The sequence below is a fragment of the Runella defluvii genome (assembly GCF_014195535.1).
GTDB classification, from domain to species: Bacteria; Bacteroidota; Bacteroidia; order Cytophagales; family Spirosomataceae; genus Runella; species Runella defluvii.
The window spans coordinates 173014-253850 of the sequence record NZ_JACIBY010000011.1 but is presented as its reverse complement, the minus strand read 5'-3'; the positions used below and the strand labels follow the sequence as shown (position 1 = coordinate 253850).

Sequence of the window (80837 nt, the reverse complement as noted above, 5' to 3'; positions counted from 1 at the left end):
ATTTAAGAGATGTCAACGCGGCTAAAAACATACTACAATTCTCCGTTAGGGGCATCTAACGCTAATTAAAGGAATCCCCCAGCCTTTAGGCGGGGAAGGATGTCAAAGAACGTTTACAAGAGATTATTGGGGGAAAGTAGAAAAAACAGCAGAAATCGCTAATTATTTGCGAGAGATAAACTTTTTCTCGTAGATACTGGTTAGATTTACGAAATATTCATCCACTTCATGCTGTTTCATCAACGCATACGACAAACCATTGCTCAGGGCTTCTTGGTGTTATTCACCTTGATGCTTCTCAACGGCATTGTGTTTCGCCATGCGCACAAGCTCTCAAGTGGAAAGGTTATTACCCACGCCCACCCTTACAAAGCCTCTAATTCTAATACGCCTTTTCAACCCAACGACCACACTAAAAACGAACTGTTTTTGCTGGATTCGTTGACCAACGCAACCTACGCCGCACTTACGCTATCGGTGGCATTGGCAGTTTTGAAGCGGTTGGTTACCAATTATTCTCCACGTACCTCATTTTACTTATTAGCAGCCTATCGAACTCCTTTTTTCGGAGATTTCTCCCTTCGAGGGCCACCTACTACTACCCATTCATAGTCTTCGATTTGATGGGAAATAAATCACACACGTAACTAGGTAAAATCGGTTTTATCAAACGGATAAAAGCGCGTGCGTACGTTTATTTCTTTCCTTCAAAATGAAGGCGGTCTCCCTTTTTAAACTCGTTGTCAGTCATCCACGCCTAGCGCTGTGGTTGTCATCGACTCATTCTCGTATCATTTTACGTCGGTATTTCGGAGCGTAGTCATTCTGTGAAAACAGAAAACGGCACCGAATGCCTACTCATATCATTCCTAACGGCATTCTCACAATGAAGCATTTTTTCTTATTACTAGCGTCGTTGCTAGTCACAACCATTATTTTCGCACAAACTGGAAGTATTCGAGGAACGGTAACTGTCAAAGGCAAGCCCTTGGAATTTGGAACGGCGGCCTTGAAAAATACCCAATTCGGTACCACGACCGATGAAAAAGGGGTATTTGAAATCAAAAACGTGAAGTACGGTTCGTATCAGTTGGTGATTTCAGCCATCGGATACCGTACCATTACCAAGGCCGTAACCATTTCGGAGGCTAAATTTTTCCAAGAATTGACCCTTCAAACGGATGAGTTAGAAAATTCGTTGGCCGAAGTCGTAGTTACAGGAACGATGAAAGAAGTCTCGAAATTGGATAGCCCAGTTCCTGTCGAAATTTATACGCCCGTATTTTTCAAGCGAAATCCTGTTCCCAACTTATTTGAATCATTACAAAATATCAACGGGATTCGTCCGCAGTTGAACTGCAACGTTTGTAACACAGGCGATATTCACATCAATGGTTTGGAAGGCCCCTATACCATGATTATGATTGATGGAATGCCCATTGTATCAGGACTTTCGACGGTATATGGGTTGAGCGGGATTCCAAGTGCGTTAATCGAACGTGTGGAAGTAGTAAAAGGCCCTGCTTCTACCTTGTATGGTTCGGAAGCAGTGGGAGGTTTGATAAACGTTATTACCAAAAAGCCGTCGTCAGCACCCTTGGTTTCGGCAGATGTGATGGGAACTTCATGGGCGGAATTCAACGCAGACTTGGGGTTAAAGTACAAGTTGGGCGAAAAAATTCAATCGTTATTTGGGCTTAACTATTTCAATTTTCAACGCCCGACTGATAAAAATGGAGATGGTTTTACGGACATTACGCTTCAAAATAGAATCTCGCTTTTTAATAAATTTAGCATAGACCGTAAAGATAATCGGGTGTTCACGCTAGGTGGGCGCTACGTCTATGAAGACCGTTGGGGAGGGCAAACTCAGTGGACGCCTAAGTACCGTGGAAGCAATGAGATTTATGCCGAAAGTATCAATACCAAGCGCTGGGAGGTAATTGGGGCGTATCAATTGCCCATGAAAGAAAAAATAACCTTTCAGTTTTCGGCCAACGGGCACTTGCAGGATTCGTACTACGGCACAACCCCGTACCAAGCACAACAATACATCGGTTTTGGCCAATTTACGTGGGATAAAAAACTCAAAGAGCGCCACGATTTATTGGTAGGAACGGCTCTACGTTACACTTTTTACGATGATAATACCCCTGCAACGGACGCCGATGGAAAAAATGCGCCCTCAAAAGTGCTATTGCCAGGGTTGTTTGTCCAAGATGAAATCACGCTTACGACCAACCATAAGTTGTTGCTAGGAGCGCGCTATGATTATAACTCTATCCACGGGAGTATCTTCACGCCTCGTTTAAACTATAAATGGACATCTACCGATAAGAAAAACGTGCTTCGTGCAAGCGTTGGAAATGGGTATCGGGTGGCCAACGTATTCACCGAAGACCATGCGGCTTTGACAGGAGCGCGGAAAGTTGAATTTACGGAAGAGTTGAAGCCCGAACGCTCTTGGAACGGAAATTTAAACTACGTGCGGAAGTTTTTCTTGGGTAACGGCGGATACGTAGGACTGGATGCAACGGCTTTCTACACGTTTTTTAATAACCGTATTATTCCTGATTACCTCACTGACCCCAACAAAATCATTTACAGCAACTTGAGCGGAAACGCCGTTTCACGCGGATTATCGTTAAATATCGACGTATCGCTGGCCAACGGGCTCAAATTTATGACGGGCGCAACAGCCATGGATGTATTCCAGCGCGAAGACGACGGCAGCGGAACATTGGTAAAGCAAACCCAGCTCCTGACCGAAAAATTTACGGGCGTGTGGTCGGTGTCATATACCTTCCCACAGATTGGCCTGTCGGTCGATTATACGGGCAATTTGTACGGCCCCATGAAACTGCCAGTACTAGGGCCACTTGACCCTCGCCCTGAGTATTCGCCTTGGTGGAGCCTTCAAAATATCCAATTAGGGAAGAAATTTAACAATGGGTTGGAAATTTACGGGGGAGTAAAGAACCTACTGAATTTTACCCCGACTCCTGATGCCATTGCCCGCGCTTTTGACCCGTTTGACAAACAAGTAACGTTTGATGCGACGGGGCAAGTAGTGCCGACTCCGAATAACCCCTACGCGCTGACGTTCGACCCGTCGTACGTCTATGCGCCCAACCAAGGTATTCGCTTCTTTGCAGGTATTAGATACAATTTGTTCAAATGAAAAAGCACGTTTGGATAGCACTTTTTGGCTTGTTTGGGCTTCTGGCGGTTGAAAGCCAAGCCCAAACACTGCGTTGGACGTCGTTTGAACACCTCACCGACAGCCTCCGCAAAGAACGCCGACCTGTGCTGGTGTTTATTCATACCGATTGGTGTACGTATTGCAAAATGATGGAATTGCGTACGTTTTCGGATCAACAGGTTGTCACCAAACTTCAAGAAAAGTTTTATTGTGTTCGCCTCAACGCAGAAGATAACCAGCCCATTACGTTTTTGCAACGGGCGTATAAGTTTAAGCCAACGGGCGTGAAAACGGGAGTGCATGAGTTGGCACAAGTGCTAGGAACCGAAAACGGAAAATTGAGCTACCCAACCACCGTCTTTTTTGATCAATACCTGCAACTTCAAGGTAGAGTAGTGGGAGCACTTGACGCCAAGAGTTTGAAACAGGTGATAGAAAGCGGCATTGTGCTCAACCATTTAGCCCCAGAACGCTGAAAATAATGGGTAGGTATGCGGTGTCGATAGAATACCCAAATTAATTATCTTTGTTAAAAAAAGCCAACCATGGAAGCACTAGCCATCAATAATACCCCCGATAAACTTCAAATTACGTTTGATAAACGTTTTTTTGACGAAACATTTTTGCGCGAAACTATTGAGTTTTTACGCACAGAATACCTTGCCCAGCGAGTTGATTTCGACGAGAGTGTTGAGGATTTGGGTAAAGAAATAAAGCATAGCTGGTGGCAACGCAACAAAAACCAATACATTCAAGAGAAATGAAAGTGGTTGTTGATGCCAATATCCTATTTGCAGCTTTACGTTCTATCAACAGAAATTTTCGACAGCAGCTTTACTTTTCGGATTATACTTTTTACGCTCCTAAATTTTTGATTGTAGAAATATTTGAGCACAAAGAGCGGATAGTTGCAAAATCGAAAGCTTCTCCTCGTGAAGTATATGAATATTTAGATGATGTCTTACAGAAAATCACTTTTGTAAGCAACGACTATATATCCACCGAAAACTATCTTCGTGCTTACCAATTGTGTAAAGGGGTAGATGAAGACGATACCCCTTTTTTAGCCTTGACCCTTGAACTGCAAGCCAAACTATGGTCAAAAGACGAAACGCTGAAGACACATTTGAGAAAAAAAGGATTTGAACATTTCTTTGAAGTAAAGTGAGGCAATGCACCCGTTTATTCCAACAGGGATTTTTATCTTTGTCGCTTTCAAAACACGATTAATGTGAAAACCCTTGTTTTAAATGCCCCAGGCCATTTTCAGCAGTCTGAAACGGACTTGAACACGGAACTTCAAGACGGCGAAGTTCTTTTAAAAATCCATCGCATTGGTATTTGTGGAACCGACTACCATGCTTTCCGTGGGAAGCAGCCGTTTTTTTCGTACCCTCGTATTCTTGGTCATGAACTCGGAGCGGAGGTAGTGGCGATAAGTGCAGGTGTTGACAACGTAGTGGTAGGTGATAAAGTGTCGGTAGAGCCTTACATCAATTGCGGTAAATGCCAAGCGTGTCGCAATGGTAAAACCAACTGCTGTGAAAAACTTCAAGTACTCGGTGTACATTCCGACGGTGGAATGCGTGAGTTTCTGAAAGTTCCTGCCAATAAAGTGTATGCGTCAAAAACATTGAGTTATGAGCAGTTGGCCTTGGTCGAAACGTTGGGCATTGGCTCGCACGCGGTCAATCGGGCACAAGTGCAAGCCAACGATTTGGTGTTAGTCATTGGAGCGGGGCCGATTGGCCTTTCTGTAATTCAATTTGCCAAGCTCAAAGGGGCCAAAGTAGCCGTGATGGACATGAACGAGGGGCGGTTGGCGTTTTGCAAACAACAACTCAAGGTGGACGAAACCATTTTGTTGAAAGATAATGACCCCGTAGAGGCTATTCGGGGCGTGTTGAACGGTGATTTGCCAACGGCGGTGTTTGATGCCACAGGAAATCCAGCGTCGATGATGCAAGCCTTCAAATATGTAGCTCACGGTGGGCGATTGACCTTTGTTGGGTTGTTTCAGGGGGATGTGACTTTCAACGATCCTGAGTTCCACCGCCGTGAAGTAACGTTACTGGCCAGCCGCAACGCCTTACCAGAGGATTTTACGAGCATCATTGCGGCAATGGAAAATGGAACATTAGACACGCACCCGTGGGTTTCTCACCGCGTTCCGTTTGACTCCCTCATCGACTCATTTGAAACGCTTCTTCTTCCTGAAAGCCGAGTCATAAAAGCGGTAATAGAATTGTAAGTGCCTCTGGTTGCTCACAACCAGAGGCACGAGAGTGCGGTTACTCATAACCGCACTCTTTATCCAACCTTCACAGAAGTCATTGAAATAGAGCCCAAAACAGTTTTATCATTAAAGAAACTGACAGGCTCTTTTTCTTCTTTTAAGCCCAAAATATATAACAATGGTAAGTAGTGGTCGGGGGATGGAATCGACAACAACGTTGCTTGGCCCAATTTTTCGTAATTAATCAGCGGAGCGTGGTCATTCTCGACAATTAGTTTTTTGAATTTGGTATTCATTTCAATGGCCCAATCGTAACCTCGTTCGGTGTATTGCCAATTGAGGATACCAAGGTTATGAACCATGTTTCCGCTTCCAATAATTAGCACCCCTTTTTTGCGTAAAGCTGCTAATTCTTTCGCCAGCTCATAATGATAACGAGGTGGTTGGGTGTAATCAATGCTCAATTGTAATACTGGAATGTTGGCTTTAGGATACATGTGACGTACGACCGTCCACGTTCCGTGGTCTAAGCCCCATTCATGGTCAAGGCCGACTTGCGCTTTTTTAACGAGCGATGCTGTTTCGTTGGCCAACGCAGGGCTACCTGGCGCAGGGTACTGAACTTCAAACAAAGCCCTCGGAAACCCACCAAAATCGTGAATGGTACGCGGGGCATTCATGGCCGTTATTTTGGTGCCACGGGTGTACCAGTGCGCCGACACTACCAAGACGGCCGTTGGGACGGGTATGTCTTTGCCAAGCCGTTTCCAGCCGCCGCTAAACTCATTTTCTTCGATTCCATTCATGGGCGAGCCATGACCCACAAAAAGCAGGGGCATGAGCGAGTCTTTGGTTGCCAATTGTTCGTTCCATTTATAAAGGTCTTTTAATGAGTCCATTGCAATAGTTCCTCCCAGAACACTTTTTAGAAATTCATTTCTTTTCATATCACGCTATTTTACACCACCTTGAGCCTAGTAGCTTAGGATGTTATAAATATATGTAGATACATATAATTTTCCAAAATAGTTCTCCCTTCATTTTTGCTTGCTATTAAATCATTTTAATTGTCGTATAGACAGTTAAATACCTATCTTCGCAAACATATTTCACTATTCTAATATCTAATTAACCTATGCCAAGTTTTAATTTGAAAGTGAACAAAACCCATACCTACGATGCCATCGTGATTGGGTCAGGAATTAGTGGCGGATGGGCTGCTAAAGAGTTGTGTGAGAAAGGGTTGCAGACGCTTGTCTTGGAAAGAGGACGGATGGTACGTCACGTTGAAGACTACCCTACGATGAATAACGACCACTGGGATTTTGAACACCGTGGTAAGCTGACCGATGAAGACAAAAAGAAATACCATATTCAGGTTCGGAGTGGCTTTATTGATGAATCCAACAAACATTTTTATAACAACGACCTCGATAGCCCTTACACCGAAGTAAAGCGTTTTGACTGGATTCGGGGAAATCAGGTAGGAGGGCGTTCGTTGCTTTGGGGCAAACAATGCTACCGCTGGAGCGACCTTGATTTTGAAGCTAATGCAAAACAAAGCATCGGGGTAGATTGGCCGATTCGATACAAAGATCTTGAAAGCTGGTACACCTACGTGGAGAAATATGTCGGGATTAGTGGTGAAAAGCTAGGATTGTCGCACTTGCCCGACGGGCATTTTTTGCCTCCGATGGAGCTAAATTGCCTCGAAAAACACGTCAAAGGAAGCATTGAAAAAACGTACAAAGGTCGCCACCTGACCATTGGACGCGTAGCGCACTTGACCGAACCTATCAACGGTCGGGGGCAATGCCAAAATCGTAACCGTTGTTCGAGAGGCTGCCCTTTTGGGGCGTATTTTAGCAGCAATGCCGTAACGCTGCCTGCGGCCGATGCCACAGGTAAATTAACGCTTCGCCCAAATTCGCAAGTAGCGTCGATTATTTATGATGAGAAATTGGGCAAAGCAAAAGGTGTAAAAGTGATTGATTCAGAAACCAAAGAGGAAATTGAGTTTTACGCGCGAATCATCTTCTTGAACGCTTCGACGCTCGGAACCACCCAAATTTTGTTGAATTCTACGTCAAGTCGTTTCCCCAACGGCCTAGGAAATGATAGTGGCGAATTGGGACATAACTTGATGGATCACCACTATCGAGTAGGAGCAATGGGCAGTTACGATGGTTTTGAAGACCAATATTACAAAGGCCGTCGCCCCAACGGGATTTTTATTCCACGTTACCGCAATCTCGATGAAGCTTCCAAAATGAAAGATTTTATTCGGGGGTATGACTATCAAGGTGCTGGTGGACGAGGCAACTGGGGCGGAGGCATTAGTGGAGGTGGGGTAGGCGCTGAGTTTAAAGATAGCTTGTTTGCCCCAAGTAGCTGGGGGATGTCGTTGGTAGGTTTTGGAGAATGTTTACCTTACCACGAAAACAAAGTAACCCTCAACCAAGACGCAAAAGACAAATGGGGCTTGCCAACGTTGAGCATAGATGCCGAGTTTAAGACCAACGAAATGGCCATGCGTAAGCAAATGAAAGAAGATGCCGTAGAAATGCTCGAAAATGCGGGGTTGAAAAATGTGACGCCGTTTGATTATTCAGGGGGAATTGGCGTAGGCGTTCACGAAATGGGAACGGCGCGTATGGGCCGCGACCCGAAAACGTCGGTGGTCAATGCCAATAGCCAACTTCATGCTGTTCCAAATGTGTTTGTAACCGATGGAGCCTGCATGACTTCATCGAGTTGTGTCAATCCGTCCATCACCTACATGGCGCTCACGGCGCGTGCGGCCGATTTTGCCGTCAATGAACTCAATCGTAAAAATCTCTAATCCCCAATCAGATGAACCGCAGAGACATTATAAAATCGTCGGCCCTGTTTTTGGGCTATGCTGTTTCCACGGCTACGTTGAGCGAGGCGTTTATGGCCTGCTCGCAAGAAGCAAAATTAGACTGGAAACCTACTTTTTTGACCAATAACCAAGCGGCAAGCATTGCTGAAATTGCAGAAACAATTCTGCCCAAAACCAAAACTCCAGGAGCAAAAGAGCTAGGTGTGCCGCAGTTTATTGATAAAATGTTGAAAGATTTGCTTTCGGAAGAAGAACAAAAGGATTTTGTGGGTGGTTTAGAAAAATTGGAAGAAGATTGTGAAAAAGCCTACGGGAAGTCGTTTGTGGAATGTACGCCTGAACAACGAAAGGAGTTTTTGACCAAACTGGATGTGGAAGCGGAGAAGCTACCGCCATCAGTATGGGGCATTCGTTTGGCTCCCCCTTCGCCCACGCCGTTTTTTAGAAGAGTGAAAGAATTAACCCTTCTTGGGTATTTTACCTCTCAAAAAATCGGGAAAGAAGTGCTGGGCTATGACCCAATTCCAGGAAAATACATCGCATGTATGCCGCTAACTCCAGGCATGAATGCGTGGAATGAATAAGGTCAGACGGTAGTCAGACCGTAACCATTTGATAGTGCAGTCTGACTACCGTCTGACTGTCACCGCCGCCTGATTATCGCCTGACTGTGACCCAAAAACAAAAAGGTCAGACGACAGTCAGACCGTAGCTATTTGGTGGTGCAGTCTGACTATCGTCTGACTGCGTACTAGACCACCGTCTGACTGAGTACAACCGTCTGACTGTAACCCAAAAACAACATTGATAATGAATTACAGAAAATTAGGAAAAACTGGATTTGAGATTTCGGAAATCAGCCTAGGAACGTGGCAGGTAGGCGGAAAATGGGGGGACGATTTTAGCCACGAAAATGCGGAGAAAATTCTTCACGCGGCCGTTGATTCGGGCATCAATTTTATTGATACGGCCGATGTCTATGGTGCGGGCGAAAGTGAAAAAGCCGTGGGTAAATTTGTGAAAAGCCGCTCAGAACGTATTTATGTTGCCACCAAATGCGGACGTCAACTGAGCCCGCATGTTAGTGAAGCCTACCAGCCTGCGGTATTGCGTAAGTTTGTAGAAGATAGCCTCACAAATATGGGGTTAGAGACCCTGGATTTGATTCAACTCCATTGTCCACCCACGGAGGTGTATTATCGCCCCGAAATTTTTGAGTTGTTTGACCGCTTAAAACAAGAAGGTAAAATCTTGAATTTGGGTATTAGCGTTGAGAAAGTAGAAGAGGCATTGAAAGGCATTGAATACGAAAACGTTACCACGGTTCAAATCATCTTCAATATGTTCCGTCAGCGTCCGTCGGAATTGTTTTTTGAGCAAGCCCAAAAGAAAAACATCGGAGTCATTGTGCGTGTGCCGTTGGCCAGTGGGTTATTGACGGGTAAATTTTCGAAGTCGTCGAGTTTCACGGCAGGCGACCACCGCTTTTTTAATCGTAACGGAGAACACTTTGACAAAGGAGAAACGTTTTCGGGCATTGATTATGAAACAGGATTGGCCGCAGTAGAAGAACTTAAAGCGGTATTCCCTTCGTACGAAAACCTTGCTCCAGTGGCTTTACGCTGGATTTTGGGCTTTTCGGCAGTGAGCACCATTATCCCAGGAGCTTCTAATCCTACGCAAGCAACCGCCAATTTGGAAGCGCTCACGATTCCTGATTTGACCCAACAACAATTACAATCTGTGAATGAAATCTACGCTAAATACATAAAACCACAGGTGCATCATTTGTGGTAAAAGCCAAATTTCGTTTGATAACCTCCCCACTTACCAATTAAGTGGGGATTTTTTTGCCCAAAAATTCCCCAAATTCCCCATATCTCCCTACTGAAATCCTAAAACTACCGTGGCATAAGTATTTTACAACTAATGTCAGATTAACAGCAATGACAATAACACGGAGTTTATCAATAAGGCTCTTTTGAGCATTGAAAATTCAAAAGCTCCTTTTTTACTAACAAAGTTTTTTGTCAGCCATGAACACAATAAAAAAATCAGTTAAAAGTCTCTTGCTCGTATCGATGAGTTGTTCATTGATTCTAGGGCTTTCCGACTGCACATCCACATCCTTTCTATCAAGAACTAAGGGGAAAACGGTTTCACCTGCCAAACATGGGCAAAGTAAATCGAAAGATCCTGCCAATTACGCGATAAGCGCTTCAGTAGTGGGTGGTTTGCCGGGTACTCGTATTGAACAATACATGGAACAGCAAACCATCCAGCTACGCCAACAGCTAGGAGGCATCGCCCAAATTGAACGCTTGGGAGAAGGCATTAAAATGACGTTTCAATCCGCTATTTTATATCCTGAAGGCTCGTATGTGTTATCGAACGACCCACAACCGTTCGTAAAGAAACTTGCGCAGGTATTGCAAGATTTTAAAGACACTGAAATATTGGTAGCGGGACATACCGATTCTCAAGGAAGTTTGAAAGTAAACCAAGCGCTTTCTGAGAAACGCGCGGAAGCTTTGGCGGATTTTTTGCAAGCACATGGGGTTCCCCAATTGCGAATTGTAACCGAGGGCTTTGGCGAAACGACGCCTAAAGCCTCAAATAAAACGCTGGATGGCCGTCGTCAAAATCAGCGTGTTGAAGTCGTTGTTGTGGCTAACCAACGTTTGAAAGAGGAGGTTCGGAAAGCCGTAGAATCAGGTAGTGTAGTTCAGAACTAAGTAGCTGAAAGCGCTCAAAGTTTTTTTATGGCTATGGCCAAAAATCAGAAATTTCGTCAAGAATAAAGTAATAGTAATTGTTTTTTCATAAGGTAAAGGGTTTAGGAATAGACGGAGAGCCAGAGAAGATATCTTCTCTGGCTCTTTTGTGTGCCGTGCATACGAGTTTACGCAGCATTACTTATATTTAATAGTTGGATAGTCATGCCTGAATCTTTTAATAATTCTCGCAATTCTTCCAAATGGTCGTTTCTTAAACGTTGGTACTGCTCAACGATTAATGCAGGGCTATTACCTTCTTGGTGCATTTTTATGGCATCATTGTCCATAGCAATCAGCTCTAATAGGCGTGATACCCTTATTGCCCATTCTTCATAATTACCTATTGCAGTCATTGTCCTAATAGTTGTAAATGAATAATTCCTTTTGATTTCTTTTCACGGCTTCGACCAAATAAATGCAACCAGCGTAAATAATCAGACTCGTAAAATACGCGTTGCTTGTGTTCTTTGGGAAAGACCCGAACAAAGTAAGCATCTATCAAACTTTGTTTGTTCCAATCTCTTAACAACGGTTCGTTAGCATCAAATAAAGAAGCATCTATAAATGTCACTATGTCAATATCACGAGGGTTTAATTTTTGAGTGGTAAAACTCCCGTCAATCCATTGATAGAACTCGTTACCTATAATTTCTTGTAACCTATTGAGATAGGTTAAATATTCTGTAAAAATTACTGAGCGTGTAGAGGAAGTTGGAAAACTTTTTACAAATACATCCTCAAAAATTTCTAGAGTGGTCTCAATCACCTCGTAGGGGAATAGGTGTCCGTTTTGGTCAAATGTCATTGTACCTAACTTCAAATAGTATGTCACTATAACAAATATACAATTTGTACTTTGTTTACACCCAGCCTTTAAAAACTTTTTGAGCGTAAGCAAGGTCTTGTTGATGGGCTTGAATGGCGTTGAGCGTGTTGGGAGATTGTGGCTCTAAGCATTGTTCCAATACGAGTAAGGGTTTGACGTTCATGGTTTTCAATTCGCGGACAAGTCGTGGGTAATCGATATCGCCTTCGCTGAAGGTTTCTCCCCAAATTTGCCCCACCGACTGTCGTATGTGAAGTTCTACGACTCGTTTTCCGTACATTTTTACAATATCGAACAGTGCAACTTGGGAGTTGCCAGCTCCTCGGTAGATCCAATGTGCGTCCAAGCACAGGCTGACATTTTGCGGATGCGTATTTTGTAGCATGTGGTGAAACTCCCGCGCGCCTGCCTTAAACTCCGCGTCGTGGGTATGATAGGCGAGGGTAATGCCTTGCTTTTTTAACTCAGAACCTAGCAGGTCTAAATTTTTGGCTTGTTTGATTAGCTGTTCATCGCTTTTGATTTCGGCCCCTCCCCAACGAATGGGATTGGGACTCGTAACTAAAATCGATAAACCCAGCGGCTTGGCTTCTTTGGCAATGGCAATGGCCGTTTCGATGGTTTTTTGACTTTCGGCGTCTTCGTGCAAAATACTTCCGATGTAAGCCGAAGGAAGGGCCAATTGGTATTTTTTTAAGAGAGGTGCCAGCGTTTTGACGTCGTTGGTGGAATAAAAACTGGGTTCAAAGGCTTTCAATCCTGATTTTACGTATTCAGCAAGCGAGGCGTCGAGGTTTGCGCCCCAACTGCGTTTTTCGCGTTCATAAAAGGTAAACCACGAATATTGATTACACGAAATGAAGGGTGCAGCTGAAGTTGTGGCCCAAGAAGGTTTGGACGCTACAATAGCGCTGGTAGCAGCAAGCGTTTTGATGAATCGACGACGAGAGGTAGCCATAAGGGTTTCATTTTCAGTAAAAAGGCACAAACCTCCCTAAAAATACTTTTCAGCGTTTTAGGAATGAACGACACAAAAAAGCCCTTCTAGGTGAATTTCCTAAAAGGGCGAAAATAGGCGCTAATGGTTAGTTGCCTACACTCAATTTTTCCAAAACTCGTCTCCCGTTAAACGTTTTAATTCCAGTTGATTGATAAACCATTGAAACTGATAGGTGAGTTCCGCCAAACGAGCTTCCTCAATGGAAGTTTGAGCATTGTCTAACTCTACGGTCGTAATGGTTCCGTTTTGTAAACGGTTCTGGGCAAGTGCCAAGGCTCTTTCGGCTTGGGTTACCTGAATTCTCACGTTTTCGAGGCGCTGTTCGTTGCTTTTGAGGTCAGAAAGAACCATCTCAACGTCTTTCTGAAGCGATGCGTTCACCGATTCGAGGTTGTATTTTGTGGCTTCCAAATTCACCAGAGCTGCCTTACGCTGAATGTCGTACCGCTTGCCCGAATACAACGGAACGGTGACACTGAGCCCCGCCGCAACGTTGAAACGCAATTGATTGACGTTGGGCATGTACCCATTTTTTTCGCCAGCACTTCCTGTGAGCATCAACGTTGGTAAGTGGGCTTTGGCAGCAACCGCCACCTCGGTTTCCGCACTTTGAATGCGGTCTTTGGCCAATTGCACCTCTTTATTCTGGTTGTTGAAAAGCTGGGTCAACGCTTCTTTTGTTGGTAGATTGGCATTAAGCCCAAGTGCCAAATCTGCGACGCTAATTTCACTGCTCGGAGTTCCCGTAAGGTAGCTCAACGTGATTTTTTGTTTGTCGATTTGGTTCTCAAAATCCACTTTACGGTTTTGGGCGAGTTTCAATTTTACTTGCTGAGAAACAACGTCAAACTCCAACGCATCACCATTTTGAACCCGTTTACTGATTTGTTTTAATACATTTTCGCTGGTTTGAATGACGTCTTGCTGTACTTGCTTACTTTTCTCCAAAAACGCGATGGTGTAATACAACTGGGCAATTTGATAGGCTAAATTGTGTCGATTTAACTCTAAAGAATGGCGGGCGCTCAAGACATTTTCTTGGGCTTGACGAATACTTAGGTTTGTTTTTCCAAAATCATACAAACCATAGCCTGCGTTTATCCCTACGTTGACGTTGTGGTTGGGCATAAACTGAATCTCGCGTGAACCCTCAGGCAGAGGCAAAGTGGCCTTCATCGTAGGAGCCACGTAGCTGTAAGAAGCGTTGGCATTGACGTAAGGCAAAAGCGCTGTTTTGGCTACATCTACGCGTAGCTCACCTGCTTTGATGAGTTGTTCGGCTTCTTTGAGTTTGGGGAAATGTTCAAAAGATTGCTGGACCAACTTGGAAAGTGGGGTAGGAGTTTGGGCCACTGCGGCGTTTCTCAAAACGAGCATAAGCACGCCTACGACGGATATTTTTACAAAAGTTTTCATTTGATATATCGGCAATTAGTGAGAAGCATCGGCCGCCGCTTTGGCAGTTTGAGGCGTCATTTTTTTCTTTTCTAGGAGAAATAATAATGGAAATGTGACAATAAAGAACATCGTAGCCACCTGAAACACGTCCAAATAAGAGAGCATCAAGGCTTGTTTTTGGACGGCTAAGTTGAGGTTGCCGTACGAAAGTTGAAGGGCGTCGAGTGGATTGATGCCACGCGCTATGAGCCCTTGCGACATGGTCGTGAGGCGCTCTTGGGTAAGCATATCGCCAGGCTGTAGGTGCGCCGAAAGATTCATGGCATTGAGCGGGAGGCGTTGGGCAATGTACGTATTGACAAGTGCCACTCCAACGGCACCTCCAATCTGCCGAATCATGTTAGTGATGGCGATACCCATCGGCATTTCTTGGGGCGTCAAGGTCGAAATCGACTGATTGATGAGCGGGACGTTGGAAAGAGCAAGCCCTACACCACGAATCATCAAGGCGCCCATTAAAATGGCAGGAGACGCGTTGAGGTCGATGATAGACATTTGGTAACAAAAAAGGGCAAAGGCAAGGTAACCGACGGTGGCAATGGAACGCGGTGGAACGCCTTTTGAAATTAATCGTCCCACAATTGGGAAAATAAAAAGTGTAATTCCTGCGCCAGGGATAAGCAAAAGCCCCGTTTGGGTGGCAGTGTAGCCAATAATCCGTTGGACAAACAACGGGTACATAAATACCGACGTAAAAAGTCCAATACCAATCACAAAGACAAGAATAGAGCCTAGTAAAAGGTTGCGGTTTTTCAGCACCCGCAGGTTTACTACGGGATTGGGGATTTTTAATTCCCACCAAATGAACGAGGTCAGCGAAACAATCAGCGCAATGGTACAAATCACAATCGTTGGGTCTTCAAACCAGTCGTTGGCTTCGCCGCGTTCGAGCACGTACTGCAAGCACCCGATACCAATTGAAAGAAGCACAATTCCCAAATAATCAATCTTGATTTTACTGCGGTCGATGTGGTGCTCTTCGGGTTTTTTGTCGATGTAGATATAGCTTAACAAGAAGGCGACAATCCCAATCGGAACGTTGATAAAAAACATCCAACTCCAATGGTAATTGTCGATAATGTACCCGCCGAGGGTCGGCCCAAACGTCGGCCCAAGCACAATACCCATCCCAAATACCGCCGAAGCAATGGCGCGTTGATGAATTGGGAAAGAATCATACAACAACCCTTGGGAAACCGAAAGTAAAGCTCCACCACCTACACCTTGTAAAAAACGCGCCAAGACGAGCAGGGGCAGGGTATCGGCAATGCCGCACAAATAGGAGGCAAACGTAAAAAGGGCAATGGAGGCGACGAAGTAGTTTTTCCGCCCAAAGTAGTTCTGTAAAAATCCCGTTAGCGGAATAATAATCACGTTGGCGATGGCATACGACGTAATAACCCACGAAATATCTTCAATGGTCACGCCCAAGTTGCCCGCCATCTGATAAATACCTACGTTCACAATCGAGGTATCTATCAGTTCCATAACGGCCGCTGTGATGACCGTGATGACAACAATCCATCTTTTCATAGTGTGTGTGTTCTAACTCCGATGATTGAACCTCGTTTACTGTACTTTGACCGCTACTTCAACGCTCAAACCAGCGCGGAGTAGTTCTTTGTATTGTTCGGGGTGCTCAATCTCGATTTTAACGGGAACGCGCTGCGTAAGCTTTACGAAGTTACCCGAAGCGTTGTCGGGAGGAAGAAGCGAGAATTTTGCGCCTGTAGCGTCGGAAATAGTTTGGATTTTACCACTTATTTTTAACGTTGGGTACGCATCAATTTTGAGCTCAACGGGCTGTCCTACGCGCATTTTTTCGAGCTGGGTTTCTTTAAAATTGGCCGTTACCCAGTAAGCCGCTTCGTTGACAATCGTGAACAGGTTTTGCCCAGGTTGTACGTATTGACCTTTGGCAACGTTGATTTTGCCCGTTTTTCCCGATACAGGCGCGTCGATGTGGGTATATGACAAACGTAATTTGGCTTGGTCGAGCACGGTTTGCTTTACTTTTACCATGGCTTCCATTTTTTTGATGGTCGCTATCGCTGCCCCTTCGGCTACTTTCGCTTGGTTTACTTGGGCCAAAGCTGCGTCGTATTGGCGATTTTGCACTTCTACGTTGGCTTGGCTATCGTCTAGTACTTTTTTGGTCGTTGAGCCTCCTTCGTACAGGTTTTTGTCACGAGTCAGGTCGGCCGCGGCTTTGGTTTTGCGGCTGGCTTGTACGTCGGCGTTGGCCTTGGTTACTTTGTACGCTTCTTGAGCGTTGCGGAGCGCTGCTTTGGCGGTTTCGATGTCGGCTACGGCTTGTTGTAGGTCGGCATCGGCTTGGGCTACGGCAATTTGGTATTCTTGGGGATCAATCTCAATGAGACGGTCGTTGGCGCGTACACTTTTATAATCTTCTACGTTCGATTCGAGTACATACCCTGCTACGCGGGCAAGAACGGGCGAGTTCTTGGTTTCAATCTGGGCATTGTCGGTGGTTTCGTAGGTTTGATTGTAACGATACGATTGAAAACCGTAAAAACTACCTACGCCGAGTACGGCAAGAACAACGGCAAATGGTAGCAGTTTTTTGAAAGGACTTTTAGATGAAGTGGTATCCATGGCGTTTTGTTTTTTATGCGGAGGTGAGCAATAAGTTGTTTTACAAAAAAGTTATAAGTAAACTTGGTTGACTATATTTGCGGCAGCAAAGGTAAACTAAGTTGACCAAAAAAGTCAAATAAGTTGACTAAAAATTGGATTAAAATTTGAGTGCTATTTTTTAATAACCTGTATTCCAATAGATTTGTAACATGGAAAAAGTACTTGCATCAGGACGGATATATAGCTTTGAGAAGTTTGAATCAATGCGTCAGCGCTCCATTGGGCGGCTTTTGTGGCGGCTCAAGCGTCACGTTCATCTTCACATTGCCCCACTTTTAGAGAAACGTGGCTACACAGATATTAAGATGAGCTCGATTTCGTTGTTGGTCAACATTGAGGAGGAAGGGATTACGAGCAGTGAATTGGCCAAAAAGTTGGAAGTGACCAAGCAAGCCATGAGTAAAGCCGTCAAAGAGTTAGAAGAAACGGGGTACGTTTACAGCTGCCCAAGCGAAAAAGATGCCCGAGCGAGCATCATTTTTTTGGACGATCGTGGCAAAGAGTTTTTGCTAGACTTAAACGAAGAAATGCAAGGAATGCAGGCGCGTTTTGAAAAAGCAGTAAGTGCCAAAAAGTATAACCAAATGGTGGATACCATGTGCGATTTGCTGGCAGTGCTTGATGCCGAAGAATAACTACATCAAGCGCCGCACAATCAAACTTTGCACCAACTCAAAAAACGGTTGAGGCTGTAGCGTGCGCCAGTTTTCAAGGTGGAGAGTTCCCCCAAAATTGAGGTAATAGTCGAGTCGGTAGCGTTTCCATTCGCGTTCGGTATGGTCGCGAGAACCCACAACGGCAATCCAGCCATCTTCGATTTCGTCAAACCATTCGGCATAATATTCATCGTCGGAGCCGTGAAAATTAAGAATATTTTCGGCAATAAGAATGTATTTATTGATGCCTTGGGCCAGCAAATGGTCGATGACATTGCGTTTGAAGTGCATGATGTCGTTGTGAAGCGTGTCGTTCCATTCCCCAAAAAGCTCAATGACGGCAAACTTCTTCTTGTAGTCAGCAAATAAAATCTTGACATAGAGCGTCTCGGAGTCTATTTCGTCCCACAAAGGGTGAATATAATACCCGTAAATGTCGTGCTCGTACTGGTTTAAATTATAGTCTCGACCGTAAAAAGGGGATTTGCGGTCGTTGGCAGCGACATAATGTTTTTCCCAATTATAAAAAGGTTCTATCTCGTGCATAGCGCTTTCTTCTCTTCGTCCGTGACAAATATACAAACGCCAAAGGTTAGTAAGGGCGAGGTGGAAGGATTTTCTTACTAACTTGCATCCTCAATTTGACCCATTGTTATGGCTACTTCAACGGTACAATACGATTACCAACCCGAGCATTTGAACATTTCGGAGCCGAGTAAATACACCGCCGACCAGCTAAAGTCGGAAGAAATGGTGATTAACTTAGGCCCGCAGCACCCTTCCACCCACGGAGTGTTGCGCTTAGAAGTGGTGTCGGATGGTGAAATTATCGTGGACGTAGTGCCGCACCTTGGGTACTTGCACCGTTGTTTTGAGAAACACGCCGAATCGCTGCCTTTCAACCAAATCATCCCGTACGTAGATCGGATGGACTACGTGGCGGCTATCAACTCCGAACATGCCTACGTGATGGGTGTCGAACGGATGTTAGGCATAGAGAAAGATATTCCAAAGCGGATTGAATACATTCGGGTGTTGGTAGCAGAACTCAACCGCCTGGCTTCGCACTTTGTAGCCATTGGTACGTATGCCATGGACATTGGGGCATACACGCCTTTTTTGTGGCTCATGCGCGACCGCGAACATATTTTGCGGATGTTAGAGTGGCTTTCGGGCGCTCGAATGCTCTATAACTACGTTTGGGTTGGAGGCTTATTTTACGATTTGCCAGTAGGTTTTGAAGAGCGCTGTCAGGAGTTTGTGAGTTACCTCAAACCCAAACTGCGGGAATTGCAACAATTGGTCATCGACAACAAGATTTTTGTGGAGCGTACGGCCAATGTCGGCGTTTTGCCGCTCCCCGTGGCCATCAATTATGGCTGCTCGGGGCCTGTGTTGCGCGGTTCGGGCTTGCGTTGGGATTTGCGCAAAGTGGATGGCTATTCGGTCTATCCTGAGTTGGAATTTAACGTACCGATTGGAGAAGGACTCGTGGGTACTGTTGGCGACTGTTGGGATAGAAACTACGTTCGGGTGCAGGAGTGCTGGGAATCTCTTGGCCTGATCGAACAGTGTGTAGAAAAACTGTTGGGAGAGCACCGTCGCACGCCTGACTTTGACCCGCAGGCAGTCGTGCCGAAGAAAATTCGCCCTCAGGCGATGGATTTTTACATAAGAGCTGAAAATCCCAAAGGTGAACTAGGCTTTTTCTTCCGTACCGATGGGAGGTCGGATATTCCCGTGCGATGCAAAGCACGAGCGTGTTCGTTCAATAACTTATCGGTCATTGCCGAAATCTCACGCGGTGCTATGCTCGCTGACTTAGTGGCTATTATCGGTTCTATCGACGTCGTAATGGGCGAAGTGGATCGCTAGGAATTTCTATTCGTCGGTAAACATGTACCCTACGCCTTTGAGGGTTTTGATGTAGTTTTCGCCGACCTTTTCACGGACTTTACGAATGTGAACATCGACGGTGCGTTCGAGAACATAAATATCGGCTCCCCAAATTTTTTGCAAAAGTTCTTCACGGTTGAAGACTTTATTGGGGTGATTGGCCAAGAAAAACAACAATTCAAATTCTTTTTTTGGCAAAACAACCGCTTTATCGCCCTTCGTAACCGTATAATTTTTACGGTTGATGTGCAAGCCTGCAATCTCAATTTGGGACTCTGGCTCCGATTTTTGGGCTTCTCTTCTAAAAAGCGCATTGATACGGCTCATCAGCGCGCGTGGCTTGATGGGCTTGGTCAGGTAGTCGTCGGCACCAATCTCGAAAGCGGCTACTTCCGAATATTCTTCCGAGCGGGCGGTCAAAAATAAGATGTAGGTATTTCTAAAATCGGGGATTGCTCGCAGTTGGCGGGCGGTTTCGATACCGTCCATTTGAGGCATCATAATATCGAGAACGACCAGCTCAGGGATAAACGAGCGAGCCGTTTCAATGGCCATTTTTCCGTTGGCAGCGGTGGCTACTTCGTAACCTTCTTTTTCTAAATTGTATTCAAGTAGCTCAACAATATCTGGGTCGTCATCGACGACTAAAACTTTGTGTGCGATTTGAGCCGATTTGGCAGCGCTCATAGCATGGATTTTTATTACGGCGACGAAATTACGAGTCGTGTAAACAATTTTAACACGCTAAACTTATTCTTAACACAAATTTAACAGTAGAAATCACTTTTACAATTCCTTACCGAGGCGCCCAATAAGCTTCTGTAAACCACGCTCGATGGTTTCGTAGTCCACTTTTGTTTTGGCAATAAGAATAAACGCAATGTAGCTTGGTGGACGCTGTTCTGGAGAAGAAAAGAAAAGATGTTTATTCTTTCGATACGCCTCTCGACAACGGCGGCGTAGAAGGTTTCGATCAACCGCTTTTTTGAAATTGCGCTTTGAAATCGAAAACAAGACTTGAGGAGGCTGATTCGGCGGAACGTCCGAATCAACTAGATAAAATACCTTAAATGGAAAAAGGTAGGACGTTTTTGCTTCCGTACTACCTTTTTCGAACAAACGCCCTATGGTTTTTCGACTACAGAGACGTTCAGTTTTTGGGAAAGTTTGCTTCATCTTAGCATCGAGCATCAAGCCAAAGCGGTAGCTTACAAAGCGACAACTTTAGACTTCAAACTCTAAACTATTGACTTTATTGCTTGTGACGCTTCTCGTCAGAAACTGTCAATTTCCAACGGCCTTTTTTGCGACGAGCTGCCAATACTTTGCGGCCATTAGCAGAAGACATACGCTCACGGAATCCGTGCTTGTTACGTCTTTTGCGGTTTGAAGGTTGATATGTACGTTTCATTTCTTATGCCTTTTATTACCTGTAAATCCTTGATTTCAAAACGAGTCCGCAAAGGTACGGAAACTTTCAAAAGTTTACAAACTAATTTTGAAGAAAAAACCGACCTTTGTTGCTGATTATTTGTATTCAACGACTTTATGCCCCTCTTTCAGCGTCATCAAACCCCCAAATTACCCCTGCACACGTTGCCTGACAAACAGCCAATAGGGTGGATGCTGCTAGTCTTGTTGAGTGGTAGCATTGGTTATTGGTGGATTGGCTATGAAATAGACCGTACACAGTTAAAAACGTTGATTTTGGTGTATGGAAGCCTATTTTTGGTATATGGGCTTGTCGTAACTCGCTCGTGGAATGCGGCACAAACGCGTTGGTGGATGGGGATTGCCGTGCTTTTGCGGCTTGTGTTTCTGTTTTCAACGCCTGTTTTGTCCGATGATTTTTTTCGTTTTGTGTGGGACGGACGCCTGTTGGTGGCGGGTGTTAATCCATACCTGTATCTTCCTTCCAACGTGCTTCATTCACCCCTTTTTTTATCAGCAAATCTAAGCACAGCTTTGTACGAAGGGCTTAATTCCCCCAATTACTTTACAGTTTACCCACCTCTTAACCAGTTGTTTTTTGGCATGGCAGCCTGGATTGGAGGGGATAATGTCCAACTTTCGGTGGTTGTGATGCGGGTTATCATTCTCATGGCTGAGGTGGGGAATTGCTGGTTGTTATCATCACCCCAAAACCTTGGAATTCGACCATCTGCAAAGCGGAAAATCAACGGTTTGGTCTATGCCTTAAACCCGCTGGTGATTGTGGAACTAACTGGCAACTTACATTTCGAAGCAGTGACGTTGTTCTTTGTGTTACTGGCTGTGCGTTGGCTCAATCGCCCTTGGTTCAAGGATTCTTATTTGACAGCCTCTGCTGTGGCGTTAGGGCTGGGGGCATCAGTAAAGCTGCTGCCGCTGATTTTTCTACCATCACTGGTACGGCGGATAGGTTGGCAGAAAGGAATAATCTACGGTGGAGTCGTAGGCGCAACAATGGTTGGTTTATTTCTCCCTTTTTTGAATAAAAGTCTTTTTACCAACGTTGGAGCAAGCCTTGATTTGTATTTCCAGAAGTTTGAGTTTAATGCCAGCGTCTATTACCTCCTACGTGAAGTTGGCTATCGGATAACGGGTTATAACCTTATCCAATCGTTGGGGCCTGTGTTGTCATTGATTACCTTGGGAACGGTGAGTTGGTTAGCATTTCAAAAACGCAGCCTTGCCGAGAAAATGCTCCTTTCGTTGACCGTCTATTTCTTTTTAGCCACGACCGTACACCCGTGGTACATTACGACGCTTGTGGCGTTGGGGGTGGTTACAAGGCATTGGTACCCTGTGCTTTGGTCGCTGATGTTACCTTTGACGTACGTGGCCTACGCTTCGTCTCCCTACCATGAAAATCTCCGAGTGGTAGGGGTAGAATACATTCTTATTTTCGGACTTTTTGCGTACGAAGCTTTTCTAAAAGGTATTGATTGGGAAACTAACTAACCCCCTTTTGCTCATTTACCTCTTGCCTTTTGCCCCTTGCCCTTTGCAAACTTGCCTTTTGCCCTTTGCAAACTTGCCTTTTGCCTCTTGCAAACTTGCCTTTTGCCCTTTGCAAACTTGCCTTTTGCCCTTTGCAAACTTGTCCCTTGCCCTTTGCAAACGTGCCCTTCGCTTAATTCCCTTTTATCTTTTCCTGCAAAAATTTTAACTGCATTTGGGTAGAATCGCTGGGAGAAGTGTAGGTCAGCCAAGCCGAAGAAGCGCGTTCGTCTTTGGGCAAGAACACCAAACCGCGTATCGATTCGTTGGGCGGAAGGGTAGTTTTTCGCAGGGACATTTCTTGCCAATTGGCGCGTTCGTGTTGTAGTCGTTCCGTGCGGATTCGTTGGAGATTTACGTCAGCAATTTGTTTTTGGATGATAAAATTATAGGCTTGAGCGTGGGCATATTGCAAGTTGGCGCGTTGCGTCCACGACTTATCGCGGCGGTTGGACGAGTTGATGTCGCTGGCAACGGTTGCCACCAACAACACGCCGTTCAGAATAGACGCTGCGGCAAGGCGTCGTTTTTCGCGTTGGATGTCCAACGTTGCTTGTTGAATTTTTTCTTCGGGATTGAGGGCGCGGTAAAAAGCCGTGTAGGAGGCGTTGATAGCACTGCGCAGGGTGTCGTTTTTAGTATCGAAAGGGATGTAGTGAAAATCGTTGGGGTCAACCAAGAGCGAAGCCTGCGTGCGATTTTTGACTTCGACGTCCAAAACAATGTTGTGGGCATCTTCAAACTCGTAGGAGGCGACCAAAACAACGCCGTTTTGTTCGGCGCGCGTCACTTCTCTTCCTTCGATCCAGGCAATGTCGCCTGAGGCGGGTTTCCATTGGTAAAAATACGTGCTGCAACCCGACATGAGCGAAGCGGCAACTAAAAACAAAACGAGTCGTAGGTGTTTCATGGCAAAAGCGAATTTTCAGTGCTGTACAACAAAAATACGCACAGAAAACTCGCTTTCAAATAATTTTTTGACGAACGGTTAGGCGACCATAAAAGGCTGCAAAAGTTCGTAAACTTTATGAAGTGGTAACCCCATGATGGTATAAAATGAACCCTCGATACGCGGAATCCCTATCATGCCAATCCATTCTTGCACGCCGTATGCCCCCGCTTTGTCGAATGGGCGGTAATGGGCGATGTAATACTCAATTTCACTCTCGGAGAGTGTTTTAAATGCCACATGGGCTACATCGCTGATGGTTTGGTAACCCTGAGGACTTAACAAAGACACGCCTGTGATGACCTGGTGCGACCGCCCCGACAACAATTGTAACATCTCGCGTGCTTCGGCGGCATCGGCAGGTTTGTTGAGAATGGTATCATCGACGACCACGACGGTATCGGCACAAAGAATGAGTTTTTCGCCTAAATCATGGGCAAATTGTTCGGCTTTGTGTTGGGCCAAGTACCCAGCCACGTCCGAAACGGGCATATCAGCGGGAAAAAGCTCGTCGGTGGGGCGAACTTGCACCGTAAATTCAACCCCCATTTCCCTCAGTAATTGCTGACGGCGTGGAGAGTTGGAAGCAAGAACGAGGGCGTGAGAGAGGTTTATCATATCTTCTCTTTGTGCATAAGCGTTGCGACGCCTTTGGTCGTGATTTTACCCGTCGTTACGTCAAATACCTCACCTAAAATTTCACCTGTGTGCTTTTCGGGGTTAAGGCTTTGTACGGTAAACTTCACTTTGTAATCGGTATCGACAAACATAGGGCGTAAAAACTGAAACGTTTGTCCTACGTAAATCGAACCGTAACCAGGAAAACGAGTACCAATGATTTTGGTGAAAACACTAGCGCCTAGCATCCCGTGGATAATCGGGCGTTTGAAGGGCGTTGTAGCAGCGTAATCGGGGTCTAAGTGCAAAGGGTTATCGTCGCCCGTAAGCTGAGCAAATGCAATGACTTCTTCTTGTGAAAAACGGAATTCGTACTCGTACGTGTCGCCAATGGAAAGTTTCATAAGTATAAAAGTTAAATAGTGAGTGTCATTGCCTAAAAAGTGTCGAGTGCAGAAGGTAGAATGTCGAATGAAATACCAAATTCGACACTCTGCATTCTACCCTCGACATTTATTTTTAAAGGTTTGCGGTTTTTCCGCCATCTACGGGCAGGTTGATGCCGCTGATAGCAGCGGCGGCAGGACTGCATAAAAAGGCCACGGCGGCGGCGACTTCTTCGGCTTCGGCAAAACGACCAATAGGGATTTCGGCTTCGAGTTGAGTGGCAATTTCTTCAACCGTTTTTCCTGTCGCTTGGGCACGCATTTTGTTCACCGAATCTAACCTGCCTGTTTTGGTATAACCAGGCAAGACGTTGTTGACCGTAATGCCAAATTTGCCGATTTCGAGCGAAAGCGTTTTCGCCCAACTTGCCACCGCCCAACGAATGGTATTTGAAACTCCCAAGCCAACGATAGGCTGCTTCACGGAAGTGGAAATGATGTTGATAATTCGGCCAAAACCTGCTTTTTTCATGGCAGGAACAACAGCCTGCGCCAAAAGTTGGTTGTTGACGAGGTGCATTTCAAAGGTAGCCAAAAACTGCTCGGGGGCAGCGTCGATGATGGGGCCTCCCGTCGGGCCACCTGTATTGTTGACCAAAATATGTACTTCAGGAAATTCGGCTAAATAGGCGTCGATGGCGTTTTTTACCGAACTACTACTGGCAAAATCGGCGACAAGGTAGCGGTGAGTTTGTCCTTTGCTGGTGTCAAGTGCCGCTAAAGTTGCTTGTAATGAGGCTTCGTTGCGGGCCATAAGCGTGACATTCGCCCCCAAAAGGGCAAGTTCGACGGCCGACGCACGTCCAATACCTTGGGTACTTCCGCAGACAATGGCAGTTTTGTGGGTTAAGTCAAGATTCATTTGATTCTAAAAATAGTTAGCGCGTTTGGACGATAGTAAAAACCGTTTTTCAGAGATTTACGTTTGTAGGATAAAACCATCGAAAATTATGCGCAGTTTCGCTTTTGTTCTGTTTTTTGTCGTGGGGCTATTTGGTAGTTGTACAGCTACGCCAACCTCAACGGCCGCTCCCGTGGATCATTCGGCGTGGGACAAACTTCTCAAAAAACACGTAAATGACAAAGGATTTGTCAATTATACGGCGTTTAAAAAGGATTATGACGAGCTAAAAAAGTACTTGGATATGCTCAGTGCCAGCGCTCCTAATAATAAATGGACGAAAGAGGAGCAGTTGGCGTACTGGATAAATGCGTACAATGCCTTTACAGTTCAGCTTATCCTTGACCATTACCCTGGGATTTCTACCATTAAAGACATTGGTTCTAAGATTAAAATCCCGTTGGTGAGCGATGCCTGGACGGTCAATTTTATCGTCATTGGCGGAAAAAAAATGAACCTGAACGACATAGAACACGGCATCATTCGCAAAAAATTTGACGAGCCACGTATTCATTTTGCCTTGGTGTGTGCGGCCAAATCGTGCCCACCCCTGCGTAATGAGGCGTTTACGGCCGACCAACTCAACAAGCAATTGGACGAGCAAGGACGAGATTTTATGAATGATAAGTCGAAGAATAATATCCGCAAAGACAAAGCGGAACTATCGAAGATTTTGACGTGGTACGGCGGCGATTTTACCAAAAAAATGCCGATAGTGGAGTGGGTAAATAAATATTCGACCGTGAAAATTGAGGCCAATACCCCCGTGTCTTACTTAGATTATGATTGGGATTTGAATGGGAAGTAGGGTGTTTGAGGTTTTGGGTTTGAGGTTTCGAGTTTAAAAATTGAATAAGCTTTGGTAGGGTAATAAAAATGTCGGGTTGTAAGCAACCCGACTCACTATTATGATTCATTCTGCATTTAAAACCGTAAACCATCGACTCTAAGCCTTCACCGCTTTGGGCTTCAAGTCGGTAAGGTCTGAAATTTTGACGGGCTGACCCGTTTGAATGCTTTTCCGAGCACCGATTCCGACCAAAATCGCCATGGCGCCGTCGCGGCTACCTGCTGATTGGCGGTAGGTGTCGGGCGCATTCGGGTTGCGGAAAATTTTATCTCGCAAGCGAGCATCACCTCCCCCGTGTCCTTCGGCTTGAGGAATTTTGATGTATTCGACATCGCCAAAGTTTTTCGACAACATCAACTCATCGTAGGGCTCAATTGTCATTTTGCCTGATTCTTTAATCCAAGCCTCCAAACGGCCTTTTGTCCCGTTGAAAGCAATGCGGTAGCCTTCATAGGGCGAATAAGTGGTCAGTGAATAACTCACGTTTACGCCGTTGGCATAATGAATGGTGGCCGCCATTTTATCAAAAATATTGATGTCTTCCTTGAAAACACAGCCGTCGCGTAAGTAGCCGTCGTGTTTTTCATTATCGACATATAGAGAAACGAGACGTTTGTCTTTCGTCACGTCCCAATAAAACTTACATTCGTTTTTGTGGGCACAACTGCGGCAATTGTTGCCTCTAAGTGCTCCATTTTTACCGTAATGCTCCAGTGAACCTTGCGCAAAAACGCTCTCAGGTTCTGATTCCAACCACCAGTTGAGCAGGTCGAAATGGTGACTGGCTTTGTGTACCCATAACGAACCGCTGTTTTCTTTGAGGCGGTGCCAACGGCGGAAGTAGTCTGCTCCGTGGCGAACGTCCAAATACCAGTGAAAATCAACGGAGGTAACAGTCCCGATGGCTCCTTCGCGGAGGAGTTCGTAGATTTTTTGGCGGTGCGGCGAATAACGGTAGTTGAACGTAACCGTTACTTTTTTACCCGTACGCTTTTCGGCGTCCAAAATGGCCTGACACTTGGCTTCGTCGGTGGTCATGGGTTTTTCGGTGACGATGTCCGCCCCCAGTTCCATTCCTCTCACAATGAACTTATCGTGCGTGGCATCGACCGTCGTTACGATGAGAATATCAGGCTTGGTTTCGGCCATCATTTTCTCAAAGTCAGTATAAAGCGGGCAAGTGACGTTGAGCATTTTGCGGGCTGTTTCGGCGCGGCCAGGGTTAATGTCGCACAGGCCTACAAATTCGATGACGTCGCCAAATTCTTTTACCACAGGTATGCCCCACATACTCGTTCCACGGTGGCCCGTTCCGACCATCGCTACTTTGCGTTTGGCGCTGGGGGTTGCATTGGCAAACAAGGTCGAAGAAGCGAGCATTCCTGCCGTTGCCAACGAAGATTTCTGAATAAACTCGCGGCGATTAAACGTTTCTTGAGGAGTGTTCATGTAAATAGGTTTTAAAAATCAAGATTAATCCATGTGAAAGACACAGTCAATAGACGTACTCACGGGTGAGTTATCGGCGTTAGTGTCCATGATGTCGGCCATGTATGCCCACCATTTTTTGACGATAGGGTGGTTGGGTAGGTCGTCGGCGGTGTTGTTTTCGGTACGTTTTTGAACCGCAAATAAAATGCCTGTAGCACGGTCCAAATAAATCGAATAATCATAAACCCCCGCCTCGGTGAGCACTGCGGAGAGTTCGGGCCAGATTTCGTCGTGGCGTTTTTTATACTCAGCCTCAAAACCAGGCTTTAGTTTCATTAAAAAAGCAACTTTTTCCATGTGTGTCTTGGGTAAGAAATAAAAGATAACAAACCAAAAAGAATCTTTGGGCGCAACCCTCCTGTACTGTTATGTATAGAAAAACCGATGTGCCTATAATTTGTCTAATGCCTGAGCCAAATCTTCAATGAGAAAGTCTGCCTCTTCTAGTCCAATATAAAATCGTATCAATCGGTGTTCTTGCTCATGAGGGTCAAAGCCATCGGGGTGTAACCCTGCGCATTTAGGCAATACCAGCGATTCGTGCCCGCCCCAGCTTACGGCCAACAAAAAGTGCTTGAGGTCAAAGGTGAAGCGCTCGATTTGGGCGTGCGATTCGGCTTTAATGGCCACGGTGATCAAGCCACTTGCGCCCGTCATTTGTTTTTTAGCAAGTTCGTATTGAGGAAAATCGGGGTCAAGTGGAAAATAGACTTTCTCAATTTTAGGGTGATTTTTCAAGAAAGAGAGTACTTTTTGGGTGCTTTCGGCGCTTTGTTTGAGGCGAATCGGTAACGTGCGCAAGCCCCTCAACAGCAACCACGCATTGAAAGGCGACACAAAAGCCCCTGTATTGTGGGCTTCACGGTCAAAAATCTGTTTTATCATGGCTTTGCTGCCCGTGAGCACACCCGCCACGGTGTCTGAGTGTCCGCCAATGTATTTGGTGGCTGACTGCAGACAAAGGTCAATGCCGAGGCGGTGCGGTTTTTGGAAAATAGGGGTGCAATAGCTGTTGTCGATGATGGTAATGATGCCCCGCGATTTGGCCAACTTCGCCACGGCCTCAATGTCTTGAAGCTCAAAGGTGAGGCTGTTGGGCGATTCGAGGTAGATGACTTTGGTGTTGGGCTGAAGGGCTGCCTCAAAATGTTCAATACGTGTCCCGTCGATGTAAGTGGTGCTTACGTTGTAGCGAGTCAGTACGTTGTCAAACAGTTTCCACGCCCAGGTGTAGGGTTTCTGAACACTAATGATGTGGTCGCCCGCTTGGACGTTGGACATAACGGCGCAAAAGATAGCTGAGGCTCCGCTGTTGAGCACAAGGGCATCTTCGGCTTCGTCGATGGCGGCCAATTTTTTACGGAGAATATCCACCGTAGGGTTCATGCCTCGTGTATAAAGGTAGTCCGACATTTCGTCTTCAAAAGCACTGCGTAATGAGGCAAAGTCGTTGAAAGCAAAATTGCTGGTTTGGACAATCGGTGGGCTGACGGCGTTGAAGTACTGTTCGCGGTCTTCGGCGAGTTCGTTAATGATTTGGGAGTAGTGCATGGGAATAAAAAAGGAACAAAACTCCGCGAAGATAACCGATTCTGTTATATCTGTGAGTGGGCAGCTCGGCGAATGATGCCACTTGCTAAGAAACACCCTCCCAGCAGGGTAATAAAAAGGGTTAACAGCAAAGTACTCCAGTAAAAGTGATTCCTCCCAATGTTGAAGAAATAAATGGAAAATAGTCCAAAGAAAGTGATGATACTTCCGCCGATAAGCTCCCATTTCCAAGCAATAACCAAAAGAAGCAATAACCCAGCCCATGGTAAGGCGTTAGGGCTATTTTTGATGATTCCTTGCCACCCACCTCCGTAGGTTTCGGCTCCTGAAAGCAGGGCAAATACAAGGGTAAGTAAGGTGATAATGAGGAGTGTATAACGGGCAAAAACACGAAAGAAGTTGGCGTAACGGAGTTGTTCTGAAGGGTTCATGGTTTTGTTAATTGGTTGATTTTGTGAGACAAAAGTCTCCAATCAATTCTTTAAAAAACTTGACATAAATCAATTTTTAGGGTTTATTTCAAACAAACATTCTGCTAATTTGCCAACTTACTATCCTTAATTTGTTTTTATGATACGCCCTCATTCGTTACGTGCGCTCATTGATACCCTCAAAACTAACCACCGAAACGTAGGGCTTTTGTGCAACCAAACGGCCTTTTTGTTTGAAGAAAAAATGTATTTGATGGATTGGTTGGCCAAAGAAAAAGTACTGAAAACGATTTTTGTGCCCGAACACGGTCTTTTTTCTGAACTACAGGACCAAGAAGCACTGGAAAATGCCGAAATCTATCATTTTTGGGAAGGCGTGAATTGCGTTTCGTTGTATGGGCACGACGAACAGAGCCTGAAAGCTTCCCCTGAAAAGGTGGAAGAATTAGACGATATTCTGATTGATATTCAGGACGTTGGGTGTCGGTATTTTACGTATTTGACTACCATTGCGTATTTGTTTGAAACAATTGCCCGTTGCCAACGTCCGCCGCGCGTGTGGGTGATAGACCACCCCAATCCCGCAGGTCGTCAAGTGGAAGGCTCACCCATTTCGACTACGTACGCGTCTTTTATTGGGCACGAGGGACTGCCGCACCGTCACGGCCTGACGTTGGGTGAAATCGCATTTTGGTTAAAAGAATTTTATGGAGGAGCGTTTGACTTACAGGTGCTTATGGGGGCGTCTCCCGACTATTTTATGCAAATTTACCCTTCTCCCAATTTCCCTTCGTTACAAACCGCCGAGCTTTACAGCGGCCAATGCTTGTTTGAAGCCACGATTTTGAGCGAAGGGCGAGGCACAACCCGTCCTTTTGAAATAGTGGGAGCACCTTTTTTGCGTTGGGAAACCCTGCATCGCATCAAACACGACGTTGAACACCTAAGCAAAGAATACCATTGGTTCAATTACGTGTTGCGACCACTCCAGTTTATCCCCACTTTTCATAAATATGCCAACGAACTCTGCGGAGGTTTTCAAATACACCTTTCTACGCAAGCAAAAAACCATTCATTGCTGAGTTCATTGCTGCTGCTACGCACCTTTAACGAACACATTCCAAATCTTTGGCGAATAGGTTCTTACGAAAAAGGAAATCCGCGTACGGCGTTGGAGATTTTGGTAGGGGACGAATTGTTGATTGATTTTGTGCGGGGTAAACAGCCGCTTTTAGAGGTAGTTTCTTATTTAAAAGGTTCTGAAAATCAATGGATTAATTCTGTTGGGTATGTATCAAAAGAACCTCTTTTTTCCTTGCTCTAGCGCTTTTGGGTGGACCGTTAAATAACTTCGTGTAATAAATACGCAAAATATTTTGCAGGTTTGAAGTGGAATAATTTACTTTGTGTCGTTAATACGCAAAGTAAATGCAAGACGAACTATTACTATATCCCCACCCTTCGGTTACTATCGACTGCGTTGTATTTGGTTACGATGGCGAACAGCTTTCAATTTTGTTGCTCAATCGTCGAGATGAACCATTTGCCAACCAATGGACGCTGCCAGGCGGCTTTTTACGCTTGGAAGAAACGTTTGAGGAGGCAGCACAGCGGATTTTGAAGGACAAAACGGGGATTGAAAATCTATTTTTAGAGCAATTATACACCTTTGGAGGGCTTTCGCGTGACCCAAGAGGTCGGGTGCTTTCGGTGGCTTATTACGCGTTGGTCAACCCAGCAAAGTACCAATTGATGGTTGGGCAAATGGCGAATGAGCTGCGGTGGTTTCATTGGAAGCTGCTCCCTCCGCTTGGGTTTGACCACGAGCACATCGCTCAGGTGGCGCAGGCGCGTTTAGCTGCCAAAATTCAGTACCAACCCATTGGTTTCGAATTGTTGAATGCCCAGTTTACAATGAGCGAATTGCAGGCGTTGCACGAATGTATTTTGGGTGAAAGCCTCGACCGTCGCAATTTTCACAAACGCATGATGGCTTCGGGCTTATTGCGAAGCACAGGCGAGCGCCGAGAAGGACTAAAAAGTCGCCCTGCTGAATTGTTTGAGTTTATTCCTTGAAAATTAAATAGATACGTTTACAGTTGCCATGAAAACACTTCCCATTTTACTAAAAGACGGTTACAAAGTAGGACACAAATTCCAATACCCCGACGGGACAACTTTGGTGTATTCTAACTTTACGCCTCGTAAATCACGAAACCCAGAACAGAATGAAATTGTATTTTTTGGGTTGCAGTATTTTATCAAAGAATACCTCATTCGCCAGTTTGATGAAAATTTCTTTCAACGTCCCAAAGCCGAAGTTATCCAACAATACAAGCGTCGTATTGATAACTATTTGGGAAAAGATTGTATTCCATACGACCACGTAGAAGCACTGCATGATTTGGGGTACTTGCCACTCGAAATCAAGGCGTTAGCCGAAGGTAGTCTTGTTCCAATGCGCGTACCTGTTCTGACGATTCGCAATACAAAACCTGAATTTTTTTGGTTGACCAACATGCTCGAAACCTTGATGAGTACCATTTTATGGAAACCAAGCACTTCGGCTACAACGGCATTTGAATACTTCCAAACGTTTACCAATTATGCCCGCGAAACCGTGGGGGATGACCTTAGTTTTGTGCCTTGGCAAGGCCACGACTTCAGTTTTAGAGGAATGTCGGGTATTGAAGATGCGGTGATGAGTGGTGCGGGACACCTGCTGAGCTTTACGGGAACCGATACCATTCCTGCCATTGATTTCTTGGAAAATTACTATAACGCAGATTGTGAAGCAGAGTTGATTGGTGGTTCGGTGCCTGCTACGGAGCATAGCGTAATGTGTATGGGGACAAAAGACGGTGAAATAGAGACCTTTGAGCGACTAATTACGGAGGTATATCCCGCTGGAATTGTTTCTATCGTGAGCGATACGTGGGATTTTTGGCAAGTGATTACGGAGTTTTTACCTCAACTCAAACACCAAATTTTGGCCCGCGATGGCAAAGTGGTTATTCGTCCTGATAGCGGTGATCCTGTAAAAATTATCGTTGGCGACCCTGCCGCGCCCGTTGGTTCACCCGAATACAAAGGGGCGATAGCGTGCATGTGGGAAACGTTTGGGGGGAGCGTTACGCCTCAGGGTTTTAAATTACTGGATGCGCATATTGGCCTTATTTACGGAGATAGCATTACGCCTGCGCGGCAGCTATCCATTTTAGAAGGACTCAAACAAAAAGGATTTGCTAGTTATAACGTGGTGCTCGGAATAGGTTCATACACCTACGAATACGTGACACGTGACACATTTGGTTTTGCCATGAAGGCGACTTACGGTGAAGTAGATGGTGAGGGACGTGATATTTTCAAAGACCCTAAAACGGACGATGGGACTAAAAAATCGGCCAAAGGGTTGATGGCGGTGCATCGGGATGCTGTTACGGGCAAGTACGTATTGCAAGATCAATGTACGTGGGAGGAAGAAGCCCAAGGTGAGCTTAAAACGGTCTTTTTGGATGGAAAACTTACCATTGATTGGACACTGTCGGAGATACGAACACGGGTGCAACAACAGCTTTAAACCATATAAGTCATATAAGAGATTATAAGAAAACAACTTATATGGCCTTACATGTCTTATATGGTTCAAAAAAACGAAACAGAAATGAACCTTAACTTAATTACGCCACAAAAAAGTGAAATAGCTTTCAAAAGCTTTACTTTTCCCGACGGACAGCCGCACCTTCAATTGGAGGTTCTTCCCGCCAACACCAAGCACGTGCATATTTTGACACGTTTATCGACCATGAATGATGTATTTCTCTGCCTTGCCGCCAAAAATGCCCTTGATTATGCAGGCGTCGAGACAGTAGATGTGACTATATCTTACCTAATGGCAGCTCGTATGGACCGAGTTATGACGGAAGGAGAGCCGTTTTCGCTCAAAATTGTGGCTGATATGCTCAATGCAGGACAATTTCGTAAAGTCCGCATTTTTGACCCGCATTCCGACGTTGCCACGGCTCTTGTCCATCGTTCGGTGGCGATTTCAAATGTAACGTTGGTAAAAAAGGCAATGGAAGCGTTTCCCAATCTTACCAATACCGACGGTTATTATTTGGTTTCGCCCGATTCAGGTGCATTAAAAAAGGTCTATAAAATTGCAGCGTCGATAGGTGCGGAGCGAGTGGCGGAATGTATCAAATTTAGGGATGTAAAAACGGGACAATTGTCAGGTTTTAAGACGTTTGAAGAAGATTTTGGCCAACGACCTTGTTTTATCATTGATGATATTTGTGACGGTGGCGGCACTTTTGCGGGACTAGCCGCACTTTTAAAAAGCCGAAATGCAGGAAAAGTACTATTGGTGGTTAGTCATGGTATCTTTAGCCGAGGGTTTGATATTGCAGGAATAGATGGGATCGTTAGTACAAACTCTTTTAAAGAATTTACTGAAACTCCGCCTTCTGTACGTATCTTTCCCGTAGAATCAGTTCTGTAAATATAGGTTTCTAATGAAAAAACTCATTACTGCAATCACGGCATGGATTTTTGCCACCACCCTGTATGCCCAACCCAAAACAGTGGTTTTTCAAACGGATTTTGGCTTGAAAGACGGCGCGGTATCGGCCATGAAGGGTGTGGCAATGGGCGTAAACCCCGCACTACGGCTGTTTGATTTGACCCACGAAATTCCTGCGTATAACATTTGGGAAGCCGCTTATCGCCTCCAACAAACGGCAACCTACTGGCCTAAAGGAACGGTGTTTGTGTCGGTGGTGGACCCAGGCGTGGGAACCGACCGTAAATCGGTGGTGCTAAAAACCAAGAGCGGGCATTTTTTTGTGGGACCCAACAACGGGAGCTTTTCTTTGGTAGCCGAGTCGATGGGGATTCAAGAAGTAAGAGAGATTGACGAAGCCATCAATCGAAGACGTAATTCGCAAGGCTCTTATACCTTTCACGGACGTGACGTATATGCGTTTACAGCGGCGCGGTTGGCTGCGGGTGTCATTACGCTGGCGCAAGTAGGGACGCGTTTGCCCAACGAAGTGGTTCGAATTCCGTACCAAAAAGCGGTTTTAGAAGGAAATGCCATTGTCGGAACTATCCCAATTTTGGACGTTCAGTACGGTAACGTTTGGACAAATATCCCCGCTGACATGGTGAAAAATTGGGGTTTAACGGCGGGTAAAAAGGTAATGGTGACGGTTTGGGAGGGCGACAAAGAAGTGTTTCGTGGTGAAATGCCTTTTGCCAATACCTTCGGTGAAGTGCCCGAAGGACAAAATCTTTGTTACTTGAATAGCTTGATGAATTTTTCTTTTGCCGTCAATATGGGTGATTTTGCTACCAAATACGGTGTAAAAAGCGGCCCTAATTGGAAAGTAAAGCTAGAAAAACGCTGACATTCCAAGTTTCAAAGACAGTTAGACTTTCCAAGTTTTTGAAACTTGGAAAGTCTATAAAAAACTTCAAAAACATTCTTTAAGTAGTTAGTAATCAGTTGTTTAACGGTTAACAGATAACGATTAACAGTGCGTAAGCATTTATTTCCGCGCCAAACGGGCATAGACCGTCGCCAACACAGGCTCACTTTCGTTGTGAAGGCGGTCGAGGGCCGTAACAGCGTAGGTATAGCGTCTGCCACGTTTGGCACTTTTATCAAGCGCGCGCGTTTGACCTTCATAGCAGCCTGCCAATAGGCGAGGAGCTTCACTGTCGGAATAGCGATAGACGGCATAATAGTGAGCAAGACTACCATCGCGGGCTGCTTCAGAGGCCGCCCAGCGCAGTTCGACGCCGTCGCGGGTATCTTTTACCTGTAAATTCTTGGGAGTCAAAGGTGCCGTATGGTCTTTCCACGGCATGGTAGGCGGAAACGCTGGGTCTTTGTAGAAATTGGTACGCAAGGAATCGGCGTGTCCTAGTTTGTTTCCAATCAATGACTTTGAACTAAAGAAAACGCTTCCCAAAATTTCGGGGTTGAGGCGAATAAACCGCATTTGGTTTGGCAACTCAGATGGATTTGCCCAAGTTCTATCCTTGTCCTCGGTACCAATCCGATACGGGCCTTGACCAATGTATAAATGGCGGCCGTAGGTATAAGGCAACCACCAAGAAGTCAGGATTTTAAAGGGTACTTTGTCAAACTTTGTAGAAAAATAAACCTGCGGAACAAGGTAATCAATCCAGCCCGCTTTCATCCATTTTTTTGTATCAGCATACAGATTATCGTAGGATGTTTGCCCAGCTTCCGTTGCCGAGCCCGAAGGGTCATCTTTCCGATTTCTCCACACCCCAAATGGGCTTACCCCAAACTTAACGTACGGTTTTTCGGCTGTGATGGCATCGCTGATTTGTTTGATAAGTTTATCAACGTTGTCGCGGCGCCAGTCGTTTTTGTTGCGAAACCGACTGCCGTATTGTTGGTAGGCTTCTTCGTCTTTGAGCGTTTGGCCAGTGACGGTATAAGGGTAAAAATAGTCGTCAAAATGAATGCCGTCCACGTCGTATTCGTGGACAATGTTGGTCGTTACCGACGTAATATAATCCCTAACTTCAGGGAGCCCAAAGTTGAATAGCTTATAGCCATCGTAGTCAAAGACCCATTCAGGACGCTTGCGGCCAATGTTATCGTTGGAAATACTCTTACTTGCTCGGTGAGCCGTGCGGTTGAGATTGAGCCACGCGTGAAATTCAATGCCCCGACGGTGGCATTCTTCAATCATAAAATCGAGGGGGTCGTAAAAAGGCTCGGGAGCTTTGCCCTGTTTTCCCGTTAGCCATTCAGACCAAGGTTCTTCGCCACGGGCATAAAACGCATCGGCTGCCGCCCGTACTTGCACAAAAACCGCGTTGATACCCATCCGTTTGTGTGTTTCAATGAGCCGAATAAACTCCTCCCGTTGTTCAGCGGGAGGAAGGTTTTTGCGGCTGGGCCAATCAATGTTATCGACCGTTGCAATCCAAACCGCCCGCATTTCGCGTTTCATTCCCATTGGGCCAAAATCACGAGGCGTGGTACGCGGTTTTTTGGATGATTTGCAACCTTCTAACACTAAAAACAGCAGCAGGCAGAGCCAAGCGAGGTGTTTTTTCACGGAATGATGCAAGAGTTAAAAATGAGCAAAAAAGATTGGTTAACCCACAAATGTAATGATTTTGACCAATCAATCTTGCATCCTTTATCTTGCGGTATCAAAACCGCGAAAGTTGCCTATTTAGGCCGCGTTTGTTCCCCCGTCAAAAATCCTACCATGTACAAATCAAAGCCACCTTTGCCTTGAGGACGGTTGGATGAAAATACTCCTAAATGATAGTTGAAATCGTGGTTGGGAAGCGTTATTGGGCGGTACTCGTCGTAAGAAGTATTGACGCGACTTCCCATGTTTTCGGGTTGTGACCACGTTCCGTTGGTGAGTTGAGCAGAATAAATATCAAAACCTCCCAAACCACCCGAACGATTGGATGTAAAGTACAGCGTATTGCTCCAATAGCTTGTTGCAAAGTGCGGACATTTGTCGTCGGCGGATGAAGAAAGCTGCGTATTTTTCTTAACGGGTAGAATAGCTCTGGCTAATAAAGTGGACAAAAGCTGGGTTTTGTCGTTGGGCAAATCGGCCTCAAAAATGTCAAAATTCCCCTCACGGTTTGAGCAAAAATAGACTTTGCTAAAATCTGAATTGAAGGTAGGATAGGCATCATCGCTCGTGCTGTTGAGCCATGCTACTTCAAAAGGGCCTTCAGCCGTGTTTTTATCGTTGAAATTGTGAACAAATTTAATTTGTAAATCCCCCGATGAATCGTCGGCATAAAGCAACAAAAATTTGCCCTCATGGCGCGTTTCGCCGACGTTAATAATTTGTCGGTCGAACGAATAAACCACCGGCCCTAGCACATTGCACGATTGATTGGCCTTCCGTACTAAAAGCTGGTAGTAAGGTTCGTCTTTGGCAATGTCGAGGTTGTATTGAATGCTGGCTTTAGCGTTGAGTAAGTTGGTTTTGTCGTCGTATTCTAACTCAAAAGGTTTAGCAACAAGGTTAAAAAGCTCTTTACGGTCACGTTTTGAGGAAAAAATAAGGTAGCCATTTCCGTAGCGGTTGCCTGGCAAAGCGGAGTTATAATCGTCAAATTCAGAATTAAAAGCTTCCAAATTGACGGGCTGGGAAAGAAATTTTCCATTGCGGTCATTAAAAAGACCATTGGGGCATGCAGTCATTAAACATACAATTGCAGCAGCAATTCCGAACGATAGAAAACGGTTCATAGAAGAGGTGAGTCTAGTTTTTGGGAAGACGCAAAAAAGGAGCATAACGTTGGAACGCCCATATTGTGCCTCAGGGTACTTGCGTCGTGTCTCAGGGTACTCATACCCTGAGGACTGACAAGTTTGCTTAGTTGTCGGGATATGAGTATCCCTCCTCACGGGTCGTGCCTCAGGGTACTCATACCCTGAGGACTGACAAGTTTGCTTAGTTGTCGGGATATGAGTATCCCTCCGCACGGGTCGTGCCTCAGGGTACTCGCATCGTGCCTCAGGGTACTCATACCCTGAGCAATACACAGCACAAAAAATAGCCCGAACACAAAGGTTCGGGCTTGCAAGGGGTAAGTAGAAAGCGAAAGATTAATTATCCTTAGGTGAGTTAAGAGGATATTGCGTATCTTCTTTTGGCGCTATCTGAGGAGCGTGCTCTTGCGCGTATTTCTCGTAATTGAGGTCTTTTTCCGAAACTTTCGTCGTAACAGGTTCTAACACCGCTTCCACGTGTTTTTCAACCGTAAACTTCACGGCGTCAACGGCAGCTTGGGTACGAAGGTAATACATACCTGTTTTCAAACCTTTCTTCCATGCGTAGAAGTGCATCGACGTAAGTTTGCCGTAGTTGGCATTCTCCATGAAAATATTCAACGACTGCGACTGACAAATGTACGCACCACGGTCGGCGGCCATGTCCACAATCGTCTTTTGTTTAATTTCCCAGGCCGTTTTGTAAAGGTCTTTGAGGTGTTGTGGGATTTCGGCGATTTTTTGAACCGAACCGTTGTGCATCATCAACTTGTTCTTCATCGAATCGTTCCACAAACCTTCTTTTACGAGGTCTTTGAGGAGGTATTTATTAACAACCACAAACTCACCCGACAATACGCGACGAACGTAGAGGTTAGAAGTAAATGGTTCAAAACATTCGTTGTTACCCAAAATTTGGCTGGTAGAAGCCGTTGGCATAGGTGCCAACAAAAGTGAGTTGCGAACACCGTGTTTCACGACATCTTTGCGAAGCTGTTCCCAGTTCCAACGACCACTCTTAGGCGTTACGTTCCACATATCAAATTGGAACGTACCTTCAGAGATTGGTGAGCCTTTCCATGTTTCGTAAGCACCGTCTTTTTGAGCCAACTCCATCGAAGCGACCAATGAGCCGTGATAAATCGTTTCGTGAATATCTTCGTTGAGGCGGCGCGCTTCTTCGGACTCAAACGGCATACGCATCAACAAGAACGCATCGGCCAACCCTTGGATACCGATTCCGATAGGACGGTGGCGTTTGTTGCTGCGTTCGGCTTCTGGGATAGGATAGTAGTTAAGGTCAATGATTTTATTGAGGTTGCGGGTCACCACTTTCGTGATTTCAAACAACTTCTCGTGGTTGAAATGCAAGAAACCATCCGTGCCTTGTTCTACAAACTTCGGCAACGAAATCGATGCCAAGTTACAAACCGCTACTTCGTCTGGAGAGGTGAATTCCATGATTTCGGTGCACAAGTTCGACGACTTGATGGTTCCCAAGTTCTTTTGGTTCGACTTGCGGTTGGCGTGGTCTTTATAAAGCATGTACGGCGTCCCTGTCTCGATTTGCGACTCCATAATTGCAAACCAAAGGTCTTGGGCTTTTACCGTTTTGCGGGCTTTGCCATCGCGTTCGTATTGGGTATATAACGCTTCAAACTCATCGCCATACGTATCGGCTAAACCTGGGCATTCGTGAGGGCAAAGCAACGACCAAGTATCATTGGCTTCTACGCGCTTCATGAATAAGTCAGGAATCCACATGGCATAGAACAAATCGCGGGCGCGGAGTTCTTCTTTCCCGTGGTTTTTCTTCAATTCTAAGAAATCAAAAATATCGGCGTGCCAAGGCTCCAAATAAATCGCAAACGAACCTTTACGCTTACCACCGCCTTGGTCAACGTAACGGGCAGTGTCGTTGAATACGCGCAACATTGGCACGATACCGTTGGAGTTACCATTTGTTCCTTTGATGTAGCTACCTTTTGCGCGAATATTGTGGATACTTACCCCAATTCCCCCTGCGGATTGCGAAATAAGGGCGCACTGCTTGAGGGTGTCGTAGATACCCGCAATGCTATCTTCTTTCATTGTCAACAAGAAGCAACTCGACATCTGTGGCTTCGGCGTTCCTGCGTTGAAAAGCGTAGGAGTGGCGTGCGTAAACCATCTTTCAGAAAGCAAATTGTAGGTTTCAATCACCGAATCTAAATCCTCTAAGTGAATCCCTACCGCTACGCGCATCAACATGTGTTGAGGGCGCTCGGCGATTTTGCCGTTTACTTTCAAAAGGTATGATTTTTCAAGCGTTTTATACCCAAAGTAGTCGTAGCCGTAGTCGCGGTCGTAAATGATTGTCGAGTCGAGCAAAGCGGCGTGTTTGCGAATCACGTCATAGGCTTCTTTCGAAATCAACGAAGCATTTTCGCCTGTTTTGGGGTCGGTATAAGTATAGAGTTGCTTCATCGTTGCCGAGAACGACTTCAGCGTGTTTTTGTGCAAATTGGAAATAGCAATACGCGCGGCCAAGATAGCGTAATCGGGGTGCTTAGTCGTCATAGAAGCGGCTGTCTCAGCAGCCAATACGTCCAACTCAGCAGTAGTTACGCCATCATAAATACCAGATACGACTTTTTTAGCTACTTCAATTGGCTGAACGTAAGCAGCTTCCAGTCCGTAGCACAACTTCTCTATGCGGGAAGTGATTTTATCAAATTTGACCGATTCACGGCGGCCATCGCGTTTAACAACATACATAGGTACTTCGTATTTTTATTGGGGTGATTGTCTGTTTTGTACTGATTTTGGTTTGAAAAGCACAATTCACTTTTGCACGTGCCCAAAAGAGCACCTGAAAGGGCAAATAGCTTGTCATTGGTTTTGCGAAATTACAAACGTTTTATGAGTGACCCTAATCAAAAAAAATGATGTCGATTCACTTTTTATGCCGTCGTATAGTGTTCAGAAATTAGTAACGAATTTGCTATTAGCAGGTTACGAGTCTCTTGGTTAGGGCATTCACTTTTTAAAAATCAAGAAAAAAAATACAAAAATTTAAGAGAGTATCGTAGCCCATTAAATCGCTATGTTTGGAGCTTTTCGTGGTACAATTTACGACGAACCTTTGGGCTCATTCAACTTTTTGGGAGTTTTTTTTTCGATGAATTTATCAAACGGTATTTTCCCGCTATTTATTAGGCATATTCAAAAAGGATATTACAGGGTATCGTACCGCCAAAGTGGAAAAATGTCTCCCTTTTTGAACTCGGTTTGCTCCTTGGGTAGCTCTAAAAACCCTTGATTTTCAACCAAATTGGCAAAATCTCCTGAGCCATGCCCCATCACTGGACGAGCCATCAATGTGGCATTCTCTTGGTATAGTTGAACTTGCAAAAAATAAGTCAAGGGAGATGTATAAACATAGTCGGTGCTCAAGGCCGCGTAGGTGTGGTCGAAAGCCACCAGTCCCAACGACTGTCGTAGCCACGGGATAAAATACCGACGCGCGCACAGGAAGGAAGAAACGGGGTTTCCTGGCAAAGCAAAGACAACGTTACGGTCTTTTCGCCCAAACCAGAACGGTTTTCCTGGTTGCTGGCTCAGTTTATGAAAATACTTCTGCACCCCTTCAGCTTGAAGGGCTTTGGGAATAAAATCTTTTTTTCCTTGCGATACCCCACCGCACAAAATGAGGACGTCGTATTGTTGTAGGGCTTGTTGAATGGCCTGCTGCGTCGTTGCCAAATCGTCGGGAATGTGAATAAAATCTACCTCTATTTGGTACGGTTTGAGCAAAGTGGCGATGCAGTGAACATTTGAACTCCGAATCTGGTGAGGGAGTGGGGTGGCCTCTACAGGCACCAGCTCGTCGCCCGAAGTAATAATCACCACCGACGGCAGTTTTTTTACCATCACTTCCGTGGCGCCAACGCTGGCAGCAATGGCGATTTCGGCTGGGCCCAACAACGTGCCTGCGGGAACAATAGCGGAACCTGCTACACGGTCTTCGCCCCGAAAGTGGACATTTTGTTTCTCGCGAACGGCAAATGTAAGCTGGGCTACTCCGTTGTCGATGGTCACGTCTTCGTATTTGATGACCGTGTCGGTATTAATGGGAAGCGATGCCCCCGTCATTACCTCGATACAAGCCGCAGGATCTTGAAGCGTATGCTGTACGTCGCCCGCAGTTTGGGTACTTTCAATCCGAAAAGTACGCTGACCATTTTGATAACTTTGCCATTGAATCGCAATTCCGTCCATTGTCACGCGGTCGAAAGGAGGAAAATCGCGGTCGGCTACGAGCGGTTCGGCCAATACTCGGCGGTAGGCGTCAGTAAAGGCAACGGCCTTGGTACCGTAGTCGAGGGTATTTTCTAAAATAATGCGCGTGGCATCGTTTACAGAGGTCAATTCCATGGTAAATAAATCAGTCGCGTTCGTGAATAGGGGTTGTGCGAAGGCGCAAGGCTTCTCCCGTACGCAGGGAAAAAACGGCCCGTATCTCGGCTAAAATCGACAAAGCAATTTCTTCGGGCGAAATAGCGCCTATGTCCAAACCTACGGGGGCGTGAATTCGTTCGCTTTCGGCTGTTGAAATAACAATCCCTTCTTCAGAAAGTTCTTTAAGGATTTTTTCGGAACGGACTTTCGGACCCAGCATCCCCACGTAACTCGCCGCCGTTTGTAGCACCTTGGGAAGGTTGTATTTGTCCGTCTTAAAATCGTGTGACATGAGAATAATCGCCGTGTGTTCGTCGATTAAAATGGTGCTAAAATCGGCTGGGGTAACAATCGCATCGGTGACAGCCAGCAATTTAGACATCAGTTTCTGAGGATTGGCAACGATGGTCGTCCGCCAACCAATTTCTTTGGTAAGACGAGCCAATGGTAAAACATCGTATTGGTGCCCCATCAATACAAGGTGAATTTCGGGGGGAAGAATTTCGATGAACAATTCAAGCGTACGGCCGTCGGGGAGGTCAAACGCCTTGGGACGTGAACGCCCTTTTTCGGCATACACCTCTATGGTATGGGTAAGTTCTGCCTGAAGGCTTGGGTTGTCTAAAAATGCAATGCTTTCAGGGCCTGTATAACGGAGCATCGTTCCTGCTTGTAAGCCTTGGTAATCGTCTTCTAACCCAATCACCGTCAATAAAATGTGCGTCTGACGGCGCTCGTTCATGCAGCTTTTGAGAATTTCAACGGGATTAGTAGCGTCCTCAAACGAAAGAGGAGTCAGTAAAACGTCAATGACCCCGTTGCATCCCAATCCCACACCAATCTGGTGTTGGTCGTCTTCGGTGGTGTCGTAGGTCACTAAGCTCGCTTGCGATTTGGCAATGGCGAGGCGTGCCCGTTTGAGGGCATCGCCTTCTAAGCATCCCCCGCTGATGCCACCTACCCACACGCCGTCGTCCATGACAAGCATACGGGCACCCGTACGACGATACGACGACCCTTCGACGCGCACAACGGTGGCGAGGGCGGCTTTGGTGGTGCTTCGGTCGATGCAATCGTAGGCTTCGATGATGGCTTTGATTTCTTTCATGTGAATGTGCTAATTTATCTTGGTAAGAGCCACAACAAAAATAGAGGATTCCCGATTCCCACCAATGATATTCGTTAGCATTGGTGGATTTCGTTCCCGATATTTGTGGCCAAAGCAATTATTAACAAACCGAGAATGAAGACAATTGTTGTGTATTGTGGGGCAAACGCGGGCAAGCGACCTGAGTATTTTCAAGCAGCCGAGGAAGCTGGGCGTGCGTTGGCCAACCGAGGGATAAGTCTGGTCTATGGAGGGGGAAATTTGGGGTTGATGGGAGCCGTTGCCGATGGCGTATTGGCAGGAGACCAGAAAGTAACGGGAATTATTCCTAATTTCTTGGCCGAATTAGAAGTGGCGCATAAAACCCTCACCGAAATTCATTTTGTGGATACAATGCACGAGCGCAAAGCCAAAATGGTTTCCATGTCAGACGGAGTCATTGCACTTCCTGGTGGTTTCGGAACCCTCGATGAACTGTTTGAAATTCTGACCTGGACGCAGTTGAAAATTTTTCATGGCCCTGTGGGCGTTTTGAATATCAACGGTTTCTACAATCATTTATTAGCCCACATCGACCACATGGTGCAAGAAGGATTTTTGAAAGCCGAAAACCGCGCATTGCTCTTGGTGGCGGATACGATTGACGAATTATTGGATAAAATGATGGCGTTTGAACGCAATGAAACCAAACTGGAACTGAAGAACATTCAGCACGAGAATGGGGGCACTGTTTAAGTAATTAAGTAATAGAGTGAATAACAAGTGCAGTTGGTTTCTCAAAACCAACCCTGAGGATGCTCACATCCTCGTTTTTAATCAAAGATTGAATTGACAATGGCAAAGACACTTCAAAACCTACTAGCGAGCGTTCCGATTAGTTCAGTAATTGGAAATACCGATATTGAAATCAGTTCCATCGAATTTGATTCTCGAAAAGTAACTTCGGGAAGTTTGTTTGTGGCCCAGAAAGGGACGCAAGTGGATGGGCATGGGTTTATTCCGAAAGTCATTGAAATGGGTGCAGCGGCTATTTTATGCCAAGACTTACCCAACGATTTGGCCGAGGGAATAGCGTATGTTCAGGTGGCGGATTCAGCCCGAGCGATGGGACAAATGGCTTCTAATTTTTACGATAACCCGTCGGCGAAGCTTAAATTAGTAGGGGTAACAGGAACCAATGGGAAAACGTCGTCTGTGACGTTGCTGTTCAAACTATTCCGCCAATTGGGGCATCGGGTAGGGTTACTTTCGACGGTGCAAAACCAAATTGATGATGATATTGTTCCGTCAACCCATACGACGCCCGACTCGGTTAAAATCAATGAGTTGTTGGCTGAAATGGTTCGTCGCGGGTGTTCATATTGCTTCATGGAAGTGAGTTCACACGCGGTGGCACAGGAACGCATCGCAGGGCTGACGTTTGCGGGAGGAATTTTTACCAACATCACCCACGATCACCTTGATTTCCACAAAACGTTCGATAACTACATCAAAGCCAAGAAAGGATTCTTTGACCAGTTGCCTAAAACGGCCTTTGCATTGGTAAATATCGACGACCGTCGTGGGGGGGTGATGGTGCAAAATACCGCCGCTCGCAAAGAGACCTATTCGCTACAAACAGTTGCCACCTTCAAAGGTAAACTTATTGCGGATAGCCTTTTTGGGCTTCAAATGGACGTGGACGGACAAGAAGTTTGGTTTAAACTGATTGGGAAATTCAATGCCTACAACTTATTGGGCGTATATGGCGCGGCTATTTTGTTGGGCGAAGATACCGAACAGGTGCTGACGGCGCTGTCGGCAGTTACGCCGCCACCAGGTCGTTTTGAGCAGGTGGTAAGTCCAAGTGAAGTGGTGGGGATTGTGGATTACGCCCACACGCCCGATGCCCTACAAAATGTGTTGGAAACCATCAACGAACTGCGCGAAGGCAACCAGCAAGTGATTACGGTGGTGGGTTGTGGCGGAAATCGCGATGCAACCAAGCGCCCCGAAATGGCGCGGATTGCCTGCGAATTGAGCAATAAAGTGATTCTGACGTCCGATAATCCGCGCAACGAAGACCCGTTCGCGATTTTGGAACAAATGCAAGCAGGGGTTTCGCCCGTTGACTTTAAGAAAACCAAAACCATCGAAGACCGCCGCGAAGCCATTCGGTACGCGGTGTCATTGGCCCAGCCGCATGACATTATTTTGGTAGCAGGCAAAGGCCACGAAACCTACCAAGAAATCAAAGGTGTAAAGCATCATTTCGATGACAGGGAGGAATTGCGAGCGGCGTTTGAGTAACCAGCCAATGTAAAAATGTTGTAACTTTACGTAAGTTCAGAAAAGGAGAAACGCTATGGCTACTACAACACAAACCATTCCTCAAAGCCTTATTTACGAAGAGTTTGGCGGTCGGGTTTATTACCGAAAAGGCTATCGTAAAGTATTGCTTGGGCTCAAAACGGAAGAAGAAATTGTGGGAAGTAGTTTTTTACAGGGTTTGATGATACAAGCCCTTGTACATTTTCTAAAAAATCTTTTACCTAAAAAACAATTTTGGGTGCCTACCAATGAAGTAGGGTTGCATTTACGTAAGAATGTCAATTTTTCGGGAGACATTCTTATATGCGAAAAATCAAAATCACCTCATCCGTGGACGGATACTTACACTTCACTACCTCCTAAGTTCATCATAGAGGTGGACGTGAAAATTGATGCCAAAGCCGAAAACGAAGAAGAAGGGGGCACGGAAGCGGATTATATTCTTCAAAAATCCCAAGAACTGTTGACTTTTGGGGTAGAAGGCATTGTATGGATTTTGACAAAAAGTCGTCAAATTTTGGTGATACGTACCCACAAAAACGTAGAAGTATATGCTTGGAGCGAAAGCGTTCCGCTCTTTGAGGATTACACGTTTTGTTTGCAACAAATTTTAGAAGACGAAGAGATTTTGCCAAGCACATGAGATTTTTGGGGAGCGTTTAATCTCCCAAAACCTCCCTTTCAACGAAATACATTCCTTTTTCTCCGCGATTTTTGATGTCTTTTTTGCCACGGTCGGAGCAAATAAAATGCGCTTTGACCAGCTCGTAGGTATCTTCCGAAATATTGACTTTGCCAGGAAGGCTCGCCGATTCCATGCGAGACGCAATGTTGACGGTATCTCCCCAAAGGTCGAAGGCAAATTTCTTTTCCCCCACAATTCCTGCCACTACTTCCCCCGTGTGAATTCCGACGCGGGCTTCAAAAAAAGGCAAATTTTCGTGGAGTCGTTGCTGTTTTCGGGCTTCGATAAACTCTTGCAGCTCAAGTGCCGCCCGCACAATGCGCACGTGAGCGTCGGAGTCGGGCACGGGTACGCCACCTGCGGCCATGTAGGCATCGCCGATGGTTTTTATTTTTTCAATCTTATTGTTGCCCATAATTCGGTCAAAACGCTTGAAACAATAGTCTAGCTCAGCGACTAGTTCTTGGGGAGGGAGTTTTTCGGCCAAAAACGTAAAGCCCACAAAATCAGAGAATAATACGCTTACTTCTTCGTAATGCTTTGCTTCGGCGGCGCCGCTTTTCTTGAGCTCGTCGGCTACTTCTTTGGGCAGGATATTGAGCAGTAGGTATTCCGATTTGTTTTTTTCTTCCTCAATAATTTTAGAATATTTTTTGACATTAAGCAGGCTTCGGTAGATACCCAGAGCGACTACCAAAACCCCCAATACCACGACAATTAGCAAATTTCGTTGGCTTTGTTGAAGTTCGACTTCTGCTTCTTGCCGTCGGAGTTGGTCTTCTTTTTGGGTCAATATTTTCTGCTGGTCGCTGATTTTTAGGGAGTCAATGACTTTGGTAAACGAAATGGAGTCGAGCAATTGTTTTTGTCGCAAGAGCGTCAATTGGATTTTCATTTGCGCCTCGGTCATGAGTTTGAGGCTGTGGTTGCGAACAACAAGCTGCGAATCCAGAAAGTGTTGTTGAACATCCAACGCCTTTTTTTGCGCATCAAGGGCGTCGATTTGAGAGGACAAATTTTGATTTTTCCACTCTAAAAATTGCTTTTCGCTTTCTACCTTTTTCTTCTCTGCCGAAACTTTGTCTTTTTCCTTTGAAACGGCTTCTAACTCTTTATTTTTTTTGTTGCCAAAAAGCCGCCACCCCTTTTTTTTCGTCGTAGCCGAGTCGGTTTTGCTCTTTTGTGCTGCTAAGGGATGGGTAAGTGTCACTACCAATAACAATATCCAAAGACGTCTTTTCATAAATGTGTGGATTACTTGAAGGACTCAAGCGTCGTTTTTAACTGTTCATCTATTGCTTCAATGGCAGTTTGGTAGCCGATTTCAACGATTTTTTCGTACGATTTCCAGTCTATGATGCCAAAATTGGTCACATTGGGGTTGATGTACAGGTCGCAGTAAGGCTTGTATTGATTGGCTTTAAAATCACTAGAAATGGTGGTTGATTGAAAAATTACGGACATCATATTCGGGATTCTTGTTCCCGTACTTTGCCCCATAACTCGCCCTTTGAACGCCTGCCACGTACCACCTGATTGGTAATTTTCATTTTTTTGAAGCGTACGTTGCACATTCATATCGACCGAAATTACTTTTCCCACTCCCTGCGCCAGCATGACATCTACAGGCGTATTATTAAAAATTCCCCCGTCCACTAGTAAGCCTTCTTCGTCAATCACTGGGGGTAAAATACCTGGTAACGAGATGCTGGCCCGTACGTATTTTCGCAATTTTCCCGCTTGGTGAATCATGGCTTCGGCTTTGGTGAGGTTGCTAGAAATACAATAAAAATTGCGCCATAAATCTTCGATTTCGACCTCGCCGCAATATTTTTCTAAAATTTGTTCCACTTTCTTGCCTTTAATGAGCGAGAAGTAGGGAATCAGGTTAAAATCAGCCGTTGGATTTTTGCCTTCTACGTAGATTTTACGCATGACTTTGTCAAGCGTTTCGGCAGAATATCCCATGGCAATAAAACTGCCAATGATAGAACCCATGCTCGTTCCTCCCACAAAATCGACGGGAATGCCTCGTTCTTCCAAGGCACGATAGACCCCCACGTGCACAAAGCCCCGCGCTCCACCTCCCGATAGCACCAACCCGACGGATTGGCCCATGAGGTAGCGCCGAATGCGCTCAACATCGGAGGGGTTATCTTGTTCGACGTGGAAATGCCGCTGAACTCGCCTGCTTCGTAGCCAACTGGAGGTCTTGGTCGGAAAATCAGCCATGGGAGGGTGAAGCAACACCAGCGTTTTGTTGACACTGGAAGAACCCGTGTGTAATAAGGCCATTTCGGCAGCGCTCGGCCCCGAGCCGTATTGACTTTCAGAAATAATCAGCACCTTATCTGCCTGACGAACGCAGCGTTTGGCCCATTCGCTGGTGAGGGTATCGGCCTCGTAAAAAACATAATTATACTGTGCTTCTTGTTCATCGAGCCAATTACTGAGCAGTCGGTAATTGGTCACGTCTGCTTTCTCTACATTCGCAATGTCTGGGTCGTTGAAGTGCTGGCTAATCCGCTCAATGGATAAATAGGAACAACTTGCCTTATGGTTGAGTGCTTTGAAAACAGCTTGACAAAATGCCTTTTCGGCAGGAGAATGATGCAAACAAATGAGGGCAACGTTCGTGATTTTGTAATTCGTTTTTTTGGAAAGATTTTGTCGATTTAGCCGCTCAATAATCAAATTGGTGATATTGAGGACGACTTTGGGCGACACCATGATGATTTTTTCAAAGGCACTTTTACTGATTTTTACCAAAACAGAATCACGGATGGCGACGATACTCGCACTGCGCGGAGACTCCGTAAAAATCCCCATTTCTCCCACCGTTTCTCCTGGCGGAATCTCCCCCAAAGGTATTTCTGACCCATCATCGGTCGGAACATACGCCCGTAGCCGTCCGCTGAGTACGCCATACAAACAATCAGCTTCATCGTTTTTATGGAATAAAATTTCTCCCCCTGCTATTTCTTTCCATTCTAATAAATCAACGACTGATTCAAAGACATCCATTGGGAGTTCTCCAAAAATGCGGGTCAGCGTAATTTGGAGTAATTCGTAGTAAACAGCTTTTTGCATAGTCAAATATATTCCTATCTACAATGATAGTCAAGGAAAGAGTATATATTTCTGGTAGAGTAAACTGCACTATAAAGCATGTGTTGAGAGAAAATCAAATTAGCATAACAAACGCGTAGGTCGTAACTTTGCGCTTTCGCAGAAGATTTCGAAAACTCACCAATGACTCACCTACCACTTTCTGAATTAGCCCAACGTTTTAAGGGCGAACTGTACGACGATACAACCATGCGAACGCTCTACGCTACCGACGCGTCGGCGTATCGTGAAATGCCTCTGGCCGTGGCAATTCCGCAGGACATTGAGGATTTAAAAGTGCTTATCCGTTTTGCAAATACCCATAAAACATCCCTCATTCCGCGTACGGCTGGAACGTCGTTGGCGGGGCAAGTGGTTGGAAATGGCATCGTGGTCGATGTATCGCGGACGTTTACGAAAATTTTGGAAATCAACGCCGAAGAACGCTGGGTGCGCGTACAGCCAGGCGTCGTACGCGATGAGCTAAACATGGCGCTGAAGCCGTATGGATTGTATTTCGGCCCCGAAACTTCTACTGCCAACCGTGCGATGATTGGCGGCATGGTGGGAAACAACTCTTGCGGGTCAAACTCAGTGGTTTATGGCTCCACGCGTGAACATTTGTTGGAAGTAAAGGCGCTGCTTGCCGATGGGAGCGAGGTTACATTCGGCTCCCTGCCTGCGAATGGGGAAAGTACTTCTTTCCCGACGGAAGGTTTAGAGGGAGCTATTTATGCCAAGACGTTTGAAATCCTTTCTAATCCTGAAAACCAGGAAGAAATACGCAAAAACTTTCCGAAAAAGTCAATTGAACGCCGCAATACGGGCTATGCGTTGGATATGCTATTGGATTCTGCTCCCTTTGGGGGAACGGAGGCCTTCAATATGTGCAAACTGATTGCAGGTTCGGAAGGGACACTTTGTTTTTTGACCGAAATAAAGTTGAACATTATTCCGCCGCCGCCCAAAGCCCAAGGACTGGTGTGTGTGCATTTCGATACCATCGACGATGCGCTTCATGCCACCCTCACGGCGTTGAAATACAAACCGCAGGCCGTCGAGTTGATTGATAATTACATTTTGGAATGCGCGGCGGAAAACCCCGAACAAAGCAAAAACGCGTTTTTTGTTCAGAAAAAAGCCGATGGCTCGTATCCTATCATTTTGGTGGTGGATGTTTCTCAGGATACCAAAGAGGAAGTAGAACGGGTAGCGGCAGCTTTGATTGAGGATTACAAAAAAGAAGGTAAAGGCTTTCATTATCCGCTTCTTCATGCCGACGATACTAAAAAAATATGGACGCTTCGGAAGGCAGGTTTGGGGCTTTTGGCCAATCTACCTGGCGATGAAAAGGCCGTGGCTGTGATTGAAGATACGGCCGTGGATGTGCAAGACCAGCCGTATTTTATTCGTGATTTTAACGAAATTTTGCACAAAAACGGCATGTCGGCTGTGCATTACGCGCACGCAGGCTCGGGCGAAATCCACCTTCGTCCTATCATCAACCTAAAAACCAAAGAAGGCCACCGTCAATTCCGAATGATTGCGGAGGAGATTGCTACTTTGGTGAAAAAATACGATGGCTCGCTGTCTGGCGAGCACGGCGACGGGCGTTTGCGCGGAGAATTTATTCCGCAGATGGTGGGAGAAAAAAATTACGCATTGTTTAAAGAGCTTAAACGAACCTGGGATCCTAATGCGATTTTCAACCCAGGCAAAATTGTGGATACGGCGCCAATGGATACGTTTTTGCGCTACGAAGCCGACCAACAAACGCCTGATGTTAAAACGTATTTCCGCTATCCAAACCAAACCATCCTCCAACACGCTGAGCAGTGTAATGGCTCTGGCGACTGCCGCAAAACGCAGTTGTCGGGTGGAACGATGTGCCCTAGCTTTATGGCCACGCGCAACGAAAAGGATACCACGCGGGCTCGGGCTAACATATTGCGCGAGTTTTTGACGCATAGCCCCCAAACGCCGAATGGGAAATTTAGTGATGATAAAAACAGCTCCACTGGGATGGCGGCTGTCAAAGAAGTATATGATTTGTGCTTGGCCTGTAAAGGCTGCAAAGGAGAATGCCCGTCGAACGTGGACGTTGCCAAACTGAAAATGGAGTTTTTACAGCACTACTACGATGCCAACGGTGTACCGATGCGCTCGTGGCTAGTGGGTAACTTTTCCAAAATGACGGGGATTGCGAGCTACGTGCCTTGGGCGTACAATTTGGTGTTTAAAAACGCTCCCTTGCGCCGCATTGCCAACCAACTCGTAGGTTTTCATCCCGACCGAACCATGCCGTTGTTGCATAACACGACTTTGACGAGTTGGGCAAAGGGCAGAGGGCAAAGTGCAAGTGGCAAAGGGCAAGCAAGTGGCAAAGTTTACCTTTTTTGTGATGAATTTACCAATTATAACGACGTTGAGATTGGTAAAAAAGCCATTCAATTGTTGGAAAAATTAGGGTACGAAGTGGTGATTCCTGAACACGGGCCGAGTGGTCGTCCGCAGTTGTCGAAAGGGTTATTGAAGGATGCCAAAAAAATTGCAGAGCAAAATGTGCAGCTACTCAAAGGGCTAATTTCAGACCAAACACCATTGGTGGGAATTGAGCCGTCGGCGATTTTGACATTCCGCGACGAATATCCTGATTTGGTGAGTGAAGAATTGGTCGAGGATGCCAAACGTTTGGCCAAAAATGCTTTACAGTTTGATGAGTTCATCGCCCGCGAAATCGATGCCAAACGCATTACCAGCAAGCAATTTACCGAAGAACCCAAACGCATAAAACTGCACGGTCATTGTCAGCAGAAAGCGATTGCTTCAATGGTACCGACGAAAAAAATGCTTTCGTTGCCCAAAAACTACGAAGTGCAGTTGATTCCAAGCGGTTGTTGTGGAATGGCTGGAAGTTTTGGGTACGAAAAAGAGCATTACGACTTGTCGATGAAAATCGGGGAAATGGTGTTGTTCCCTACCGTACGTCAGCAACCCGAAGAAGTGATTATTGCGGCGCCAGGGACGAGTTGTCGTCATCAAATCCACGATGGAACGGGCCGTCATGCGCTGCACCCAGCAGAAATTTTGTGGGAAGCATTGCGCTAAAAACAAAAAATGGCAAACCGAGAATCTCACCGCTACAACCACTTACCCTTGCTTCGGTCAAGACCTGGGGGATTCAATGGGAGCTGGTAGTTCCGATTTGCCGATGCAAAATTAGGAAATTGTGAAGAGAGATGCAAAAAGTTAATTGTTAATCGTCAATGGCTAATCGTTAATTGCTTGATAATTATACTTTTAAAATTTGTAAAAATTCGATTTTCTATGGATTATAGGCTAAAAATAATGGACTAACTGATGAAAAAATGGATAGAAGCGGCGCGTTTGCGGACGTTGCCTTTGGCGTTATCGAGTATTCTAATGGGGTGTTTTTTGGCCGCCGCACACCATCAATTTAGCTGGACAATCGCTATTTTGGCGGTTGTAACCACCGTTTGCTTGCAAGTACTTTCCAACTTTGCCAATGACTATGGAGATGCCGTAAACGGAAAAGACACCGAAGCGCGGCAAGGGCCTCAGCGGGCGGTACAGTCGGGAGCGATTTCGGCTAGTTCGATGCGAAACGCCGTGATTTTGTTTTCGGTAGTATCGCTGGTGAGCGGAATTGGGCTGTTGTACGAAGCCCTCAAAGATGCGACATGGCAGTCGTTTTTGGCCTTCTTGGGGTTGGGTATTCTAGCCATCATTGCGGCCATTACCTACACCGCAGGCAAGCGTCCGTATGGTTATGAAGGGCTGGGAGATTTGTCCGTGCTTATATTTTTTGGATGGGTAGGAGTGTTGGGCGTGTATTATTTGCATACCAAAACTTTTGATCCAACGTTGTTATTACCCGCCACAAGTTGCGGATTGTTTGCCGTGGGGGTGTTGAATATTAATAATATCCGAGACATCGAATCAGATACCTTAACGGGCAAGCGTTCGGTACCAGTGCGAATAGGGCGCCAAAAGGCAATTGTGTATCATTGGGTATTGTTGACGGTCGGGATGTTGGCAAGTATTGCCTATTTACTCCTTACCGAATGGACATGGAGCCAGTGGGTGTTTGTACTTAGCTTTCCGCTTTTTGTGCGGAATGGTCTTGCCGTTAGCCGACTGACAAACCCAAGAGAGTTAGACCCGTACTTAAAACAGATGGCGCTCTCCACATTGCTTTTTGTTCTGTTATTTGGAATAGGATTTTGGGTAGGATAATTTACTTTTCGGCATAAATATTTTAGGGGTCATGTTGGCTAGGCGTCTAAAAATCGGTAGTTTTGGCAAGCCAATCCCAATATTCATCAAACTTTTTTTACGTATTGCTATGAAGCAACGCTCAACTTTTATGTTTGTTTTTGCCTGTATTATGGCATTTACTCATGTTTTGAAAGCTCAAAAAACTGCCGCGGAGTATTTTGAAGAAGGTGTTAATAAAAGTAAATCTGGCGATTTTGTGGCCGCTCTTCAAGCCTTTAATTTGGCTATTACGATGAGCCCAGAAAACGCCCCTAGCTACTACAACCGCGCCATGGCGAAGGCGAATCTGAAAGACCACCGTGGGGCAATTTTAGATTTTGACCGTTCTATCGAATTAAATCCTAAGTATTCGGACGCGTACCTTTACCGTGGGGCGAGCAAAGCCAAACAAGACGATTTTCGCTCTGCGATTCAAGACTTTTCACGGGCTATTGAATTGAATCCTGACGATCCACAAGGGTATTATCAACGCGGGGTTAACCGTGCTCGCGTAGAAAACTACCGTGGAGCGTTGCAAGATTTGAATCGTACTATTGAGTTGGAACCAAACAACGCAGGCGCGCTTTTTGCCCGTGGTACGGTCAAAACAAAATTGGAAGATTACCCAAGTGCTTTGGTTGATTTCTCTCGCGTGTTGGATTTGACCCCTAAAAGCCCATCGGCATTGTCAGGACGTGGTTATGTGAAAATAAAATTAAACGATTTTGCGGGTGCCGTAAACGATTACAGCAAAGCCATCGAATTGAAGCCAGAGGATGCGGAGTCATTCTACAACCGTGGTTTTTCTCGTAGCAAACTAGAAAAATACGAAGAAGCTATCACTGATTTTGACCAAGCGATTCGCCTTGACCCACAAAACCACCGTGCTTATTATGGACGTGGGTTTAGCAAAAGCAAATTGGGCAACCAACGCGATGCAATCTCGGATTTGAACAAAGCAGTTGATATTAACAACACACCTACCGATACAAAAGTGGTTTATATGGGAAGCATTAGCCGCTCGATTTTGGACCAGCTTCGTGAAGTAGTGCAAGAGAAAAACAAAATCAACGAGCTTTCGACTGAGCGTTCGGAGGCGTTTTTTGCGCGGGGAGTTGGTAAAAACAAACAGGGTGATGGCAAAGGTGCGATTATCGACTTAAACAAAGCCATTGAGTTTAACCCTACTTATGCAGAAGCATATTTTACGCGTGGTATGATTAAGTCTGCCATTGGCGACCAAAGAGGTGCTATCCAAGATTGTACAAGTGCCATCAAATTGAGCCCTAAACACGCAGAAGCGTATTACGTGCGTGGTTTGATTAAACACAGCCTTGGCGACGAAAATAGTGGTTGTTTGGACTTGTCGAAAGCGGGTGAATTGGGATATACCCAGGCTTACAAAGTAATCAGCGACTACTGTAACTAAGTGCTTGTACGCAGTTAATTGTGTTGTTAGCTGCCATGTAGAAAAAGCCCCATTGAGTTGACCATTGGTCGCCTCGATGGGGCTTTTTCTTTGACCTGATTCTTTCTACGAAGATTTGGCTCCTCTGGAGCAACACGTTCAATCTGACAATTAACGGCTAACTGTTAACCAATCACTGTACATAGCACTTATTCAAAACGTAAGTGTTTGACCGATTCGCCTGAGCTGGCTAGTTCCACCAAGGAGTCGATGCCAAGCTGTAGGTGACGGTTTACAAACTGAGAAGTTACTTTTTTGTCGCTCTCTTCGGTTTTTACGCCTTCGGGCACCAGTGGGTTATCGGAAACCAACAACAATGCGCCATGTGGAATTTGGTTGACAAACCCAACGGTAAAAATGGTCGCCGTTTCCATGTCAATAGCCATCGCTCTGATTTCGCGAAGGTACTCTTTAAACGTTTCGTCGTGTTCCCAAATTCGGCGGTTGGTGGTATAGACCGTCCCTGTCCAGTAATCCAACTCGTGCTTTTTAATCATAGATGATACGGCCCGTTGCAAACGAAAAGAGGGCAACGCAGGAATCTCTGGTCGCATGTAATCGTTGCTTGTTCCTTCGCCGCGAATGGCCGCAATCGGAAGTACCAAGTCCCCGATTTGCGTTTTTTTCAATCCACCACATTTTCCCAAAAATAGCACGGCTTTAGGATTGATGGCCGACAATAAATCCATCACAGTGGCCGCCATGGCGCTGCCCATCCCAAAGTTAATGATGGTGATATTATCGGCAGTTGCGGTTTGCATTGCACGGTCGCGACCATACACTTCGACCCCGTACTTATCGGCAAACATTTGTACGTAATTGATGAAGTTGGTCAACAAAATGTATTCTCCGAAGACCTCCAGCGGAGTTCCTGTGTAGCGTGGGAGCCAATTTTCTACGATTTCTTCTTTGCTTTTCATTGGTTTTGTGTTGATTTTTGGGGAGAATAGGTTAAAAAAAAGATTTGTAAGATGCCCTTACAAATCCTCCTCTGTATGGTTGAGCTAAATTTGCCCCCCTTTGATTACAAAGTTACGAAAATTGCGGGAAAACCTCATATCTTCGACGTAATTCGGCGTAAGTACCTGCTTATCACGCCCGAAGAGTGGGTAAGGCAGCACGTCTTGCACTGGTTGATAGGGCACCATCAGTACCCAAAATCTTTGATTCGTACCGAAAGTGGCTTGCAGTACAACCAACTTGCTAAACGTACCGATATTTTGGTGTACGACCGCTCGGGTGCGCCTTTTTTGTTGGTGGAGTGTAAGGCTGTTCACATTCCGCTGACGGATGCCGTCCTCGACCAAGCCATTCGTTACAACGCCGTGCTAAAAGCGCCCTATTTGCTGATTAGCAATGGACTCGAACACCTATTGTTTGAAATAAAAGAAGGAGAAGCGAACGCGCTAGAAATAATCCCGCCTTTTGAATGAGACATTGAACGGTTCTATTGTTTTACCAACTGCTTTCGGATGATTTCGGTGGGCGTATGAACGCGTAATACGTAAGTGCCCGAAGGCCCTTGAATAGGAATGCTGACGGTAGTTGGAGCGACCGACAAGTACTGAAACTTACTGGTAATTAGCTTGCCACTGAGGTCAAAAACTTCCGCCAAAATTTCCATTGGGCGCGGAGCTTTAAAGAGAAGGCGGGCGTCGTCAGCAAAAGGATTGGGCGCTACTTCGACTATTACTTCGTGGATGGGAGTGGGGTCAACGGAGGTGAGTGTACCAGGAATATTTATGTCCATCCACGCGAGGCGCTGCGTGAGCCATTGTTTGAGTTCAAGGACTTCGCCTGCCCAAGTGCTTGGAATAGGGGTAGGATTGGGCCAAATATATTGACCCAAAACGGGCCACCGCTGAAAATTCCGTTGTTGTGCTTCTTGAAGAACGGTCGCCAGTGAGTCGATATACGACATAAGCGTTTCGGTTTTCCAAGCACCTTTGCGCATTCGTTGGTATTCGTCGTTGAGTTCGGACACATAAGCGGGGTCTTCGAGCATTCGCTTCCAATGAAAAGGTACTTGCCAACTGTCTCTAGGACAGATGTTTCCAAATAAATATGCCCAGCCGTACGTAAGTGGCGCTTCACAATAGTCGGCATTCCCAAAGGCCAAATCGTAGTCCCAAGCGGGGCCTGCTTTTATTTTTCCCCCTTTGCTGTCGCGGTCTTTGTGAAAAAACGTACTGATGCGGTAGCCGTCCACGTTGCGAGCTACTTCGTTGACCAAAAAAATACGCGCAAAAGAAAGACCATCATAAAACCGACGGTAGCCAACTTGAGAGTCCCTGAACTGACCCCCATTTAACGCCGCTTCGGCACTATCTACTTTGGCAATGAGGTAAGCTTTTTGGTTTGGGGTAATTTCGTCAAAATCGGGGTATTCGTACAAATACTGGATACGACCACTGTAGTTGACTTTAGAAAACCAGCCTATCGACCCGCCCGAACCCGTTGGTTTGTCAACCTTAAAAATATACCCCCCCGTAAGCGCATCGCCGCTGTTGTCTTGGTCAGATAACTTGGTAATGTTCAATCGCCCATTGACCCGTTTGATTTTTTCCATAAGAACATACACCCCTTCATAACGTCCATTGACGATGACTTCGACGAACTGCGTACGGCTGGCGTACATCCCCAAATCGCGCGCCATTTTCATGGCGAGGACGTTGTGTAAAAGGCTTTTTTCGTTGTAAGAAGCAAACAAAATCCAGTCTTCTTCCTTAGGCATCCCAAACAGCGCAACTTCTTTGCCATCGCCTTTTTCGTCCCGAAATTCAAATCCGTACGATTTTTTTGGGAAAAGCTGAGACGATGACCCGCGAAACTCAATTCCTGCGATACCTTGATAAACGTTGGCTGCATCTGAGGGAGCTGTTCGTTGGGCAGTGCCGTTGTAAATAATTTTCATTTGCGCATTGATTTTGGGCGAATCCACAATCAACTGCCCTTGGGTATCAATGATGACAAGGGGCAAATTGGAGGTCACAAGGTTTTGGGCCGACACCACCGCACAAAAAAATAAATTCAACACCATCCCAAGCCAAGTTCTCATAGTTACAATCTTTTTGTTTCAGTTACGTTTTTAAAGAGCCACAAAAGCGAGCGTTTTAAACGCTAAGTTCGATTATTAAAAATAACATTGAAAACTACAAAAAAATATCAATAACGCTATGGAAACGGAAGCAACGACGATTGACCGAAAAGAGTTTTTTCGCCTAGTGGGGGTGAGTTTTGGAGCTATCGTACTTCAACAGTGTTTGTCGGGATGTAATACAGGCGCCAGTCCCGATCCCAATCCGACGACTCCCACTGATTTTTCTGTGAACGTCAATAATGGTACATTTACGGCCTTGCGCAATGCAGGAGGTTTTGTAAGAACCAACGGAGTAATCATTGCACGTACGCAGCAGGGTGGGTTTATCGCGGTTTCGCAAGCCTGTACGCACGAAGGAACGGCGGTCAACTACATTGTCTCAAACAATACTTTTCTGTGTCCCAACCACGGCTCCGTGTTTTCGAGCGAGGGAGAAGTGCAAACGGGGCCAGCCACTAAGCCGTTGACGCGCTACAAAACCTCGTACGACCCATCGACGGGCGATATTCGTATTTACCCTTAGTCTATGTTTTATACTTTAGTACCCCAACATATTTTTGAAACTCCCGCGCCCGAGGATGCTTATTTTCGACAGGCGTGGGAGTTTTGTCGTTTGTACGCCTCGGGGCAAGAAACTTTTGTGCTGCATACCTCGGGTTCGACGGGCACTCCTAAGCCTATTACCTTGACGCGCGCCCAAATGCAAGCCAGTGCCCGTGTTACGCAGCGTGCGTTGGATTTGCGGGCGGGGCAGCAAGCGTTGGTGTGCCTCAATGTGGGTTACATTGCAGGAACGATGATGCTCGTGCGTGGAATGGAATTGGGGCTAACGATGCACATCGTCGCGCCTTCCTCGCAGCCGTTTGCTGCGCTGCCCCATGATTTAGCAATAGATTTTGTGGCGGTAGTGCCGCTCCAATTGCAAGCAATGTTGGATGCAGTACAAGCCTCGGTTCTAAATACCTTGGGCGTTATCATTGTGGGAGGAGCTCCTGTTTCTGAACAATTGCTCGAAGGTATTCAGCGGCTTAGCGTGCCTGTATTTAGTACCTATGGCATGACCGAAACGGTATCGCATGTGGCGCTACGAAGGCTAAACGGAGCCGAGGCAACGGATAGTTATTGGCTGTTGGAAGGAGTTAAAGCCGCTACCGACGAACGCGGCTGCCTTCGTCTGTGCGGGGCAGTAACCAACCACCAATGGATTCAAACCAACGATGTGGTGGAGTTTTTAGAATCCCGAAAGTTCATCATAGTGGGGCGCGCTGATAACATTATTAATTCGGGAGGAGTCAAAATTCAGCTGGAGAAAGTAGAACGTGCCGTTGAAAAAACGGGGCTGATCGCTTCGCGGTTTTTTGCGTGGTCGGAACCCGACGAACGCTTAGGACAAAAGCTGATTTTAGTAGTAGAAAGTGAAAAAAAGCTTGATAGCGAACTACTTCAAACGAGATTAATACCTGAGCTTTTGACCTACGAACTTCCTAAAAAGGTGTATTTTGTTAAAAAATTTGTAGAAACACCCACGGGCAAAGTAGATAAGCGCCGTACCTTTGAGGAAAATATACGCTAAATGGCAACTTTTCGTAAACTGACTATCCAATTTGAAACTTCGGCGCAACTTCCGCCGCCTTACTCATATCGCTACGTATTGCGCATTCTTCCGACTGAGCAAACCATTAATGTCGATTTAAAATTGACATATACCCACCGCGACGAACTCGATGCCGATGAAATTGAAGCCGAAGGATTTACCGATAATGATGATTATCAGTGGAAAGGAACACTTGAAAAAGTGTGGTCTGACGAGCTTGAAAAAGTCCTCAAGAAAACCCAGATGGGAGGCAGTATGCTTCAAGACGAAGAATTGGACTTTCTGACCCTAGAGTGGGAAACGGACACGACGAAAAAAGGTCAACCCAAAAACACCGAAGATTGGCTCTATTTTGCCCAAGAATTGCTTCAGGCGATTTATGAAACATCGGAGAAAGAACGCCCGTTTGAAATGCAGGTCATTGACGCGACTTCGCAAGGAACCAGAGAAGCACAGTTGACGGCGTCGTTTCGCACAAGGACGGCACAAGTCAAGCGCGTGGTGGATGGAAAAACATCATTGCGTTTTTATCCGTGGCAAGAACTGCCTTCGTTGATGGAAACGGTATATGCGCCTAACTGGCTCACCGACAATGCCTCAAGTCAAAAACCCAAGCGAAATGGATTGTATTTTAACCTAGGCGATGGCGTGTGGTACGAATGGGGAAAACAGGTAGTAGAGCCTGGTAAAGGAGCAAAAACACTCTCGAAGCTCAAAGATGTTGTAACGACGTTGTTTGGGTAAAGCAACCCCTCGAAAGTTTTGAACTTTCGAGGGGTTATATTAGAGTTTCGAGAGGTTATAAAGGCATAAAATCGCATAAACGAATGAAAATCAGGACCAAAATAGCCCTTCAATTTACGGTAATTATTGCCGCCATTTTGGCCACATTTTCGGTGTCGTTTTATTACGTGGCGGAGCAAAATCGTAAAGACGAGTTCTACAAAAACTTGTGCGACCGCGCCCTAACGCGGGCCGACTTGCTGGTGAAAATCGCGGCGAACAACAAGAAAATCCTGAAAATTCTCGACAAAGAAACCTTGTCGAAACTCTACGGCGAGAAGGTGTTGATGTTTAACGACGAAGACAAAATCGTGTATGCCAGCTACGACCCCGACAGCGCCGAAAATTATTATTACAATGCCGATTTATTAAAATCTGTTCGGAAAAAGAAATACGTCGAAACCGCCAATGGGAAACTGTTGGTGGCAGGTTTGATGTACACCCACCCCGAAAAAGGAGAATTGGTACTGATGACTTCGGCCGAGGATGAACTGGGAAATACCCAGCTTCAACGCCTGCGAGACTCGTTGATTTATAGCTTTTTGTTCGGTATTCTCATCACGATTGTGTTGGGCTTTATTTTTGCGGGACAGTCGCTAAAACCCTTGTCGGATATGAACCGCGAGATTAGCACCATCACGGCTTATAACTTGCGAAAACAGTTGAATGAAGGCAATCGCCAAGACGAATTGGCGCAATTGGCCATCAATTTCAACCAAATGCTTCAGCGTTTGGAACAATCTTTCGATTTTCAACGGAGTTTTGTGTCCAATGCTTCCCACGAACTTCGTACACCACTTGCGGGCTTAAAATCCGAAATTCAAATAGCGCTGGAAAAAGAACGTACGCCCGAGGAGTATCAAAAAGTCTTGGACTCGCTTCTGAACGATGCGCAACGGCTGATTCAGTTGACTAACAGTCTGTTACAGCTGGCGCAATCGGAAAAAAAAGAAGAACGTACGATGAGCTTTCAGTCCATTCGTTTGGATGAGCTGGTGTTTCAAACCCAAGAAGAACTTCAAAGCCTCCGCACCGACTACCAGATTCACATTGATTTTGAAGATATTCCCGAAAATGAGCAGGACATTACCGTCCTTGGAAATGCACCTTTGCTCAAAACGGTACTTAATAATTTGATGGACAATGCCTGCAAATATTCGCCAGACAAACGCGCCGATGTAAAAATCGGCTTTGACGAACAAAATTGCTACATTCGAGTCACCGACCGAGGAATTGGCATCCCTGAAAACGAAACCCAGCGGATTTTTGAACCACTTTATCGTGCCAAAAACGCTACTACTTTTCGAGGATACGGCATTGGGTTGTCGGTATGCCGTAGGATTGTGGACATGCACCGCGGTACCATAAAAGTAACGAGCCAACTGGATGTAGGAAGCACGTTTGAAGTAGTACTCCCGCATATTTAATCGTTTTTAAGCCTTAACCGCCGCTATTTTATGGAAACATCCGATACTGTCCTTTTCAAATCCGAGTTTAACAAACTGGTAAAGCCTTACATGATGCTTTATGTGGCCTCTATCATGTTGGCCACTGTTTTCGGGATTGTACTTATCCCGTTTTGGTTTTTAGGAATAGGCCAGTGGTGGGCCCAGCACTATTATGATAAACTAGAGTGTGAACTTACCGAAACGGTTATTCGCTTTAAAAAGGGGATTCTTGTTCAAGTCGAAAAAACCATCCCGTTGGAAAATATTCAAGATGTAACCTTTGTAGAAGGGCCACTTTTACGGTATTTTCATCTTTGTATTTTAAAATTTGAAACCGCAGGTCAGAGCGCAGGCCAAGCCCACGATATGCAGCTGATTGGAATCGTGAATGCCCAAGAATTACGGAGCTTAATTTTACGCCAGCGAGAAAAAAGAATCATGGCCAAAAATGCGCCCTCGGCTGCTACTTCATCCAATGACAATGCCGAATTATTACGAGAGATTAGGGATATTTTGACGGAAATCAAGGCAGAATTAAAGAAACCCCAAGTTTCGTAAAGATTAGAAAAAAACGTTGTTTTGCTTTTGGAGGCAGCACCTTATAATCTACAACTACTTATGTTTCGTCGCGATTTTGTAAAAACTGCTGTCTCGGCTTCGGCAGCTACGCTAGTGAGCGGTGTAGCCACGGCTAATACTACGACTCCTAAAGCAAAAAATAATTTTAAATTGGCCTATGCCCCTCACTTTGGCATGTTTCAAAACAGTGCGGGTAAAGACCTTATCGACCAACTTAAGTTCATGGCCGACAATGGCTTCACGGCCTTGGAAGACAACGGTATGATGGGACGCCCAGTGGAAATACAAACCAAAATCGGCGAAACATTGGCGAAGTTGGGAATGACCATGGGCGTGTTTGTGGTGGACAAAGGAGGAAATTCTCAGAATACCCTCGCGGCGGGCAAACAAGCACACATTGATATTTTCTTGGATGGCTGTAAGCGCGCCGTAGAAACCGCCAAACGCTGCAATGCCAAGTGGATGACGGTCGTACCGGGCGATTTTGAACGTAACCTTCCGATTGGAATTCAAACGGGACACGTAATTGATGCGCTTCGCCGAGGGGCAGATATTTTGGCTCCTCACGGTTTGACGATGGTGTTGGAACCCTTGAGCGATAGTCCCAATTTGTTTTTGCAAACCTCTGACCAAACCTACGAAATTTGCCGTGGGGTGAATAGTCCCGCGTGCAAGATTTTGTTTGATATTTATCACATGCAGAAAACCGAAGGGCACATCATTCCGCACATCGACTGGTGCTGGTCCGAAATCGGGTATTTCCAAATCGGTGATAACCCAGGACGTAAAGAACCAACGACGGGCGAAATCAACTATAAAAACGTGTTCAAACATATTTACACCAAAATGAAGGCCAACAATCAAAACTTCATTTTTGGAATGGAACACGGAAACTCCAAGCCAGGCAAAGAAGGCGAAGAGGCACTCATTAAAGCCTACCTAGAGTCGGATAGCTTTACGGTGTAAAAAAGTACGTCGGGGTAGTATAAAAACTCATCGGGGTACCAAAAAACTCATCGGGGTACCAAAAAAGTGCGTCGGGGTACTCATACCCCGACGTATTCATTTAAAAACAAAACCCACTATTGGTGTTGAAAGCATTTCTCAAAACGGTGATTGGCCCCGCAGGCCGCAAACAACTAAGAGCATTACAAGCCTCGGCGCAAGCCGCAGTATATGGATTAGGCAATGACGTCGAGTGCCCCATTTGTGGAAGTACGTATAGCCAATTTTTGCCTTTCAACCGCCCCAATGCCCTTTGTTATACCTGTAAGTCGCTCGAACGCCACCGTTTGGTGTATTTGTATTTGAAAAATAAGACCGATTTTTTTACGGGGAAAAAACGAATTCTGCACTTTGCCCCCGAAAAATGCCTGCACGACCAAATCCGTAAGCACCCCCAACTTCAGTACGAAACAGCCGATTTGATGACGACCTACATCGACGCCATCGGGGTGTTGCCCGATCACGTTATGTCGGTGACGGATATTCAATTTCCCGATAACACGTTCGACGTCGTGATTTGTAACCACGTCTTTGAACTTGTGCCTGACGATGCCCAAGGAATGCGCGAGATTTATCGGGTTCTCAAACCCGAAGGCTACGCCATTATTCAAGGCGCGGTGAATAATTCGATGGAAAAAACGGTAGAAACGCAGCACCTGACGCCCGAAGAACGGAAACGCATCGCGGGTGCTCACCAGCACGTTCGCCGTTATGGCCGCGACTATGCCGACCGCCTTGCCGCCGCAGGTTTTAGGGTAGAAGTAAGTGCTTACGTGCAAGAAATCGACTGGAAACGCTACGGACTTATGGCGGATGAGAACGTGTATGTGTGTTGGAAAAAATGATTTGCGTGTCTTGAAGCGAGGTTTTGAGAAACCTCAGTGGTGGTTTTGAGAAACCACCAGCACCACTTGAGAAACCACCAGCACGCCCGTGACGTCGGTTTCTCAAAACCGACGCGACGCTTCAAAACCGACGCGACGCTTGTGGAGAAACCCACGCCATACAGGAGGTAGCAGGACGGGAGGCTGAGAGCAATGAGGTATTTTTGGACTCAACCTTTGTTATTTCTTAATCCTGCCTTTCATCGTGACGCTACGAACCCATCTACTTTTGGTCGTTTTTGGTTGGGGAATTTGCCTTTCTACCTTGGCCCAACCTGCTCAATTGGCCAACTACAACGTTGTTTGGAAGACTCCCAGTAAAAACTCATCCGAATCCATGCCTTGTGGTGGGGGAGATGTCGGCTTGAATGTGTGGGTCGAAGACGGCGACGTTCTTTTTTACCTTTCCCAAAGTGGTACGTTCGACGAAAACAACGCCATGCTCAAACTGGGGCGGGTACGCCTTCGTTTGTCTCCTAATCCGTTTACAGGCCCTGATTTTAAGCAAGAACTGCGGCTTCAAGACGGCGGTGTGTATATAAGTGGCGGTAAAACGCGCTTGCACTTGTGGGTGGACGTGTTTCGTTCGGTGGTGCACGCGGAGTTGCAAAGTGACAAAGCCGTCAATATCAAAGCCGCGTACGAATCGTGGCGGTACGAAGACCGTTTGGTGCAAGGAACGGCCATTCGCGAAAACTCCTACAAAACACCCCAGAAATTTGACCTAAAAACGTACAAAGACGAAATCGCTTTTCGTGGCAACGAACTGTGGTTTTACCACCGAAACCGCGACGATGTACCCACTCTTTTTGATTTTACGGTGCAGCTTGAAGGGATGGAATCGGTGAAATCAAAACTGTATAACCCCATCAAAAACAATACGTTTGGGGGAGCGGTGCGTTCCCGCACTATGCGGCCTGCGGGCATTACCACGGGTAAATACCTTGATACTGATTTTAAGGCGTGGAACCTAGAAACCCCGCGTCCCGTTCGTACCGAACACCTAGAAGTAGTGCTGAACACAGCACCCACCTCCACCCTCGCTGAATGGGAAAGTACGGTAGTCCGCCGACAGCAAGAAGTTACCCGAACCCAACAAACAGCCTTGGCGCAGACCCGTGCTTGGTGGAAACAGTTTTGGGAACGAAGCTACATTTTTATTGAGGGAAAAGACAGCACTATTTCGCGCAATTACCACCTTTTTCGCTACCAACTGGGCTGCAATGCCTTTGGGCAATGGCCTACGAAATTTAACGGTGGGTTATTCACATTTGACCCACAATTTGTGGATAAAAAATACAATCACACGCCCGATTTTCGCTTGTGGGGTGGAGGAACTATGACTGCCCAAAACCAGCGATTGGTGTATTTTCCGATGCTCAAAAGCGGCGATTTTGAGTTGATGAAACCCCAATTTTACTTTTACTTGCGTTCGCAGACCAATGCCGAGCTGCGTTCAAAAGTGTATTGGAACCACAATGGGGCGTGTTTTACGGAGCAAATCGAAAATTTTGGTTTGCCCAATCCCTTTGAGTACGGCTACAAGCGCCCCGAAGGTTACGATGCAGGAATGGAATACAACGCGTGGCTCGAATACCAATGGGATACGGTGTTTGAGTTTTGTTTGATGATGCTCGAAACAGAGCGTTATGAAGGACGGAATATTCAAACGTACGTGCCTTTTATCGAAAGCTGCCTGACGTTTTTTGATGAACATTACCAAGGGCTCGCTAAGCAACGCGGCACCAAGGCATTCGATGAAAAAGGTCAGTATGTGTTTTACCCAAGCTCGGCTTGTGAAACGTACAAAATGACCTACAATTCGACCACGGTGATTTCGGCTTTGAAGGTGATTTTGACGCGTATGCTTGAGCTTCCCGATTATTATTTGCCCACTTCCCAACGCCAAAAGTGGACGACTATGCTGGAACGTTTGCCTCCCTTGCCTTTGCAGGAAATCGACGGATATAAAACCCTGGCCCCCGCCGTGGCGTGGATGCGGGTACAAAACTCCGAAGCGCCGCAGTTGTATCCCGTGTTTCCGTGGGGGCTGTATGGGGTCGGAAAGCCTGAGTTGGAAGTTGCCCAAAATACCTATCGCTACGACCCGCACGTTCAGAAATATAAAAGTCACGTGGGCTGGCGTCAGCACAACATTTTTGCGGCGCGACTTGGGTTAGTAGAAGAGGCCGCTGAACTTACTCGAAACAAATTTAAAGATGCCGACTTACGTTTCCCAACCTTTTGGGGGCCAGGGTTTGACTGGACGCCCGACCATAATTGGGGTGGTTCGGCTATGATTGGGCTGCAAGAAATGCTGTTGCAAACCGACGGTCGAAAAATAGTTTTGCTGCCAGCATGGCCCAAAGACTGGAATGCCACGTTTAAGTTACACGCACCCTACCAAACGACGATTGAAGGCCGTATCAAAAATGGGGTGATGGAAGACCTAAAAGTGACCCCCGCATCGCGCTTGTCGGATGTAATTGTGTCGAAATAAATAGTAAAAAAAACAGGCTTTGTGCCTTCTGTTACCTATAATCCCTTGCATCGAATGAAACCACTACAACACACGACGAGTAGCCGTCGAGATTTCTTAAAATTAGGCGCAGGAGCCGTTGGAAGCATCCTTGCATCAAGTTCTTTGGCAGAGGCGGCACTTTGGGCGGAAGAAAGCCGCAAACTTTCGCTGCCGTTGGGTATTTGTACGTCCTACGACAAAGCGGCGCTGCTCAAAAGCATTGGTTATTCGTACGTTGAAGAAAACGTGGGTCGTTTCTTGATTCCTGACAAAGGGGGCGACGAACAATACGCCAAAAACGTCGAAGCACTCAAAACGACGGGTGTACCGTTGCGTTCGTATGTGTCGTTTATTCCAGGAAGTATCAAATCAGTAGGGCCTAACGCCAACCACGAAGCTTTGTTGGAAAGAGCTGATTTGGCATTTAAACGTGCCAAAGAATGTGGTACACCTTACGTCGTGTTTGGAAGTAGTGCATCGCGCACCATTCCCGAAGGTTTTGACCGCGCCAAGGCCAAAGAACAACATACGGAAGTGAGCAAAAAAATGGCACTTTTGGCCGAAAAACACGGGATTACGGTGGCTTTAGAACCCCTCAACCGTAGCGAAACCAATTTTATTAACAGCTTGGCTGAAGGAGTTGAAATCATCGAAGCCGTCAATCACCCTCGTTTTCGGTTGTTATGCGATATTTACCACATGCTCAAAGACAACGAAGGCCCCGAGCAAATTGTCAAATATGGCAAATACATCGTACACTGCCACATTGCTGAAAAACAAAACCGTACGGCTCCTGGGGTTGTAGGCGATGATTTTAGAGAATATTTCAAGGCATTGAAAAAAATCAAATACCGTGGCGGATTGTCGATTGAGGGCCGTTGGACCAATTTTGATAGCGAAGCCAAAAAAGCCTTTGAAGTACTGACGCAGCAACTGTCAGAAGTATAAAATGATGCTAAAGTTACGATTTTTGAGTCTGTTTTTTGTGCTGAGTACGGGTCTAGGCTGGGCGCAAAAGGCACTTCCAAATCCGCTTATTTTGGCGAATGGGAAACGTGTGCAAAATGCCAAACAGTGGCACAAGGAGCGGCGTCCTGAACTACTTCGGATGTTTACCTCAGAAATGTACGGGCAAGCCCCACCGCGTCCCAAAGAAATGCAGTTTGAGGTGTTTGATGTGGACAAGAATGCCTTGAATGGCAAAGCTACTCGCAAGCAAATTGCGGTCTATTTTAATGGAAAAGCCGATGGCCCACGGATGGATTTGTTGATGTACATTCCCAATCATCTTCAGCGACCTGCTCCTGCCATTTTGGGATTGAATTTTTGGGGGAACCACGCCGTTCACCCCGACCCCGCCATTCGAATCACAACGAGTTGGATGGAATCGGGTAAAGGAAATCCATATGTAAAGCTATCGTGCGTCACCGACCACCGCGCTACCGAAGCGTGTCGGGGTGTGAATGCCGCTCAGTGGCCGCTTGATACGATCATTGCGCGGGGCTACGCCCTCATCACGGCTTATCGCGAGGACATTGCTTCTGACGACCCTAAAACGGGCTTTCAGAAGGGGATTCACCCCATTTATCCCGACTATCAAGGCCGAACTGACAACTTTGGGACAATTGCGGCCTGGGCTTGGGCACTGAGCCGCGCCATGGATTATGTCGTGACCGACAAAGCGATTGATGCCAAGCGGGTGGCGGTGTTTGGTTGGTCGCGTTTGGGAAAAGCGGCGCTTTGGGCAGGAGCTACCGACGAGCGTTTTGCGATGGTTATAAGCAACGAATCGGGTGCGGGAGGAGCCAAGTTATTCCACCGTGGCGTGGGCGAAAACATCCGTCGGCTTTGTACGGTTTTTCCGCACTGGTACGCTGCTAGTTTTAAGAAATACATGGACAGAGATACCCTGCTGCCCTTCGACCAGCACCAAGTGATTTCGCTGGTTGCGCCGCGACCTGTGTATATTGCCAGTGCCGTGGACGACAAAGGTGCAGACCCGCAAGGAGAATTTGCGGCCGCCAAAGCTGCTGAATCCGTGTACTTGTTTTTGGGGAAAACAGGACTTCCTGCCCAAACCATCCCCCCACTGAACCAGTCGGTGCAAGGGCAAATCGGCTATCATATTCGCGAGGGAGGGCACGATGTCACCTTGTATGATTGGAAACAATACCTGAACTTTGCTGATAAACATTTCAACTAGTTGTATAAACCCGATGACACCTTTCAAAAAAATCGCACTTTTTCTCGTTATTGGTTTGTGGAGTACGTCTGTATGGGCCGAAAAAATAGATACGGTAGAAACGTATAGCCCTTCGATGAAAAAAAACATCAAAGCGGTAGTACTCACACCCGACTCGTACGATGGCTCCAAGGAGTTTCCTGTCGTTTATCTGTTGCATGGTTACAGCGGCAACTATGCCGATTGGATAAAAAAAGCCCCCGTCATGCAGCGTATGGCAGATGTATATCAAACGATTATTGTGTGTCCCGACGGCGCGTTTTCGAGCTGGTACTGGGATAGCCCCGTTGACCCAACAATGCGTTACGAAACGTATGTTTCTAGCGAGTTGGTTTCTTGGATTGATGGCCGTTACAAAACCATCAAAAGCCGCGAAGGACGCGGAATCACGGGCTTGAGCATGGGCGGACACGGTGCGCTTTATTTGGCGTTTAAACACCAAGACGTGTTTGGAACGGCAGGGAGTATGAGCGGAGGCGTGGATATTCGTCCGTTTCCTAACAACTGGGACATGGCCAAGCGTTTGGGTAAATACGCCGAAGCTCCCGAGCTTTGGGAGAAAAATACGGTTATCAATTTGTTACATTTACTCACCCCCAACTCGCTGGCGCTGATTATTGATTGCGGCAGCGATGACTTCTTTTACCGCGTCAACAACAACCTGCACGACAAATTGCTGGAACGCAATATTCCGCACGATTATATCTCTCGTCCAGGGGGGCACAATTGGCCTTATTGGAACAACGCCATTGGCTACCAATTGCTTTTTATGAGAAACTTTTTTGACAAACCAAAAAGCAAGTAGGACGTCGAACAGGTGGGGAAGAATATCAAGCATTTTGTAAGAGATAGCTGGCTGACAGCCTCGTACTACACGGGGCTGAGCCACCTCTACCAAGCCTTAGCGGGGCGAAAACGTGGGATTATTTCGTACCACAACGTTCTTCCTGTGAGTGCCTTGCCCGCGTTTGATACGTACAATGTGGACGTGACCGCAGCCATCTTCGACAAACAACTTCATTTCTTAAAAAAACACTTTCTAGTACAGCCCATTCAGGAATTAGAAAACCCAAACGCCAAGGGTATTTTCATTACCTTCGACGATGGGATGCGCAACAATTCCGAGGTGTTGGCGCCTATTTTAGCAAAGCACGACATTTCGGCGCTGTTTGCGATTTGTCCCGCCATGATTGACCGAGACTTGCCTTACATCTGGCGCGACCATTTGTTTGTACTTTTGCACCAAGCCATTTCGCAAGACGTTTGGCTCCCCCTCAACGACTATCAAACGCCGTTCCTAGTTCCAGAAACACCCGCGGGAATTAATGCCCTGACACGACAGCTTAAACAGCACGTTTACCAACATCAATTGGCGGATATTTATGGCCTTGTGCGTGAAATTTGCCAAAAAAATGGGTGGGCGTATGAAGTGCCTTCGCCCGACGGGCTTCGGTACGATTTTATGACTTGGCCTCAGATTCGGGCATTGGTAGCGAAAGGGCACAGGGTCGCATCCCATACGCAAACCCACCGAGTGCTACGTTTTTTGGGACAAGAAGAAAAAAAAATGGAATTGGAAGTGTCTAAACAACGCCTCGAAACCGAACTGAAGCAAGAGGTATCGCTCTTCGTTTATCCTTATGGAAGTAGGGCCGAAATCGACCAAGCTACCGTACAGGCTGTGCAAGAGGCAGGGTATCGGATGGCTTTGATGAACGTTCAGCAGCCTAGCCTTTCCCCCGTTATGTTATCCCAACCGCGTTTTGCCTTTCCGCCGATGGCCGATTCGGCACATCTACACGCCATTGTTTCGGGCTATAAATTTTTGTTTCGGTAGTCAAATCTTTCTTTATCTTTGGCTACGGGGGAGGAAATAAGCTATTTTTATTCGATTTCGATACCTTCTTCCTGCATAAGTTGAGCAAGGTTGAGGACACAATCGTCTAAAACGGGGATGTTGGTATCAAACGGAACCATGACCCATGTTTCTGTTTTTGAAAATACAAAAATGATTTTGGTTTGGGTCGAAACCCAAATCACCTTTTCGGTGCCGAACTCAAGCATTTTTTGCGCTTTTTCAATGATATAGCTAAATTTTTCATCGTGGTCGTCGGGGTCAATATCTATTTTGATGTCTATTTCTACTACCACTTTGGGAGCTACCTCAAAATAACGGTTGTTTAGCGTCAGCCCTTCTTTTTCAAAAATAGCGATGTCATTAGCGAGATTGGTGTTTTTACTGATATGAATCCCAATCTCGTTGGTAGCTACGAAATACTTTTTTCGATTAATATGGCTGTTAATAAACCAAACCATAATACTAACCAAAATGCCTTGTAATGAACTACAACCCATAATTTCAGCCGTTTTTTTCTTTTTTTCTAGTACGTCCCTGTAGCCTTTGTACGGCAATACTTTCCCATTCAAGGTTTCATAAACCAAGTAGGAAGGGATTTTTTCAAGTTTTCGTTTACGACGCGGTACTTTCTGAGTAGTAGTCATAACATAATCAGTTTTAAACAAATATAAGCCCTAAACATCTACAATGCAAACGACTTCATCTCGTTCAGGACTCGCTAAACTCTTCACCAATCTGACCTTTTGGGTTTTGACGGCCATCACAATTGGCATCTTATTAGGGCATTTTCGACCCGATTTGGCGTTGATGAAAGTATTGGATGAACCCATCAAAGGCAAATTCTTAGGTCAAGAACTTGAAATTGGGGCCACTTTTAGCGAAATGTTGGGCAAAACGTTCATTAGCGTGGTCAAACTCTTCATTAACCCCATTATTTTCCTCACCATCACATTGGGAATAATTTCGATGGGCGATTTAAAGAAGGTCGGAAAAGTGGGTGCCAAAGCGTTGTTGTACTTTGAGGTCGTAACGACCGTAGCGCTGATTATTGGGATAATCGTGGCCAATGTCATCCGTCCAGGCGATGGTGTGGTGACGGATAGCATCAAAGGAGGCGATATTTCTAAATACACCAAAAGCGCTGGTGCGTTCAGCTGGTGGAAGTTTTTTATGGATAATTCTACGCTCCAAGTTCTTGCTGTGGCGATTGTGCTTGGGGCGGTGCTAAGTAACTATTCGGGACGGCAAAAGGTAATCGATTTTCTCGCGCCTATTTCCAAAGTAATTTTTAAAGCACTGCACCGCGTCATGATGCTTGCGCCGATTGGAGCGTTTGGCGGAATGGCATTTACCATTGGAAAATACGGTATTCAAACGCTGTTACCTCTTGCAAAACTGATGGTGACGGTTTATACCACCATGGGAATCTTTGTCTGCGTGGTGCTGTGGTACATCCTCAGGACGGCCAAGGTGGACTTGTTTAAGTTTTTGCGCTACATCCGCGAAGAGCTTTTGATTGTACTGGGTACTTCGTCGTCGGAGGCGGCTTTGCCTTCTTTGATGGAAAAACTAGAAAAAATGGGCTGCTCCAAGTCGGTGGTGGGGTTGGTCGTCCCTGCGGGGTATTCTTTTAACCTCGACGGAACGACGATTTACCTTTCGATGGCCGTTATTTTCTTGGCGCAAGTGTTTAACGTGCACTTGGATTTGACCCAAATGCTAACCATTATCGGTATTTTGATGGTAACGTCCAAAGGAGCGGCGGGTGTAACGGGCAGCGGCTTCATCGTATTGGCATCGACACTGACGGCACTCAAGGCCATTCCCGTAGAAGGGTTGGCGTTGTTGTTGGGCGTTGACCGTTTTATGTCCGAAGCCCGAGCCATTACCAACTTCATCGGAAATGCCGTGGCGACGGTGTGGTTGGCCAACCACGAAAAAGAATTTGACCGTCAGAAAATGCACTACGCGTTTGGAAACGTCGAACAGTTTGAAGACATCAAAACCGATAACCTCGATTAAGCTTCCCGAATCATAATCGTGTGGGGAATCCCGTCTTCGAGGTAATCTTCGCCCGTTGATTTGAAACCAAACGATTCATAAAACGTTAACAAATACTGTTGGGCGCCAATCTTGATGGGTTGGTGCCCAAATAATTTTTCACATTGCTCAATAGAATACGTCATCAACTGCCTTCCTGCTCCTTGTCCGCGCACTTTGTTGGAAGTAGCTACCCGCCCAATCGACGTAAAGCCTTCAAAAGATAGGTTTAAGTCAAACAAACGAGTATAAGCTACCAATGCCCCGTCGTTGTCGTAACCAAGGCAATGCCAAGCGTAAAAGTCCTTTCCGTCGGCATCGTGAAAAGGGCAATTTTGTTCCACAATAAATACATCAATGCGAAGTGCAAGCAAGTCGTACAATTGGCGTAAACTGAGCTGGTCGAAGGGAAGGCACTGAAAGGTGATGGCGGCCATAATTTTCGGGAGGTTTGCTATCTTTGACAAAGGACAATGATTTGGCAAAATTGGAACAATTTCTAAATTTTCACACACATAATTCGTCAGAACTTCCCGCTGAACGAAGTATTTTAACTATTCTCGGGCAAGATATGGCTACGTACGGCTTTGACCCCGACCGTTGGGTATCGGTCGGCATTCATCCTTGGTATGTTGATGTTGAAACATGGCAAATCCAGTTGGTAGAATTAGAAGGACGGGTAGCTCAAGAGGAAGTAAAAATGATAGGAGAATGTGGCCTTGATCGTTTGATTCCACTTTCGTTAGAAATACAGCTCCAGGTGTTTGAAGCACAAGTTCAAGTAGCCGAGCGGGCACAAAAACCCGTCGTAATTCACTGTGTACGGGCTTTCAATGAATTGTTGCAATGGCATAAAAACCGACGAACGCAAGTGCCTTTGATTATTCATGGATTTAATACCCAACCGCAAATAGCGCGGCAATTGCTCCAAAAAGGATTTTATCTATCGTTGGGAACGGCATTGCTTCGGGAGAACTCTAACGCCACAAAAGTGCTTCAAGAAATGCCCATCGAACGGCTTTTTCTCGAAAACGACGACCGCGATGTTCCCATTGAGGAGGTCTATCAAGCAGCTTCTGTGTATTTGCAGTGTACTACAGGACACCTACAAAACCAAATTTGGACTAACTTTGCAGCACTGTTTTCGCAGAAATAGCCTAGCGGGCTCTTTTATTTATTTAAGATAGTGTTTGAAATGGCAGATTTAGGATGGCTTTCGCGTACGCGCCTCATGGTGGGCGACGAAGGATTGGATAAACTTCAACAAGCCCACGTGTTGGTGGTGGGGCTAGGTGGCGTCGGTTCGTTTGCCGCCGAATTTATTGCGCGTTCGGGGGTAGGAACGATGACGATTGTCGATGGCGACGTGGTTGACCCTTCCAATCGTAACCGACAACTTCCCGCCCTCGCAACCACCCACGGGCAGTCAAAGGCCGAATTGATGGCGGAACGTTTGTTGGCCATTAATCCCGAGTTGAAACTAACGGTGATTAAAGAATTTTTGACCCCTCAAAAAGTACGCGATATTCTTGGTGCAGCCTCGTACGACTACGTGATGGATTGCATCGACAGTATCACCCCAAAATTGACCCTTTTGGTAACGTCGCGCGAGTATAACTATCCGTTGGTAAGTTCGATGGGAGCGGGGGGGAAATACGACCCCACTCAGTTGAAAGTAGCTGATTTGTTTGATACGTACGAGTGTTTTTTAGCCCATTACGTTCGCAAGCGCCTCAAAAAATACGGGATTACGTCAGGCATAACGGCCGTGTTTTCGACCGAAAAAGTGCAAAAGGATTCGTTGATGCTGACGGATGGGAATAACTTTAAACGTTCCGCCTACGGAACCATTTCGTACTTGCCCGCTACTTTTGGAAGCGTCTGTGCCTCTGTTGTTATTCGAGAATTGTTGGGACAAAAAGTGCCGTTGCACAAGAACCCTTTGAAAGAGATAAAGAAAAAACAACAGCAAAAAAAGGCGAAAAAAGCGCAAAACAAGTAACTTTGATGAATGACTAGCCCACAACAAGCTATTACTTACTGTCCAAATTGGCAGTAACATGGCCAATAAGCCTTACTTCGCATGAGCTTTACCCTACATCTTGACCACGACGCTAAAACCCCTAAATACAAGCAAATTGTAAAATCGGTGATTAGCTCGATTGAACGTGGTGTTTTAAAACAGGACGACCAACTTCCTTCCATCAACGAACTGAGTGAAGAGTACTATTTAGCGCGCGACACTGTCGAAAAAGCCTATAAAGAACTCAAAGCACTGGGAGTGATTGACTCCGTACGCGGGAAAGGCTTTTATATTTTGAACGAAAAGCCAAAGCAAATGCGGGTGTTGTTGGTGATGAACAAACTCAGCGCCTACAAAAAAGCCGTGTATGAAGCTTTTGTGAGTACCTTGGGCGACCGCGCAGCAGTGACGTTACACATACATCATGGCAACGTACGGGTGTTCGACGACATTATGAAAGAGAGCATCGGGCATTATCACTACTACGTAATCATGCCGCACTTTTATGACGAGGCAGACCGCGTGTCGGTATTGTCGATGCTCAAAAAGATTGACCCCAAAGAACTCATTTTACTCGACCGCGAGTTTTCGGATTTTTCGGGAGAATACGCCAGCGTTTACCAAGATTTTACGGACGATATTTACGGTGCTTTGCAGTCGGGAATAGACCTGCTGAGTAAATACGAGGAAATGGTACTCGTGTTTCCGCAGGATGTAAAGTATCCACCTGAGATTGTACGCGGTTTCCGCAACTTCTGTGCACACTACCACAAGCAAGGACGAATTATCGGCAAGGCGTCCGACGACGAAGTTCTCAAAGGCCGCGCCTACATTGTGTTGGAAGATTCGGATTTGGCCGAATTAGTAAAAAAGACCAGACTACAAAGCCTGGTCTTGGGTGAAGAGGTAGGAATAGTATCTTTTAATGATACGCCCCTTAAAGAGGTTTTGGCCAATGGAATCACCGTTATTTCGACAAACCACAGCCAAATGGGGCGTACAGCGGCAGAGTTGATTCTAAAAGGAAAGGTGATGAATCTCAAAAACCCTTTTGGCCTGATTCGGCGCGGTTCCCTTTAAAACGCCACTTATTGCTTTATACTAACCCTTTTAACAAATCGGGAAGTAACCCGAAGAAAAGGGTAATGATGGTTGTTACAATCAACACCAAACGGTAGAATTGTGGCACTTTGATGGCATTTCCTTCGCCTTCGCGCATGTAAGCGGCAATCACGGCTTTGAAGTAATAATAAATACCCACAGCCGACATCAAAACGGCCACAATCAAAATCCACGTCAAGCCACGCTCTACGACGCTTGAGAATACAAAGAATTTACCCCAAAACCCAGCCGTAAGCGGAATTCCAGCGAGTGAAAGCATCGACACCGTTAGGACGAAAGCCAAGAGCGGGTTTTTCTTGCCCAAACCGTTGAAAACGTTGAAGTTTTCGCTCACTTCGTTTGATCGTACGCCCGTTTCTTTCCCAACAATCATCAACACGCCAAAAGCGCTGATGGTAGCTAATGAATACGCCAACGAGTAGAAAACAATCGCATCTTGAGACTGTGAGCTAAGAGCTGTAAGGCTCAGAAGCAAGTAGCCCGCGTGCGAAATACTCGAATAAGCCATCATGCGTTTGAAGCTATTTTGGTAAACTGCCGTAATGTTTCCAGCCAACAGCGTCAGCACTGTAATACCCGCTAGGGTTGACCACCAGAAGGTATAGGCACCCGAAAACGAGCCCGAAAGCAGGCGGTAAATGGCCGCAAAACCTGCTGTTTTTACAATGGTTGACATAAAGGCCGTAAACACCGTTGGTGCTCCGTCATAGACGTCGGGAGTCCAGAAGTGGAAAGGAGCAGCTGATACTTTGAAAAGCATACCAATCAACAACATCAACAAACCTACGTACATCATAACCGACGGACTAGGGTTTGTTAATACGTATGATTTGAGGGCTGTCAGGTTGAATGAACCCGTAGCGCCGTACAACAACGCCATTCCGAAAAGCATAATTCCTGTCGCAAACGAACCCATCAAGAGGTATTTAAGGGCGGCTTCGTTGGAGCGTAAATTGCGCTTATCACTACCTGTCAGTACGTACATAGAAACCGAAAGGATTTCGACGCCTACAAAGAGCATGAGTAGGTTTTCGTATCCAATCATAATGATGGCTCCTACCAACGAAAACAACATAATGGCGTAGTATTCGGCAGGTTGGGCAGCCTCATCGTCGATAAAACCGCGTGTAAGCGCTGAAATCAACAAAGCCGAAATCAACACAATGCCCGAAAAAGCCATCGTAAGCTTATTCTCGAAAAGCATTCCTTTGAAATACAACGACGGTGCATCGTTCCAGTTAGCAAAGTTGGCAATCAAGGTAATAACCAGTACCAAGAGTGTGGCAGGTAGTAGTATATTTTTCGATTTTTGAAAACCCAAAAACAATACCAGAAGGCCAAGTATGGAAAGAAGTATGATTGGAAGCATTTTGTTTAATTTTTCAATTTGAAACGGGGCGGTTCGCCGTTGCGACCGCTTAAAAAACTCTCAAATTAATAATGAATCATTTGTAATAGGTTACTTACCGCAGGCTCGGTCAGCTTCAAGAAAGAGTTAGGATAAAGCCCCATCCAGAAAACCATGATGACCAACGGCACCAATACCGCACGCTCACTAAACGACAAATCGGCAAAGTGCTCAGTGAATGCAGATTTTGCGCCAAACATTGATTTTTGGAACAAACGAAGCATGTAAACCGCACCCAAAATGATGGTAGTACCCGCAATTGCCCCTAACCAAATGTTTGACTCATATACCCCACGAAGCAACAAAAACTCACCTACGAAACCGTTTGTCAATGGAAGTGCAACACTGCCCAACATCAGAATCATGAAGTAAACTGTCAAATGAGGCGTACGTTGGGTAATACCGCCCAATTGCTCGATGTTACGCGTTTTGGTACGAGAGAAAATAATTTCGATGATGAAAAACAAACCTACGACATTGATTCCGTGGGCCAACATCTGAATCAACGCACCTTGTACGCCGCTAAGGGTTTGGGAAAATACCCCCGCCGACATCAAGCCTACGTGCGCAAACGATGAATACGCGATGAGGCGTTTCATGTCGCGCTGCTGAATGGCGATGATAGAACCGTAAACAATTCCGATGACCGACAAAACGATGGCCGTTGTTCCCCACGTTTGTAAACCTAACGGAACGATTGGCAACACAAAACGAATCACCCCATAAACCCCCATTTTAAGCATGATACCCGCCAAAAGCATGGTTGCAGGCGTTGGAGACTCGGTGTAAGTATCGGGCTGCCAAGTGTGGAATGGAAACACAGGCATCTTAATCGCAAAAGCAATAAAGAAAGCCCAGAAAATCCAGCCTTGCTTTTGGGCATCGAGGGCTAATTTATAAAAAGCCGAAATTTCAGACGTATGTCCTTGTGCTGAAGTGGTTTGGTAGTACAAATACACCAACGCCACGAGCATAAACAAGCTTCCGAAAATGGTATAAACAAAAAACTTGAAAGTGACTTTGATACGGTCTTCGCCGCCCCAAACTGCCGCCAAGAAATAGATAGGAATAAGGGCAGCTTCAAAGAATAAATAGAACAAGAATGCGTCGGTTGCGGTAAATACCCCCATCAAAGCAGCTTGCATGAAGAGGATAAGCGCATAAAACGTCGAAGCATTTTTGTAAGGCTGACGGAAGGTCGAGAGAACAATGAGCGGCGTTAAGAAGGCCGTAAGCATCACGAGCAAGATGCTGATGCCGTCGATACCTCCTGCAAACGAAATCCCCGCTGATTGAATCCAAGGGTAACTGAAACTGAACTGTTGAGCCGCCGTAGATTGAAATTGAGCGTAAATCACCACTGCCAAAACCAGCTCAATCGCCGCCCCAACCAGGGCCAGCTGCTTTGCGCTGTTGTTTTTGGTGAGTAACGTAATCACCCCTGCAATCAACGGAATGAGTATAAGTGAAAGAGTAAGCATATTAAAATGTCGATTTCAGAATGTATCAAAAATTTCACTTCAGTAAGAAATTCCACGCCAATACAAGGACGATACCAATCACCATCGCAAACACGTAGAAGCCTGTTTCACCCGTTTGCAACAAACGAAGACGGCCGCCTAAAAACTGTACCAAACGGCCCGAGCCGTTGACGATGACATCAATCAAGAACTCACCGAAGCTGTAAAGAATATCTGAAAGTTTGCTGATGGGCTTCACAAACACCGAATCGTATAACTCGTCGATGTAGTATTTGTTTTGAAGTACTTTGGGGAAACCTGTCACGTCTTTGTCGGCCGCAGGAACCACTGCTTTGCTGATAAACAAGCTGTACGCAAACCCAATCGCCAACACTGCCGCACCTACCGACACACCCATCAAAATATATTCGGTTGAATGTTCAAGGTGACCTTCAAAAAGCGCAGGGTTTACTTGTTTTGACCCTTCAAACAACGGTGCCATGAAGTGCCCCAAGGCTTCGCCGCCGCCCAATACGTGCGGAATGTTCATCAAACCACCCACGGCCGACAATACGGCCAACACCATCAATGGAATGGTCATGGTAGCTGGAGACTCGTGCAAGTGGTGTTCTTGTTCATGCGTTCCACGAAAGTCTCCAAAGAACGTTACAAACAACAAACGGAACATATAAAAAGCCGTCATCATCGCGCCCACAATTCCTAGCGCCCACATGATTTTGTTGTGCTCAAATACGTGCGCCAAAATTTCATCTTTCGAGAAGAAACCTGAAAGTGGAAAAATACCCGCAATGGCAAAAGTCGCAATCGTAAATGTCCAGAAAGTAACGGGCAAATGCTTGCGCAAACCACCCATGTTGCGAATGTCTTGCTCGTCAGACATGGCGTGAATCACACTACCTGCTCCCAAGAACAACAACGCCTTGAAGAAAGCGTGCGTCATAACGTGGAACATGGCTGAGGTGTAAGCCCCCACGCCCAACGCCAAAAACATATATCCTAATTGACTCACGGTAGAGTAAGCCAATACTTTTTTGATGTCGTTTTGATACAAACCAATCGACGCTGCTACCAAGGCGGTCAACAAACCAATGCCTCCCACAAAACCGAGGGTAGCAGGTGCCAACGAATAGAGCACGTTGGAGCGAATCACCATGTAGATACCCGCCGTCACCATCGTTGCAGCGTGGATAAGGGCCGATACAGGCGTTGGCCCCGCCATCGCGTCAGGGAGCCACGTGTAAAGTGGAATCTGGGCTGATTTTCCC

The 80837-nt window shown here is 46.0% G+C and carries 75 protein-coding genes (1 of these 75 running past the window's edge); 42 read left to right on the top strand and 33 right to left on the bottom strand.

Annotation, left to right across the window (positions count from 1 at the left end; translation table 11 throughout):
* The first annotated feature begins 228 nt into the window (after nucleotides 1-228).
* From FHS57_RS22860 to FHS57_RS22835, 6 genes are all read left to right on the top strand, one after another.
* On the top strand, nucleotides 229-612 hold the full coding sequence (locus tag FHS57_RS22860) for a DUF8478 family putative metalloprotein (RefSeq protein ID WP_183977736.1): 384 nt from the start codon (nucleotides 229-231) through the stop codon (nucleotides 610-612).
* 274 nt (nucleotides 613-886) lie between these two features.
* Entirely contained in the window at nucleotides 887-3181 is a 2295-nt protein-coding gene (locus FHS57_RS22855; protein WP_183977734.1) for a TonB-dependent receptor, read from the top strand.
* Entirely contained in the window at nucleotides 3178-3678 is a 501-nt protein-coding gene (locus FHS57_RS22850) for a thioredoxin family protein (protein ID WP_183977732.1), read from the top strand. Before FHS57_RS22855 ends, FHS57_RS22850 begins: the two co-directional genes overlap by 4 nt.
* A 69-nt stretch (nucleotides 3679-3747) precedes the next feature.
* Nucleotides 3748-3966, top strand: coding sequence for a hypothetical protein (locus tag FHS57_RS22845; RefSeq protein ID WP_183977730.1), 219 nt, complete (start codon nucleotides 3748-3750; stop codon nucleotides 3964-3966).
* Nucleotides 3963-4370 carry a PIN domain-containing protein gene (locus tag FHS57_RS22840; protein WP_183977728.1) on the top strand — a complete coding sequence of 136 codons (408 nt, stop codon included), beginning with the start codon at nucleotides 3963-3965 and terminating at the stop codon, nucleotides 4368-4370. The genes FHS57_RS22845 and FHS57_RS22840 overlap by 4 nt, the downstream gene beginning before the upstream one ends.
* 63 nt (nucleotides 4371-4433) lie before the next feature.
* Nucleotides 4434-5453 carry a zinc-binding alcohol dehydrogenase family protein gene (locus FHS57_RS22835; protein WP_183977726.1) on the top strand — a complete coding sequence of 340 codons (1020 nt, stop codon included), beginning with the start codon at nucleotides 4434-4436 and terminating at the stop codon, nucleotides 5451-5453.
* Between the two features lie 59 nt (nucleotides 5454-5512).
* On the opposite strand, the gene ygiD is transcribed toward FHS57_RS22835, so the two are convergent.
* Nucleotides 5513-6337: a 4,5-DOPA-extradiol-dioxygenase gene (gene ygiD / locus FHS57_RS22830; protein WP_229601430.1), complete on the bottom strand. Its 825-nt coding sequence runs from the start codon at nucleotides 6335-6337 to the stop codon at nucleotides 5513-5515.
* A gap of 236 nt (nucleotides 6338-6573) precedes the next feature.
* On the opposite strand from ygiD, the gene FHS57_RS22825 reads away from it, so the two are divergent.
* The 4 genes from FHS57_RS22825 (at nucleotide 6574) to FHS57_RS22810 (ending at nucleotide 11036) form a co-directional block, all read left to right on the top strand.
* The gene (locus tag FHS57_RS22825; protein WP_183977722.1) at nucleotides 6574-8280 is read left to right on the top strand and encodes a GMC oxidoreductase; all 1707 of its coding nucleotides are present in this window, start codon (nucleotides 6574-6576) and stop codon (nucleotides 8278-8280) included.
* Between the two features lie 11 nt (nucleotides 8281-8291).
* The gene (locus tag FHS57_RS22820) at nucleotides 8292-8885 is read left to right on the top strand and encodes a gluconate 2-dehydrogenase subunit 3 family protein (RefSeq protein WP_183977720.1); all 594 of its coding nucleotides are present in this window, start codon (nucleotides 8292-8294) and stop codon (nucleotides 8883-8885) included.
* Between the two features lie 226 nt (nucleotides 8886-9111).
* Nucleotides 9112-10098 carry an aldo/keto reductase gene (locus FHS57_RS22815; protein WP_183977717.1) on the top strand — a complete coding sequence of 329 codons (987 nt, stop codon included), beginning with the start codon at nucleotides 9112-9114 and terminating at the stop codon, nucleotides 10096-10098.
* 239 nt (nucleotides 10099-10337) lie between these two features.
* The gene (locus tag FHS57_RS22810; protein ID WP_183977715.1) at nucleotides 10338-11036 is read left to right on the top strand and encodes an OmpA family protein; all 699 of its coding nucleotides are present in this window, start codon (nucleotides 10338-10340) and stop codon (nucleotides 11034-11036) included.
* A 167-nt stretch (nucleotides 11037-11203) separates the two neighbouring features.
* Here the strand turns inward: FHS57_RS22810 and FHS57_RS22805 are convergent, their stop codons facing one another.
* The 6 genes from FHS57_RS22805 to FHS57_RS22780 all read right to left on the bottom strand — a co-directional run bounded on the left by FHS57_RS22805 (nucleotide 11204) and on the right by FHS57_RS22780 (nucleotide 16978).
* Nucleotides 11204-11431 carry a hypothetical protein gene (locus tag FHS57_RS22805; protein WP_183977713.1) on the bottom strand — a complete coding sequence of 76 codons (228 nt, stop codon included), beginning with the start codon at nucleotides 11429-11431 and terminating at the stop codon, nucleotides 11204-11206.
* Nucleotides 11428-11883, bottom strand: a complete 456-nt coding sequence (locus tag FHS57_RS22800; RefSeq protein ID WP_183977711.1) for a DUF6932 family protein — start codon at nucleotides 11881-11883, stop codon at nucleotides 11428-11430. Before FHS57_RS22800 ends, FHS57_RS22805 begins: the two co-directional genes overlap by 4 nt.
* Before the next feature lie 55 nt (nucleotides 11884-11938).
* Nucleotides 11939-12862 (bottom strand): sugar phosphate isomerase/epimerase family protein, encoded by a 924-nt coding sequence (locus tag FHS57_RS22795; protein ID WP_183977709.1) that lies wholly within the window; start codon nucleotides 12860-12862, stop codon nucleotides 11939-11941.
* Between the two features lie 141 nt (nucleotides 12863-13003).
* Complete coding sequence (locus FHS57_RS22790; protein WP_183977707.1) at nucleotides 13004-14320, bottom strand: TolC family protein; 1317 nt, start codon at nucleotides 14318-14320, stop codon at nucleotides 13004-13006.
* A gap of 15 nt (nucleotides 14321-14335) precedes the next feature.
* Nucleotides 14336-15895 (bottom strand): DHA2 family efflux MFS transporter permease subunit, encoded by a 1560-nt coding sequence (locus FHS57_RS22785; RefSeq protein WP_183977705.1) that lies wholly within the window; start codon nucleotides 15893-15895, stop codon nucleotides 14336-14338.
* 36 nt (nucleotides 15896-15931) lie between these two features.
* The gene (locus FHS57_RS22780; RefSeq protein WP_183977703.1) at nucleotides 15932-16978 is read right to left on the bottom strand and encodes an HlyD family secretion protein; all 1047 of its coding nucleotides are present in this window, start codon (nucleotides 16976-16978) and stop codon (nucleotides 15932-15934) included.
* Between the two features lie 191 nt (nucleotides 16979-17169).
* Between FHS57_RS22780 and FHS57_RS22775 the strand changes: the two genes are divergently transcribed.
* Nucleotides 17170-17655 (top strand): MarR family winged helix-turn-helix transcriptional regulator, encoded by a 486-nt coding sequence (locus FHS57_RS22775; RefSeq protein ID WP_183977701.1) that lies wholly within the window; start codon nucleotides 17170-17172, stop codon nucleotides 17653-17655.
* Here FHS57_RS22775 and FHS57_RS22770 read toward each other — a convergent pair whose 3' ends face one another.
* Nucleotides 17656-18222, bottom strand: a complete 567-nt coding sequence (locus tag FHS57_RS22770) for a hypothetical protein (protein WP_183977699.1) — start codon at nucleotides 18220-18222, stop codon at nucleotides 17656-17658.
* Between the two features lie 108 nt (nucleotides 18223-18330).
* Here FHS57_RS22770 and FHS57_RS22765 point away from each other — a divergent pair, with 108 nt between their 5' ends.
* Nucleotides 18331-19551, top strand: a complete 1221-nt coding sequence (locus FHS57_RS22765; RefSeq protein WP_183977697.1) for an NADH-quinone oxidoreductase subunit D — start codon at nucleotides 18331-18333, stop codon at nucleotides 19549-19551.
* Between the two features lie 6 nt (nucleotides 19552-19557).
* Here the strand turns inward: FHS57_RS22765 and FHS57_RS22760 are convergent, their stop codons facing one another.
* The 3 genes from FHS57_RS22760 to rpmH form a co-directional block, all read right to left on the bottom strand.
* Nucleotides 19558-20259 carry a response regulator transcription factor gene (locus FHS57_RS22760; protein ID WP_028523641.1) on the bottom strand — a complete coding sequence of 234 codons (702 nt, stop codon included), beginning with the start codon at nucleotides 20257-20259 and terminating at the stop codon, nucleotides 19558-19560.
* 99 nt (nucleotides 20260-20358) lie between these two features.
* Nucleotides 20359-20748 carry a ribonuclease P protein component gene (locus FHS57_RS22755; protein WP_183977695.1) on the bottom strand — a complete coding sequence of 130 codons (390 nt, stop codon included), beginning with the start codon at nucleotides 20746-20748 and terminating at the stop codon, nucleotides 20359-20361.
* Nucleotides 20749-20824: 76 nt separating this feature from the next.
* Entirely contained in the window at nucleotides 20825-20983 is a 159-nt protein-coding gene (rpmH, locus tag FHS57_RS22750) for a 50S ribosomal protein L34 (RefSeq protein WP_028523643.1), read from the bottom strand.
* 137 nt (nucleotides 20984-21120) lie between these two features.
* Between rpmH and FHS57_RS22745 the strand changes: the two genes are divergently transcribed.
* Nucleotides 21121-22515, top strand: coding sequence for a glycosyltransferase family 87 protein (locus FHS57_RS22745; protein WP_183977693.1), 1395 nt, complete (start codon nucleotides 21121-21123; stop codon nucleotides 22513-22515).
* 172 nt (nucleotides 22516-22687) lie between these two features.
* Here the strand turns inward: FHS57_RS22745 and FHS57_RS22740 are convergent, their stop codons facing one another.
* The 4 genes from FHS57_RS22740 to FHS57_RS22725 form a co-directional block, all read right to left on the bottom strand.
* Complete coding sequence (locus tag FHS57_RS22740; RefSeq protein WP_183977691.1) at nucleotides 22688-23464, bottom strand: hypothetical protein; 777 nt, start codon at nucleotides 23462-23464, stop codon at nucleotides 22688-22690.
* Nucleotides 23465-23542: 78 nt separating this feature from the next.
* The gene (locus FHS57_RS22735; RefSeq protein WP_183977689.1) at nucleotides 23543-24121 is read right to left on the bottom strand and encodes a Maf family protein; all 579 of its coding nucleotides are present in this window, start codon (nucleotides 24119-24121) and stop codon (nucleotides 23543-23545) included.
* Complete coding sequence (locus FHS57_RS22730; RefSeq protein WP_028523648.1) at nucleotides 24118-24525, bottom strand: MaoC family dehydratase; 408 nt, start codon at nucleotides 24523-24525, stop codon at nucleotides 24118-24120. Before FHS57_RS22730 ends, FHS57_RS22735 begins: the two co-directional genes overlap by 4 nt.
* A gap of 115 nt (nucleotides 24526-24640) precedes the next feature.
* Nucleotides 24641-25429, bottom strand: coding sequence for an SDR family oxidoreductase (locus FHS57_RS22725; RefSeq protein WP_183977687.1), 789 nt, complete (start codon nucleotides 25427-25429; stop codon nucleotides 24641-24643).
* A gap of 88 nt (nucleotides 25430-25517) precedes the next feature.
* On the opposite strand from FHS57_RS22725, the gene FHS57_RS22720 reads away from it, so the two are divergent.
* The gene (locus FHS57_RS22720; RefSeq protein WP_183977685.1) at nucleotides 25518-26276 is read left to right on the top strand and encodes a DUF547 domain-containing protein; all 759 of its coding nucleotides are present in this window, start codon (nucleotides 25518-25520) and stop codon (nucleotides 26274-26276) included.
* A 138-nt stretch (nucleotides 26277-26414) separates the two neighbouring features.
* Here FHS57_RS22720 and FHS57_RS22715 read toward each other — a convergent pair whose 3' ends face one another.
* From FHS57_RS22715 to FHS57_RS22700, 4 genes are all read right to left on the bottom strand, one after another.
* The gene (locus FHS57_RS22715) at nucleotides 26415-27767 is read right to left on the bottom strand and encodes a Gfo/Idh/MocA family protein (protein ID WP_183977683.1); all 1353 of its coding nucleotides are present in this window, start codon (nucleotides 27765-27767) and stop codon (nucleotides 26415-26417) included.
* Nucleotides 27768-27791: 24 nt separating this feature from the next.
* Nucleotides 27792-28106, bottom strand: coding sequence for an L-rhamnose mutarotase (gene rhaM, locus FHS57_RS22710; protein ID WP_183977681.1), 315 nt, complete (start codon nucleotides 28104-28106; stop codon nucleotides 27792-27794).
* 93 nt (nucleotides 28107-28199) lie between these two features.
* Nucleotides 28200-29360, bottom strand: a complete 1161-nt coding sequence (locus FHS57_RS22705) for a trans-sulfuration enzyme family protein (RefSeq protein WP_183977679.1) — start codon at nucleotides 29358-29360, stop codon at nucleotides 28200-28202.
* 44 nt (nucleotides 29361-29404) lie between these two features.
* Nucleotides 29405-29791 (bottom strand): DUF7670 domain-containing protein, encoded by a 387-nt coding sequence (locus tag FHS57_RS22700; RefSeq protein WP_183977677.1) that lies wholly within the window; start codon nucleotides 29789-29791, stop codon nucleotides 29405-29407.
* A gap of 139 nt (nucleotides 29792-29930) precedes the next feature.
* On the opposite strand from FHS57_RS22700, the gene FHS57_RS22695 reads away from it, so the two are divergent.
* The 5 genes from FHS57_RS22695 (at nucleotide 29931) to FHS57_RS22675 (ending at nucleotide 35199) form a co-directional block, all read left to right on the top strand.
* The gene (locus tag FHS57_RS22695) at nucleotides 29931-31115 is read left to right on the top strand and encodes a DUF1343 domain-containing protein (protein ID WP_183977675.1); all 1185 of its coding nucleotides are present in this window, start codon (nucleotides 29931-29933) and stop codon (nucleotides 31113-31115) included.
* A gap of 104 nt (nucleotides 31116-31219) precedes the next feature.
* Nucleotides 31220-31867 (top strand): NUDIX hydrolase, encoded by a 648-nt coding sequence (locus tag FHS57_RS22690; protein ID WP_183977673.1) that lies wholly within the window; start codon nucleotides 31220-31222, stop codon nucleotides 31865-31867.
* Between the two features lie 28 nt (nucleotides 31868-31895).
* Complete coding sequence (locus FHS57_RS22685; RefSeq protein ID WP_183977671.1) at nucleotides 31896-33371, top strand: nicotinate phosphoribosyltransferase; 1476 nt, start codon at nucleotides 31896-31898, stop codon at nucleotides 33369-33371.
* A gap of 84 nt (nucleotides 33372-33455) precedes the next feature.
* On the top strand, nucleotides 33456-34292 hold the full coding sequence (locus tag FHS57_RS22680) for a phosphoribosyltransferase family protein (RefSeq protein WP_183977669.1): 837 nt from the start codon (nucleotides 33456-33458) through the stop codon (nucleotides 34290-34292).
* A 13-nt stretch (nucleotides 34293-34305) separates the two neighbouring features.
* Nucleotides 34306-35199 carry an SAM hydrolase/SAM-dependent halogenase family protein gene (locus FHS57_RS22675; RefSeq protein ID WP_183977667.1) on the top strand — a complete coding sequence of 298 codons (894 nt, stop codon included), beginning with the start codon at nucleotides 34306-34308 and terminating at the stop codon, nucleotides 35197-35199.
* Between the two features lie 141 nt (nucleotides 35200-35340).
* Here FHS57_RS22675 and FHS57_RS22670 read toward each other — a convergent pair whose 3' ends face one another.
* From FHS57_RS22670 to FHS57_RS22650, 5 genes are all read right to left on the bottom strand, one after another.
* On the bottom strand, nucleotides 35341-36894 hold the full coding sequence (locus FHS57_RS22670) for a glycoside hydrolase family 10-like protein (RefSeq protein WP_183977665.1): 1554 nt from the start codon (nucleotides 36892-36894) through the stop codon (nucleotides 35341-35343).
* 116 nt (nucleotides 36895-37010) lie between these two features.
* On the bottom strand, nucleotides 37011-38063 hold the full coding sequence (locus FHS57_RS22665; RefSeq protein WP_183977663.1) for a TolB family protein: 1053 nt from the start codon (nucleotides 38061-38063) through the stop codon (nucleotides 37011-37013).
* A gap of 360 nt (nucleotides 38064-38423) precedes the next feature.
* On the bottom strand, nucleotides 38424-40844 hold the full coding sequence (locus FHS57_RS22660; protein ID WP_183977661.1) for a ribonucleoside-diphosphate reductase subunit alpha: 2421 nt from the start codon (nucleotides 40842-40844) through the stop codon (nucleotides 38424-38426).
* Between the two features lie 459 nt (nucleotides 40845-41303).
* Nucleotides 41304-42503 (bottom strand): molybdopterin molybdotransferase MoeA, encoded by a 1200-nt coding sequence (locus FHS57_RS22655; protein WP_183977659.1) that lies wholly within the window; start codon nucleotides 42501-42503, stop codon nucleotides 41304-41306.
* A 10-nt stretch (nucleotides 42504-42513) separates the two neighbouring features.
* Nucleotides 42514-43635 carry an XdhC family protein gene (locus FHS57_RS22650; RefSeq protein WP_183977657.1) on the bottom strand — a complete coding sequence of 374 codons (1122 nt, stop codon included), beginning with the start codon at nucleotides 43633-43635 and terminating at the stop codon, nucleotides 42514-42516.
* A 135-nt stretch (nucleotides 43636-43770) separates the two neighbouring features.
* On the opposite strand from FHS57_RS22650, the gene FHS57_RS22645 reads away from it, so the two are divergent.
* The 3 genes from FHS57_RS22645 (at nucleotide 43771) to FHS57_RS22635 (ending at nucleotide 46588) form a co-directional block, all read left to right on the top strand.
* Nucleotides 43771-44370 carry an LOG family protein gene (locus tag FHS57_RS22645; protein WP_183977656.1) on the top strand — a complete coding sequence of 200 codons (600 nt, stop codon included), beginning with the start codon at nucleotides 43771-43773 and terminating at the stop codon, nucleotides 44368-44370.
* Nucleotides 44371-44469: 99 nt separating this feature from the next.
* Nucleotides 44470-45924: a UDP-N-acetylmuramoyl-L-alanyl-D-glutamate--2,6-diaminopimelate ligase gene (locus FHS57_RS22640; protein ID WP_183977655.1), complete on the top strand. Its 1455-nt coding sequence runs from the start codon at nucleotides 44470-44472 to the stop codon at nucleotides 45922-45924.
* A gap of 55 nt (nucleotides 45925-45979) precedes the next feature.
* Nucleotides 45980-46588 carry a hypothetical protein gene (locus tag FHS57_RS22635; RefSeq protein ID WP_183977654.1) on the top strand — a complete coding sequence of 203 codons (609 nt, stop codon included), beginning with the start codon at nucleotides 45980-45982 and terminating at the stop codon, nucleotides 46586-46588.
* A 16-nt stretch (nucleotides 46589-46604) separates the two neighbouring features.
* On the opposite strand, the gene FHS57_RS22630 is transcribed toward FHS57_RS22635, so the two are convergent.
* Nucleotides 46605-47873, bottom strand: coding sequence for an adenylate/guanylate cyclase domain-containing protein (locus FHS57_RS22630; RefSeq protein ID WP_183977653.1), 1269 nt, complete (start codon nucleotides 47871-47873; stop codon nucleotides 46605-46607).
* Nucleotides 47874-47884: 11 nt separating this feature from the next.
* Nucleotides 47885-49720 (bottom strand): patatin-like phospholipase family protein, encoded by a 1836-nt coding sequence (locus tag FHS57_RS22625; protein ID WP_183977652.1) that lies wholly within the window; start codon nucleotides 49718-49720, stop codon nucleotides 47885-47887.
* Nucleotides 49721-49882: 162 nt separating this feature from the next.
* On the opposite strand from FHS57_RS22625, the gene FHS57_RS22620 reads away from it, so the two are divergent.
* The 3 genes from FHS57_RS22620 to FHS57_RS22610 all read left to right on the top strand — a co-directional run bounded on the left by FHS57_RS22620 (nucleotide 49883) and on the right by FHS57_RS22610 (nucleotide 55445).
* The gene (locus tag FHS57_RS22620; protein ID WP_183977651.1) at nucleotides 49883-52846 is read left to right on the top strand and encodes an FAD-binding and (Fe-S)-binding domain-containing protein; all 2964 of its coding nucleotides are present in this window, start codon (nucleotides 49883-49885) and stop codon (nucleotides 52844-52846) included.
* A 252-nt stretch (nucleotides 52847-53098) separates the two neighbouring features.
* Nucleotides 53099-53995, top strand: a complete 897-nt coding sequence (locus FHS57_RS22615) for a 1,4-dihydroxy-2-naphthoate polyprenyltransferase (protein WP_183977650.1) — start codon at nucleotides 53099-53101, stop codon at nucleotides 53993-53995.
* A gap of 109 nt (nucleotides 53996-54104) precedes the next feature.
* Nucleotides 54105-55445 carry a tetratricopeptide repeat protein gene (locus FHS57_RS22610; protein WP_183977648.1) on the top strand — a complete coding sequence of 447 codons (1341 nt, stop codon included), beginning with the start codon at nucleotides 54105-54107 and terminating at the stop codon, nucleotides 55443-55445.
* A gap of 188 nt (nucleotides 55446-55633) precedes the next feature.
* Here the strand turns inward: FHS57_RS22610 and FHS57_RS22605 are convergent, their stop codons facing one another.
* Nucleotides 55634-56404: an AMP nucleosidase gene (locus FHS57_RS22605; RefSeq protein WP_028523667.1), complete on the bottom strand. Its 771-nt coding sequence runs from the start codon at nucleotides 56402-56404 to the stop codon at nucleotides 55634-55636.
* Between the two features lie 75 nt (nucleotides 56405-56479).
* Between FHS57_RS22605 and FHS57_RS22600 the strand changes: the two genes are divergently transcribed.
* Entirely contained in the window at nucleotides 56480-56917 is a 438-nt protein-coding gene (locus tag FHS57_RS22600) for a type I restriction enzyme HsdR N-terminal domain-containing protein (protein ID WP_122932762.1), read from the top strand.
* Nucleotides 56918-56931: 14 nt separating this feature from the next.
* On the opposite strand, the gene FHS57_RS22595 is transcribed toward FHS57_RS22600, so the two are convergent.
* Nucleotides 56932-58542, bottom strand: coding sequence for a CotH kinase family protein (locus FHS57_RS22595; protein WP_183977646.1), 1611 nt, complete (start codon nucleotides 58540-58542; stop codon nucleotides 56932-56934).
* A gap of 118 nt (nucleotides 58543-58660) precedes the next feature.
* Between FHS57_RS22595 and FHS57_RS22590 the strand changes: the two genes are divergently transcribed.
* The 12 genes from FHS57_RS22590 to FHS57_RS22535 all read left to right on the top strand — a co-directional run bounded on the left by FHS57_RS22590 (nucleotide 58661) and on the right by FHS57_RS22535 (nucleotide 71477).
* On the top strand, nucleotides 58661-59107 hold the full coding sequence (locus tag FHS57_RS22590; RefSeq protein WP_037300179.1) for a QcrA and Rieske domain-containing protein: 447 nt from the start codon (nucleotides 58661-58663) through the stop codon (nucleotides 59105-59107).
* Between the two features lie 3 nt (nucleotides 59108-59110).
* Entirely contained in the window at nucleotides 59111-60157 is a 1047-nt protein-coding gene (locus FHS57_RS22585; protein WP_183977629.1) for an AMP-binding protein, read from the top strand.
* Nucleotides 60158-60922, top strand: coding sequence for a hypothetical protein (locus FHS57_RS22580; RefSeq protein WP_183977627.1), 765 nt, complete (start codon nucleotides 60158-60160; stop codon nucleotides 60920-60922).
* Between the two features lie 83 nt (nucleotides 60923-61005).
* On the top strand, nucleotides 61006-62388 hold the full coding sequence (locus FHS57_RS22575) for a sensor histidine kinase (RefSeq protein ID WP_183977625.1): 1383 nt from the start codon (nucleotides 61006-61008) through the stop codon (nucleotides 62386-62388).
* 30 nt (nucleotides 62389-62418) lie between these two features.
* A complete protein-coding gene (locus FHS57_RS22570) occupies nucleotides 62419-62967 on the top strand; it encodes a PH domain-containing protein (RefSeq protein ID WP_183977623.1) in 549 nt (182 codons plus the stop codon).
* 60 nt (nucleotides 62968-63027) lie between these two features.
* The gene (locus FHS57_RS22565; RefSeq protein ID WP_183977620.1) at nucleotides 63028-63954 is read left to right on the top strand and encodes a hydroxypyruvate isomerase family protein; all 927 of its coding nucleotides are present in this window, start codon (nucleotides 63028-63030) and stop codon (nucleotides 63952-63954) included.
* Nucleotides 63955-64079: 125 nt separating this feature from the next.
* Nucleotides 64080-64838 (top strand): class I SAM-dependent methyltransferase, encoded by a 759-nt coding sequence (locus tag FHS57_RS22560; RefSeq protein WP_221225700.1) that lies wholly within the window; start codon nucleotides 64080-64082, stop codon nucleotides 64836-64838.
* 244 nt (nucleotides 64839-65082) lie between these two features.
* Nucleotides 65083-67377 (top strand): DUF5703 domain-containing protein, encoded by a 2295-nt coding sequence (locus tag FHS57_RS22555; protein WP_183977616.1) that lies wholly within the window; start codon nucleotides 65083-65085, stop codon nucleotides 67375-67377.
* A 54-nt stretch (nucleotides 67378-67431) separates the two neighbouring features.
* Nucleotides 67432-68346, top strand: coding sequence for a sugar phosphate isomerase/epimerase family protein (locus FHS57_RS22550; RefSeq protein WP_183977614.1), 915 nt, complete (start codon nucleotides 67432-67434; stop codon nucleotides 68344-68346).
* A gap of 1 nt (nucleotide 68347) precedes the next feature.
* Nucleotides 68348-69601, top strand: a complete 1254-nt coding sequence (locus FHS57_RS22545; protein ID WP_229601424.1) for an alpha/beta hydrolase family protein — start codon at nucleotides 68348-68350, stop codon at nucleotides 69599-69601.
* Nucleotides 69602-69614: 13 nt separating this feature from the next.
* Complete coding sequence (locus FHS57_RS22540; protein ID WP_183977612.1) at nucleotides 69615-70445, top strand: alpha/beta hydrolase; 831 nt, start codon at nucleotides 69615-69617, stop codon at nucleotides 70443-70445.
* Between the two features lie 12 nt (nucleotides 70446-70457).
* Nucleotides 70458-71477: a polysaccharide deacetylase family protein gene (locus FHS57_RS22535; RefSeq protein ID WP_183977610.1), complete on the top strand. Its 1020-nt coding sequence runs from the start codon at nucleotides 70458-70460 to the stop codon at nucleotides 71475-71477.
* Between the two features lie 47 nt (nucleotides 71478-71524).
* Here the strand turns inward: FHS57_RS22535 and FHS57_RS22530 are convergent, their stop codons facing one another.
* A complete protein-coding gene (locus FHS57_RS22530) occupies nucleotides 71525-72142 on the bottom strand; it encodes a Uma2 family endonuclease (RefSeq protein WP_183977608.1) in 618 nt (205 codons plus the stop codon).
* Between the two features lie 43 nt (nucleotides 72143-72185).
* Between FHS57_RS22530 and FHS57_RS22525 the strand changes: the two genes are divergently transcribed.
* A complete protein-coding gene (locus FHS57_RS22525) occupies nucleotides 72186-73520 on the top strand; it encodes a cation:dicarboxylate symporter family transporter (RefSeq protein ID WP_183977606.1) in 1335 nt (444 codons plus the stop codon).
* Here FHS57_RS22525 and FHS57_RS22520 read toward each other — a convergent pair.
* Entirely contained in the window at nucleotides 73517-73975 is a 459-nt protein-coding gene (locus FHS57_RS22520) for a GNAT family N-acetyltransferase (RefSeq protein WP_183977604.1), read from the bottom strand. The genes FHS57_RS22525 and FHS57_RS22520 overlap by 4 nt on opposite strands.
* Before the next feature lie 50 nt (nucleotides 73976-74025).
* Between FHS57_RS22520 and FHS57_RS22515 the strand changes: the two genes are divergently transcribed.
* From FHS57_RS22515 to FHS57_RS22505, 3 genes are all read left to right on the top strand, one after another.
* The gene (locus FHS57_RS22515) at nucleotides 74026-74694 is read left to right on the top strand and encodes a TatD family hydrolase (RefSeq protein WP_183977602.1); all 669 of its coding nucleotides are present in this window, start codon (nucleotides 74026-74028) and stop codon (nucleotides 74692-74694) included.
* 39 nt (nucleotides 74695-74733) lie between these two features.
* The gene (locus FHS57_RS22510; protein WP_028523686.1) at nucleotides 74734-75540 is read left to right on the top strand and encodes a tRNA threonylcarbamoyladenosine dehydratase; all 807 of its coding nucleotides are present in this window, start codon (nucleotides 74734-74736) and stop codon (nucleotides 75538-75540) included.
* An 81-nt stretch (nucleotides 75541-75621) separates the two neighbouring features.
* The gene (locus FHS57_RS22505; protein WP_183977600.1) at nucleotides 75622-76641 is read left to right on the top strand and encodes a GntR family transcriptional regulator; all 1020 of its coding nucleotides are present in this window, start codon (nucleotides 75622-75624) and stop codon (nucleotides 76639-76641) included.
* 16 nt (nucleotides 76642-76657) lie between these two features.
* On the opposite strand, the gene FHS57_RS22500 is transcribed toward FHS57_RS22505, so the two are convergent.
* The 3 genes from FHS57_RS22500 to nuoL all read right to left on the bottom strand — a co-directional run.
* Nucleotides 76658-78052, bottom strand: a complete 1395-nt coding sequence (locus FHS57_RS22500; protein ID WP_183977598.1) for an NADH-quinone oxidoreductase subunit N — start codon at nucleotides 78050-78052, stop codon at nucleotides 76658-76660.
* A 65-nt stretch (nucleotides 78053-78117) separates the two neighbouring features.
* A complete protein-coding gene (locus FHS57_RS22495) occupies nucleotides 78118-79572 on the bottom strand; it encodes a complex I subunit 4 family protein (RefSeq protein WP_183977596.1) in 1455 nt (484 codons plus the stop codon).
* A gap of 34 nt (nucleotides 79573-79606) precedes the next feature.
* On the bottom strand, nucleotides 79607-80837 hold the 3' portion of the coding sequence (gene nuoL / locus FHS57_RS22490) for an NADH-quinone oxidoreductase subunit L (RefSeq protein WP_183977594.1). Its footprint extends 680 nt past the window's final position; 1231 of the gene's 1911 nt are visible here — the last part of the coding sequence; the start codon falls outside the window, past its right edge; it ends in the stop codon at nucleotides 79607-79609.

Coding starts and splice junctions, on each gene's coding strand:
- FHS57_RS22845 (WP_183977730.1), top strand. CDS start 3,748: ATGGAAGCACTAGCCATCAATAATACCCCCGATAAACTTCAAATTACG.
- FHS57_RS22730 (WP_028523648.1), bottom strand. CDS start 24,525: ATGAAACTTTCCATTGGCGACACGTACGAGTACGAATTCCGTTTTTCA.
- FHS57_RS22860 (WP_183977736.1), top strand. CDS start 229: ATGCTGTTTCATCAACGCATACGACAAACCATTGCTCAGGGCTTCTTG.
- FHS57_RS22820 (WP_183977720.1), top strand. CDS start 8,292: ATGAACCGCAGAGACATTATAAAATCGTCGGCCCTGTTTTTGGGCTAT.
- FHS57_RS22600 (WP_122932762.1), top strand. CDS start 56,480: ATGGTTGAGCTAAATTTGCCCCCCTTTGATTACAAAGTTACGAAAATT.
- FHS57_RS22765 (WP_183977697.1), top strand. CDS start 18,331: ATGGCTACTTCAACGGTACAATACGATTACCAACCCGAGCATTTGAAC.
- FHS57_RS22815 (WP_183977717.1), top strand. CDS start 9,112: ATGAATTACAGAAAATTAGGAAAAACTGGATTTGAGATTTCGGAAATC.
- FHS57_RS22725 (WP_183977687.1), bottom strand. CDS start 25,429: ATGAATCTTGACTTAACCCACAAAACTGCCATTGTCTGCGGAAGTACC.
- FHS57_RS22690 (WP_183977673.1), top strand. CDS start 31,220: ATGCAAGACGAACTATTACTATATCCCCACCCTTCGGTTACTATCGAC.
- FHS57_RS22510 (WP_028523686.1), top strand. CDS start 74,734: ATGGCAGATTTAGGATGGCTTTCGCGTACGCGCCTCATGGTGGGCGAC.
- FHS57_RS22755 (WP_183977695.1), bottom strand. CDS start 20,748: ATGAAGCAAACTTTCCCAAAAACTGAACGTCTCTGTAGTCGAAAAACC.
- FHS57_RS22760 (WP_028523641.1), bottom strand. CDS start 20,259: ATGAGCGCTGCCAAATCGGCTCAAATCGCACACAAAGTTTTAGTCGTC.
- FHS57_RS22500 (WP_183977598.1), bottom strand. CDS start 78,052: ATGCTTCCAATCATACTTCTTTCCATACTTGGCCTTCTGGTATTGTTT.
- FHS57_RS22530 (WP_183977608.1), bottom strand. CDS start 72,142: ATGACTACTACTCAGAAAGTACCGCGTCGTAAACGAAAACTTGAAAAA.
- FHS57_RS22620 (WP_183977651.1), top strand. CDS start 49,883: ATGACTCACCTACCACTTTCTGAATTAGCCCAACGTTTTAAGGGCGAA.
- FHS57_RS22855 (WP_183977734.1), top strand. CDS start 887: ATGAAGCATTTTTTCTTATTACTAGCGTCGTTGCTAGTCACAACCATT.
- FHS57_RS22780 (WP_183977703.1), bottom strand. CDS start 16,978: ATGGATACCACTTCATCTAAAAGTCCTTTCAAAAAACTGCTACCATTT.
- FHS57_RS22700 (WP_183977677.1), bottom strand. CDS start 29,791: ATGAACCCTTCAGAACAACTCCGTTACGCCAACTTCTTTCGTGTTTTT.
- FHS57_RS22695 (WP_183977675.1), top strand. CDS start 29,931: ATGATACGCCCTCATTCGTTACGTGCGCTCATTGATACCCTCAAAACT.
- FHS57_RS22680 (WP_183977669.1), top strand. CDS start 33,456: ATGAACCTTAACTTAATTACGCCACAAAAAAGTGAAATAGCTTTCAAA.
- FHS57_RS22625 (WP_183977652.1), bottom strand. CDS start 49,720: ATGCAAAAAGCTGTTTACTACGAATTACTCCAAATTACGCTGACCCGC.
- FHS57_RS22595 (WP_183977646.1), bottom strand. CDS start 58,542: ATGAGAACTTGGCTTGGGATGGTGTTGAATTTATTTTTTTGTGCGGTG.
- FHS57_RS22660 (WP_183977661.1), bottom strand. CDS start 40,844: ATGTATGTTGTTAAACGCGATGGCCGCCGTGAATCGGTCAAATTTGAT.
- FHS57_RS22550 (WP_183977614.1), top strand. CDS start 67,432: ATGAAACCACTACAACACACGACGAGTAGCCGTCGAGATTTCTTAAAA.
- FHS57_RS22715 (WP_183977683.1), bottom strand. CDS start 27,767: ATGAACACTCCTCAAGAAACGTTTAATCGCCGCGAGTTTATTCAGAAA.
- FHS57_RS22770 (WP_183977699.1), bottom strand. CDS start 18,222: ATGCACGAGATAGAACCTTTTTATAATTGGGAAAAACATTATGTCGCT.
- FHS57_RS22675 (WP_183977667.1), top strand. CDS start 34,306: ATGAAAAAACTCATTACTGCAATCACGGCATGGATTTTTGCCACCACC.
- FHS57_RS22790 (WP_183977707.1), bottom strand. CDS start 14,320: ATGAAAACTTTTGTAAAAATATCCGTCGTAGGCGTGCTTATGCTCGTT.
- FHS57_RS22795 (WP_183977709.1), bottom strand. CDS start 12,862: ATGGCTACCTCTCGTCGTCGATTCATCAAAACGCTTGCTGCTACCAGC.
- FHS57_RS22580 (WP_183977627.1), top strand. CDS start 60,158: ATGGCAACTTTTCGTAAACTGACTATCCAATTTGAAACTTCGGCGCAA.
- FHS57_RS22640 (WP_183977655.1), top strand. CDS start 44,470: ATGGCAAAGACACTTCAAAACCTACTAGCGAGCGTTCCGATTAGTTCA.
- FHS57_RS22740 (WP_183977691.1), bottom strand. CDS start 23,464: ATGAAACACCTACGACTCGTTTTGTTTTTAGTTGCCGCTTCGCTCATG.
- FHS57_RS22585 (WP_183977629.1), top strand. CDS start 59,111: ATGTTTTATACTTTAGTACCCCAACATATTTTTGAAACTCCCGCGCCC.
- FHS57_RS22630 (WP_183977653.1), bottom strand. CDS start 47,873: ATGAAAAGACGTCTTTGGATATTGTTATTGGTAGTGACACTTACCCAT.
- FHS57_RS22800 (WP_183977711.1), bottom strand. CDS start 11,883: ATGACATTTGACCAAAACGGACACCTATTCCCCTACGAGGTGATTGAG.
- FHS57_RS22720 (WP_183977685.1), top strand. CDS start 25,518: ATGCGCAGTTTCGCTTTTGTTCTGTTTTTTGTCGTGGGGCTATTTGGT.
- FHS57_RS22520 (WP_183977604.1), bottom strand. CDS start 73,975: ATGGCCGCCATCACCTTTCAGTGCCTTCCCTTCGACCAGCTCAGTTTA.
- FHS57_RS22605 (WP_028523667.1), bottom strand. CDS start 56,404: ATGAAAAGCAAAGAAGAAATCGTAGAAAATTGGCTCCCACGCTACACA.
- FHS57_RS22575 (WP_183977625.1), top strand. CDS start 61,006: ATGAAAATCAGGACCAAAATAGCCCTTCAATTTACGGTAATTATTGCC.
- FHS57_RS22685 (WP_183977671.1), top strand. CDS start 31,896: ATGAAAACACTTCCCATTTTACTAAAAGACGGTTACAAAGTAGGACAC.
- FHS57_RS22635 (WP_183977654.1), top strand. CDS start 45,980: ATGGCTACTACAACACAAACCATTCCTCAAAGCCTTATTTACGAAGAG.
- ygiD (WP_229601430.1), bottom strand. CDS start 6,337: ATGGACTCATTAAAAGACCTTTATAAATGGAACGAACAATTGGCAACC.
- FHS57_RS22655 (WP_183977659.1), bottom strand. CDS start 42,503: ATGGAATTGACCTCTGTAAACGATGCCACGCGCATTATTTTAGAAAAT.
- FHS57_RS22805 (WP_183977713.1), bottom strand. CDS start 11,431: ATGACTGCAATAGGTAATTATGAAGAATGGGCAATAAGGGTATCACGC.
- FHS57_RS22565 (WP_183977620.1), top strand. CDS start 63,028: ATGTTTCGTCGCGATTTTGTAAAAACTGCTGTCTCGGCTTCGGCAGCT.
- FHS57_RS22495 (WP_183977596.1), bottom strand. CDS start 79,572: ATGCTTACTCTTTCACTTATACTCATTCCGTTGATTGCAGGGGTGATT.
- FHS57_RS22540 (WP_183977612.1), top strand. CDS start 69,615: ATGACACCTTTCAAAAAAATCGCACTTTTTCTCGTTATTGGTTTGTGG.
- FHS57_RS22615 (WP_183977650.1), top strand. CDS start 53,099: ATGAAAAAATGGATAGAAGCGGCGCGTTTGCGGACGTTGCCTTTGGCG.
- FHS57_RS22610 (WP_183977648.1), top strand. CDS start 54,105: ATGAAGCAACGCTCAACTTTTATGTTTGTTTTTGCCTGTATTATGGCA.
- FHS57_RS22735 (WP_183977689.1), bottom strand. CDS start 24,121: ATGATAAACCTCTCTCACGCCCTCGTTCTTGCTTCCAACTCTCCACGC.
- rhaM (WP_183977681.1), bottom strand. CDS start 28,106: ATGGAAAAAGTTGCTTTTTTAATGAAACTAAAGCCTGGTTTTGAGGCT.
- FHS57_RS22665 (WP_183977663.1), bottom strand. CDS start 38,063: ATGAACCGTTTTCTATCGTTCGGAATTGCTGCTGCAATTGTATGTTTA.
- FHS57_RS22545 (WP_229601424.1), top strand. CDS start 68,348: ATGATGCTAAAGTTACGATTTTTGAGTCTGTTTTTTGTGCTGAGTACG.
- FHS57_RS22825 (WP_183977722.1), top strand. CDS start 6,574: ATGCCAAGTTTTAATTTGAAAGTGAACAAAACCCATACCTACGATGCC.
- rpmH (WP_028523643.1), bottom strand. CDS start 20,983: ATGAAACGTACATATCAACCTTCAAACCGCAAAAGACGTAACAAGCAC.
- FHS57_RS22850 (WP_183977732.1), top strand. CDS start 3,178: ATGAAAAAGCACGTTTGGATAGCACTTTTTGGCTTGTTTGGGCTTCTG.
- FHS57_RS22775 (WP_183977701.1), top strand. CDS start 17,170: ATGGAAAAAGTACTTGCATCAGGACGGATATATAGCTTTGAGAAGTTT.
- FHS57_RS22590 (WP_037300179.1), top strand. CDS start 58,661: ATGGAAACGGAAGCAACGACGATTGACCGAAAAGAGTTTTTTCGCCTA.
- FHS57_RS22525 (WP_183977606.1), top strand. CDS start 72,186: ATGCAAACGACTTCATCTCGTTCAGGACTCGCTAAACTCTTCACCAAT.
- FHS57_RS22645 (WP_183977656.1), top strand. CDS start 43,771: ATGAAGACAATTGTTGTGTATTGTGGGGCAAACGCGGGCAAGCGACCT.
- FHS57_RS22650 (WP_183977657.1), bottom strand. CDS start 43,635: ATGAAAGAAATCAAAGCCATCATCGAAGCCTACGATTGCATCGACCGA.
- FHS57_RS22745 (WP_183977693.1), top strand. CDS start 21,121: ATGCCCCTCTTTCAGCGTCATCAAACCCCCAAATTACCCCTGCACACG.
- FHS57_RS22705 (WP_183977679.1), bottom strand. CDS start 29,360: ATGCACTACTCCCAAATCATTAACGAACTCGCCGAAGACCGCGAACAG.
- FHS57_RS22840 (WP_183977728.1), top strand. CDS start 3,963: ATGAAAGTGGTTGTTGATGCCAATATCCTATTTGCAGCTTTACGTTCT.
- FHS57_RS22785 (WP_183977705.1), bottom strand. CDS start 15,895: ATGAAAAGATGGATTGTTGTCATCACGGTCATCACAGCGGCCGTTATG.
- FHS57_RS22810 (WP_183977715.1), top strand. CDS start 10,338: ATGAACACAATAAAAAAATCAGTTAAAAGTCTCTTGCTCGTATCGATG.
- FHS57_RS22505 (WP_183977600.1), top strand. CDS start 75,622: ATGAGCTTTACCCTACATCTTGACCACGACGCTAAAACCCCTAAATAC.
- FHS57_RS22570 (WP_183977623.1), top strand. CDS start 62,419: ATGGAAACATCCGATACTGTCCTTTTCAAATCCGAGTTTAACAAACTG.